This window comes from Flagellimonas flava (genome assembly GCF_900129665.1).
Lineage (GTDB): Bacteria > Bacteroidota > Bacteroidia > Flavobacteriales > Flavobacteriaceae > Flagellimonas > Flagellimonas flava.
Genome location: NZ_FQWL01000002.1, coordinates 403,701 through 519,043, shown reverse-complemented (window position 1 = coordinate 519,043; position 115,343 = coordinate 403,701). Strand labels below are relative to the sequence as shown.

The following is a 115,343-nucleotide window of genomic DNA, read 5'->3' as shown; positions in this document are numbered from 1 at the left end:
GGTCGACAAGTGGACCCCCTAAGGGAAAAATTACCGGCAGCTGAACCTATTGCGGATTCACTTCGAACAGATTATATGACATACATTGACCCGTTAAAGACAAAATTAGATTGCATTGAATATCTAATTCCTGAACCGGAACCAGATCCCGAAACTGAATTACAGGAAAACCAACTAACCCTGAATCCTTAAAATGGCATTACCCAAAATCAACCCTACTACCACCCAAGCCTGGAAAAAACTTCAAGAACATCACCAAAATACCAAAGACACACATCTAAGAGAGCTTTTTGCCGATGACACAGATCGAGGCCCAAAGTTCACCTTGGAATGGGGGGACTTTTTGGTGGATTATTCCAAAAACAGGATAACATCGGAGACCATTTCCTTATTGATGGAGCTGGCTGAAGAAGTTGATCTAAAAGCAGCGATTTCAAGCTATTTCGGCGGAGATGCCATCAACCAGACCGAAGGAAGGGGAGTGTTGCACACGGCACTTAGGGCCAAACAGGGCGATGAAGTTTTTGTCGATCGGAAGAATGTAGTGCCTGAGGTTTATGCCGTTAAGGAAAAAATAAAGGGCTTTACCGAAGAAATAATTTCTGGCAAACGTACGGGATTTACCAACAAAGCTTTTACCGATGTTGTGAACATTGGTATCGGGGGCTCGGATTTAGGTCCGGCCATGGTCACCGAAGCCCTTTCCTACTATAAAAATCACCTCAAAACCCATTTTGTAAGTAATGTGGATGGGGATCATGTGCAGGAAGTGCTGAAGGAACTGAACCCTGAAACTACCTTGTTTGTGGTGGTTTCCAAGACTTTTACCACTCAAGAAACCTTGAGCAATGCATTGACTATAAAAGAGTGGTTTTTGCAGAAGGCTTCTGAACAAGATATAGCCCTTCACTTTGCTGCGGTTTCAACCAATACGGAAAAAATAGCTGAATTTGGCATCGATGCTGCCAATGTATTTCCCATGTGGGATTGGGTTGGAGGGCGTTTTTCCCTCTGGAGCGCGGTCGGTCTTTCCATCGCACTAGCCGTTGGTTTTGAGAATTTTGACGAACTATTGTCGGGAGCGCATGGCATGGATGAGCATTTCAGAAATACCCCGTTCGAAGCAAACATCCCCGTGATTTTGGCGATGTTGAGTGTTTGGTACAATAATTTTTATGGTGCTGAAACGGAAGCTATTATCCCGTATTCGCAATACTTAAGTAGATTTTCGGCTTATCTACAGCAAGGGATTATGGAGAGTAATGGTAAAAGTATGGACAGGGCCGGCAATAGGACATCCTATGAAACTGGCACCATTATATGGGGCGAACCCGGAACCAATTCCCAGCATGCATTTTTCCAGTTGATTCACCAGGGAACCAAACTTATTCCAGCAGACTTTATTGGATTTAAAGAATCCCTGCATGGAAATGTGGATCATCACAACAAACTCATGGCCAATTTCTTTGCACAGACAGAGGCTCTTATGAATGGGAAAACCCCTGAAGAAGTTAAAAGAGAACTGGAACAACAGAACCTAAGTCAGGAACAACTTGAATCGCTGTTGCCTTTCAAGGTCTTTGAAGGAAATAAACCCACCAATACCCTATTGCTCAAAAAGCTAAATCCCAAAAATTTGGGAGCTCTGATTGCGCTGTACGAGCACAAAATATTTGTTCAGGGCATTATCTGGAATATCTTTAGTTACGACCAGTGGGGCGTAGAGTTAGGGAAGCAATTGGCCAAGACCATTCTTACGGAAATAGAGAATTCCACTATTGGTAACCATGATAGCTCTACACTTCATCTTTTGCAAAAATTTAAGAAGTAAATTAATAGGTTACCATTCTTCGGGAAAAAACCTAAATACTTGTTGGTCAGCTCGTTTTAAATGTTAATTTTATATTAACAAAAAAGCCCTTTTTTAACTTTTCCTTAATAAGGTTATCTCAAAAATGCATCACTTTTGCAGGGCTAATTAAACAATTTAAACACTGTAAAATGAAACGAATTTACTTAGCTTTTGCGGCCATACTAGTGTCCGCAATGGCATTTTCACAAGGGACCATTACAGGTACCGTCGTAGACGGTGAGCTAGGGGGGCCGCTTCCCGGTGCCAGTGTTGTGCTTCAAGGCACAGAAAACGGAACATCCACCAATTTTGATGGGAATTTTACACTCGAGGTATCTGAGAGTTCAGGGACACTGGTGATTTCCTACATTGGATTTGTGGCCAAAACAGTTGCCTTCACTTCTGCAGGCAATATTGGAACCATTGCTTTGGCTCCTGATGCCGAAGAATTGGAAGGTGTTATCGTAACAGGAATTTTGGACATTGCCAAGGAACGGGAGACACCAGTAGCGGTTTCTACCATCATGGCCACAGAAATCCAAGAAAAAATTGGATCTCAGGAACTTCCTGAGGTTTTGAAGTCCACACCTTCAATCTATGCTACCAAAACGGGAGGTGGATTTGGTGATGGGAGGATTAACGTTCGCGGATTCGATTCGCAGAACACCGCGATTATGATCAACGGTATTCCGGTAAACGACATGGAAAATGGTCGTGTATTCTGGAGTAACTGGGCCGGTCTTAGTGATGTAACCACAGCAATGCAGGTACAAAGGGGACTTGGTTCCTCTAAACTGGCCATTAGCTCTGTGGGTGGAACCATTAACATTATCACCAAATCTACTGATTTGGAAGAAGGTGGTTCTGTACGTTTTGGTGGTGGTAACGATGGCTACATGAAAATGGTGGCTTCTTACAACACCGGTAAAAGTGAAAAAGGTTTTGCCGCAAGCATTTTGTTGGGAAGAACTTCTGGTGACGGCTACGTACAAGGAACAGAATTTGAAGGTTACAACTACTTCATTGGTTTGGGATATGAACCCAACGCCAAAAATAGTTTCCAGTTTATGCTGACAGGTGCACCTCAGGTTCATAACCAAAGAACTTCTAGCTTCTTCAACGTGGCTACCATTGAGGACCACTTACAATATGGTGCTTTGTACAACTTCAACCATGGATTCCTAAACGGGGAACAATTTGGTTGGAGACGTAATTTTTACCACAAACCTGTTGTTTCCTTCAACTGGGAACACAGATTCAATGATAAAACCACCCTTTCTTCATCTGCCTATGCCTCTTATGGTAGAGGTGGGGGAACTGGAGATATTGGTTCAGGACCAAGCTTTGGTTTTGCAAGCTCCAGTAGATATAGAATTCCAGAAACTGGATTGGTTGATTATGATTTGATTTCCCGATACAATTCTGGTGAAGAAGTTACCTTCTATGACGGAAACCAGTATCAAATTGCGCCTACCAATGGTGAGCAGATCATTACCAGCCGTGGAGATGGAATCATTAGAAGAGCATCCATCAACTCGCACAACTGGTTTGGATTGATTGCCAACCTTCATACCGATATCAATGACAAATGGAGCTGGGATGTTGGTATTGATGCAAGATCCTACAAGGGAATTCACTACAGAAGAGTGGACAACCTATTGGGTGCAGATGGTTATTTTGATGACGATGACATCAATAATCCTGAGCATACGGTTAGACAAGATGGTGTAATCGAGTCTGATTTTGGATCTATCGTTAACGTGTTTAAGGACATTGACGCTGAGGAAAAGATAGATTACTATAACGACGGTATCGTAAGATGGTTGGGTACCTTTGGTCAGATAGAGTACTCAGATGGAACATGGTCCGCATTTATGCAGGGCGGTGTTTCCCAGCAAGGATTTAAAAGGATAGATTACTTCAACTATTTGGATTCTGATCCAGAGCAGGAAACCGATTTTGAAAACAGATTGGGAGGTAACATCAAAGGGGGCGTGAACTACAATGTTGATGAAGCTCACAATGTCTTTGTAAACGCTGGATACTACTCCAAACAACCATTGTTTGATGCGGTTTACCTTAACTTTAGAAATGACCTTAACCCTGATTTGACCAACGAAAAAATCTTGGGTCTTGAAGCAGGATATGGCTTGAACCTTGGAGATTTCAGAGCCAAGGTTAACATCTATAGAACCACTTGGAAAGATAGGTTCCAAGATTTGGATATTGAGACTCCTAATGGAGATGAAGGTACCGCCAACATCAATGGTGTAGAGCAAATACATACAGGGCTTGAGATCGAGACCAACTATCGTGCTTCCGATGTGGTTCAGTTTAGAGGAATGCTTTCCATGGCAAATTGGGAATATGCAGGAAATCCAACTGGTGCCGCTTTGGATGATGACAGAAATATCATCGACCCGGAAGTTACACTGTTCTTAGATGATGTTAAGGTAGGTGATGCAGCTCAGTTCACTGCCAATTTGGAAATGATAGTTAGACCTATCGAAAACCTTAAATTAAGTGGTAACCTATATTCGGCCTCTAGATTGTTTGCGCAGATTAATGCGGAGGATTTTGATACTGCCAACAATCAAGGGTCACTGAGATTGCCTAGCTACAGTTTGTTTGATTTTGGAGCATACTACAGCTTCAATATTGGAAGTGGCAATGATGCTATCAGCATTGCGGCCAACGTAAACAACGTATTTGATACGGAGTATATCGCCGAATCCTTGACCAACACTTTTGCTGAAGGTAACGCACAAACTTTTAGAGGTTTGGATACCAGCAACAAAGTATTCTTTGGTTTTGGAAGAACTTGGAACATTAGCATGCGCTATAACTTCTAGGACAAAATCTATTTAAGATATCAAAACCCTGCCCATCGGCAGGGTTTTTTGTTGCCAAATCCGTATTTTTAGTCCTCACAAACTATTCGTATGGAAATCATCAAGAACCTCCACTCCTATTTGGCCTATGTGGTACTGGCCATTCTTATCCTAGCCGTATTCAACGCCATATCCGGTCTTATGTCTAAACGGGAATTTACCATGCATAAAGACCTTAGGGTAAGTTTATTTGCTCTTATTTTGAGTCATATCCAGTTGGTAATAGGCCTATTACTTTTCTTTATTTCGGCTAACGGCCTTAAAGCCATTCAGACCTTGGGAATGGGAGGATTAAATTCGGCAGCGCGCTTATTGGCTGTGGAACACCCTTTTACCAACATTCTGGCAATAGCACTGATCACCATTGGATGGTCCAGGCATAAGAAGAAGGAAGACAGTGGTAAGAAATTCAAGAGTATAGCGATATTCTATGGTTTGGGACTCTTGTTGATCCTGCTCCGTATTCCTTGGGGACAGTGGTTTAGCTAAAACCAGAATAGGGATTCGTGTTTCAAAAAAGTCAAGTTGGAAAATAAGTAGATTTTGTAGGACATTTAATTTTTCTTACTTTCAACATATATTAGTATAACCTCATGTGCCAACGTGCATGGGGTTTTGTTTTGATTATTTTTTTTCATCCTCCACTCATAACAGGCCTCTTACATAGTATCAACCTCAAGGATTAATATTTAACCAAATAAATATAAAACCATGAGAATCTTAACCTATTTGAGCGGTACCCTTGCTGCTACTTTTCTAATTGGATGTTCCGGAGGACCCTCCAAAAAAGACATTGCCCAATCCCCTTTTTATTGGACTCCTCAAGAAATTGACACCACCGATCTCCTGAGCCATGAGTTTTTTAGCGACATCCATAAAAACAATTTGGGTGGATATGTCTTTGCCAATGAGACCATTGAAAGGAAATGGGATGACGAAAGCAATTTTGTTGCCACGTATGATATGTCCAAAATGGAAGAGTTGGCCCTATTTTGTAGGCTTTTTATTGCCAACAACTCAGGCCCGCTTGAGATGTATAAACAATTTGCCGTAAACCCTAGAAGGATAAAAAATGCACATTTACGCTATGATTATTACTTGGACAGCATCCATGGTTCAATGTACTATGACCACAAAACCACAGAAGAAGAATTAGGCTGGGAGTCGGTGAGATACCCCATTTTTGAACAGAAAATATTTGAAGAGAAAGAAAATGAAGATCCACGGATTAGTGTGCAACAGATGCACATTGTTGAAGCGTTGTTAAAGCACCAAAAATACGTTGAATCCAAAAAGGACAACTCTATTTTGTTGGGGTTGAAGTATTCTGTGGCTGATGGAGGGACAAAGGGAAGATGGGAACAGAAGAAAAAAGTTGAACTTGCTGCCGGTCAAGTGCTTTTAACAAATGTGGATGAAGGCTTGGAACTCATCAGTAAAATACCCGAATTTAGTGTGCCTGAACCTTTTGAACCTAACAAAAAACTAGAGGAGGAGGCATTACAATTATTGCAAAATTATGGTCGAAACCATGGATGGAAGGAAAAGTTTAAAAAAGCAATAAAAACCAGTGATTACAATATTAAAAGAAATAGATTCTCTGGTATTATAGAAGGCAGGACGATTATTTTTGCTGTCGTCGCGGAATGGCCTGATGGGTCTTGGACGTATCAGTATTTCAATACCTATCAAGTTCATCAAGGAAACAATGAATTTGGAGGATTATCTTACAACGGTTCTGCTGACCAACATTTAATATGGGGTGGCGCTGTGGATTTTTAGACTAGGAACTTAGTTCATCCTTTTGATCAGAAACAAATACACCGGAAAGTGGTCACTGTACCCTCCGGTGTAGTTTTTACCAGAATAGGTTCTCAAGGGATAGCCCTTATACTTTCCGCTCTGGTTTCTTATAAAGGTTGGGGCGTAAATTCCGGCTTTCCAAAAGGTATATCCGCTTTGGGCCTGTTCAATAAGATTGGAAGTCATGAAAAATTGGTCAAAAAGGTTCCACTTGTCCCTATAGGCTAAACTTCCTATGCCTTTCTTATACATTTTGTCCATAGGATTAAAAATACCAGTGGTGTCGGTCAAGGAAATTCTGTTCTTGGTTTTCAGTACTTTTTTAAGACTGGTATCCCGGGGATCATCATTTAAGTCACCCATACTTATGATTTTGGCTTCTGGATCAATTCGGTTTATGGAATCCATGATACGCTTGTTCAACAATGCCGCTCTAATGCGTTTTGGACTGCTTTTGGAGGTTCCGCCTCTTCTTGAAGGCCAATGGTTTACAATGAAATGAAATTCCTCTCCATCCATCATACCGCCTACCACCAGTTGGTCCCTGGTATAATCCCGTTCACCTAGCTCATCAAAAAGCAGGAGCCTGTGACTTTTAAAAGAAATGGGTATAAAGGCCTCTTTTTTAAAGAGAAGCGCAACGTCAATCCCCCTTGCGTCGGGTGAATCAAAATGAACAATACCGTAATGCTTGTCCAACAAATTGGGATGGGATATAAGGTCCTGAACAACTTTTCGGTTTTCCACTTCGCATAGACCAATGATATCTGGAGATGTTCCCGATTTTCCCGAACCTATTTCGGAAAGTACGTGACTAATGTTTTCAATTTTTTTCGTATACCGTTTGCTGGTCCAATGATAGCTGCCGTCTGGAGTACGTTCATCGTCAAAGATTAAGGTGTCGTTGATGGTATCGAACAGGTTTTCCACATTATAAAAAGCAATAGTCCTTAATTTATAGGTGGATTGTTTTTGGGCATGCGAATGCCCCCATGCTAGAAGTAGTAAGTAGGTTAAAAATCGCATTTGGGTTTTGTTTTCTGATCTAAAATAAGTAAGATTGTTCGTTTTTCTTACAACGAAAAACGAAAATAACCCCAAATTTTATTTTATTAACCTACAATGGTCACAATATGAGAACCGCCATGTTCGCTGTGGTGATTTGTTGCACCACCTATGTTACCGGGCAGCAAAATACCCTAATTTCCGGTACGGTAAAGAATGGATTTACGGGTAAACCTTTTCCCAGCGCCAATTTAAACTTAAATGGGAGCAAAAAGGAATTTGAAATTGATTCCAAGGGACAATTTACCATTTTGGCAGCCGCCAAAGGAAACCAAACACTAGAGATATCAGCACCAGAATTTATTACCAAATACTTTGAGCTTTTTTTGGATGGCAGTACCATTGAACTGGGAGACATCCTGTTGGAAAAGGATATCACTTCTGAAAAAAATGACAATTTAATTACGCTTTCAGATAACGATTTTGGGGATGATGATGACCTAGCTTCAGTTTCAATGGGAATTTTACAGTCTACCAGAGACGTGTTTTTGAATCGCGCTGCTTTTGACTTTGGGCAGGCCTTTTTTAAGGTCAGGGGTTATGATTCTCGACAAGGTCAGGTCCTAATAAATGGAATTTCCATGAACAAGCTTTGGGATGGGCGACCACAATGGAATCACTGGGGCGGATTAAATGACGCTATAAGAAATCAGGAGTTTAGCCATGCTTTGGCCACGAATTCTTATGGCTTTGGAGGAATTCTGGGAACCACAAACATAAATACCAGACCCTCTGGTTTTAGGCCTGGTTTGCGTGTCTCGACTTCTGCATCTAATCGGACTTACAGAGGAAGGATTATGGCAACCTATAGTTCCGGTCAGTCCGGGGATGGGATCTCCTATGCTGTTTCTTCCTCACGGAGATGGGCAAAAACCGGATATGTTGATGGCACTCTTTATGATGCATATTCCTTTTTCGGAGCAATGGAATATAAACTGAATCCCAAAAACAGTTTGCTGGCCACTGCTGTGCTGGCCAAAAATAGAAGGGGTCGTTCTGCTGCGCTTACCCAAGAAATCTATAGTCTGATGGGAAACCGGTACAATCCGTATTGGGGAAATCAAAATGGGGAAATTAGGAATTCTAGGGAGCGGGTAATTTTCGAACCCTTTGTTATGCTCAACCATTTCATGGAATCAAAAAAAATAAGCTGGGTCAGCGGAATAATGTACCAAGATGGCATAACGGCAAAAAGCAGGTTGGCATATTCAAATGCTCCAAATCCGGACCCGACCTACTACAAAAATGTTCCAAGTTACCATTTAAACAGTGCCATCGGCGCTGACTTTACCAATACAAACCTTGCCCTGAAGGGGTTTCGGAATCATCCACAGATTCGTTGGGAACAATTGTATGCGGCCAATACCAATGCTGCCGATGATTCTGCAAAATATATACTACAGGAAGATAAGGTTCAAGAAATTCAGCTTGCTGTGACGAGCAGCATGAGCTGGGAAATCAATTCCAAGACCAAACTTAGTTTGGGAACTAGTTTCAAAAATAGTTCTGCAAACCACTATGCGGAAATCAAAGATTTATTGGGGGCGGGTTTGTACTGGGATAGGGATTCATTTTCAAACACCCAAAACGATTTGCAAGGAAATTCTGCAAAAAAGACCGGAGATAGGATAGGATACGATTTTGAACTGTTAGCCAACATGGTAGAAGGTTTCGGACAGTTGGAAAGCCAAGGAAATAGTTGGAATGGATTTGCCACGGTTTCAGTTTCAAGTTTGAAGCTTCAGCGAAACGGGCTTTTCCAAAATGAGCGCTATTTGGAAAACTCTCTAGGTGCAAGTGAACAGCTTGCCCTATCCGGATTTGGGTTGAAGGCCGGGTTTACCTATCATATAACCGGGAGACATAGTCTGTCATTTCATGGAGGGTCAATGCAACGACCGCCAACTATACAAGACATGTTTACAAACCCTAGGGAAAACAATAATGTGGTACCCGATCTGCAAAAAGTAAACATAACCACTGTTGACGCCAACTATTATCTGAGATTACCAGACGTGACCGGTAGAATTAGTGCCTTTTACACCCGATTTCAGCATACAACCGACATCAACTTCTTTTATTCGGATACGGGTTTGGGTTCAGATTTTGTTCAAGAAGTGGTCACAGGACTGGATAGACTCCATAAAGGCATTGAGCTTGGCGTGGAATATCAAATCTCGAATGATGTGAAGTTGTCCGTAGTCGGGAATCTGGGGGATTACATATTCGCCAGCGACCCAAACGTTCAGTTATATTTTGATACATCGGGGGAGCAGCAGGACTTGATTAATTTAGAAGGTAATGTTGACTTAGGCGTCGCTAAGGTCAAAGGGTTAAAGCTTTCACAAGGGCCACAAACTGCTCTGGCATTGGGTGTGGAATATCGAAGTCCAAAATACTGGTGGATGGGTGCAACGGCCAATTATTTAGATGAAAACTATGCCAGCATATCAACAATTGTTAGAACAAACAGTTTTTTGCTCGACCCGGAAACAAATGCGACACATCCCGAGGCTATCCCAGAAAACACAGTTAGACTTTTGAATCAACAAAAAATGGATGAAGGCTACCTCCTGAATTTGGTTGGTGGAAAATCATGGCTGGTCAAAGGGAAATACATCAGTACTTTTTTAAGCGTCAACAACCTATTTGATTCAGTATTTAGGACTGGGGGGTATGAGCAAAGTCGCAATGCAAATTTCGGGCAAATGCAGCAGGACAATTTGAGTGGAACCCCATCTTTTGGTCCAAAGTACTGGTTCAGTTATGGACGCACCTATTTTTTAAACCTAGCAATAAGTCTGTAATGAAAAATATATATCCAAATATAAAAAGGATACAGTTTTTGGTCAAAATCCTAGGTGTCCAGATATTGATTTTGAGCTATTCTTGCGTTGCAAATCCCGATTTTGAGATACCTCTCCTGGACTGCGGCGAAGGGACAGGAGCCAATTTGGACTTTCAAGGATTGGATTCGTTGTATCAAGGGGAGACTCTGCAAATTCTAGATGACTTTGTCTTAGAGGGATATGTGGTTTCCTCAGATATTGCAAGCAATTTTTTTGGGGTACTGATAATTCAGGATAAACTGGAAAACCCAACTCAAGGCCTTCGGTTTGAAATGGATCAAAGCCAATCCCACCTACAATTCCCGCCCGGCACCAAAATTCTTATAAAATTGAACGGACTCTATTTGGGTAAAACAAAGGATGAATACAAACTTGGCGGCACTTTTTCCTCCTTTGGAAACATTTCCGTTGGGAGACTTCCCTCACTTAAAGTAAAAGACCACCTATTTTCCGCTTGTGCAGAAGAAAAGGCCATGCCTACGTCAACCACGATATCCCAGTTGGGTCAGCTACCCTTAAATACCCTTATCAAGCTAGAAAATATGGAGTTTCTGAATGAAGAGCTTGGGGAGACTTTTGCAGTTAAGCAAGAAGAAACAATACGTATGTTGCAAGATTGTGACGAGAACCAAGTAGAGTTGGTAACCAGCGGATATGCCGATTTTCAAGCCGAACCCCTGCCAGAGGGAAGGGGTTCCATAACCGGGGTTTTAGTGAAAGACGGGGATGATTATCAACTTATGATTCGAAGTTTGGGAGATATTGATTTTACCGAAGAACGGTGCCCAGAAATCATCACAGAGTTTACCTCAAACAAGGTGTTTATTTCAGAATTGGCTGATCCTGACAACAATAGCTCAGCAAGATTTGTTGAACTATATAATGCAGGTGATAGCCCTCTGGATTTGAACCTGTGGACCCTGAGACGTTACACCAATGATAATATGGAAATTGGTTCGGAAGTTGATTTGTCTGGCAACATCATCGAAGCAAATGGCACGCTGGTGGTTTCACCAAATGCCGAAGAATTCGAAATGGTTTACGGTTTTCCGCCAGATTTGGGCATTTCAACAAATAGCCCCGCGGACTCCAATGGAGATGACAATTTGGAGTTGGTAGATCCCTTCGGCAAGGTCATTGATGCTTTTGGAATGGTGGGTGAGGACGGTTCCGGAACCAACCACGAGTTTGAGGATGGCCGGGCGGTCCGGAATCCAGATATTATTGAGGCCAACCCGGTTTATACTTTTATGGAATGGACTGTTTTTAACGATACGGGAGACTCCGGAACCACAAAACAGCCGCAAAATGCTCCTGAAGACTTTTCCCCGAAAGAGCATAAGTAAACCTTAACAGGAATATATGGGTAGGGACTTTTAAAATTGGATGTAACCTTTTGGGAAAATACTGGTATTACAGAGGTAAATCAATCATTAAACCCAGTTAAACATGAACCATAAAACATACCTGCTCGGCTTATGCGCAATCTTTTTTTTACCTCAAACCATAAATTCGCAGATTGCCAATGTTTTCGGAGGCGTTGAAATGTATGATAGCTTGCATGCCGTTGAGGAAAAAATGCAACCCTATTGCCAATCCAGCCATTTGATAAATGTAGAAAAGGTTTCCTTTCCCTTGTCGAAAAAAAAAGAGGAACAATTGATTTATCAAGATTGTAATGTCCACGACTTTTTTTTATTCAAAAGTGTGGTGTTCACTTTTGCAGATAACAAATTGAGCATGATTTCCATTTATGGTGATGGAGTATCAAAATTGGCTGATGTCGAATTTTACAAGGGGTATAAATTTTTTGCTGGAAATGATAAACTTGTAGTAGCTGAGGAAAAGAAGCAAGCTTTTTTTCTTACAGATGAGGGTCTTCATGCCAACTTGTTTTCATGGGATAACCCTTATTTTGGCTCTATTGACGATGTGCCCGATTATACTACTTCAGCGCTGATTCCAGAGGTATTCAAGTTTGGAGAGAATAGGGCGCGGTTAATCCCGGATCTTGATTCTATAACCACTTTTTCAAGCATAATGGATTTCCCCAATGGCGAAAGCCAAATCGATTGTTTTGGTATTGAGTATGCCGGCTTTCCAAGAAAATTTGAAGCCAAATTTGATAAGGAGGAGAAGTTATACAAGCTTTGGATTTTAACAGCTAAACAGGAGGAGCTCAGAATTAAAAATGCTTTGGGAAGGGTCTACGGCCGGCCAATATTTACCAACGATCAATGGGAGGTGTTCAATGATTGGAAAGTTAGTCTTAGAAAGGACAAACCAGAAATTTTGGTAATCTCCGCTGAAGGCGCGAAAAAGCACAGGGAATGGCTGCTGGCCAAAACCACAAAGCAATAATGACATAGACCCCGACCAGGTTACTGTCTTTTTACTATTGGCTATCATAGGAGAAAAAGGGGAGGTAAGGTTGTAAATAATTTAGACATGGGAATACGCTAAAACTTGCGGCCTGATCCAGCTGGGATTTTCACGACAAACATCCAAGATGAACCTTCAAACGTAAATTAGAACAGTAAACTTATAAATTACCTATACCATGAAACATGTTTTTTTGACACTACTTTTTGGTCTTGCTTTGGTGTTTACCTGTGAGGCACAACGAATTTCTAAGCACGCATTGGGTATTAGGGCCGGTGATGATGATGGCTTTGATTCCTTGGGAGCTGAAATCAGCTACCAATTGGGACTTCAGGATAGTAAAAGATTGGAATTTGATTTGGGAATTAGGACAGGAGACGGTTATGATGCCTTTAAGGCCGTTGGTCTTTTCCAATGGGTAATGCCCTTGGACAATTCCTTTCATTGGTATGTAGGTGCAGGTGGAGGCCTTGGCAATGTAAGTGTTGATAATGGAGGTTCCAACACTTTTATTCTGGCCGCAGGGGATATTGGAATCGAATATAATTTTAAGATTCCACTGTTACTTTCCTTGGATCTAAGACCGGAGTTTGGTCTTGGAGATGATGATTTTTATGGCGACGGTTTTGATTTTGACCTGGGACTCGGTATCCGTTACCAGTTCTAAAACCAGAAACATTGGGATATAAAAAGGGAGCGGTTAATACCGCTCCCTTTTCATTTATAGTATATTTTTCGTTAAAAAGGTTTATAACTAAATTTTTGTCCTCCAACTGAGGCATCGGCCATTAGACCCGCTTTGGGAAGAGCAAAAACCGCTACGCCTTCCTTGTACTTGGCGTTAAAGGCTATTCCAGATTTTAGCGCAACGGCTGAGGTCTCTGCCGCAAATTGAAATTTCCCTTGTTTAAATCGGTCCAAATCCACGGGGGTTTCAAAAAAGATAATTTCTATAATGGCCTGTCCTCCCGCTTGAAGACCAACATTAAGCTTTTTAAGCCCGGCCATTCCTACAGCTTCGCCACCCTCATAAAGCACTCCGTTCCCCGAAGCCCCTCCGATGATGAATCCGCCCTTGCCCACATTGGGGAACAATACGTAGCCTGCGGAATTATCGAAAAAACGTTCCAAACCACTATCTGCCTTCAGCAAGGTTTTCTTTGCTTTTTTGGAATCGCTCATTATTTTCCGATCTTTTTTGTCTTGGCCCGTGACCCCAAAGGTTACCAATATCAACCCTAATAATAGGAGGGATTTAAGTGTTCTCATATCTTCATTTCTTGAATGTCTTCAAAGTTAAAAAATAAACCCCTTCCGGTATGGAAAGGGTTTGCCAATAAATGTTAAACGCAAATTAATCCACGTTATCCGGGAACAGTTTATGCGCCATGACTTCTTTCATTTGGCTTACATGACGATCGGTATGGCCGGACATGAATAGAATTAGCTGAACACCATCAATAGTTCCGAACGGAAGATCACTGCTGTACAGGTTCCTCAAATCGTCCTCCGTCGATTCCAAATAGCTGATGTGTTCTTTTCTTTTGTTCATAAAGGCTTCCACGGTTGCCTCGTGGGAACCAAACTTACCGGAAGGCTCAAAGGGTTCCCTGGTTTTTACCCGCTGGCTACGGTCCTTAATAATGCCCAATAGCTGCTCATCGTTGAGTTTTACGGAATCCTTTAGAGCTGGATTGGGTCCAGCTGCCACGGTTTTTTGGATTAAACCGCCAAAGGCGTTTTCAGAAATGGCCAAATGCTCCACACATTGGGCAATGGACCAGACATCTTCCCCTGGCTGAAAATTTAATTGTTCGGCTGTGAGTCCTTTGAGCACCTTGGCCATTTGTTCCTTGGACTCATTAAGATGTTTTACAGCCATCTTACGGTCCTCGTCGGATAACTTGTAGGTATCATTGCCAAAACTAAAAAGCAACAAGGCTACTAAGGGTAAAATCAGTTTTCTCATTTGTGATAGGGTTTAAATTTATTTCGTGTTAATGGGTTCTATTAAGGAAGACGAATGAAAGAATTTAAATTGGACAAGTTTTAAACAGGTTTGGAATATAATGTAGCTGATTGTCCCAAAGTTAATGCATATTTATACCATCTAGGGGGTTAAATATGCCAAAATACCTCCCGTTTTATGCGCCGCACATAAAACCCATCACATTTTCAAAATAGATATCACCTATCATTTAATAGTATATTAATATGAATTGCCTATTGTTGGCCAAGCGGTTTTTTTACCTTTATATGGCTTAAAAAATCACATTAAAACAACATACTATCATGAGCAAGGAATTAGCAAACAACGGCGGAAATGGCATGGACGAAAGCATGTGCCCATTTCTAAACGGTTCATTGAACCAGGCAGCTGGTGGGGGAACATCCAATAAGGATTGGTGGCCCAATCAACTGAATTTGAACATTCTACGCCAGCACTCCAATTTGGCGGATCCTATGGACGAAGGTTTTAACTATGCAGAGGAATTCAAATCACTGGATTTGGAGGCGATTAAAAAGGATCTTACGGACCTAATGACCGATAGTCAGGAATGGTGGCCAGCAGATTATGGACATTATGGACCATTTTTTGTCCGTATGGCGTGGCACGCAGCGGGAACCTATAGAATTGCTGACGGACGTGGTGGCGGTGGAACTGGATCCCAGCGTTTTGCTCCCTTGAACAGCTGGCCGGATAACGCCAACTTGGATAAAGCCAGATTGTTGCTGTGGCCTGTCAAACAGAAATATGGAAAGAAAATCTCTTGGGCAGATTTATTGATTTTGGCTGGAAATGTTGCTCATGAATCCATGGGACTCAAGATGTTTGGTTTTGCGGGCGGACGCGAAGACATCTGGCAACCGGAAGAAGATATTTATTGGGGTGCAGAGGCAGAATGGCTTGGCAATAAGGCCCGATATAATGAAGAAGGCGAATTGGAAAATCCGTTAGGTGCTGTTCATATGGGATTGATTTATGTTAACCCAGAGGGGCCGAATGGAAATCCTGACCCTATTGCCGCTGCGCATGATATTAGGGAAACTTTTGGCAGAATGGCCATGAACGATTATGAAACTGTGGCATTGATCGCCGGTGGACATACCTTCGGGAAAACCCATGGCGCAGCGAGTGATGCCGAATATGTTGAAGCCGAACCAGCAGGAGCTTCCATTGAAATGCAGAGCATGGGATGGAAGAACAATTTTGGAAGTGGAAGTGGAAGCGATACCATCACCAGTGGTTTAGAAGGGGCATGGACCGATACCCCTGCGAAATGGAGCCATAAATTCTTGGAGAACCTTTATGCATATGAATGGGAACTGACCAAGAGTCCTGCAGGAGCCCATCAATGGGCACCAAAAGATGGAGCTGGCGCTGGAACTATTCCGGATGCCCACGACCCCGCTAAGAAACACGCTCCATTCATGTTGACCACGGACCTTTCGCTTCGAATGGACCCTGAATATGATAAGATTTCCAAGCACTTCTTGGAAAACCCTGATGAATTTGCCGAAGCCTACTCCAAAGCATGGTTTAAATTGACACATAGGGATATGGGACCTGTATCCCGCTACCTAGGTGCTGATGCACCCAATGAAGAATTGATTTGGCAAGATCCAGTTCCAGCTGTGGACCATGAGCTGATAAATGATAGTGATATCGCAGCGCTTAAGGCTAAGATTCTTGACTCTGGTCTTTCGATTTCCCAATTGGTGTCAACGGCATGGGCCTCTGCCTCAACATTCCGAGGATCTGATTATAGGGGAGGTGCTAATGGCGCACGCATTAGATTGGCACCACAAAAGGACTGGGAAGTAAACAACCCGTCTCAATTGGCAAAAGTGTTGCAGACCTTGGAGGGAATTCAAAAAGACTTTGGGAAGAAGGTTTCCATTGCGGATTTAATTGTGTTGGCAGGCTGTGCTGGAGTAGAACAGGCAGCCAAAAATGCTGGACATGAGGTTACCGTGCCTTTTACCCCAGGTAGAACAGATGCCACGGATGAGCAAACAGATGCTGAATCTTTTGCTGTATTGGAACCTTATGCTGATGGATTCCGAAACTACCTGAAAGGAAAATATTCGGTTAAATCTGAAGAACTTTTGGTAGATAAAGCACAATTGCTGACTCTGACGGTCCCTGAAATGACTGTTTTGATTGGAGGAATGCGTGTTTTGGACACTAACGCAGATAAGTCCCATAATGGAGTTTTCACTGCCAGCACCGAAACACTTTCCAATGACTTCTTTGTGAACCTATTGGATTTAAACACTAAATGGGAATCAACCTCAGAGGATGATGAAGTGTTCGAAGGACGCGATCGTAAGACAGGTGCCCTTAAATGGACCGGAACAAGAGTTGATCTTATTTTTGGATCTAATACTGAACTTCGAGCTATTGCCGAAGTATATGGAAGCAGCGATTCCCAAGGTAAATTTGTGAATGACTTTGTTGCTGCATGGAACAAGGTAATGAACCTAGATCGATTTGATTTGGCCTAATAATGGCCTCGAAATAGAAAGAGAAAATTAACCCTGAAAGACTGTCACTTCCGTAAAGGTTGTGGCAGTTTTTTTTATAACTTTCAACTATCTAATGGAAAGAAAAAAGGAGTTTTATAACGCGATACGAAACGGCGATGGACTGACCGTTTCGAACTTACTTGAAACGGACAAGAGCTTATTGTCTTCCAAAGATGAAAGGGGTTCAACGCCATTGATTTTGGCAACCTATTACGATCAAAAGGAAATAGCGGAAACCCTATTGCAAAAAGGTGCAGCAATTGATGATATGGATGGTTCGGGCAATACCGCCCTTATGGGTGTATGCTTTAAGGGTTATAGCGAATTGGCGAAAATACTTATTGAGGCAGGGGCCAATGTGAACCATGTTAATTCCATGGGTGCAACCTGTCTCATCTATGCGGCAACCTTCAATAAGTTGGAGATAGCTCGGTTGCTGTTGGATCATGGTGCGGACATATCCACCAGGGATGCCCGGGGAAATACGGCATTGGATCAGGCTAAAATGCAAGGAAGTCAACCCTTAATTGAATTATTGGAAACCAAAACTTAATCTAGGCCGAAAGCACATGAATCCAAAAGAACAGCTTAACCGAATCCCAAGTATATTTTGATTGATATTGCTATGGAGAAATTGAATTTGGCCATTATCCAAACCCATTTGCTGTGGGAGAACCCGAAGGCCAATCGAGCCATGCTGGAAGAAAAAATCCAGTCCATTACATCAAAGGTTGACCTTATCGTCCTACCAGAGATGTTCACCTCGGGTTTCACCATGAAACCTGATAAGATTGACACCGCAGATGGCCCTGCAACTTTGGATTGGATGAAATCCATGGCCAAAGCAAAAGAGTCTGCACTATTAGGGAGCATCATATATCAAGAAGGCGGTAAATATTTCAATAGACTATTTCTGGTAACTCCTGATGGATTGGTAAGTCAATATGATAAAAAACACACCTTTACTTTGGCAGGAGAGGATAAGGTATATGTGGCGGGAACCGATAGATTGCTGGTTACATACAAGGGATTCAAATTATGTCCAATGATTTGTTACGACCTTCGTTTTCCGGTATGGTCCAGAAATACCGAAAACTATGACGTGCTCATCTATGTAGCCAATTGGCCGAAACCAAGAATTGCTGCTTGGGATACCCTGCTTCGGGCTAGGGCCATTGAAAACATGAGTTACTGTATTGGTGCCAATAGAATTGGATTGGACGGGTTGGGCCATGAGTATCCGGGACATTCCGCGGTTTATGATGTCTTAGGGAACCCCTTGGTCTATTCAGAAAAGGAGGAAATATTATATACGACTTTAGATAAGGAGCATATTACTAGTCAAAGGAACAAACTAAAATTCTTGAATGATCGGGATGCGTTTAGTTTGAAATGATAAACGTCTGCTCCAATTCCCAATTGGCGCGTACGTCTATCACATCCGGATAGTAACTCACCCTTTCCGGCTGAATTTTTCTTAAATAGCTTCCGGTATCCCATTTCCCATTGCCATTGGCATCAAAAATAACACGTATACGATACTGGGCCGGATCTAAATTGTTGAACTCAAAAATCTGGGATTCCGGCGCAATAATCTCGCGTTGGGTCTCTCCATCATCGTTGGTGAGCTGCACAATCAAAGGGTACACAACATCACCCCCAACATTGACCCTAAGGTTTCCATAATCCGCAAAGCTACCTGTAGAGAACCGATAGTTCAAGGTATCATTTTGTATACCAAAAAAGTCGGTAATGGCTCCTGGCATTATCTCAAAGGAATACTTCTGGTTAGGTTCAATGGCAAAATCAAAATCGACTTTGTTCTCTATGGAATCCAACACCATGGTATAGGCCGCATTAATGGAGTCGCTCACAAAAAGGGCAATCTGATTGGTGTCCAAGGCAGCTATGGGGGTGTTGGCCAAAATGCTAAAGGCATCTTCAAAATTGAATTTTCCACGCACATTGCTACTAAGTTGTAACGAATCCAAAGGGAGTTTTCGGGTTTTGACCGTAAACGTATCTATGGCTTCCATCTTTTCATTGCTCACAGTAAAAACAATGGAATCTATATCGGTTGGGGTTAGCCAAAAATCCAAAGTATCCTTTTCCCGGTCCTTCCTGATCAGGGTCTTCACCGAATCTGGAAGTGTGGTCAGACTTTCAATCTTAATGTCCTCATGGTCGCCTTGATATCCGAAAAGAATATGGTTTTTAGCTACATAACTGGGAACGGAAATGTTATAATCGGGCTCTTCTAAAAATAGGTTCAAAAGATAAATAGAATCTGTTGGAATCGTAATTGTATCCTGTAAAAACCCAATCTTGTCCTGTCTTTGGTTAAATAGGTTATCCTTGTTGGCGTCTTTTAGGGCAACCAACGAATATTTGCCCGGCTTCAGGTTTTTCAAATGAAACAAAGGAAGACTATCCAAAGTGTTGGTAATATAATTGGGAACGGTCTTGTAAATGGTTGAATCTGTATAGGATGTATCAATTTCATAAAGCATAACGCTGATGAATTCGTCAGCCTTTCGGTTAAAGGCATCCTTTACAGCTCCAGATAGGGTCAAGGAATCGATATAAGTTCCTGTTGAAAACACATAACTCAAAAAACTGTTGGGGTTGCCCTCATTATTGTCCACGATGCTTTGCCCGAAATTAAAAGTGTAGGTGGTATTTTCCTTTAGGGTATCCTTAAGGACGATCTCTATATATTTTGCCGGTCCTCCTTGAGGTGTTATCTGCGGAGGGTATTTTAGGGGAGGTGAAACAATCAACTGGTTCTGTACATCACTCAATTTAATGAGCTCGTCAAAATACAGTCGAATTTTCTCGGCTTTGAACTCGGTAGTGAAGTTTTCGGGTTCTGTCCGCAACAATACTGGAGGGGTCAAGTCCTTGGGCCCTCCTGAAGGATTACTGCGCTGTGCGCATTGCCACAGGGCCAGTCCCATGATGAAAAGGAAAACAAAGCTCAACAGTTTTTTTAAGTACCGCATTCAAAAAACGTATGTGGGACAAAGAAACAACTAATTTAAAAAAGGGAAACACCCCTTAATAAAATTTAAACACTAGGGTACCACGGCCATGCTAAGCACCGAAATCTCCACATCTTCCATTTCCATCAATGTCTGTGCGCAAGCCTCAATAGTAGCACCCGTAGTGATAACATCATCAACCAACAGTATATGTTTGGGATTCGGAATTAAAACATCCGAAAGGGTAAAGATGTTGCGAGTGTTTTCCCATCGCAGCTGCCGATCTTTTTTGGTTTGGGTCTTAACATTGCGTTTTTTAACCAAAATATCCTCACGATATTCGGCTTGTATGGCAAGTGCAATATGTTGCGCAAACAGCGTAACCTGATTGTACCCTCTTTTTTTCGTTTTCTTGTGATGCAATGGAACGGGGATTACAATGTCAACAGTCTTCAAGTAATCTTCATTTTCTAGCAGGGCGCCGTACCATTCGCCTAAAAACGCTCCAATATGCTCCTGGTTCTTGTATTTAAGGTGGTGTAAAAGCTGTTTTACGATACCTTGTTTAGCGAAAAACAGGAACGAAGCCCCCTTTTTAATAGGAATCCTCCCATAAAATATACGGTCCACAAGGTTTTCTTCAACAAAATTGTGATCGGTGAGTGGCAGCTCATGTCGACAAACGGTGCACAATACACGTTCTCCTCTGGATAATTGCGCATTACATCCAAAACACACCATTGGCAATAGTATGTTGTGAATCTCGTTTAGTATCTTAGCCAACCTTTTAAGGATCAAATCTTATACGCGTTACAGTAGCCAATTAACCTCATGGATGCCCAGGATACCAATTTTAACTACAAGATCATCTTTGCTGCGCTTGTTGCGGTCATTGTAGGTATCCTTATTGCCTTTTATTACAGCTATGCCCAGTCCAAAAACCAAATGAATTTTTTGGAACAGGAGAAATCCTTATTGGTAAAAGACCTTACATTAATGAAAGCTGAGGTGGATCGGTTGTCTGGTCTAAACGAGGTGAACGAGATTGAGCTTCAGACATCCAGGTTCAAGGTACAACAATTATTGGATTCCGTGGGGCGACTCAATTTCAGCATCGTAAAACTAAAGGAAACTCGGAAGGAATTGCGTATGCTCGAGGTACGTTTCGATAGCCTAAAGCTCAAGAACAACTTTCTTCGCTATAACAACAGCCTTTTGGCCAACAGATACGAGGAGACCCGAAGACAGCTTGAAGAAGTCCGGGGCAGGGCCAGCAATATGGAAAAAGCCGAATCTTTGCTTCGCGAAACCAATCGGGAATTGGCGAGGGAACTCAAGATAAAGAGCTATCTAAAACTGCAAGATGCCGAGGGTAGTGGTTTCCGCTTACGTGCGGGCAGGCCTTTAAAGACCAATAAGGCATCCACGATTGAAAAACTAAGAGGGTGTGTAACCGTGTTGGCAGACCCCAACGAAGATGGTAATGTTAAAGTGCTATACCTCCAATTTTTGGACCCGAACATGTCGGTTATTGAGGACAATGCTAGCACCATTTCTGTAAGCGGCAATACGTATAGCAAGAAAGTTGAGATTGTTTACTCTGGTCGGGAAATTAGCATTTGTGATGCGATTACCGTCCCGGAAGGCTCCCTTGCTGAGGGAATCTACACACTGAATGTGTTCGAAGACGAAAGACTGCTGGCTTCCACCGAATTTCAATTGAAATAAAACTCCCATTTTTAGCTAAAGTTCTATTTTTGCCGCATGGCAAAACAAGAAGACGTTTTTAAGAAGGTCATTTCCCATGCCAAGGAGTATGGGTATGTGTTCCAATCCAGTGAGATTTATGATGGTTTAAGTGCAGTTTACGACTATGCGCAGAACGGGGTGGAACTGAAAAAGAACATCCGCGAGTACTGGTGGCAGGCCATGGTGCAGCTCAATGACAATATTGTGGGTATCGATGCCGCCATTTTTATGCACCCCACCACCTGGAAAGCCTCTGGTCACGTGGATGCCTTCAATGACCCGTTGATAGATAACAAAGATTCCAAAAAGAGATACCGAGCCGATGTCCTAATAGAAGACCATGTCGCCAAAATAGAAGCAAAAATTGATAAGGAAGTGGCAAAGGCCGCCAAACGTTTTGGGGACAGCTTTGATAAAAAGCAATTCTTGGAAACCAACCAGCGCGTTCTGGATTATCAAGCCAAGGCCGATGGCATTCTAAAGCGTATGGGAAAATCCTTGGAAAATGAGGATTTGGCCGATGTGAAAGCCCTGATTGAAGAACTGGGAATAGCCTGTCCGTTGTCGGGCTCAAAAAACTGGACGGATGTAAAGCAGTTCAACCTCATGTTCGGCACCAAGTTGGGAGCTTCTGCGGATTCTGCCATGGACTTGTACCTAAGACCGGAAACTGCCCAAGGGATTTTTGTGAACTTCCTTAATGTTCAGAAAACGGGGCGGATGAAAATTCCGTTTGGGATTGCCCAGACTGGAAAAGCATTTAGAAATGAGATTGTGGCCCGTCAGTTTATCTTTCGCATGCGGGAGTTTGAACAAATGGAAATGCAATATTTCATCAAACCTGGGACCCAACAGGAGTGGTATGAGAAATGGAAGGAAAAAAGATTGAAATGGCATTTGTCCTTGGGCATGGGAGAGGACAACTACCGTTTCCACGACCATGAAAAATTAGCCCACTATGCCGATGCCGCGGCGGATATCGAATTTAAGTTCCCATTTGGTTTCAAGGAATTGGAGGGGATCCATTCCCGTACCGATTTTGATTTGAGCCAGCACGAGGAATACTCCGGGAAGAAGCTCCAATATTTCGATCCAGAGGAAAACAAGAGCTATGTACCCTACGTTCTGGAAACTTCCATTGGATTGGATCGTATGTTCTTGGCCGTGTTCTCCAACTCTTTAAAAGAGGAGGAATTGGAAAATGGGACTACGAGAACGGTATTAAAGATTCCTGCGGTTTTGGCTCCAACAAAAGCGGCAGTACTACCGTTGTTAAAGCGTGATGGCTTGCCAGAAGTTGCCAACAAGTTAATCGATGAACTTAAATGGGATTTCAATGTGATCTATGACGAAAAAGATGCCGTGGGCCGTAGGTACCGAAGACAGGATGCCGCAGGAACACCTTTCTGTGTTACCGTAGATCACCAAACTTTGGAAGACGATACGGTAACCATCCGACATAGGGATACCATGGAGCAACAACGGGTACAATTATCCGAAGTAAAAGAGATTATCTCCAAGGAAGTGGATATGCGGTATTGGTTGCAGAGGATATAATCCCAATACTATTGTAGTAAAAAAGGTCCCTAAAAGGGACCTTTTACTTTTTCTGGGATTGTAAGATTAATTGCATTTTGGAGGGAGGTAGCGCTGTGTTCCTGAAATAGTTGCATGATAAGAACCATCTACCATTTGAAATCCTTGCTCTATTCTCGAACCATTTGGCATACTACTAATGACATACCCCTCATGTATTGTGTACATATAATTGCCTGTTAGTTCGTGGTAAATCTTGGTAGACTTTGTATGAACAGCACTTTTGGGTGTTTCTTTCCAATTGGAGCGAGAGGCTTCTCTCTTAATTGCTGCTAAAAGTTGATTTGCCAAGTTGTTTTTTGATCCTTGGACAGGGCCATAATTGCTTCCCCCAGTGTTACATAATACTCGCCAGCTTTCGGCAGTAATTTTCATTTTTAAGGGGCCTGAATCTGCGATTTCGATTTGTAAAGGAAAGTCTTCTTTTTTTTCAGAACCCATAACATTATAATTAACTATATATCGTTTTATTCTAAAATCATGTTCTCCGTAGCTTGGATTTTTTGCAAAAATCCCTTCAATCCCTTCTCTAAATGCATCCTGGGCGTCACCTTTTGATTCGAAAAATGGTTCTCTATAATGCTTCCAGGTATTAGTTGCTTCTGCATCATCCCCTTTGGTAGCTCTAAGAAAGTCCTTACCCACTAGCTCTCCATTAAAGTATAATTCTGTTTTAATCGCACCGCCACCTTTGCCGGCCGGAGGAAACCCAGTTAGCATTAGATGCTCCATCATAGTCCGATTATCTTTATTAAACATTCTTAACCAGACATCTTGACCTAAAATGAATGAGTTTATGAATTTGATATTATCTGAATTGTCCTTTCCGTCAATCTTGCCATTTGCATAAATTGGCCCTTGGGTAGAAACCAAAAATTTACCTAAGTTCTTTCTCGTAAAGGGATCCAGATCTGCTCGATCTAATTTTTCCATACTTCTTTTACTCATGAGCTCCTGAAGGTCCGCTTTACTTTTTTTATTGCTGAAAAATACCACGGCAACTGGCTTATCTCCTTGAATAAATGCTAATTGATGATATTCGACATTACCCTTGTCATCTTTTTTTGGTACTATAACGGCTTGGCCTAAACCTTCAAAATTTACTCCGACTGATTCAGGCATAGGTCCATCAGCTTTATATTTTAATTGCCCTTTATAGGTGCCAAGAGTACCTTTGATTTCAAAATCTTGCTTATTGGAATATCTTTCAAAGGAAGAAGTACCAAATACCAACTCGTCCCAAACCCCAGTGCACTCATATTTTCCAATTGGCAGGTAGGAGGAATTTGTCTTTTTTTCATCAATTGCACTTTGCGCTTCATCCATTTCATTTTCTAATGCAGACGTGTCACAATTAGGATCTCTGGTTTTGATTTTTTCTAACCATTGAGATTCGACTCGTTTAAGAATTCCCTCCATTTCTGCAATGGCTAGTGGTTCTGAGTCTGGCTCAGGGGTCATTATTTTTGCTAAATCTTTTCTCGCAAGCTTGAAATAAGATTCGGTGTTCTTGCAGCCTTCTTCACCTTTCCCCTCTTTATGGCCGATGGATTGAGAAGCATTTCCTTTTGTGGTTGAGGAAGTTTTACTCGCTGTAGTCTTTGAGGTTGTGGTCGGTTTGGTAACCGAGGGTTTTTGGGGAACGCTCTTTTTGGTATCAGGTTTAGCGTCTATGGCTTTTTCAACTTTCTTTTCCGCCTTTTTTTTGAGCTTGCCCAAAAGTTGTGCTTCCGTATTTTGCATACACCCGAATCCAAAGAAAAGGGCAGCCACTAGGGTCAATGTTGTTTTCATGGGAGTTTGTTTTTGGTTTATTCCCATGAATATGCGTAGAAAGGTCAGCTTTGCACCCGCCCACTTAACGGATACCCCATTTGGGTTGATCAATACCCCTTTTGGGTTGACGGAAGGTGTTTAGAACAAGCCGGTAATCTCCCCATCATCGTTTACATCAATGCCCTCGGAGGAAGGTGTTGCAGGTAAGCCCGGCATACGCATAATGTCCCCGGTAATGGGAACCAAAAAGCCAGCTCCAACTGCAATTTCTATTTCCCGAACGGTAATGATAAAGTCTTTGGGCCTACCCAACAACTTGGGATTGTCCGATAGGGATTTTTGGGTTTTGGCAATGCAAACAGGCAGATGGTCCAGCCCCAAGTTGGCAATCTTTCGCAAATGGGCCTTGGCCTTGGAGGTGTAATCCACGTGCTCGGCCCCATAAATTTCCGTGGCTATGGTGGCAATCTTGTCCATCACGGAGGATTCCCAGTTGTACAAGGGGGTAAAGTTGGATGTTCCGGACTCCACTACTTCAATAATATGTTGCGCCAGTGCTTCGGCGCCCTCGCCCCCTTTGGCCCAAACTTCGGCCAAGGCCACACGCACCCCTTTGGATTGGGCCAGCTCTTGTATCACTTCAATTTCTTCATCGGTATCCGTCACAAAACGGTTGATGGCAATTACTGGAACTACATTGAACTTGGCTATGTTCTCCAAATGTTTCTCCAAGTTGGGCAATCCCTTTTTCAGGGCATCCACGTTGGGTTCGGTCAGGGATTTTAAGTCGGCCCCGCCATGGTATTTTAAGGCCCTAATGGTTGCGGTAAGCACCACAGCTTTAGGTTTTAATCCCGCACTTTGGCATTTGATATCGAAGAATTTTTCGGCCCCAAGGTCAAATCCAAAACCAGCTTCGGTAACGGTATAATCGGAATGTGACATCCCCATTCGGGTGGCAATCACAGAATTGGTCCCCTGTGCAATATTGGCAAATGGCCCGCCGTGGATAATGGCCGGATTCCCTTCTATGGTCTGCACCAAATTGGGCTTGATGGCATCTTTAAGCAAAGCGGTCATGGCACCTTCGGCCTTTAAATCCTTGGCATAGATGGGTTCCTTGTCAAACGTATAGCCCACAAAGATGTTTCCCAGACGCTTTTTAAGGTCGTTAAGGTCTTCGGCCAAACAGAGAATAGCCATAATCTCGGAAGCGGCGGTAATGTCAAAACCCGTTTCCCGTGGAATCCCGGATGTGGTTCCGCCCAAACCCACAATGATATGGCGAAGCGAGCGATCGTTCATGTCCATCACCCGTTTCCACCCAATGGTTCGTGGGTCTAACCGAAGCGAACGGGTCTTGCTCTGGATATTATTGTCGATGACCGCCGAGAGGAGGTTGTGTGCCTTTTCTATGGCTGCAAAATCGCCCGTAAAGTGCAGGTTGATGTCCTCCATGGGCAATACCTGGGAGTGGCCACCACCGGTGGCACCACCTTTAATCCCAAAAACAGGGCCTAGAGAAGGTTCCCGAAGTACTACGGTGGTCTTTTTGCCCAATCGGTTTAAGCCTTCGGTCAAACCAATGGACATGGTAGTCTTTCCCTCCCCTGCCGGGGTAGGCGAAATGGCGGAGACCAAAATGAGGTTGCTTTGTTCTGCTTTTGCCTTATCAATTGCCTGTAAAGGCAGTTTGGCCTTGTACTTTCCGTACATTTCAATAGATTCTGGATCGACCCCAAATTTTTCGGCAATGTTCTGAATGGGTTGTAGGGTAACGCCTTTGGCGATTTCCAAATCGGTCATAGGTAGCTGTTTTGTATTAGTCAGGAGAACGAAAAAGCATTTCGTTTTTCACCTTACAAGATACTACAATCGGGGGAGTTATTTGGCTTCTTTGGCCGCTCTTTTCTGCTTAAAATAAGCCTTGTCCGCCACATAGATGGTTTTGTTTACCTCGCAGAACACCTTGCTTTTATCCTTATTGACAAGTTGGGTGATTTTTTCAATTTCCACCTCGTTTTTCTGGGCTACTTGTGTTTTGATTTCCTCCAATTCCTCCAAAGTATAGGTGAACTCGGCATACAAATGTTCCCTGGCCGGGCGCCTAAACCGAATTTCGGCGGCTTTGTCCCAGACCACATAATCCTTGCCCAACAGATTCATGAGCTGCACCATGGGAATGGGATCCACCGCGGAGAACATACTGCCCCCAAAAATGGAATTGACATAGTTTCGGTTTTTCCATGAAATGGGAAGTTTTACCTGAATGTGGAGCAAATCCTCGGATGCCTTTGTAATTCTACCCGTACTCCTCCGGTACATTGGTGAGAGATTGAAACCGTACTTAAATAGAGTATGTTTCTTAATGAACTTGGTTCCGATGTTGGTAAGCTTTTGGTAGAAGGACAAGAGAGAAAATTTAGGGATTAAAAGCTAAAAGTAAGGTCAGTTCTAGTTTTTTCCAAAGGAAAAGTACCTGTCTGCCGGATTGCAATTCTCAATACAGTTTTTTCGCATCGCTTAAAAACCACTCGAATTGACGAGTTTCTAGCGATTCGGCTTGTAGGCGTAATGCCCGATGATTTTATAGTCAAAAAGCAGGTCTTCCACCACCTGTCCCCGGCCAATGTTGTGGACGATCAGGGGGCGTTTTCCATCTCTGGATTTTTGGTCCACCACAATGCCAATATGGGTGATGCCAACCCGAAGGTTCCAGCAGACCACATCTCCGGGGAGGTAATCTTTGGCGTTTTGGGAGATGGGCTTTTCGGCTCCTTGTCGTTTAAAAAAGGTCATGAGGTTGGGCACACGCCTATGGTCAATATTGGTATCGGTGCGGGATAGGCCCCAGATTTTGGGGTATACCCCAAAGTTGGCCTTCATATCTTCATGCACTTCTTTTTGCAGGTCGATGCCCACTTTTCGGTATGCCCTTATGACCACATCTGTACAGACACCCTTATCGGCGGGCACATCCCCATTGGGATAGGCAATGGAAAAATAGGAAGGGTCGTACACTACCCGTTGCTGGGTAAGCTCCATAGCGGCCTCCACCAAATCGGAAGTTTGCACTATGGTTTGCGCCCATCCCCATTGGAGGGCCAACAACCAAATGATGAAAATACGCTGCTTCATTCGGTATCTTATTTAACTTTCCAGGGTGGATTTAACCGGTTCTCCCCGGCATGGTAGAGAATGATCTGGTTGCCGTCCGGGTCTTTGAGTCGGGCCTCTCGCCATAGCCAGGGTCGGTCGCTGGGAGGCTCGTCAAAAGAGATGCCTTTTTGTACGAGTGCTTCCACCTGTTCATCCAGATTGTCACACTCAAAATAGACATAGATGCCGTCGCCCTTGGGCAGTTCCTCCACCAAATGAAGAGAAAAGGACGACCCACCATCTGGGCAGACAAAACGGGCATAATGGGGCGGTGCCTTTACGATGGGTTGCAGCCCCAGTTTTTCATAAAAAACCACGGAGGTTTCAAGGTCTTTGGAAGGAACAGTGATTTGATTGAGGTTCATGTTTAGGTGTTTTCCAGGTTGAGGTAATACATGCCACTTGCAGAGGCCACAAAGCCCAGTTTTTTGTACAGGTGGATAGCGCTTTCCCTATGGTTGGCGGTAAAGAGGAGTACATCGGTAAGGCCTTTTAGGCGGGCAATGTCCAGCAGTTTTTCCACCAGAAGTCGCCCAATGCCCCTGCCCCTAGCGTTGGCATCCACTACCACATCCTCGATCCAGCCCTTATGGCCAGAGAGTACACTGTACGAAGCTAGGGCCGCCATGCCCAAGATGTGATTACCTTCCTTGCAATAGACCAGGCTGAGCTGGTCTGCCTCGTCTAAAACCTCCGACACCGGAAGTGCTTCCTTGCGATCGGTTAACTGCCGGAACAGATTGGCCATTTGCTGATTTAGCTCCGGGGTGAGGTCTTCCGGGGTAAGGAGGTGGAGGGTCATAGGTTTGACTTTGTTCCTTAAAAATACTACTAATTAGTAGTTACATGGATTAAAAACGCTTGCTACATTGCGTTTATGTTGACACCTACCCAAATCGAAAAGTTAAACACCTTGATCACCGATGGCTATGGCACTCCCGAACGGGTAGCCCAACGTTTGCATGATCTTGTTTTTATGTTGCATTATCTGGAGGAAGAGGTTTTTTCCCGAAGGGAAGTTCAAAGCGCAGCGGATTTGTTGCGGAGTTTGGGGGAGGTTCTTTGCAAATCAACCTAACACTATTCACTTTTTGTACCGGCCTCCTTTTTGTTGTTTAAGGATGAAATATCCACTGCGGCAATGATCACAAAAACCAAGAAGATAAGGCCACCTACGGGAATGGTGAACATGCTTAACCAGGGCAGGACCATCCAACTGCAATTTCCTTCATGACAGGGTTCCCCGGTTTGCCACTCGCTGATCCAGGCGCCTACCAACCCAATGATCAAAGGAGAAAAAGCCAAAAAGCCAATAACGACAGACCAAATGATCAGTCGGGTATAGAGGTGTTTTTTGTGTTTGATGATAATTCCCATGATGAAGATATTGCAAAGTGAAAGGGGAGCTTGTATACCCAAATATAGCGATTAGACACCATAAACCGTATAGATATCATGAACCCTCAATAGGAGACGACCTAACTACCGTGGATGCTCAAGATCTTTTTGGGGATTTAGGCAATCGTTTTAGACCATATCGGCTTACATAAAACATAAACCCAAAGATGATGGCCATGCTCAAGGCCGAGGGAATATATTGGCTGTGGGGTTGGTATTCGTCCAGTACGGTGCCGCTAAATGCGGATAAGAGGGCAGAAAACGCACTGGTCATTTTATAGATGTGCTCATAGATCCAAATCCGATTTTGGACATATCTTTTTTGCGGAATGAGGTATCGTAAAAAGTCATAGGCAACAACAAGTACCAAGGCGCCAACGGTGCTGTAGATAATAATGGGGGACCAGATCATACCAATGGATTTAAAATAATAGAGGAAATATCCCAACACTAAAAGGCTGGTAAGGGCCATGAGCATATCCAGCTTTTTAGGGATGTTGGTCTTGTTCAACAATACCCGGTAGCCGGAAAAGGACACATAACCGCTCAGTACGGTAATGACCAGTAGAAAGGTGTTTCGGCCAAACACAAAAACACCGATAAGTCCAGTAAGGATGACCACGGAAATCAGTTTTAAAAAAAAGCTTCCACTCTTGTTGTGGGTCTTGCCTCCTTTTACGGTCAAAAGAGCAACCAATCCGAGAAGCAGCCCAAGCGACCCCGTGATGATATGAACCAAAATGTTTGTTTTATGTACTATTTCCATGAGATTACTTTTTAGCTGCAAATAATTGAAATCTAAAGGCTTGCGAAAGTAAAATCTGGCGAGGTACCCAATAGATGGGTGAGCGGGATACTTTTATGGGCGAGTGAAATCCTAGATTTTAGGAGTGGCGCTTTTCAAGCTTAGGAAAACTAATCCTTACTCTAGCTTAATGAGTTTCCGGATGGTGGATGCATGACTCTTGCTAGTGGATATTGGTTCCAATTGGGCCGATGCAAACACAATGAGATAACGCCCGTTCAAATGTGGCTTTATTTGTTGGATGTGACTGGAGTTGACAATATACTTTCGGTGTACCCGGGAGAAATCATTGCCCAACCGTTTTTCCAAAAAGAGGAGGGAGTAATCACAAAGCCTTTTCTTTCCCTTGGTATCGTATACAAAAGAGTAATTATCGTAGGCTTCAAAGTAAACAATCTCAGCAATGGGAATAAGCAAAATGTTCTGACCTTGTTTTGCCGGAACACTGGTAATGGGCTCTTTTGCGGTTTCATTTTTAGTGGCGTCCGAATCTTGGTCTAGTGAGCTTTTGTTTCGAAAAAAGAAGTCGTATCGAAAAAAACTGAAGCCTAGAATCAGGGAAATAATTCCGTTAAAGCCATACATCTTTCCAGAGGAAAAAGGTTGAAAAGTTTCGTTTCCAAACACCAACGACCGGATGCTATGCTCTATCTCCGTGGCCAACACACCCACAAAAAAGAAAAATAGAATGAGGACGGTATACAATTTCCAAGTTGGGTCAATTCGGGATTTGAGCCAAGATTTATTCACCCCGATTGCTACGAGGCTGTAGCCAATGAGCAAACTGGTTGACAGGGACTGTACGCACCATTGAATCCAGTTGAGGCCATCGTTCGTGATATAATTGGCGGTGCCTATTCCGATACCTACCAGCAGAATATGCGGTAAGAATCGGTTGGCTTTTTTAAAACTGAATGTGGTATCGCCCATAACCCGTTCAATGCTCCTGTTAAATATAGGCGATAACAGGAAACCAAAGACGATTTTGGGTTGGTCTACGGGATTTATTTTTTGTGCAAGGTCTTCGCTCCCTTTGGTGCTTGTCCTGTTTCATCCAGAATCCCTTCCATCTTTAAGTGGGTGACAACAGGTTTCTTGGCCATCCGAACCAGGGTGATATGATCGAAGGATAAAGAGTCCGTTGGGTCTTGTCCTCCCCCTGTAGTACCCAAAATGGTATAGTCCCTGCCATGGCGCTCCCTGTGGGAAAAAGAATGGAAATGCCCATTGATCACCGTGTAGGGCCGGTTGGACAGCTCCGCCTCCAATTGTCCCAAACCCTTATTGCCTTCGCGCATCCAAAGCGGTTTGTGCATCAAAACAAAAGTCCAACGAACGTTTGGGTATTTGGTGAGAACTTGCTTAAAATAATTGAGCTGGTCAGTACTCATGCCGCCCACTCGGCGTTCCTCCATCTTAAAATAATCGGTGTCCTCGTAGGCTCCTTCCAACTCCCCATTGATCACTTTAATGGCCGTGGCTCGGGCCTCATAAATTTCCATCATCCTTTTTTCTTCGTAGTCTTCGGAATCCATCATTAGAAAGAGTACATCCTCATACACAAAGTGGTAGTAGCGTGGCCCAAGTCGGTTCTTCCAAAAGGTACGCATGGTAGGGTTGGTAAGGTCGTGGTTGCCGCCCAAGTAAAAGAAGGGCATGTTAAGTTTGGCAGTACGGGCATCAAAAGAATCCCATTCCCTGGTGAGTTGGTCCAAATCTTCAGTGCCGCCATCTATTAGGTCGCCCACACTTAGCACAAAAGTCGGGTCCAATCGATTTAACTGGGCTACAGCAGTACTGTAAACACCTTCGCGTTCGCCTCCATTAAGATCAGAAATGATTCCAAAGGTGAAATCCTCTTCCTCTAGCTCAAAGGTGTCACTGGTCCAAGGCGTTGGGCCATCAGTAATATCATATTCAAATTTGGGTTGTGGAATTGGGGTTGGTTCCGGCGTGGTTTTGCAGCTTGTGATGTATAAGAAGCAAAGGATTACGGCAAGATAGATTCTCATAGTTATTTAGTTGGTGTCTGTTGTAGCAATGGGGTCGTTCCAGATTAGGCGAGCCAATTTCCATTCGCTGTTCTCATTCTTTTTAAGGACATTGAGGTAGTTGCCGGTATTGGAAAAAGTTTGTTCACCATAGGTAAACACAAGGGTAAAACGCCCACGCACATAAGCGATGTTGCCCTGGCCATCTACCTCGTCTGTAGTAGAGGTAAATTGGGTCACTTTAGAGGGTAGGGCGTCCGCAGGCCACCAGAATTCTTTGATTGCGGCAGGACCTTCAATAGGCATATCCCCATGATGCGGAATTAGAACCACATCCGGGGTAAGGGCGGCCATAATTTGTGTGGAATCACCAGCCAACCAAGCGTTGGTATAGTTTTTTCGAGCTGCTTTAATGGCGACAATATCTGTTTCTGTAAGTGATTGGTCAATAATGAGCGGCGCTTCTTCTTTTTTTGGAGCACATTGAATCGCCAAAAGGCCCATGAAAAATAAAACCAGGAGGCGAATACTCTTTTGTGTTGGGTACATGCTTAAGGGTTTAGGTTGCCTACCAAAGATAGCGTACCGCTAAGGTCGTTAAATTAGAGGAATGTTAAAAAAAGACCATTTGCATCGGGGCCATGGCCAGCTAAGTTTGAAATAAGTCTACCCTTTGGGTTGCTGCTGTGTAACACAGTGCACCATACCTCCATTGGCATAAACGTTTCTAAAATCTATCCCCACAACTTCTCGGTTGGGATACAGTTGCTGCAAAAGTTGAATGGCCGTAGCATCGTTTTCATCATTATAGGTGGGGACCAAAACCTTGGTATTGGCAATGTAATAGTTACAATAGGAACCTTTATAGCCCAAATCTTTTCCGTAGGTGGTACGAACGGTGTTTTGGGTCAAGGGAAGTTTTAAAAAATTGTAGGCCTTGCCAGTTTTATCGGTAGCCGCAAACAACTTTTTAATATCGGATGGGGTAACATCGAACTGTTCCAGGTCTTCTGGTGCCATGGTAACTATGGTATGTGCATTTCCAAAACGGGCAAAACCGTCTATATGCTGATCGGTGATTTCCAGACCGGCCTGTCCATCGAGCCATACAAAATTGGTGGCCCCAAGGTATTTGGTAAAAATCTGTTCCACTTCTTTTTGGGTCATGCCAGGGTTTCTATTTGCATTTAAGATGGAGCTTTTGCAGGCCATTAAGGTGCCATGACCATCCAGCTCTACGCTTCCGCCTTCATTGACCAAAATAGTGTTGAGGTCGACCACTTTTCTGTTCTGCTTTTGACCAATCTTCTTAGGAATGGCGTTGCAATTTTTATAATCCGCCTTGCCTCCCCATCCATTAAAGCCCCAATCCTGGATTACCAAATTTCCTTCTTGATCATGGACATAAATTGGACCATTATCCCGAATCCAGAAATCGTCGTTGGGAGCTATGGTGAAATCCACATTTTTTAGATCTACAGAACTTGCGGTCAGCAGATTTTTGATCCTTTCTTTTTCCTTGGCGTTATAGGTTACGATATGAACCTTTTCGCTGGAGACGAGCTCTCGGGTCATCTCCACCCAAGTTGGGTCAAGGTCGTTCCTGAATCTTTTTCCATATTGAAAATGATGGGGCCACTGCAACCATGTGCCTTCGTGTTGAATGCTCTCCTCCGGGAAGGTGTATAAAATCTCGTTCATGGTCTTAGTTTGCGTTGGGATAGGGTTAATGGTGGATGACACGGTAATCACCAGTAGGGTTAAAAAAATGGGGATGTTTATTATCGTCAAGCTCTTCATGCTGTTTTACTTTCCACCAAGGAGATGCATTTTCTACTACTGTTACACTTGCAGTATTTCTAAAAGTTTGGGGTATGCTGTTTTTCGGACCTATAACTGATATCCCAAGGTCACCCCGCCATAAACATTGCGGCCGTTCCCTGGATAAAAATAGCGAGGTGCGGCTCCACCAAAGCTTGAAGCATTAATCAGCACACTTTGGGCATAGTTGGTATCAAAAAGGTTGTTGATTCCAGCATTTAAGCCCAATGAGACCCGGTTAGACAGACTGGTCTGATAAGCGAGTTTGGCATGAAAAACATTAAAGGATTCACTGTTCAGGGAGTTATCATCCCGCAGCGGAATCTCATCTACAAACTGATGGGTGAGATTGAACCGAAGGCCGTTGGAATGACGGACATCCAGACCAGAACTGATACGGTGTTTGGGAACCCCGGTTAAAGGGTTGCCTGAAAAGTCATTGTCTTCGTCCACAAAATCCACAAAACTATGGTCGTTCAGAGTATAGCTTAGATAAGGGGAGAGGACCACGGCTTCACAAAGTTTTAGAGCATATTTGATATCCAACTCCAATCCTTGATGACGGGTCTCGCCAGCATTGCGACCAATAAATTGGTCTTCACCCACCCGCTCTTCCACGAAGAGATCATTAATTGTCATTCGGTAAAGGGTAAAATCCAAGGATAAGCTTTTCTGAAACAAAGTAAACGCACCCCCCAATTCCAAATTGACGCCTTTTTCCTGTTCAATTTCTGGGTTTATCAGTCCATCTGGAGTTAAGGTTTGCTCCAAACTGGGATTGGAAAAACCACGACTTACATTAGCGTATAAACTTCCTGTCGCCAGCTGATATTGTATCCCCAAATTGGGTAAAAGTATGGCATCAAAATCTCGCTCCGCGGAAGTATTACCATCTCTGGTATTAAAAAGATCTCGGTAATCAAAACTTGTGCTGTTTAATCCCAATCCTACTTGTGCATGTAGCTTGTCCGTTAAAGGATAGGTGTAGGTGGAAAATAAATTAAGTTGGGTACGAAATTCGAGATTCATGCTCAAACGGTCACCTTGAAGACTACCATTGCCGTTGTTATCAGCAAACAAATTTTGAAAGGTGCCCCAGTGGTACTCGTCTTTGTAAAGTTCCGCCCCAAGCACATAATCTCCACCAAGGAAATTACCTCCCTCAAACTGGGTTCGTAGTCCAAAACCATTGGTGAACTCATCCAAAATATTGAAAGGGCGGGGTTCGTAATGGTCCAGATAGGTATAAAAAATACTGGTGGTGTTTTTAAGGTTTTCAGTGAACTCTTGGGAATAGGATAGCCCTAGCAACGTATATTTATTGGCTTCAAACCCTTGTGCGGCTAGCCAATTTCCAGCTGCACGGGTGGGGTCTTCGTCAAAATCAGTTTGGTTGATGGAGCTGGGAATTTGCGCGGTGTAATCAATATGGTTCACAAGAAGCCCCAGACTACTTTTTTCTCCAAGTCTGATTTTGGATGTTAATAAAAACCCATCCCGTTCAAAATTGTTGTTTTGACGGTACCCATCTGTTTTAAAATGATTGTAGCTGAAACCTAGTTCCAACTTATCATCCGAATGTTGGAAACTGAGATTGTCCTTGACCATTCCAAAAGACCCTATGGTGAAGCTATTGCTTAGTCGGGTCTCATCTTCAAAAGGAAGCTTAGTGTCCAACATAATAGCTCCTCCCAGGTTGGCGCCATAAGCAGTAGCCTTTGGCCCTTTTATGACCTCCATGGAACCCAGGTTTTCAAAGTCGAAGGCTTCAATCGTAGAAGAGCCTGCCCCATCTGTAACGGGAATCCCATTGAAATACAAACGAAGCTTGTTTGTCCCAAATGGAGTCCGGGCACCTACTCCGCGGATGGTAATTCGGTTAGTATTTAAGGCACCGGACAAAATATAAACTCCAGAAACCTGGTTGATGGCCGAAGCAATGTCGATGGGATTGAATTTTTCAAAAGTTGTGGGCCCTAGGGTAGAGGAAGCGGTAATGCCCACAGCACGTTTGGGAACCACATCTTCCAGCAAAATGATTTCATCCAATTGGGTTATGGAGTCTTGTTGAACTTCCTGAGAGAACCCAAAGAAGATGGCCAATAGCAGGAATAGTGGGGATAAGAAACCTTTCATATAGTTACAATTCTTGGGAGTTATTTTTTTAGGGTGATGGTTTTTCCTTTTTTGGCACTTTTACGGGCAGCATCCAAGATTTCCATAACCACCAGATTGTTTTCTATGGAGTACAAATTATTGGGCGGTAACTGAATTTTATTTCGTACCACAGCTTCCAGAACGGAAAAAGGGTCGTTATGGGGAGCAGGACGTTCTTTCAACACCATGGTTTCCTCGTCATAGCCGTCGTACCCTTTGGCCATGCGGATACGAAGCGTATTTCGGTTGTCGGCATAGAGGGCGCCGGTAAGGCCGTAGATTTCCATGTCTTTTCTGCCCATGGGCCAGTTCCAGGAAGGCTCCAAAATGGCTTGTGCATCGTCATAGGTGAGAATAATGGTAGCATCATCGTCCACCTTGGGATTGTTTTCGGCCTGCAATTGTTGGGTTACCGCGGTCACGGTATTGGGACGTTCCCCATTTCTGAGCCAGGTCATTAGGTTGGCACCATAGCAACCAAAATCCATGATGGCGCCGCCACCATTTTCCACGGGGTCAAAAAGCCAATCCAAAAATTCTTGGTTGATGCCTAGTTTGGCAGGTCCCCGGTGCCCATCGCGAACGATTACTTTCCGCAGGTCTCCTACCTTACCTTGATCCAGCAGTTCCTTTGCCTTATGATTGGTGGGGTACCAAGTAGTTTCGTAATTGGTGAGGAGGTGAATATTATGCTTTTGGGCCAATGCCGCCATTTTTTTGGCGTGGTCCAAGCTTACGGCCATTGGTTTTTCCACCATCACATGAATACCTTTTGGAGCGCAGGTTTCCACAACTTCCAAATGGTTGTAGATGGTACCGAAGGCAGTTACGGCTTCCGGTTGGGTTGCGGCTATCATTTCATCCAAGGTGTAATAGACCAAATCCATGGAATATCCATATTGATTGGCATAACGTTGGGCTAAATCCCGATTGGGTTCCACCATGCCCACCACTTCAACATCTCCCAAATCTTCCCGGCCCAAAATCCAATGCACATGGGTATGCGTAAGACCAGCGATACCGATGCGAAGCGGTTTTTCTTGTGAAAAGCTTAAGGGGACATTCAGAATGAAACAAAAAAGAAATACTAGGACTGTGCGAAGCATGAAATAGTTATTTGAAAGATGCTGTATAAAAATAAGAAGGAATCAGCCAAGTTCCTCTAACAAAGTTTGGGTGTTCTGTACGGTGGCAAACTCGTCTTTTAGGTTGGCCAGTTCCAAACTATGGGTGAGTTCTGCGGAATAGTTCTCGCCATTGATTCCGGTTTTGTTGAAAGCGGCAGTAGCATCGGAAACGAGGGTAACGTTAAAACCCAAATTGGCTGCCATACGGGTAGAGGTGGAAATGCAATGCTCGGTAGTTAAGCCAACAATCACTACATCGGTAATCTTTTCGGACTTTAAAGTGGATTCCAAATCGGTTCCTATAAAAGCACTGTTCACCGATTTTTGAAAAATGGGTTCACCCGCCTCGGGTTGTACCAAGGGGTTAAACGCGTTGCCAGGTTTGGATGGATGTAGGGGCGAGTTTGGATTGGTGGAACAGTGCTGCACGTGGAAAACAGGCAGTTTCTTGGCCCGAAATGCTTTTAGGATTTGTGCCGAGTGAACTTCAGCATCCGGATTGTTCCGTTCTTCCCCGTAGTAATCTTGTTCTTGGAGTCCCTTTTGAATGTCAATTAAGAGTAAGGCTTTCATCGGCATGGATTAAGCCTTAAAATTACGGCTTAAAACCGAAAACCGACAGACAAAGCACCTCGGAACATAAAGGTATCTTGGAAATCTTCGGGATTGATATTTCTTCCCACACCACCATAGAGTTCCAGAGTAAAATTATCGCTGGGGGTTACCCATTTATTGCCCAATCCGAGTCCTAAGGCCACGGTGCTGAATTTATCATCCCTAAAATTGATGGAATCCTCCAAATCCTCCTCCTCCCAAGTATAATACAAGCCAAAGGCCTCCACAAAGAGTCCACTTCTGGGCTGGTATCCAAAATAGGCACGGAGGTTGGGACCAATACCAAAGTCACCATTATAGTCCGTGGCATCGTTATCAAAATAAACCGTTCCTCCAATGCTGGTGTCCTCGGTAAAGTAATACTCGTAGGACCCCTCTACGGAACCCGTGGCCAAGAAAAGTCCGGCATTGAACTTGAGTTCGTGGTTGTTGTCGAATCTGGGATAAGCTTGACCATGCATTAGATAGCCACTCAGCAAAAATCCCAATAACACTAGCTTTTTCATCTTCAAGAGTTTAATTCGAACTTGTAGAATCAATTAGTGTTCCAAAGTTAGGACGAAAAGGGATTCCAAGGAATTTCAATTTCCCAGAGCGCTATACATTGGTTATTTTTATCAAAACTTAAGCATGAAGATAGCGTCGTACAACGTCAACGGAATTAGGGCCGCACTCAACAAAGGATTTATAGAATGGTTACAGGCCGTTGGGCCGGATGTCATCTGTCTTCAGGAGACCAAGGCCATGAAGGAACAAGTGGATGTTTCCCTGTTTGAAGCCGCTGGGTACAAACACCATTATTGGTTCAGTGCCCAAAAAAAGGGGTATAGTGGGGTGGCTTTGCTTTGCAAGGAAGAGCCCGATCATGTGGAGTACGGTACTGGAATTGATTATATGGATTTTGAAGGCCGAAACATTCGTGCCGACTATGGGGACATCTCGGTGATGAGCATGTACCTTCCTTCCGGGACCAATATGGATCGTTTGGAATTTAAGCTAACCTATATGGCCGATTTCCAGAAATATGCGGACAAGCTAAGAAAAGAACGCCCAAATCTTGTCGTATGCGGGGATTACAACATTTGCCATGAAGCCATAGACATCCATGATCCTGTCCGCAACAAGAACGTTTCCGGATTCCTCCCAGTGGAGCGGGAATGGATCGGGAACTTTATCAAAAGTGGGTTTATTGACAGTTTTAGGCATTTCAATCCGGAACCTCATAACTATACCTGGTGGAGTTATCGTGCCAACTCCAGGGCCAACAATAAAGGCTGGCGTTTGGATTATGGTATGGTGAACGAGTCGCTCAGGGAACGACTAAAGCGCTCCGTAATTCTTTCGGATGCAAAACATAGTGATCACTGCCCAATTCTGCTTGAGATAGAAAAATAACAATCACTTTAAAATCGTGAATTGGGATTCGCTATTTTTGCTGTCTCAAAAATTGTTTATGAAATATACCAGACTTCCACATACCGACATTAAAGTCAGTAAAATCTGTTTGGGCACTATGACTTGGGGGCGTCAGAACTCTGAGGAGGAAGGACATGAACAGATGGATTACGCTTTGGACCAGGGCATTAATTTCTTTGATACGGCTGAGTTGTATCCAGTTCCGGCAAAAAAGGAACTTTACGCTGTGACCGAAGAATTTATTGGGAATTGGTTCAAGAAAACCGGAAATCGCGATAAGGTGGTATTGGCCACCAAGATTGCAGGGCGAGCAGAATTCACAAAACACATTAGGACTACTGGTTTTAGCAAGGAATCCTTGATCAAGGCGGTAGAAGGAAGTCTTCAGCGGTTGCAAACCGATTATATCGATCTATACCAATTGCATTGGCCGGAGCGGAACACAAATTATTTTGGCCAACGTGGATTTAATTCACATGTAGTTGATGCATGGCATGATAATATTCATCAGGTCTTGGAAACCCTTCGCGATTTAGTAGCTGAGGGAAAAATAAGACATGTGGGATTGTCTAATGAAAGTCCCTGGGGGGCCATGCGATTTTTAGAGGAAAGCAAGGTCCATCAAAGCTTGCCACGGATGCTGACCATTCAGAATCCTTATAATCTGCTCAATCGACTTTTTGAAGTAGGGCTTTCAGAGATTTCTATACGGGAGAACATCGGTTTGCTTCCGTACTCGCCTTTAGGCTTTGGGGTCTTGAGTGGAAAATACCTTACCGAAATCCCACCTCGAAAGGCAAGGGTAACGCTATTTCCAAATTACAATAGATATAGTGGGGATACGGCAACCGAAGCCACCAGAAGGTACCAGCAATTGGCTACGGACCATGGATTGAGCCTCGCTCAAATGGCTTTGGCCTTTGTGAATACCAGACCTTTTGTGACGAGCAATATCATTGGTGCTACTACCATGGAACAACTCAAGGAAAATATTGAAAGTATCGATGTTGATCTTTCAGGTGAGGTTTTGGATGGGATTGAGGAGATCCACAATGCTATTCCTAATCCAGCTCCTTAGCTAATCGTCTAAAAAATAGGCCCGATATTCATCACCAGAGGGGGTGCCCATTTTACCACCTCCGCAGGCAATGACAAGGTATTGTTTACCATCTGCCTGATAGGTCGCCGGTGTGGCGTAACCACCAGAAGGCAATTGGTCTTCCCATAGCTGCTCTCCTGATTTCATATTAAAAGCTCTGATTTTTTCATCTTTGGTAGCTGCGATAAACAAAACTCCTCCCGTCGTAATTACGGGACCACCATAGTTTTCGGTTCCGGAAACAGGGATGTTTGGATCGTTAAGTTTTTCCTCATGGCCCAACGGGACTTGCCATAAGTATTCACCGGTGTTGAGGTCAAGTGCATTCAACGTACCCCATGGAGGTTTCACCACAGGAAACCCCCTGTTATCTTTAAAGCGTCCAAAACCAGCTACGGCGTAGGGGACATCCAAGTCTGTTTTTTCTACTCGGTGGTCCTTGGCCTTCTCCAATCCGGTTAGATAAGCGGATAATGCAGCTATCTCATTGTCATCCAAGTTGGGCATTCCAGGCATTGCTCCTTTTCCATTTTTAATAACGGAGGCAACAGAGTCTGAGTCCATTCGCATTTTTACATTTTGAAGTTCTGGGATAGCGCCCAGACCTTGAAGATTTCCACCGTGGCATCGGGCGCAGTGAATCTGTGCCAGTGACTCGCCCAAACTTCCGCCATTTTCTCCATCGTTGGAAATAGCCTTCATTTTTACAATCCAGGCCATTTCATTGGAGTTTACATAAAGGACACCGTCCCTTGGGTCCAAGGCGGCCCCGCCCCATTCTGCACCACCATCCGCTCCGGGATAGAGCATAACCCCGGTGGTGTCAATTGGAATAAACTGCCCCAAGGAGGTCACAGTTCTGAATTTTTCCAAGACGGTCGGACCATTTTCCTGTATTTTTTTGTCTACCAGATCATCCACAAAGGCCTTTCGGTTTGGATCGTATAAATCTGTTTCCCTTAAAATTTGCCGAGCAAAGGGTTTTGGTTTGGTAGGAAGCGGCTGTGTGGCAAAAGCTTCATCACCCATCAAGGTGGAAGGAGGATATGCTTTTTCCTCTATCGGAAATAGGGGTTCGCCCGTAAGTCGATTAAAAACAAAAACATGTCCGCTTTTGGTAATCTGGGCCACTGCTGGAATGGTCTTTCCATCCCTCTGAACTTCTAGAAGATTGGGAGGAGCGGGTAGGTCACGATCCCATAGATCGTGGTGCACCATTTGAAAATGCCACAATCGTTCTCCGGTCTCAGCGTCCAAGGCCAACAAGGAATTGGCAAAAAGGTTGGAGCCGATTCTATCACCTCCGTACCAGTCAAAAGCGGCGGACCCAGTTGGAATATATACAATTCCTCTTTCTAAATCGATAGCCATTCCGGCCCAACTATTGGCTCCGCCAACTGTTTTGTAGGCTTCTTTAGGCCAAGTGTCATAGCCATACTCACTAGGTTGTGGAATGGTATGAAAGGTCCATGCGATTTCACCTGTTACCACATTGTAGGCACGAATATGACCGGGAGAGGAACCAGGTCCTTCGCCAACCCGCGTACCTTGGATCAAGAGGTTATTATAAATTGCACCAGGTGTATTTGAAACCACAGAAAGTCGCATGGGGTCCCTTCCCAAACCTTCCCTTAGGTCGATACTCCCACCAATACCAAATGAGGAAATGGCTTTGCCATCATCAGGGTTTACTGCATACAACTTAGAGCCAGAGCTGAAAAAGATACGGGACGGATGCTCACCATCGGAAGGCCAATAACTTAAACCTCTACTCAACCCCAATCCTGAATTGTCTTTAACGTTGGGCAGAAATTTCCAAACTTCTCTTCCTGTTGCTGCATCAACCGCAAAGAGTTCTACCGCCGCGTTTACACCAAGCAGCATTCCATCAACGATTAAGGGGTTTGTTTGGATTTGGGAGGTTCGCCCTTCTTGTAAACCTCCACTGGAATAGGTCCATGCAAGTTTTAGATTTTTGACGTTTAGCGTGTCAATTTCATCAAGATTGGAGAAATGGGTGCGTTCTGGATCACCCAAGTAATGTTGCCAGGTAGTGAATTGGGATTCGGAACCCCTGGGGTTGTCATCTTGGCATGAACCAAGAACCAAGGCCATTACCGGGAGTAGATATTTTAAGGGTTTCATAAGTTGGTTTTCCTAAATATAGAAAGATAAATTCTGGAAAACCAATAGGGTATGTTTTTGAGTTACCCAAAAAGATTGCTGATGACATCTTCAATTTTGGAGACCAATTGAACCTGTATCCCTGTATTTTTCAAGCCAATTTTGTTGCTCTTGGAAACGAAGATGCGATTAAAGCCCAGCTTTTCTGCTTCAAGGATACGACGGTCTACCCGTTGCACGGGACGAACTTCCCCGGCCAATCCAATTTCGGCAGCGAAACACACCCCTTTTTCAATGGGAATGTCCGCATTACTGGAAAGAATAGCGGCCAATACGGCAAGGTCAATCGCAGGGTCGTCCACAGAAATCCCACCTGTTATGTTCAGGAAAACATCCTTTGCAGCCAATTTAAATCCAGCTCTTTTTTCAAGCACTGCCAATAGCATGTTCAGACGTTTAGCATTAAAGCCGGTGGCCGAACGTTGCGGTGTACCGTAGACCGCGGTGCTCACCAGGGCTTGGATTTCTATGAGCAAGGGCCGCATGCCTTCCACGGTTGCAGCAATGGCGGTTCCGCTGAGGTCTTCCTCGTTTTTAGAGATCAAAACTTCCGAAGGATTGTTCACCTCCCGTAATCCGCTGCCCTGCATCTCATAAATCCCAAGTTCGGCGGTGGAGCCAAATCTGTTTTTTAAGGATCTAAGAATGCGATAAACGTAGTTACGGTCTCCTTCAAATTGCAGTACGGTATCTACCATATGCTCCAAGATTTTTGGCCCGGCAATGGTTCCGTCCTTGGTAATATGTCCCACCAAAATCACTGGTGTGTTGGTTTCCTTAGCGAATTTGATCAACTCGGCTGTACATTCACGAATTTGGGAAATGCTTCCAGCGGCAGATTCAATATAGTCGGTATGCAGGGTTTGGATGGAATCAATGACGACCAAGTCGGGCTCAACACTTGAGATATGTTGGAAAATGTTCTGTGTTTTGGTTTCCGTAAGGATGAAACAGGTCTCGCTATTAGGGTGAATGCGCTCTGCACGCATTTTAATCTGCTTCTGGCTTTCCTCACCTGAAACATAGAGCGTTTTATACTGAAGTTTTAGGGCAATTTGAAGCAAGAGGGTGCTTTTTCCAATACCAGGTTCTCCTCCTAGCAGAATCAAAGAGCCTGGGACAATACCACCGCCCAATACCCGGTTAAACTCCAAATCCTTGGCATCTAAACGGATTTCCTTTTCGTTGGTGATTTCGGAAAGTTTTAAGGGCCTTGAAGTTCTTTTTGAAGGTGAGTTATCCGATTTCCAACTCTTTTTTTCCTCTTTCTGGACGATTTCCTCCACAATGGTATTCCATTGTTTACATGAGGAACACTGTCCTACCCATTTGGGGTATTGTGCGCCACAGTTTTGACAAAAGAATGCAGTCTTGGTTTTGGCCATTCGTTACTAAAGAAGAGCTCAAAGATATGGAATATGATGCATGGATTTTAGAATGGTTTCATTAATTGAATACCAAGAATCTAGCTCGAACCAAAACCAAAAAGCCAATAAATAGGAAATCTAATAACCAAAATCCGCTTTAAGGGCATCAATTTTTTCTAGGGCCATGTCCTTGGTCAAAAAATCGATTTCCTCCATCTGGAATGCCTTTTCAAAGGTTTTGAATGCTTTCTTGGGCTCACCTAATTCTTCATAATACTCCCCTTCAAAATAGAAACCCATCATGGCATCTGGATATTGTTTTTTGCAGATTTCGGACAAAGGTTTTAACGACTCAAAATCATCTTTCTTTAAACAGGCTGCATATATGGCCATGATATCATTGAGCTCTACAGGTTTTCTGAAGCCCAACAAACTTTCGATCATATCATAACGATCTTCCAAATATTTGATTACGGGTTCATCAGAAGTTAAGATTTCCGTTTTGTATTCCTTTGGGCTAATGGGCCTAAAAATTTTAAAAACATTGTCGAAGGCCTTACTGATTCCATAAGCTGCAATGGAGACATGATCGGCATTGTCGTACTCGTCAAAGAAGTAATGCAAACTCTCCTTATCAATGGATTTTATGGCGTTGTTCATCTGAAGAATACGTTGACGGTCTTCTGTTTTTTCCTTTTCCAAAACCACATTATAGAAGATTTCCTGTTTCAAATCGGATAGTCTAGAGGGTACCCGGCTCTCCATTTCTGTTGCAAGCACAGGGGAGATGGACAGATAGGAATTGAACAAAGAACGGTCCTTGAACAGAAAATAGTTTCCAAAGTTGGCGGTGATATCGTAACCGATAAACATTTTAAATGGGGCGATGTTGTAACTGATTTCGAGATAGGGAATCAGTTCTGTTCCCAAAAACTCATAAAACTTGGCACCCTTTTCTGTGGGAAGGCCATTGGTCTGTTCAAAATCACAGTCCTCCCATCGCAAGTCATTTTCAAACTGGTGTATACCAACAATAATGGCTTCCGGCATGCGCTGGTGCTCACTATAGAACTTGGCGTTGGCCACCACCAAATCGAAAAGGTATTCCGCATCGAGAACGACCAATAATGGATATTTTTTTTCTTCGGAATAGTCTTCCGGGAAGTAGTAGGAAACTCCTCTGCGCTCTTGAAGCTTAAAGGATTCAAAGATCTCTGTTTTTACCTGTGCGGTCAAATTGAAGCACAGCAGGCCTATCAAAATGAAGAGCCAATTTTTCATGGGAATTGAATTAATGGTAGGGGTTTACCGATTTCTATTCAATAACGGCAACACAATAAAGGATATTGTGCCAAATACGACCACCATTAAGGTCTGGGCCGTCCACATGATCCATCCATAGGCATCCCCAGAGGTTTTACTTATACCATATACGGATAAAGCCGCGGTGACAACTATAGGGAAAAGGCCCAAGCCACCATTGGTTGTGGCCATGGCGAAGGCACCGGCGACAAAGGCTACCAAAAATGCCCCTAACGGGAGTTCTGTTGTTTCGGGTACCGTAAATTTGATGACCCAGAACATCCCAATATAGCAAGCCCAGATAAAAAAGGTGTGGAAAATAAAAGCCCCTCGACGCTTCATTTTAAAAATGCTCATCACCCCATCCAAAAGCCCGTTTAGAAACTTCTTTATTTTTAGGGCAAGGCTCGAGGTCGATTTTTTAATGAGTCGGATTGCTATAACGAGTCCGACCACGCCCGCCAAAAGTAAGACCAAAGAGCCTACGAGTCCGATACCATTTTCTTCCAGTATGCCCAAAATCACATCGGTTTGTACCAAAAGTGCCACGGTTATGACCAGTAATAGCATGATTACATCTATGATTCTTTCCGTAACGATGGTGCCAAAACCTTTCTCGAAGGGGACCTTTTCGTAGGTGTTAAGAGCAGTGGCTCTCAGGATTTCCCCAGAGCGAAGCACCAAGGTGTTGGCAAAGTAGCTAGTAAGGATAATGAGGATGTTGTTGATCAATTTTGGACGATATCCCATAGGCTCCAAAAGGTAGTTCCACCGTACAGCTCTGGAAACATGACTTAGAATACCAATAAAAATGGACAGAAAGACCCAGATAGGATTTGCACTTTTAATGGCCTCAAAAATCCTGGCACGATCCTCTGGAGTGGTGGAAGTATAGGAATAGTATACCAGCCCCAATCCTATTAGGATGGGAATGGCAATTTTTAGAAACTTTTTAAGGGATGAGCCCAAAACTAGTTTAACATATTGGTTTCCTCATTGGGGAACACCAATGCCGGATTAAAGGATTTTGCCTCTTCAATATTCATCCAAGCGTAAGTGATAAGAATAAGTACATCGCCCACCGCAACTTTGCGGGCAGCCGCTCCATTGAGTGTTAGCTCTCCGGAACCTCTAGGTCCGGGAATGGCATAGGTTTCCAATCGTTCCCCATTATTGTTGTTCACGATTTGAACCTTTTCACCTCGAATGATGTTCGCGGCATCCATAAGGTCTTCATCAATGGTAATGCTTCCTATATAGTTCAGGTCTGCCCCTGTGACTTTTACCCTGTGGATTTTAGATTTTACTACTTCAACTTGCATGGTGCAAAATTAACTAATTCAGTCTTAGATTGTCTATCAAACGAACGTCCTCAGCATAAACGGCTATGAACGCCCTATATTTTTTGTTTGCCTGCTTTTCTTGTATTGGTGCTAAAGTGGTTTCCTCGGAAATTTCAAAATACTCTAGCTCCAACAGTTCATTTTGAGCAAATTGGACGGTTACCCAATCCTTAATATCCTTAGCACTTTCCGTGCCAAATTTAGATTTGGCAGCTTGGAGGGTTGAATAGATGAAACCGGCCTCCATTCTTGTCGCTTTTGACAGGCGTTCATTACGGGAACTCATGGCCAGTCCATGAGGTTCACGTTCTATGGGACAACCTATAATTTGGGTTGAAAGTTGTTTTAATTCCACCATTTTGCGGATGATCTGCAGCTGCTGAAAATCTTTTTCCCCAAAATAGGCTTTGTCGGGAGCGACAGTTTTTAGAAAAAGTTCAACAATGGTACCGACTCCGTCAAAATGCCCGGATCTGAACTTACCTTCCATAACCGCATCCAATCCATCAAACCCATAACTTTCGGAAATCAAGTTATCGCCATAGATCTCTTCCACCGAAGGTGTGAACACCACTATTTCAGGATTGACCGTTTTCAACAATTGAATATCCTGTGCCAAATTTCTGGGATATTTGGCCAGATCATCCTTTTTATCAAATTGTGTGGGGTTCACAAATATGCTTACCACTATAGTATCGCTTTGTTTGGAAGCTGCTTTTACCAATGATAAGTGGCCATTGTGCAAGGCACCCATTGTAGGGACCAAACCAACGGTATGGTTTTTGCTTCTTTCTTTTTGCAGAAAGGATTTAAGTTCCTTTTTAGTGTCAAATACGGGCATGGCGTAGTTCAAAAGCGTGCAAAAATACTATAAATACTACTAATCAGCATAATTTTTGTACTTTTGCAGCTACGTTTTTCGGATAAGCAAAAGAAAGTGTTTATGAATGGCAAAAAGATATTGTTTGTATCTTCAGAATTAGTACCCTACCTCCCAGAGAATCCAGTTTCCTTAATGTCTTATGAAGCACCCAGAATGGTCAACAGTAATGGGGGGCAGATTCGTATTTTCATGCCCAGATATGGGAACATAAATGAAAGAAGGCATCAATTGCATGAGGTAATTCGTTTGTCCGGAATGAATCTTGTGATCAATGACATGGACATGCCGTTGATTATAAAGGTAGCTTCCATTCCAAGAGAAAGAATTCAGGTCTATTTCATAGATAATGAAGAATATTTTAAGCGAAAAGCTACATTTACCGATGCCGAAGGAAATCTATTTCCAGATAATGACGAAAGGGCCATCTTTTTTGCCAAAGGCGTGGTGGAAACCGTTAAGAAATTGAACTGGTCCCCTGATATTATCCATGTACACGGCTGGATGGCTTCCTTACTTCCTCTTTACCTAAGGAAGTACTATGCCGATGAGCCCTTGTTTGCCGATAGCAAAATTGTGACCTCGGTCTACAACAAAGGATATGACGGACAGTTGGATGGTGAAATGATTAATAAAATTGCATTTGATGGTATTGAAACTGAGAGTGTTTCATCACTTTCCACTCCCGACTATAATAATTTGTTAAAAGTTGCAGTAGATTATTCCGATGCGGTTATTTTAGCCTCGGAAGAGATATCGGAGGAGTTGAAGAACCACATTACCAATCTTTCCAAACCCGTGCTCCCTTACGTCTCGCTTCAAGAGGCGGAAGAGGCGTACACAAATTTCTATAAGACAGAAGTTTTAAAATAAATTGCATGAAATTTTTAAGGATTTTCAAAGTTTCGGCCTTGGTTGGAGCTTTATTTTTTTTAATCACGTCCTGTGAAGAGGAATTAGGCACCATTGGAGAGGGTGTTGTGGCCGGAGAACCCTTTACCAATGGTAAGGTGGAGTATGATGTATTTGCATTTAACAAAGGAATATCCGCAGTTCAGACCAATAGATTACCCTTATACCAATTAGGAACATTTGATGATCCGGTCTATGGCAGAAGGGTTGCCAGAATAGTGTCTCAGGTATCTTTACCGGGAGGGGGTACCAATCCCACCTTTGGAGATTCGTCCCAAGCAGTTGAGGATAATGCTGATAATGATGATTCTGAAAGTACCATACCTGAAAATGAGACCGTCAAGGAAGTTTATTTGTACATTCCTTTTCAGTTACCACCAAGCTCTTTAAAGGATAGTGACGGGGATGGAGTGGATGATCTCTTTGATGCAGATTCAGGTGATCCAAGTTCCGACTCGGATGGTGATGGTGTAAGTGATAATCAAGAACGTATTAATGGTTCTAACCCCCTTGATCCAGATGACGATGGAACTGGGGATGATTTCATATCCAATTCCTTTGCTAGGCGATTTGACCTTGATAGTATTTGGGGGCCAGGCCTTGTGATTGAAAAACCTATGATAGAGGGTAGTTTTGACCTAAGAGTGGAGCGTTCCACATTCTTTCTAAGGGATTTGGATCCAAACGCAAATTTTGAAGAGGCCCAAGAATATTTTTCAGACCAAGATTTTTCTGGGTTTACTTCTGATGTATTCTATGATTCCCAAAATCCTGAGGAAGGCCCGGTGATGTTTGATAATTTGGAACACGTGTTTGAGTTTGAAGATGATCCGGAAACGGAAACTGATGAATCAGAGATGATTGATGCCAGTAGAACTTTGGCGCCCGGTATTCGAATTGCGTTGAGAACTGAATTTTTTCAAGAAATATTGGATAAGGAGGGACAATCTGAATTGTTGAGCCTTGCTAACTTTAGAGATTATTTCAGGGGCATCCAATTGACCATGCCTGAGGATTCACAATTAATGTTCTTGTTTGACCTTACGCAGGCAAACATTACCATTACCTATGATTTCCAGGATTATAACACTACAGATGAAGCTGTTGAAACTGTGGAGCGTAGCGTGGTGATGAATTTGATAACGGCTGACAACAATGGAAATATTCTTGGTAACGCGGTCAATACCTTTGAAGATGCGCCCTTTGTCGGAGAGGTGCTAAATGCTCTGGACAGTGAAGATCCTGCAAACAGGATTTATACAAAAGGCGGAACCAGAACCTTTACTGAACTCCGCTTATTTGAGGAGACGGTTAATGGGGGAGCGGATATCATCAATCAGATTAAACAGAACAATTGGATTATCAATGAGGCCAATTTGGTCTTTTATATCGATCAGGCCACCGTTGGAAGTTCAGCTATTGACCCTCCGAGGATTTATGTATACAATGCGGAAACCGATTTGGCTATTTTCGACCCCGCAAATGAAAGAGGGGAAACCAATGAACCTTTGGGGAGATTTCTGGATTTCGATGGGATACTTCAGAAGGAATCTGGACGTGGAGTAAGCTACAAGGTTAGGATAACGGATCATATCAATAATATTATTGTCAGGGATTCCACAAACGCAACATTGGGACTTACCCTGACATCCAATATTGTGGATGGACGGGTCCAGGATGCAATGAGCACTGCTATGGGTCAGATAGAAATTCCGATTATGTCTACCATTAACCCTTTGGGAACCGTGCTTTATGGTAATGGGGATGATGTTCCAGAGGACAAGCGATTAAAACTGGAGATTTTCTTCACAGAGGCCAATTAGCATACCATTCATAGATTTTTTTCGTTGTATAGCGGTAGAGACTTCCTACTTTATCTAAATGGGAGTTAAATTTACAGCCAAACACTATCATTAATTTGTAAATACTGGTCTTATGTGTGGAATTGTGGGATATATTGGACATAGAGACGCTTATCCAATTATAATAAAAGGACTACAGCGACTTGAATATCGTGGTTATGATAGCGCAGGAATTGTGCTCTTTGATGGCGAGGATACCCACCTGTCCAAAACCAAAGGAAAAGTGGAAGACCTTAAAAGAAAAAGTAAGGCCACAATCGATACGAACGGAAAACTCGGTTTGGGACATACCCGCTGGGCAACACACGGGGTGCCAAATGACGTAAACTCGCATCCGCACTATTCCAACTCTGGAGACCTGGTAATTATACATAACGGAATCATTGAGAATTATGAGTCCATTAAAAAAGCGTTGATCGAACGTGGTTACACTTTTGAGTCGGATACCGATACAGAGGTGTTGGTGAACCTTATTGAAGAAGTCAAAAAGAAAGAAGGTGTAAAGTTGGGTCAAGCTGTTCAAATTGCATTGAACCAAGTGGTTGGTGCATACGCTATTGCCGTTTTTGACAAGAACAAACCAGACGAAATTGTAGTAGCTAAACTTGGAAGCCCCTTGGCAATAGGAATAGGGGAGAACGAATATTTCATCGCATCTGATGCATCTCCATTTATCGAGTTTACCAATAATGCGGTATATCTGGAAGATGAAGAAATGGCGATTATTAGAATTGGTAAAGAGATCAAGCTTCGCAAAATAAAGGATGATGCCATCGCCTACCCTAATATTTTGGAACTTCAAATGAACCTTGAAGAAATTGAAAAGGGAGGTTATGAGCATTTTATGCTCAAGGAGATTTACGAACAACCTAGAGCCATTTTGGATACCTACCGAGGACGGCTTTTGGCTGATCAGGGTATTATAAAAATGGCCGGGATAGATCAGCACTTGGAGAAATTCCTTAATGCGAACCGAATTATCATTGTGGCCTGTGGAACCTCATGGCATGCCGGATTGGTAGCTGAATATATTTTTGAGGATTTGGCAAGAATCCCGGTTGAAGTGGAGTATGCCTCTGAGTTCCGATATAGAAACCCTGTCATTACAGAAAACGACGTGCTCATAGCCATCTCTCAATCCGGAGAGACCGCAGATACCCTTGCGGCCATAAAACTGGCAAAGGAGAAAGGAGCATTTGTCTTCGGGGTATGTAATGTGGTAGGATCTTCGATTGCTAGAGAAACCCATGCTGGGGCCTATACCCATGCTGGCCCGGAAATTGGAGTTGCCTCAACCAAAGCATTTACTACCCAGATTACCGTTCTTACTTTGGTGGCTTTAAAATTGGCCCATGAAAAAGGTGTTTTTTCGGAATCGAAGTACCATGAAATTTTAACCGAATTGGAGAGTATCCCGGCTAAGGTTGAAAAGTCCTTGGAATCCAATGAACTTGTTGAGCAGATTTCCGAAATCTATAAGGATTCTTCAAATTGCCTTTATTTGGGCAGGGGATACAACTTCCCGGTAGCTTTGGAAGGTGCCTTGAAACTAAAGGAAATCAGCTACATTCATGCAGAAGGATATCCGGCTGCCGAAATGAAGCACGGTCCCATTGCCTTGATTGATGAGCAAATGCCAGTTGTGGTCATTGCTACCAAAAAAGGACACTATGAAAAGGTGGTAAGTAATATTCAGGAAATCAAATCCAGAAGCGGAAGAATCATTGCCATTGTCACCGAAGGTGATGTTCAGGTAAAAGAACTTGCCGACCATGTTATTGAGGTGCCCGAGGTATCCGAAAGTTTAAGTCCGTTGCTTACAACCATACCGCTTCAGCTACTGTCATACCACATCGCTGTAATGAGAGGTTGCAATGTGGATCAGCCACGGAACCTGGCCAAATCGGTTACCGTAGAGTGACCTGGTGAAATCCATAATTCTTTAAAATCCCTTCTTTTTTTAGCAGTTTTTTTGTTAAAATGGTAGATATATATGCCATTTTTTAGCAAAAAATTACTATGCATGCATAATTTTTTTTGATTTTATCGAAATCAAATGAAAAAAAATGTATCTTCCGCCCTCAATACTTTACGTACTTTTAAAACTAATTTAACTCAAATTATAAGCTGATGAAAAGATTAATAATCCTTTCCCTGATGTTGTTTGGAGCCGCTTCCTATGCCCAAACCACTGTGCAGGGAAAAGTAGTTGATGAAAACAATGAACCTATTCCAGGAGCCAATGTGGTCTTGGTAGGAAAAGCAGAGGGAACCACTACGGATTTTGATGGAAATTTCACCTTTAATACCTCCGAAGAACCCCCTTTTCAGCTTCGTTTTACCGCTATCGGATTTGCAGAAATTGTATCCAGTGTAACTTCTAACAACCAAACGTTGGCTGTTACAATGACAGAAGCCTCTACCATCTTGGATGAGATTGTGATATCGGCCTCCAGAACCCCGGAACGGATATTTGAATCTCCTGTTTCCGTGGAACGTTTCGGTTTAAAGGAAATTAAAAACACCACGGCCGAATCATTCTATGGTGGCCTACAGAATTTAAAAGGAGTTGACATCAACACCAACAGTTTAACTTTTCAATCCATTAATACAAGGGGTTTTGCAACCTTTGCCAATAATAGGTTCTTGCAATTGGTGGACGGAATGGACAATTCCGCCCCAGGTCTGAATTTTGTTTTGGGGAACTTGGTGGGTATGTCGGAATTGGAAGTACAGAGCGTTGAAATCCTTCCAGGTGCCTCTTCCGCCCTTTATGGAGCTGGTGCATTTAATGGTATTTTGTTCATGCAGAGTAAGAGTCCGTTCGATTTTCAAGGGATTAGTGCCTATGGAAAAACTGGGATAACTTCGCAGGAAGCAGCTGGGGACAACAATTATTATGATTTTGGGATTCGCGTGGCCCACGCCTTAAGCGATAAATTGGCAATTAAAGCCAACCTTTCATTCTTGAAAGGTGAGGATTGGCATGCAGTAAATACATTGGATCTTTCTAATTTGGGTGCAGATAGAACAGATCCAAACTACAATGGTCTAAACATCTATGGTGATGAGGTTACCACCCTTTTGAATTTTGATGCGGCCGCTGGATTGCCAACCGGAACTGTTGGAACAGCCAATGTCTCTAGAACAGGTTACGCAGAAAGTGATTTGGTGGATTATAATGCAGAAAGTGTGAAAACTGATTTCTCTGTCTATTATAGACCTTTCGCAGACGATTTTGAAATCATTTACAACGGAAGGGTTGGACGTGGTAACACCATTTATCAAGGGGCCAATAGATATAGCGTAAAGAATTTTATTCTTCAGCAGCACAAATTGGAGTTTAGAAACAAGAACTTTTTCCTAAGAGGATACATCACGACAGAAAACTCTGGAGATTCCTATGATACGCGTTTTACCGCAATTAATGTAAACCGAAGATGGAAATCGGATACACAATGGTTCACGGAATATGCTGGAACTTATATACCGACCTATTTGGGAGGGATTCAGCAAGGTGGGTTGACGCCAGAGCAGGCTTCAACCGCGGCGCATGCCGCTGCAAGACAAGCTGCTGATACGGGTAGACTTGTTCCTGGAACACCAGCCTTCCAAAGTGCGTTTAATCAAGTAATCAACGATGGTGATTTATCAACTGGAGCTAAATTTATTGACAATACCAAATTTAGACACGTAAACGGTAACTACAATCTGGCCCATCTTATAGACGATTGGGCAGATATTCAAGTTGGTGGTTCGTTTAGAGAGTATGAACTGAATTCTGGGGGAACAATTTTTACCGATTTCGATGGTCCCATCAAATACAATGAATATGGTGCCTACGTACAACTTCAAAAGAAGTTCATGGACGATCGGTTCAAATTTACCGGATCTGGAAGATATGACAAGAATGAGTTCTTCGATGGGTTTGTTTCTCCACGGGTAGCACTTTCTTATACAGCAGGCGAAAATAGAAATCACAATTTCCGTGTTTCGGCTCAGCAAGGTTTTAGAAACCCAACGACCCAAGATTTGTTTATTGGTCTGAATGCGGGTTCAGCTATTTTAGTGGGTTCTGCGCCAGCGAACTTGGATCGGGATGTTAGGACATTTAATGTTTCTCAAAGTGGACAGGATCTTATAGGACAATCTACTGTGGATATTGTTGGTAGAGCAGCATATGAAAACGCATATTCATTGAATTCTGTTTTGAGCGGGGCTCCGGAAGTGGCGAATACTTCGATTATCAAGCCTGAGGAAATTACCACCTTTGAAGGAGGTTATCGTGGGCAAATAGGCAAGTTTACCGTGGACATGAGCGGATACTACAATAGATATAAGGACTTCATTGCAACCGTAACGGTTTTGGTGCCTTTCTACGGTACTGCGGGTGATAATGCTCTTTCCTTACTGGCATTGCAAAATGGCGATAGACAACCGTATCAAACCTATACCAATTCTTCAGCTGATATCAACTCTTGGGGTGGTACTATAGGAGTGGATACCAAAATCTTTGGAAATTTTGATTTGGGTGTAAACTATACCTATGCTGAATTGGATTTTGATAAGGAACGATTCCCTGATTTTGAAACCAATTTCAACACACCAAAGCATAGGGTGAAAGCCTCCTTTGGTAATACAGAGTTGTTCAAGAATTTCGGATTCAACGTAAACTACAGATGGAGTGATGCCTTTTTCTGGGAGGCCACCTTTGCTGATGGAGATGTTCCTTCCTTTACGGTTTTGGATGCCCAAATCAATTATGCGGTACCAAGTATAAAGTCGGTATTCAAGGCAGGCGGTTCAAACCTTTTGGCTGAAGAATATTTCCAAGCCATAGGAACCGGAAACGTTGGTTCAATCTACTATGTCTCGTGGACAATTAATCCATAAGAGCACCTAAGAAATAAGATAAAGGGCACCGGTAAAAACGGTGCCCTTTTTGTTGCTAAAAAAAGCGGTTTTTAAGTTTTCGTTTAAAATGTAATAGTATATCTTTGCAGCCGGAAAAAAAGCAGTTTTTTCCTTCGTATTCAATTAAAAATAAACACAGTAATGTCTAAAGTTACAGGTAAGGTTGCCCAAATTATTGGCCCGGTCATTGATGTTGAGTTTGAGTCGGGAACAGAGATCCCAAAAATTTATGATTCCCTAGAGATTGCTAAATCAGATGGTACTAAATTGGTTCTTGAGGTGCAGTCGCACATTGGAGAGAACACGGTTCGTACCATTTCCATGGATTCAACAGATGGTTTGAGCAGGGGGGTCGAGGCCCATGCTACCGGTAGTGCTATTCAAATGCCGATAGGTGAGGATGTATATGGTCGACTTTTCAACGTAATTGGAGATGCTATTGATGGTTTGGAGAACCTTCCCAAAGAAGGTGACAATGGACTTCCAATCCACAGGGAAGCTCCTAAATTTGAAGATTTATCCACTTCTACCGAAGTGCTTTTTACAGGAATCAAGGTAATTGACCTTATCGAACCTTACGCAAAAGGTGGTAAGATTGGATTGTTCGGTGGTGCTGGAGTTGGTAAAACCGTATTGATTCAGGAATTGATCAACAACATTGCAAAAGGTCACGGTGGTCTATCTGTATTTGCCGGTGTAGGGGAAAGAACTCGTGAAGGAAACGATTTGCTTCGTGAGATGTTGGAATCTGGGATTATCAAGTACGGTGACGATTTCTTGCACTCCATGGAAGAAGGTGGATGGGATTTGACCAAGGTTGACAAAAAGGCCATGAAAGAGTCCAAGGCAACTTTTGTTTTTGGACAGATGAACGAACCTCCTGGTGCACGTGCACGTGTTGCCCTTTCAGGATTGACAATTGCAGAGTATTTCCGTGATGGTGCTGGAGACGGACAAGGGAAAGATGTACTGTTCTTCGTAGATAATATCTTCCGATTTACACAAGCTGGCTCCGAGGTATCTGCCCTATTGGGTCGTATGCCTTCTGCGGTAGGTTACCAACCTACTTTGGCAACAGAGATGGGTGCTATGCAGGAAAGGATTACATCAACCAAAAGAGGATCTATTACATCTGTACAGGCAGTTTACGTTCCTGCGGATGACTTAACGGATCCTGCCCCTGCAACTACATTTGCCCACTTGGATGCAACAACGGTGCTTTCCCGTAAAATTGCTGAGCTTGGGATTTATCCAGCGGTGGATCCATTGGATTCGACCTCTAGGATTTTGACTCCAGAGGTTTTAGGTAAAGATCATTACGAATGTGCGCAACGCGTTAAGGAGTTGCTTCAACGATACAAGGAACTTCAAGATATTATTGCCATCCTTGGTATGGAAGAGCTTTCAGAAGAGGACAAGTTGGCTGTTGGTAGGGCAAGAAGGGTACAACGTTTCCTTTCCCAACCTTTCCACGTAGCGGAGCAGTTTACAGGTATTCCAGGGGTATTGGTAGATATCAAGGATACCATCAAAGGATTTAACATGATTATGGATGGTGAATTGGATCACCTTCCCGAATCTGCCTTTAACCTAAAGGGAAGTATTCAGGACGCTATTGAGGCCGGAGAGAAAATGTTGGCTGAAGCATAAATAAGTTAAGGGTTAGGAATGTAAAGTTCAGAGTTTACTAAAATCTGAAATGTATCGCTCGTAACTCACCACTCATAGTTTAAAAGATATGTACTTAGAAATAGTATCACCAGAAGCAACCCTTTTTGCCGGAGAGGTGACTTCAGTCACCGTGCCGGGCATCAATGGAGAGTTCCAGATGTTGCAAAATCACGCACCTATTGTTTCCTTATTACAAAAAGGAACGGTTAAGGTACAGGGCGATATTACTATTGAGGAGGAGTTTCAATCAAAATTCTCTAAAGGGTCCAATGGGGAAACGGTATTGGATATTACCAGTGGAACCATTGAAATGAAAGATAATAAAGTTATCGTATTGGCAGATTAAGCCAATTTCTGAATAAAATAGAAGCCGCTCTAAAGAGCGGCTTTTTTATTGTAAAACAATCAAGACCCATTCCCGACCATCCTCAAGGTATCTTTTAAGTTCTCTGAATCCTACGGCCTCATGGGCATGAATTGATCGCAGATTGGAGGCGTCTACTTCGGTAATAATAGTGTCTATACCTTGGGGCAATTTTTCTTTCATTGCCTTATATAAACCGCGGAAAACACCCTTTCCCCTATGACTTTTGGAAACACAGACTTGGCCCATGACCATATAGTTCTTCTTTCCTTCCACAACGGCATTGATTTCTCGAAACATGGGTTTCAAGATTTCTATGCTCTGTGCAAATTTCGGGTGCATACACAGCGCATAACCAACAAGTTTTTCGTTCTCCAGGGCGATTATATGCCCACATTCAGAATTCATTTCCTCTAACACCTCGTAAGTGTGTTCTACGGTCAAAAATCCTTGATTTTTAATCGCTTCGGCAGTTAGGTTTTTAGGTAGGTTCTCTTGTTGAAGCAAAAGAATCTGTTGCAACTGCCAATCGGAAGTGACCTGTTGGTAAGTAATCATCTATTCTGTTTTGAGCCATGCTTTACGAAAAGCCAACATTTCCGCAGTGGGCTGTTCTTCCGCATCCTCCATAAGCTTTATGGAATAAGAGGGGCTTGGCTCAAGAACTATGGAAGTCGTTCTTTCCTGTTCAAAACGGATATATCGAACTTCCAAAGGGCTTCCAAGCTCAAACTGACTTATAAATTCGTTGAACTTTTGCTCTTCGGCGATTGGAATACCCCCAATACTCAGCATAAGATCGTCTTTGGCAAGCCCTGCTTTATAAGCTGGACTACCTATGGTCGGATTTCGTAAAATGGAACCCCCTTTTTCCGATACAGATACTCTGGACCCGAAAAAAGCAAGGTCTTCGGCCTGGTTCAGCACCACGCCAGCTGTGTTGAATAGGGATAGATAATCCGGCATTTTGCTGGCATGGATATAACTGTTGAAGAAATGGTCGCCAAAAACTTTTCCAGCATATTGGTTAAGGAGTTCATGTAAATCTTGAATGATATAATTTTGTTCGTTTTTACCGTGTTTCTCCCAGACCAATTTCATGTAATCGTCAAGGTTAAGACCCTCTTGTCGAAGTGCAAGGTCCAAAGCCAATCCCAAGGCACTACCATACGAATAATAGGAAATAAAAGTATTTCCCCGATTCACGGGGTCCACAGAAGTTGCAGCATCCACAAAGGGAGCTTGGTAACTCATTTCTATAGGATTGAAAAACTGTCGCCCGGGGGAATTCCAGACATAGTTGAAAGTGCCGGTGAGCCCCTCCACATATGCTTTCGGAGATAGCAATCCGGCCCTGCATAGGATTAAATTGGTATAGTAACTGGTAAAACCCTCGGCAAACCACAATTCACCGCTCATATTCGCCTCTTCAAAGTTGAACGGTTCTAGGGATTTAGGTCGAATCCTTTCAACATTCCAAGCATGAAAAAATTCATGGGATACGGTTCCAAGATTACCCTTCATCCCGCCATTGGCCAAACTTCGGGTACTTGTAAGAATGGTTGAATTTCTGTGTTCCATGCCGTCACCGGATGCATTTGGAAGGTAACAGGCTAAGAAGGTATATCTACCATAATCAAACTTTGGAAGTTCTCCATATACCTCCTTTTCCGCCAAGACGATTTTCTTCACACTTTCAAAATAAGCATCCGCTTCTTCCTCTGTTCCATTATGGTGCAAGGCCAATTCGATGGTTTGGCCGTCCAATTCAAAAGATCTCAACATAAAGTTGCTCAACTCGGTAGGGCTGTCCATAAAATAGTAGAGGTTCGGAGCGGAGTACGTTGTTCCGGAGACATGCTGCAACTGGCTTGCCACTTTCCAGCTCAGGTCTTCCCTAAGATCAAAGTTTACCTCAATTTTTCTATCACCTAGGATAGGGGCATACATAAAGGTTGCGGGAATGTTCAAATGGGCATGGGTTTCATCAATTTGGGAATAGGTACCATCCCCACGATTTGCGAAAAGAATGTAACTGATATTCACTGTTCCATTATGGCCAGAAACCGCCCATTCATATGGATTTGGCCTAAAGACGTTAAGTGACTTTCCTTGCCCATCCATAGCCTTGAAGCCGTATACATTTTTGGCAAATTCATGTAGTGCGTATCTTCCTGGAGAGGTTCGGCTCATTCTAAGAAAAAGGGTGTCCTGCTGAATCTGCGGAAAGCTTGCAGTTATAACTGCTTCATGGTGAACCGCGTTTTCAAATGAAATCCCATAGGAATTGGTCTGTGCAGAAATCCATGAAGCGGCAAGAAGCAGGACAGCGGAAAAAATAATCTTCATTTTATCAATTTTGATGAGGGCTAAATTAATCATTTAAAAAGAGTAAACATTAAATTTGAGGCATGGGGGAATTACCAGAAAAATTGCGTTTACGGTTAGATGACAGGTCTGGGGTCAACGCTTTAAGAAGCTTGCCCAAGCACGAAAATCTGGTCGATTTTTCTTCCAATGACTATTTGGGGATTTCTGGTGAGGGAATCATTCAGACAAGAGCCATCGAAATCTTAAAGGAAAAACAAATCGAACAAAGTGGTTCTACGGGATCTAGATTATTGACGGGAAATCATTTACTGTTTGCAGCATTAGAAACCTTTCTGGCCAAGCATCATAACGCCGAGTCCGCACTAGTTTTCAATTCAGGCTACGATGCCAATATTGGATTTTTTTCATCGGTGCCCCAACGAAACGATTTCGTTTTTTACGATGAATTGGTTCATGCAAGTATCCGAGATGGGATTAAGATGGGCCTGGCCAAAGGTTACAAGTTTGCCCATAATAATCTTTTGGATTTACACCGTAAGATTGAGAATACGTTCAGGAAAAACCCCGACAAGGGCATAGAGATTTACATTGTTACGGAGTCTGTCTTTTCCATGGATGGAGATACCCCAGACTTGACGGCTTTGGCCAAATTTTGCTCGGATAACGGCTATCATCTGGTTGTGGACGAGGCCCATGCCACTGGAATTCATGGAGAAGGAACCGATATGGTAAAGGAACTTGAACTAGAAACAGCAGTTTTTGCCCGGATAATCACTTTTGGCAAGGCTCTTGGGTGTCATGGGGCGGCAATTTTGGGCAGCCAAGAACTTAAGACCTACCTGGTGAATTTTGCCCGAAGCTTAATTTATACCACTGCGTTGTCCCCACATACCGTAGCCACAGTTTTGGCAACATATCAGTATTTGGAAGATAAGGGATTCGAAAAAAGAACTGCACTTCAAGAGAACATTAGGTATTTCAACAAGTTGACGAAGGAGCTTGGCATCCAGGACTTTTTTGTGAATGGTAATGCCGCAATTCAGTGCTTGGTATCTAGTGGGAATCAACAAGTGAAGGTATTATCGGAACGGTTAAGGAAAGCAGGCTATAACGTAAAACCTATTTTGTCCCCCACGGTTGAGAAGGGAAAGGAAAGGTTGCGCTTTTGCTTGCACGCGCACAACACCAAACAGGAGATAGACGGGGTTTTAAACGAAGTAAAGAAATCACTATAGTGAATCAGGAATTCTATACACTGGGAACTTTTGAATTCCCCGCCGATGTTCAGATTATTAAAGGGAAATTGGAATCTGAGGGGATTCCTGTTTTTTTAAGGGATGAAAACACGATAAATTCAGACCCATTGATCAGTAGCGCCATTGGGGGGGTAAAGCTTCAGGTATACTTTAAGGATAGGGAATTGGCCAAAAGCATATACGACGAGGTGAGAAATTATGCTACGGACGCTGAGGGCAATCCAATCGTATGCCCAAACTGCAAAGCTGAAAAATCCGAGATTTATTATTCCCGAAAAGGGATATTCTACAAACTATTCCCTTTTTTTGAGCCCAAAAAATACCGCTGCGCCAATTGCAAATTCATCACTAAACCCACAACATGAGCATTTTTATTACCGGAACGTCCACGGAGGTTGGAAAAACAGTAGCTTCGGCCATTGTGGTAGAAGCTTTGGAGGCCGATTATTGGAAACCGGTTCAGGCCGGAGATCTTTCGTATTCAGATAGCCATAAAGTGGCGGAACTGATATCAAACCCCAAGTCCAAAATCCATAAAAACAGCTATGCGCTCAACACACCCATGAGCCCACACGCGGCCGCTGAAATAGATGGGGTCAAAATTGAGTTGGATACCATCGTGCCGCCGCAAACTGAGAACCTTTTGGTAGTTGAGGGAGCAGGAGGGTTATTGGTTCCGCTAAATGCTAATGACACCATTTTTGATATCATTCAACCCAAGGACAAGGTCATTGTAGTGTCCCGACATTATTTGGGTAGCATCAACCATTCCCTTTTAACCATTGAGAAGTTGCAGGAAAAGAATCTGACGATTGGAATTATTTTTAGCGGAGACGAGCATCCTACCACAGAGGATATCATTTTAAAGAAAACCGGGGTTAGCTTTTTGGGAAGGATTAATGAAGAAAACCATTTTAATAAGGAGGTGATCAAGAGGTACGCCCAAAAATTTGAGCCGGCCCTGAGGTCATTTTAGGCGCTGATAGATCAGTCCTCTATCAATACTTTTGATCAACCTGTAGTGCTCGGCAAGATAGGCATCGATATATTGGTTGAAATCCACTAGTTTTTTATCAAAAATGGTCTTCTTTTTTCGAGCTACGACCACTTCAGGTTGAATCTGTTCCATGATATAGCGAAGCTCTTCAAGCCCTGTTTTACGAGGATTATCCATAAATGGGAAAAGCTTTTCCCGTGTAATATTACTGGGGTGCGTGGCGGCCTTAGTGGGTGGCTCCTCACCCAACAACCAATATCCAATATGGTATTCGGTAAAGAAAATATTCTCCGTATTAAGCTTGTTTTCAGTGATATAATTTGGAATATCCACGCCTTCACCATTGTAGAATGAGCCCTTCTTAATTTTATTCGAGATCACATTGGCGTATTCCAAATAAGATTCCATGGGTACCAAAAGTATCAGAATCGCCATTGCAAAGGAATACTTTTGACCAATTCTTGGCAGTTTGCCTGCCGCTACGGCCGCTAAAATCAGGAAAAACGGATAAAGCTGAATTAGATAATGTCCATTTACCTTTCCCGTTTGGATAAAAGAAAGCAAAACACCTGCGATTACAGCTATTAAGGCTTGAACCGTTTTTGAATTCCCATCGATAAGTTTGGTACGTAGCCCGGCCAATATTAAAAGTGCTGTAACCAGTACCATGGGCAATGCCTTGAATACGGAATGGAATTTGGTTTTGGAATAGGCCAAAGGTGCTTCAAAAATGGAACCAAACCAGGTTTCCAACAGGTTATTAAGCAAATATGGAACGGCGGTAAGACCTACAAGGAGAAGAAAGCCCAATCCCATGAGCGTTAACCTTTGTATTCCCTGCCAAGTATCTTTTTGTAGGATGTATTTGGATAATAGAAACACGCCCAACGAAAGTAAGGGGTAGGCCATGTTGAGTTTGGACATCACGGATAAACCGAACAATAGACCCGCGATCAAGAACCAATACTTTTGATCTCTCGAGAGAACCACATATAGTCCACTTATAAAAAAAAGCGTGCAGATGTGCTCGGACATCACGCCTTGCAGGCTTCCAAAAAGGCTAAGGAAAAAAACGCAAAATACCGATGCCCAAAAGGCGACTTTTTTGGAGGTAATCGTAAGGGAAATTGTATAAGTGAAAAGCGCTGTCAAAGCCACGAACAAGGTTCCAGCCAATCGAATTGCAATAAAACTTTTGCCAAAAATTGAAATGATCCCTGCAAAAGTCAAAAAAGTGATAGGTGGTTTTAGATCCCAAAGTCGGGTATAGGGCAGGTGGCCATCAACCCAAGATTGGGCCATAATTATGAAGGTGCTTTCGTCCCTATCCACATAATCTCGAAAGAAAAATGGGAAACGGATGATAAGGGCGACAAGGAACAATATGAAAAGAACTGTTTTCCAGTCTAGCCTATTGTACGGAATGTCTAAGAGCGCATTAACTTTTTTAAGCACTTGGCGTTTGGCGTTTTTTAGGTTTTAATCCCCATCTTTGCAAGATAGAAAAATTGAAGTGTTTGGCAGATTCTATTGCTTTGGAAAAATTATCAAAAAGAGATAAAAAACATCTTTGGCATCCTTTGACCCAACATAAAACAGCTGCGCTTCCCAAGGGGATCGTTAAGGCTAAGGGGGCCTTATTGTGGGATGAGGAAGGCGAAGCCTATATTGATGGAATAGCTTCATGGTATTCCACTGTTTACGGCCATTGCAATGAGCATATCGTTTCGGCGATGACAGCGCAGATGAAGCAATTGGACTTTGTGATGTTCAGCGGATTTACGCATGAGCCGGCTGTTCGCGTTTCCGAAGAATTGATGAAGATTCTTCCAAACAATCAGGCCAAGATTTTTTTTAACGATAATGGTTCCACTGCAGTTGAGGCAGCCATAAAAATGACGCTTCAATACTACTACAACCAAGGCGAAAAGAGGGATACTATCATTGCTTTTGAGGATGGGTTTCACGGGGATACGTTTGGGGCAATGAGCGCCTCGGGGCTTTCCGTATACAATGGACCTTTTGAAGATTTTCTGTTGAAGGTAATTCGGATTCCCACTCCAAACGAGGAAAATCTAGACGCCATATTGACCCAATTACAGACGATAGTTACCGAAAACCGTTGCGCAGCCTTTGTTTTTGAGCCCATTGTGCAAGGGGCGGCGGGTATGAAGTTTCATTCCGCAAAGGGCTTGGATGCCATTATAAAAAAATGCAAAGAAGTCGGAATATTGTGTGTCGCCGATGAAATTATGACCGGATTTGGAAAAACCGGAAAAAATTTCGCTTCGGATTATCTGGTTAACAAACCGGATATTATGTGCCTTAGCAAGGCATTGACCGCTGGAATGTTTCCACTTAGCATTACAAGCTGTTCCCAAAAAGTTTTTGACGCCTTTTATAGCGAAGAGCTTACAAAGGGGTTTTTCCATGCCCATACTTTTAGTGCCCACCCTCTAGGATGTGCCGCGGTTCTTGCCGGATTGGAGTTGTTGGGGTCGGATGGGATATTGGAACGAAGAAAATACATTGCCGAACAGCATCAGCAGTTCGTGTTGAAACTTGGGAATCATCCAAAAGTTAAAGAAGCACGAAGCATGGGTGTTATTCTCGCCATTGATGTAAGAACTGAAATGGATCGTTACGGAAAGTTGCGTGATCGTCTGTACACTTATTTTATGGATCATGGTGTAAACCTTAGGCCCTTGGGGAATACGATTTACGCACTACCTCCATATGTGATAGAAGACGCGCAGTTGCAACAAATTTATGACTCCATTGAAGGAGCAATCGAAATAGTGTAGATTCAGATGCTCAAAGAACCTATTTCCATTACCGCCCTTTCTTCCATTTCAGCTTTGGGGAGCTCATCGGACAAAGTATGGGATGCATATCAGCACGAAAAACATGTCCTGAAAAAAATAGGAATAGGTAATCAAGAAGTTTGGGCGTCACAACTACCGGAAGATGTTCAAATTCAGGTTAGGGAACTGAGGAGTTCAGATTCCAATTATAAAGATTTGGACCCTACAGTACTCTTTGCTATACTGGCATCCCGCAAAGCTGTAAATCTTGCAGGTTGGACCGAGGATGCCAATTTTGGAATAAATATAGGGTCTTCAAGGGGAGCAACCTCCCTTTTTGAAAAATACCATTCCGAGTTTCTTAAAGACGCAACTTCATCCACACTTTCCTCACCCACTACAACCTTGGGGAATATTTCATCTTGGGTGGCCCATGATTTAAAATCAAAAGGCCCTGAAATTTCCCATTCCATTACATGTTCCACGGCGCTTCATGCAATGCTTAACGGGGTGGCGTGGTTACAAAGCGGATTGGCTGATAAATTTTTGGTTGGAGGTAGTGAGGCACCTTTGACGCCTTTTACCATTGCCCAAATGCAGGCATTGAAAATCTATTCAAAAGCAAGCACTGATTTTCCCAGTAGGGCATTGGATTTGGAAAAGCGGCAGAATACCATGGTTCTTGGCGAAGGAGCCGCAGTAGCGTGTCTGGAGAAGGGCAGTATACCTAATGCCATGGCCAAAATAGTAGGCATCGGCTATGCTACAGAACCCTTGCAGCATAATGTTTCCATCTCCACAGATGCCCGATGTTTTCAGGATGCCATGAAAATGGCCATTGGTCAAATGGATTATACCGACATCGAAGCCATAGTGTTGCATGCCCCAGGTACCGTAAAAGGAGATGCATCCGAAGTTAAGGCCATTGAAAAGGTCTTTGGTTCTGCTGTTCCGTTTTTGACCACCAATAAATGGAAAGTGGGGCATACATTTGGAGCTTCGGGCCTATTGAGTTTGGAAATGGCGCTGCTGATGTTACAACATAAAACCTATATAAGGACTCCATTTTTTATACAGGATGTGCCAACAAGACCTATTCGGCACGTGCTGGTCAATGCCGTAGGTTTTGGAGGAAATGCCGTTTCCATTCTTATCCAATCTTCTTAACAGTCTTTGCATCACTGCCTGACATTGGTCATGGTGGTTTTGTTTTTAACGTCATATCATTGCAACGTTAAAGGAATTAAGGCTATTTTTGATTTTGAATTAGTTTCAACCTATGATTGCACCAAGACACAACTGGACCAAGGAAGAGATTTTGGAAGTATACAACAAACCGTTGATGGAATTGTTGTATGAAGCAGCAACGATCCACAGAGGCCATCATGACCCCAACACGGTACAGGTTTCCACCTTACTTTCCATTAAAACAGGTGGTTGTCCCGAGGATTGTGGGTATTGTCCACAGGCAGCAAGATATCATACCGATATAGAAGGAAATGATCTAATGTCCGTACAACAGGTCAAAGCCCAGGCGCTTCGCGCAAAAGCATCGGGCAGTTCAAGGGTTTGTATGGGGGCGGCTTGGAGAAATGTAAAGGACGGCCCTGAATTTGATCAGGTTTTGGAGATGGTCCGAACCATCAACAAATTGGACATGGAGGTGTGCTGTACTTTGGGAATGCTTACCGAGAATCAGGCTAAGCGACTCGCAGAGGCCGGATTATACGCCTATAACCATAATCTTGATACTTCGGAAGACTACTATAAAGACGTGATTTCAACCAGGGCTTTTGAAGACCGTTTGGAAACTATAGATAACGTCAGAAAGAGCAATGTAACTGTCTGCAGTGGAGGTATCATTGGAATGGGAGAAGCGTTAGAGGACCGAGCCGGTATGCTCGTGGCCTTGGCATCACTTAATCCTCAACCAGAGTCTGTGCCAATCAATGCATTGGTGGCAGTTGAAGGTACTCCCATGGAGGAAATGGAACCCATTTCGATTTGGGAAATGATCAGAATGGTGGCAACAACCCGTATTGTTATGCCAGAAACCCAAGTTAGATTGTCCGCCGGAAGAACAGATATGAGTAGGGAGGGACAGGCCATGTGCTTTTTTGCCGGTGCCAACTCCATTTTTGCTGGCGACAAATTGCTGACAACCCCGAATCCTGATGTGAACGAGGATATGGAAATGTTCAAGCTTTTGGGATTGAATCCGCAGAAACCATTTACCAAAATATCACAACCAAAAACCGTTGAAGCGGAGGATTCTGAATACCAATCCAAAGGTGAAAAGCCAAAATGGACTAGACCCAATCATACTATTGATCGAAACGAGGCTGCCAAGGCGAAAGCAAAATTGATTACTAAGGAATAGGACTACAAAAACCCGTTTAAAAACCTTTTATTATTTTAGTTGATTCAAAATCATTGAAATTTTGGAGCTTAACCTTGACCAAATTCCTAGAGAAAAGACCCTGACCAAAAAGGAGTTTCTTCGGAAATATTTCAGACCACAAAAACCTGTGGTTATTGAAGAGTTTATTGGTGATTGGCCCGCGCATTCCAAATGGAGTTTGGAATATATGAAGGAGGTAGCAGGAGAAAAGACAGTTCCCCTTTATGATGACAGACCAGTAAAGCACGACGAAGGTTTTAATGAGCCGCATGCACGAATGAAAATGAGGGATTATATAGATCTTCTCAAAAGTGAACCCACCAAATACCGAATTTTCTTGTGGAATGTGCTGAAGGAAGTCCCTGTTCTCCAGAATGATTTTACCTATCCTGATTTTGGCCTTCGTTTAATGAAAGGACTCCCAATGCTTTTTTTTGGGGGAAGTGATTCGCATACTTTTATGCATTATGATATTGATCTGGCCAATATCTTTCATTTTCATTTTGAAGGGAAGAAGCAGTGCATCCTGTTTCCACAGTCCCAGACCAAATTCCTGTATAAGATTCCGCATTCCCTGATTACCAGGGAGGATATTGATTTTGCCAATCCGGATTTGGAGAAATGGCCTGCCTTAAAGCATGCCAAAGGTCATATAGCGCAGCTAGAACACGGGAACGTGCTCTATATTCCCGAGGGATATTGGCATCACATGAAGTATATCACGCCTGGTTTTTCCATGAGCTTAAGAGCTATTGCGCGCAAGCCTAAAAATTTTGGAAAGGCGGTATACAACATCTTTTTTATGCGACATTTTGATAATCTGATGCGCAGGATCAAGGGGCAGGAATGGATCGATTGGAAGAACGAAAAAGCAGTATCCAAGACGCACGATTTCCTATTTCAAAAATAAGAGTGGACAATAGGGGCGAAATCTATTGGGATTGGAGCTCTTTTAATTTTTGATAGACCAGATCGCTTTCCCAGCCTCGATATAAAAGATAGTCCGCCGTTTTCTTCTTTTTCCTTTGAATATTTACTTCTTGAACCTGTTCCCATCGTTTTTTTGCCAAATCGTCCAGGGTGCGCTGGTACTCAGTTTCATCAATTTCCTTCAAGGCACTATTTATGTTGAATTTGGAAATCTGGCGTTGCTTTAATTCACTAACAATTCGATTTCTTCCCCACTTTTTGATATTGAATTTTCCCCTAGCGAAACTTTGTGCGAACCGTTCTTCGTTTAGGTAATTTTCCTGGATTAAATGTGCAATTATGATGTCAATGACTTCTGGAATCATGCGCATCCCCTTCAATTTTTCCACAACTTCTTTATGACATCGTTCCTGATAAGCACAGTAATGTTCCATTTTACGCTGTGCTTCCTGTACTGTTATATGCTTGTGGTGATGATTGAAGTTGGGCATCAATCTAGTTTTCTTTTACTTTTAGCTTTTGGTTGGAAGATAAGAATGTCACCGTAGCTGCATTTCGTGTTGTCTCGGCTTTTCCTTCAATAATTTCATAATCACCTTGGGGAAGTTCTAGTTGAATGGTCCAATTTGGAGCAGTTTGCGATACTGTTAGCTCTATATTGCCCTGCTCATTTTTTTGATACGCGATGGAAACGGAATTATCTGCGATTTTCACATTTTCCAGCTTTGCTCCAGAATCCCACGCCTTTGGCATTTGAGGTCTAATAATTACCTTTTTTTGACTTGCCATAGGTTGGATACCAAAAAATTGCTGAACCACAGGTATGGCAAAAGCATAGATATTCCAAGCCTGGGCCATCATCCCATAATCCGGAGACACCTCGTACATGCTTCCGGGAAGGGCATAGCTGAATGAGCGCGTCATACGCTGTAAATAGTCCAAGGCCTCATCAGGTCTTCCATAATTATTTTCTGCAATGGCCTGCACGCCGGTAGGAAGCGTCATTACTGCTCCAGTATAGGAGAACACCTTGCTACCTTCAAAGGATCCAAAATCCTTTCCTGCAGAATCGTCCCGATCTATGCCTGTAACAAAGACGCCAAAGGGATTAGTGAATTTCTTAGCGGTATCCAATGCAGAAAAGGCCTTCGCGGAATCTGCGATACCCATTTCCATGGGGGTATTCACCACCCAATTATGATGCAACACAAAGGGTCTGAGTCGGTTGGACGGGTTGTTTAGAATTTGTTTTTTGGTTGCTTCAAGTTCTTCAATGGCCCATGGTTTGTTGAGCGTGTCCGCCCGTATAATTGCATCTTCAATAAGGTGTACGGCCTGCTCATCGGTTCCAAGAAAGTCCGCAAAGGAGTTAAATTCCTCGGACCAGAGCTCAGAATTTATTTTTTCCTTGAGTTGAGTTGCCAATTCTTGGTAGTTTTTGGCCAAATCATCCTTGTCAAGTTCCACGGCTATTTTAGACGCATCCACAAACGCCCTTTGGGTATAAGCGGCCACATCTATCATTTCACTGTCCAACCCATGAATCTCCATCATTCCAAAACCGTCAGGGAACAGATTTTTGTTGCTATCATTTGCTTCCATAAGCCAAGAAAGACCTTTTTGGATGGTAGGGAAGTATTTTCGAAGAAATTCCTTATTGCCATTCCAAGTGTAGATTTCCCAAATCAAAGAGGCAAACTGGGGGGTTTCATTGATATTTCCTTCGTTGAAAACACTCCCGTTGGTGGACATTTCATGAAGAATCTTTCCGTTTCCGTTAATGGCCATGGAAACACTGTCCAACAATTGGATGGTCTGTTCCACAATGTTGTCCTGGCCAACCGCCATATAGCCTTTTAGGGCATATTCGCTGTCAACCCCAAACCACCAAGGGTAATCTGGGATTCCAGCTCCAATTCCAGTTCCTATTTCGGGAACGGTTCTAACGAGCCAATCACTGTTGTACTTTAACCACTCAAAAGTCTCCTGTAGGGACGCATCAGGAATAGTCAATTTGGACTGTGATACCAGCTTGGCGTAACGGTCTTTTTTTTGCGTTGCCAAATTGAAATAATCTAAACCGATTTGGTTGTAGGTTTGTAAAGCATCAGATTTGGAGTTGTACGACCCCGCTATAACAAAACTTAGTATTTTTTGTGATTGCGATGGTAGGTCGATTGTGTATTCCAACGTATTGGATATTCCATTATGTCCCGGTTTTTCCAAGATTTGTCCATGGGAGGTTGGGGCTTGATCTGCCCCGAAAACCGCGTACCATTCATTAGAGTTATCCTTTACTACCCATTTATCTTTTTCAAAATTGGCAGAATCCTTGTCATCTGTCATTTGGGTGCGTTCGCCCAACCAGGTAGGGATTAGGTCCGAATGCCCGATGAACTCAAAATTGCCCTGTTGGTCCTGATTTGTGGTGTTTTTAAGAACAAACTGGACAAAAATCCCTTGGAGGTCGTCGGGAACGAACTGCCATCGTTCAATTGTAATTCCCTTGGATTCCCAAATGTATATGTGTTTGTTGGCGAAAGGGTAATTGATAAATTCCTGTGCTGTATCAAGTTTAAGACTGTCACCTTTTATGGTCAACTTTCCCTCGAATCCGTCCAATAGTTTAATGGGGTGGTTCCAAATGCCTCCCATTTCGCCTTTTATGTGCCAGCCCAAAGGAGGGAAACTTCCATTCTGATGTCCAACCATATAGACTCTGTTTCCTGCCGTTACATAGGGGGAATCCAAATACTCGGCTTTACCCATGATAGCGGGAGAATCAGTGAACAATTCGGAAATGGACCTTGAATTTTCTTCGGAACAACCAACTAACAGCAGTACTAAAAAAAAGAGAAATATACTTTTCATTTTTTGAGCGAATAGGTATTATCCAAAAATACCATATTGTCATTAAATGTATAAAACAAAAAAAAGCGACCCCATTACTGGAAGTCGCTTTTGTTATCTAATGGTTTTACCATCCTTGTTTTTAAAACGGTATTCAAGGTAGGTGTAAGCATCCCTAGGCTGAACCTTAACCCATTTCTTGTGCTCCAAAAACCACTTAAAACGGGGTGATGGATATCCTTGGGTCAAATAGGCCGCAATAAAGGGATGGATGTTTAAAATGATACCATTATCCTTTTGATTGCTTTTTAGGATTCGCTCCAAATCTGCATTGATTTTATCAACCAAAACAATCGGGGCTTCTACCTCTTTACCTGAGCCATTTGGATTTTCCTCACTGGTCTTGATGTTCATTTCTGGACGAACACGTTGTCTCGTGATTTGGACCAGGCCAAATTTACTTGGGGGCAGGATTTTGTGCTTGGCACGGTCATCCTTCATTTCCTCCCTGAGATGGTCAAACAGTTTTCTTCGATGATCACCTTTGGTCATATCTATGAAATCTACTACAATGATTCCGCCCATATCTCTGAGGCGCAATTGCCTTGCGATTTCAGAGGCTGCCAAAAGGTTTACTTCCAGTGCCGTATCTTCTTGGTTTTTTGCCTTGTTGGAACGATTACCACTGTTCACATCAATAACATGAAGTGCTTCGGTATGTTCAATAACAAGGTATGCGCCCCTGCTCATGGAGGCGGTTCTACCAAAAGAAGTTTTAATTTGGCGTTCGATTCCAAACTTTTCGAAGATTGGAGCCGAACCAGAGTAATGTTTGACGATGGATTCCTTTTGTGGTGCGATTTCGTGCAAGTAATCCTTAATTTGATGATAAAGCGTTTCATCGTCCACATGGATTCCCGTAAAGGAGTCGTTGAACACATCTCGGAGAATGGATGAGGCTCTGTTGAGCTCAACCAATACTTTGGATGGATGGGGCGCTTTATGCAGTTTCTTGCACATTGTTATCCATTTGGAAAACAAATTCTGAAGATCTTTGTCTAGTTCTGCAACTTTCTTGCCTTCTGCTACGGTACGTATGATAACACCAAATCCCTTGGGCTTTATACTTTTTACTAGTCGTATAAGCCTGTCCTTTTCTTCCTTGCTTCCAATTTTTTGTGAAACGGAAACCCGATCAGAAAAAGGAACCATTACCAAATATCGCCCGGCTAAGGAAAGCTCGGAACTAATTCTTGGTCCTTTGGTGGAAATAGGTTCTTTTACAATTTGTACCAATAATGACTGATTGGCCTTAATAACTTCGTTAATACTGCCATTCTTGTCTATATCTTTTTCAAATGGAAAATCTTTTAGGGAGTAATCTCTAACTTTCCCTGTTCTTGCTTTTTTAATGAATTTCAGCATGGAGGCGAGCTGCGGGCCTAGGTCATGGTAGTGCAGGAACGCATCTTTTTCATAACCTACATTTACGAACGCAGCATTTAGACCGGTAACGGGTTTTCTTATCTTGGCTAGGAAGATATCCCCTACAGTAAAATTGTTGTCGTCCTCGTCTTTGTGTAATTCAATTAGTTTTCCATCCTTTAATAAGGCAAAATCGACTGCTTCAGGACTAGATCTAACGATTAATTCTCTATTCACCTGAATCGATTTTTATTTATCCCATTATGTTTATTGGGATAAATGATTAAACAATATGTAGAATCGGTTTTAACCGATTGAAATTCTTTCTCGAATCTCTATGTCAAAGAACGTAGGGTTGTAAAATGAAAAAGTAGTTGCAACAACTACTTTTTCTTGTGTCGGTTAGCTCTTCTGCGCTTCTTGCGCTTGTGGGTAGCTACCTTATGTCTTTTTCTTTTTTTACCACTCGGCATATGGCTCTTCCTTTAAGTGTTAGTTATCTTATTTTACTTGAACGTTGCTTTTCACACCCTCCACAAAAACTTTTGCCGGCTTAAACGCTGGAATATTGTGCGCAGGAATTTTAATAGTAGTATTCTTTGAAATGTTTCTACCTGTCTTTTCGGCTCTCGTCTTAATGATAAAGCTTCCAAAACCTCTTAAATACACATTATCACCATTCTCCAAGGACGATTTTACCTCCTCCATAAAAGATTCCACTGTTGCTTGTACGTCTCCTTTTTCTATACCTAGTTTTTCTGAGATTCTAGTTACAATATCTGCTTTCGTCATTTCGTATTATTATTTTCTAATTTTTTAGGCTTGCAAATATAAAAATTAAAATTAATCTTTTGTTTAAAGCCTTTAATTTTAAGTATATAAACTGCTACTTTTAACCCTTAGTATTTTCCTACATGTCTTTTTCGAAAGAAATTCTAAAATGGTATGCCCAAAACAAACGGCCATTGCCATGGAGGGCCACTAAAGATCCCTATAAAATTTGGCTTTCAGAAATCATGCTTCAGCAAACAAGGGTAGCCCAGGGAATGCCCTACTACCACAAGTTCCTGGAGAATTTCCCAACGGTACATGACTTGGCGAAGGCATCCGAAGAGCGAGTGCTAAAACTTTGGCAGGGACTGGGATATTACTCCAGGGCCAGGAATCTGCATGCAACGGCCAAAATGGTGGTTGACCAACATTTAGGAAAATTTCCGGACACCTATAAAGCGTTAAGGCAACTCAAGGGTGTGGGAGATTATACGGCGAGTGCCATCGCATCCATTTGTTTCGATTTGCCGGAACCCGTAGTGGATGGTAACGTATATCGTGTTCTTGCGAGATATTTTGGAATCGACCTACCAATAAACAGCTCCGAAGGGATAAAATATTTTAAGACCCTGGCCAGAGAGGTCATGGATGCCGATGAGATACGCGATTACAATCAGGGTATTATGGAATTTGGAGCCATGCAATGTGCCCCTAAAAGTCCAAACTGCACTCGCTGTCCACTAAACCAAAGTTGTGTGGCCTTAAAAGAGGGAAAAGTAGGCGAACTCCCCGTTAAGTTAAACAAAACAAAAGTCCGAAATAGATATTTCAACTATTTGGTGTATTTGAACCCACAGAGAAAAACCCGAATGGAGCAGCGGGAAGGAAAGGGAATCTGGCAAAATTTATATCAATTCCCCCTCTTGGAATCTGATAAGCTGCTCAGTACGGATGAGTTTGTAAGTCAACTGAGGGAATATGAAAAAGATCTAAACGTGGGGCATATTGTTTTGTTTAACGAGACACCCATAGTGCATAAATTGTCCCACCAACATCTCCATACCCAATTTTGGATTTTGGAAGTGGATGAAATATCGGAAGAAAGTATTCCATGGGATAAAATCCATGATTTTCCCGTTCCCGTTTTGATAGCGGACTTCCTAAAGACGTTTAAAATTTAGTACTTTTGACCAATTAAAGAATTATGAGCGGAACATTAAATAAAGTGATGCTGATCGGGCATTTGGGCGACGAGGTGAAAATCCACTATTTCGAGGGAGGAAACTGCATTGCCCGCTTCCCTTTGGCCACCAACGAGACCTATACAAATAGGCAAACCGGGGAGAAGGTGACCAATACGGACTGGCATAATATTGTAGTCCGCAATAAGGCCGCCGAAATTTGTGAAAAGTACTTGAGCAAAGGTGATAAGGTCTACCTGGAGGGAAGATTAAAAAATAGACAATGGCAGGGTGAAGATGGCAACACGCGCTACACCACCGAGGTCCATGTGCAAGATTTTACCTTTTTAAGCACCAAAAAGGAAAGTATGGCGAATACGCAACAGGCCGGTAGCCCTTCTACCGCCAGTGCACCTGCCAAACCCATTGATCCTGCTCCGGTGGAAGAAACTGGTCAGGATGATGACCTACCATTCTAATATAAAGCAATAACCTGATCGAATTGGATCCCGAGCCCCATAGTTTGGTATTTTATTTGGCCTCTTACGGAGGCTGGTTTACGGCGAAAATACTGGTCTTGTTTATACTACTGATGTGCTCTGCTTTGATTTCGGGAGCAGAGGTAGCCTTATTTGGCCTATCTCAGACTGACCTCAACGAAATGGAGGAGGAAGGAACCTCGAAGGGAAAGCGCATTGTGCATCTTTTGAACAAGCCCAAAAAACTTTTGGCTACCATTTTAATTGCCAATAATGCCATCAATATTGGTATTGTGCTTTTGTTCAGTTCTATAGGAAACGTAATTTTTGAGGGAATTGATCAAGTACTTTTTGGAGTTATTTCAGTACGGTTTCTGCTCGAAGTTGGGGTAGCCACCTTTTTAATTTTAATGTTCGGGGAAATCCTCCCAAAGATTTACGCGAACAGAAACAGGGCTCAATTCTCCCTGTTCATGTCTGCACCTATTAAATTACTTAGCGTTTTACTTACCCCATTTAGCTCACCCATGGGTTCCGCCACTGGGTTTTTGCACGATAAATTGGGAAGGCAAAAATCTAATCTTAGCGTGGATCATCTGTCCCAGGCGTTGGAACTCGCTTCGGAAGGAGATACCACCAAGGAGGAGCAGAAGATTTTGGAAGGAATCGTAACCTTTGGCAATACGGATACCAAGCAGGTGATGCGTCCGAGGATAGATATTTTCGCTTTAAACGAGGATATGAAGTTTCCAGAGGTCTTGGAGGAGATAACTAAGAATGGCTATTCCAGAATACCTGTTTTTTCCGAGAATATGGATAACGTTCTCGGTGTACTTTATGTGAAAGACTTACTACCTTATATAGATAGAAAAAATTTCAATTGGATGTCTCTTATCCGAGAACCTTACTTTGTTCCGGAAAATAAGAAGCTAGACGATTTGCTCTTGGAATTTCAGGAAAAAAAGAATCATTTGGCGGTTGTGGTGGACGAGTACGGCGGTACTTCCGGAATTGTAACTTTGGAGGATATCATTGAGGAAATCGTGGGGGATATCAGCGATGAGTTTGACGATGAGGATTTGGTGTATTCCAAGTTGGATGACCATAATTACGTATTCGATGGAAAAACCACCTTGAAAGATTTTTATAGGGTGGTGAAAATTGAAGATGAAGAGGATTTTGAAGGTCAAAAAGGAGAGTCAGAAACCATTGCGGGCTTTGTGTTGGAGATTTCTGGAAGTTTTCCGAAAAGAGGGGAAAAGGTACTGTTCAAAGAGTATCAGTTTATAGTTGAGAGTTTGGATAAAAAAAGGTTGAAACGAATAAAAGTGACGTTGCCAAATGAAGTATAAGGGGTGTTTTTTATTAGGGATTTGGATAATGCTTGTGAGCTGCAAAGACGATATTTTGCCCAAACCCAAAGCCATGTTACGATTGGATTACCCCGAAGCTACTTACAAGGCATCAACCACTGATTGCGACTACACTTTTGACTTAAACACGCTTGCTACCATAAAAGAAAACAGGGACTGCTCCCTGGTCCTTGATTACCCCATGATGAGCGGATCGGTCTATATCACCTACAAACCTGTCGATGACAACCTCAAGATCTTGTTGACTGATGCCCAAAAACTTTCTTATGAGCATGTGGTGAAGGCGGATAACATTGTGGAACAACCCTTTGTAAACCCTGGTGATAAGGTTTACGGAATGTTTTACGAGGTAAGCGGAAATGCTGCTTCCCAATCACAATTTTATGTGACGGATAGCACAAATCACTTCATTACCGGGTCATTGTATTTCTATGCCAAACCCAATTACGACTCCATTCTTCCGGCAGCGGTTTACCTCCAAAAGGATATTAGAAGAATTATGGAAAGCCTCCGCTGGAAAGAATAGATGGATTAGTTTGCCAAAAGTGCCTCTGCCTTCGCTATACTGGAATTAATCTGCTCTTTTAAGGCCTTCACCTTTAGTTCTTCCTCATTTAACCACTGCTGCTTTTGCTCGGTCAGTTCCTTCCCATCCAGTATCTCTGCGGAATCAAATCGGTTGCCAAAATTCACCATCCAATCCATCATGGATGTATTTGCATCTTGAAGCTCTTTCATTGAGGATTCATACTTCAACCCCATTTCCGTGGTGTCCACCTTGCTCTTCAATTCGCCGACCAATTTTCCCAGTTTCCCCATTTTGGGCATAACTTCATCGTGGATGGCCATTACCTGTTCCATCTGTGTTGGACCCTCTGCGGTCTTCTCCTTTTCTTTACAGGAAATTCCCATTAGGGCCAATGCTACTATAAGTGTAAGTGCTTTTTTCATTTTGATGTTTTTTTTGCAAAAATTCTTGAAGTAAAAATATATAAACTAAACCCTGAAAGGATGGTAAATAACCCAAAAAGTGCAAATGCGCGTAGCAGTAGGTTGTTAAAATTATCCCGTTCAGCATAATCCATGGTGTGAAGCATCCATAGGAAATCGAAAACACGCCATTTGTTGCTTCTGAAGGTCTGGATGTTCCCAAATTCCGGTGAGACATAAACCGTGGTGTTCGCAGGTTCCGCAAAGGTTACTGCATAGGCAGGTAGGGGTCGCCCCCGATATTCGTGATGTTTACCAGCCTTCTTAAGGTATTCCACGGCCGTAACCCCTGCATTTACCGCTAATCCGTTCATGGCTGTCTTGATGGCTTCTTTCTCGGTAAGGTGAGGTCTTGTATTTCCTGTGTCCGCATTGTAGAGCACTACCTTTTTCTCACCATTTCTGGTATAAAATACGCGATAAACAGGCCGATTAAGAACGGTTGTGAGTTCCAGTGAAATGATACTGTCAGTTGCCTTGAAATCTGATTTCAAAAAGACATGGGGGCTCACTAGATTTTCCTTGGGCTTGGGGATGATGATATTTTTTTTGAGATGGTCTCCCCGTATTTCATGTATGTTGGTCCAGCTAAAATAGAGCCCTCCGAGTGTCCATAATAAGAACTGTATCCCAAGGATCACCCCAAGATAACGATGCCATTTTCTGTTGAGTTGGACAATTTTTCTTTTTGTCATTTGGAATGGTTAAGGCTGGGGCGCGATGCGCCCCAGCAGTTTAAATTAAAAGGAATACTGTGTTCCCAAGGTAATTGTTTCTTTGTTTTTCAACTGAATACCGTTTAAATCTTGGTACAAGGGTGAAGCAAATTCAAAACCAACTCTCAGGTTCTTTAGAGCTCCGGATGGAACAAAGACATTAAAACCAATTCCTCCATTTAGAAAATTCCCGCCGGAATTATTGGTGTCCGTAGTAATGACCATCATGGGGTTCAAATTGGGGTCTTCACCATTGATTTCGCCGACGACCAAGGCTTCTAGACGGGCCGAGAAGCTTAACCATTTTGCGGTTTTAACTGCGAACCAACCATTCAAACTTTGGCGATTACCATAACGGAAGTCCCGGTCATTTTCCCCAAAACGCAATATCGCTCTAAGCTGTCCTCCCCAAGAAACCGACTCACTTTGTCCTAAATAGGTGACTGCAAGATTGGTATCGACGGTGCCACTTCCCAATTGCATAGGGTAGGGAAGCTCTGTTTTGTTTGGTGCTGAAGCGGGAGTAACATCCGTTTCCGTTACACTGCCGGTGGGCAACGACACACCAAGCTGCCCGTGAACACTCTGACCGTTCTTGTTGAAAAAACGGTAGAGCATGGAAAGTTGAACATCTCCAAACCCACTGACTTCGGTAGTGAAATTTCCACCCATTCTTGTCAAATGATCCATTTCCATAGACAGATAATTGGCCATGACCATTATAGTGATCTTGTCACTTGGTGCGTACATGCCGCCCAGCATATGCATATTCATGGGCATATTGGTGGGTGTCACCATATAGTCAGCTAAGGCCGATTCTGTGGTCGCGTCATCGCTACCAGCTTTTAAGTCTTCCATGTTCATGTACATATATCGGTAGGAAAACATCCAATCCCCTTTTCCGTGCATATGATCTCCCATTACCGAAATGGGGGCATGGCCGTCAGGTCTTCCAGCGGACCATTTTTTCGATTCTTCCTTGATTTCCTGTGCAAACATTGCAGCAGAGGCCATTAAAAAGATGGCCGTAATGTAATTTTTCATTCGGTGTTAAAATTGAAGTTTAGAGCGATGAATTACCGCCCCGAAATAAAATAAAGTGTCGCCTTAAAGTTTAGGAAACTTGACTTGGTGGATGGAAACTATACGAAGTAAAAAGGTAGGTGTAATGGTTGTGATAGCAAAAATGCTTTTGATTGGAAATGAGGTTTTGCCTTTTTGTTGAAAGTGAAGCTAAATAGACAAATCCTATGGGGTACTCTTCTAGCAAAATTTTCGGGAGATTTTGTTTTTTTTCCTCGTTTTGCTCGGAAAGGCGCTGCATGAGATAACACTTTCCGTTACATTGCAATTCGGTTTTATCCTTATTTACACAGAGAAATTCAGCTATATAATCCTCATAAATGATGTACTCGGCCAAAGGTATCACTGGTCGGGTCATTGCCAACAAATAGAGCAAAACAAATCCATATGCTGCAATCTGTTTCAAGGATGGTTTATTTGAGTTGCAAAATTAAGCATATAGCACTTCAAAATAAAAAAGGCGCCTAGATATTAAGACGCCTTTTTTTATAAAAATTTGTTGGTCTTATTTAAAATCGGTAGCCTCCACTCCTTCATTGACCTTGATTTCCTTGACAGTGAATTCTAAGTTCTGAGGTCCAGCTGTCTGAACAAGCTTGAACGGAAACTTGATTCCGGAAACTTCTTGATAATCGTGAAAGCCCAAGGTGTTTGTCATTTGCTGTCCTTGGATCTCCTCAACATTCACCACTTGAAGCTTCAGACCGGTTTCCGTGTCATAAAAGCAGGACTTTTTATCTGTAATCTTGAGTTTGTAAGCTTTCCGATCACCAACAGGTTCGATACCTTCTATAGTGATATTCCCTGCCGCCAAATAATTGAGTTCTGGGAAAGCAGCGGATTCTTCCTTAACCTTTTCAATCTCATCTTCGGAAAGGTCTTCGCGCTGACCTTGGGCAATTGCGTATCCTTTGTCCCCATCCAAAACTCGTTTTTGTACAGAATTGCCCATCACTTTTATATCCTGTAAAAATTGATATTTGGTGGTCTTTTTCAGCTCCAGCTCCAACTTCATTCCCTGAGTTTCCGCTTCTGCAATCATTGCATAGGAATTTACGCCTTCCAACTTGCCTTTGCCACCAATGGCATCAATGTATTTTTCCAAAATGGATTTGGCCGTAATGCCCTCTGGTAACGGAGCGGAATAGTCTGGCTTTTCGGCTTTATTGGCCGATTTATCATAAAACAGCACCGGTACAGCTTTCCCGTTAAAGGTCACTTTTTCGAGATTCTCCAACACATCACTTCCCTTTCCGGTTACCACTACCCTTGCGTTGGAGGTTGAAAAGAATTTTTTGGAAGCATTTTGTACATCTGTAATCGACACCGCATGAAGCCGTTCCAAATAGGTTTTATAAAAATCCTTGGGCAGGTCTTCCGTCTCAATGTTTAGGGCATACTCTGCAATTGTTTCTGGACTCTCCAAAGCCATTACAAAGTTTCCGGCATATTTGGCCTTGGCATTGGACAGTTCTTCCTCTGTAACAGGCTCTTTTGTCATACGGTCTATTTCATTTAGGATTTGCACCACAGCGCTGTCCGTAACCATATTTCTTACCTGGGCTCCGGCATTGAAGCGCATAGGGCTGTATTTATTGTCCCGAATACCGGAGTAGGCGTGGTACGTATATCCTTTGTCCTCCCTTAGGTTTTGGAACAGTCTAGCTTGGGAACCACCTCCTAAAATCCTATTGGCCAAAAGTGCGTTCAAATAATCAGGGTCCTTCATTTTAAGTTCCGTAATGTTCTGAACGGCCACTTCGGATTGGACCGCATTGGGCATATCTACAAAATTTATCTGGTTGTACTGTACATCCTTTGGTTTGGCATAGCTATACGATGGTGGTACGGCCTTGGACCAAGGGGTGAAATATTGAGTGACCAAGGTTTTCACGTTCTCGAATTCCACATCGCCCAAAACCACCAGGTAGGCATTGGCTGGTACAAAATAATCCCTATAATGTTTTTCAACATCGGCCAAAGTGACCGAGTTCACTGTTTGCTCCGAAGTGATTTCTCCATAGGGATGACTGGTTCCATAAGCAAGGGCCAATTGTACTCTTGAGGCTATGGCCGAAACATCTTTTTCTTCCGATTTTATGTTGGTGAGGATACGTTCCTTTTCCTTGTCAAATTCTTCTTGGGTGAAATTGGGATTGAGGGCCGCATCTGCCATAAGTTCCAAGATTCTTGGGAAATACTTGGAAAGGCAGCTAGCCGATGCACTTTGATCGGAAACATTGACCGACGCTCCCAAAAAATCAACTTCCTCATAAAAGTCATCTTTGGAAATGGTCTCCGAGCCCTTCCCGAGAAGGCTGGATGTAAGGTCCGAGACCCCAGCTTTAGAACCTTGTAAAATGGGGGGGTTATCAATGATCAATTGCATGGAGACCCTGGGTAATTTGTGGTTCTCCACCACCATTACCTTTAGGCCGTTCTTTAGTTCAAAACGTGTGGGTTCCTCCAGATTAATTTGTGGTGCGGGACCGGGTTTGGGCGGTTGGGTTCTGTCAATTTGCGCAAAGGATAGTGTGGCAAACAATGAAAACAGGGAAAATACGAGATACTTTTTCATCTTAGTTAGCTTCTTTTTGTTCGGGTAAGTACTCCAACTCCACACGCTGGTTTACCTTTAAATATTTTTTGGCAACTTCCATGATTTCCTCACGGGTTATAGAGCGATAAATATCAATTTCGGTATTGATCAAATTGGTGTTGTCGCGAAGCATGTAATTTTCAGCAAGGGAATTTGCAATCCCAGAAACACTACTATTGGCGTTCACAAAATTGTTTTCAAATTTATTCTGAAGTTTTTGGTAATCACGTTCCGAAATCAATTCTGATTGTATTTTCAGAATTTCTGCGTCAATTTCATTTTTGATATCCTGAATGGAATTCTCCCCAACGGGAAGACCTCCAACAACATAGGAACTATAATCCTCTGCATCAATGGGAACTGAAAATATTTGTAGCGCTATTTTCTTCTCATCCACCAACTTCTTATATAGTTTGGAACTTTCGCCATCGCTTAAATATGTAGAGATCATGTTAATCACGTAAGCTTCCCTTTCGGCCTGCCCGGGCGTTCTGTAGGCCAGTAAAATGGCGGGAATTTGGATATTGGGGTCGTAATGCGTGGCTTTTCGTGTGGTTGTTATTGGGTCTTCCACGACTACATTTCTTTTGATTTCCGCCCCTCTTGGAATTGGCCCAAAATAGTCGGAAACCATTTTTTTAGTTTTTTCCTTTTCAAAATCCCCTGCAACGACCAGCACCGCATTGTTGGGGACATAGTAAGTGTTTCGAAAATTTTTGAAGTCATCCAGAGTGGCACTGGCCAAATGGTCTAGGGAGCCAATAACACCCCATTTATACGGATGATCGGTGTAAAGGTTTTTTAAGAGTACCTCAAAAAAAGCACCATAGGGAGAATTATCCACTCTAAGCCTTCTTTCTTCCTGAACTACTTCTTTTTGGGTATCCACGCCTATTTGCCCAATAATGGGGTGAAGCAATCTTTCAGACTCCAGCCATAAACCTGTTTCCAAGCTATTGGATGGAAAGGTCTCGTAGTAATAGGTGCGGTCCAAGAAAGTGTTGGCATTGCCGTTTCCGCCATTGGAAGAAACAATTTTATCCCATTCTCCCCGCTCAATATTCTTAGTGCCCTCAAACAAAAGATGTTCAAAGAAATGCGCAAAACCGGTCTTCTGTGGATTCTCGTCCTTAGATCCTACATGGTACATTACCGCGGTGGTAACAACAGGTGCAGAATTGTCTTGATGCAATATAACATGCATGCCGTTGTCCAGATCGTATTCTTCAAAAACAACCTTTTGGGAAACAAGATGGTTGATGGTCAAAAGCATGAAAATTGCAGATACTAAATATCGCTTCATAATTGAAATTTTGTTTTGATAGGGATTTGTGTGGAATTTATGATTGATGTTACAATAAATATAGGATAAAATTTACAAGATATCGCGAATCCAACAGAAGTCTTTTGCCTGAATTTGTAGCATAATTCGCCAACATTCAGTAAATTAAACATCAACCCAAAAATTTGGCAAAATGAAAAATCTAAGTCTTCCTATCCGATTTGGAATTGTGACCAGTGCCTGTCTCATGGCATATTTTCTGATTTTGTCCCTTATGGGAAAGCACACCAACGTATTTTATAGTCTTTTTAATGGGATAATTACCGGATTTGGCATCTATGAAACCATAAAATATACCAAATTGAGGTTGGGTAAGGAATTTAATTATGGCAAAGGGTTTATGGCTGGAATTACGACTGGGTTTGTGGCCACATTGCTTTTCACCATTTTCTTTGCCTTTTATTCCACGGAACTGAGCAGTTCCTTTCTTGTAGAGCTATCTGAAGTTTGGTCAAAAGATTACAACAACTTTGAAGGCATTGTGTTTTTTACCGTGGCCATTATGGGGTTTGCAACTACGTTGGTACTCACGCTATCTTTTATGCAGCTTTTTAAAACCTCCAACAACCCTAGAAAATAATCTTCAAAAGCCCTAATAATACTTGTGGATTAAGGATTTAGCAGTATATTTGCACCCGCTAATTTTAGTAAAGCACAAGAATTTAATTTAATCAACGCATTATGTACGCAATTGTAGAGATGGCAGGGCAGCAATTTAAAGTTGCAAAAGACCAGAAAGTGTACGTTCACCGTTTGCAGACAGAAGAAGGCAAAAAAGTCACTTTTGACAAGGTACTTCTTTTGGAAGATGGTGGTAACGTTACTATCGGCGCCCCAGTCATAGAAGGTGCGGCTGTAGAGGCCAAAGTTGTAAAACACCTTAAAGGAGATAAGGTAATCGTCTTTAAAAAGAAAAGACGTAAAGGTTACAGAGTAAAAAATGGTCATAGACAATCTTTGACTGAAATCGTGGTTGAAAGTATTGTCGCCAAGGGCGCCAAGAAGGCAGCTCCTGCCAAGGCAAAAGCTGATAAACCAGCTGCGGCACCTAAAAAGGAAACAGCTGCAAAAGCTGCTGCTCCCAAAAAAGCTGCTCCAAAGAAAGAGGCTCCAGCCAAGGCTACTGAGGATTTAAGCGGCAAAACTGTTGCTGAATTGAAAGAATTGGCAAAAGCCAAGGGTATTTCTGGAATTTCTTCCATGAAAAAGGCAGAATTGATTGAGGCGTTAAAGAAATAAGAAGAACTAAAATTTAAATATCATGGCACATAAGAAAGGTGTAGGTAGTTCAAAAAACGGTAGAGAATCGGAATCGAAACGTCTTGGCGTTAAGATATACGGAGGACAAGCTGCCGTTGCTGGTAACATTATTGTTAGACAACGCGGTACCAAACACAATCCTGGTGAAAATGTATACGCCAGTAAGGATCATACCTTGCATGCCCAAGTTGATGGTATTGTAAGATTTCAAAAGAAAGCCGGAGGGAAATCCTTTGTTTCCATTGAGCCGTTTGAGGCCTAAGGCACACAACTTTTTATAGCAAAACCCTCACTTTTTAGTGGGGGTTTTTTGTTAGTTCAGTGTTAGGCCAGTCTAAATTGCCCTGAAAATAGCGCTTAATATAATTTTATCTTAAAAATGAGCTAACCCCATTTCCCCGGCATAACAATTTCTTTGTGGTGAAATAACAACCACTTAGAAATGAAAAAGTATATCCAAGTTTTTATCCTCGTTTTTGCACCTATTTTTATGTTGGCGCAAACGGGAAACATTCAAGGTACCCTATCCGATGAAAATGGGATTTATGTCCCCGGTGCCAATGTTCTTATCTCCGATTTATCCAAAGGTGCCATTTCCGATTTTGATGGAAAATTTACCCTGGTCAATGTGCCCGAAGGCAGTCATAACCTGTCAATTTCTTACCTAGGTTATGCCTCTATTGAAGAGCAGGTAACTGTATCAGCGGGCCAAACTACCATCGTGAACCTCACCATGAATCCAACAAATGTTGAACTGCAAGAAGTGCAAGTCTCGGCGTATGGGCTCAGCGGTCAGGCTAAAGCCCTAAATACCCAAAAAACGAATTTGAACATTACCAATGTTGTGTCTACCGACCAGATAGGTAAATTTCCCGATGCCAATATAGGGGATGCAGTAAAACGAATCCCTGGAATAACCATGCAGGTGGACCAGGGCGAAGCCAGAAACATCATCGTGCGTGGACTAGCGCCGCAATTAAATTCTGTTACCCTCAATGGAAGCCGAATTCCATCGGCGGAAGGAGATAACAGAAACGTTCAAATGGATTTGATTCCATCCGACATGATTCAGACCATCGAGGTTAGCAAGGCCGTTACCCCTGATATGGATGGGGATGCTCTTGGTGGTGCAGTGAACTTGGTAACCCGCTCCTCTCCCCAAAGTTTTAGACTGTCTGCCACCTTAGGCTCAGGAGTGAGTTTAATCAATGATGAGCCTATTTACAACGGGAGCTTCTTATTGGGAGATCGGTCTAAAAATGGCAAGTTTGGTTGGATGGTAGCCGCTTCCTACAATAATGTGGATTTTGGTTCTGACAATGTGGAGGCCGAATGGGTAAACGAAGCAGAAAGCCCCTTGACAGAAGAGGATATTGAGGTAAACCCATTTGTGGAAGAATCGGATATACGCACCTATTTGGTACAACGTATTCGACGAAGCTTTTCGGCCAACATGGATTACGCTTTTGATGCAAACAACACAATCTTTATCAAAACCATGTACAATTGGAGGGATGACCGCGAAAATAGGTTCCGATTGAGATATAGGAGCATAGAGCCGGTTTTTGCCATAGGCACCGAAAATATTGTTGGATATGAAGGGGAAATTCGCCGGCAGACCAAGGGAGGTATTCCTGGGGGAAGAATTCAAAATACCCGTTTGGAAGACCAACGTATGCAAAACTATAGTTTGGGTGGGAATCATTTGTTTGGAAGCCTAAAAATGAATTGGATGGCATCTTACGCCAAAGCCTCGGAAGAACGGCCCAACGAACGTTATGCCGAGTATGAAATAGGAGATGCCATTGGAATCGATGCCGATTTGGGCAACCCTAGATACCCGTCTTTTAGCCCAGCTAATGCAACGGACGCCAGCTTGTCCAATTTTGAATTCCGCGAATTCACAGAAGAAAATCAATTTACAGAAGAAGAAGATTTCAATGCCTTTCTAAATTTCGAGCTTCCCGCAAATATTTTTGGTGCGGGAGAGGGAACCGTAAAGTTTGGGGGGAGATTAAAGTCCAAAAACAAGGTCAGGGACAATAACTTTTTTGAGTCCGAGCCGCTTACCGGATTTGAAACCTTGGCCGATGTTGAGGTACGTGATTACACCAAAAACGATTTCTTGGCCGGGGGTCAGTACGCAGCTGGTAATTTCCTTGACCCGGCATTTTTGGGTGATCTGGATTTCTCCAACAGCAATTTGTTTGATACAAGCGCCGTGGAAGATGAGTTTTTGGCCGGGAATTACGATGTTGATGAAAAAGTGTATGCAGGATACATCATGGCAAATCAAAAACTTTCGGAAAAGCTATCCGTTCTAACGGGTTTGCGGGTAGAACATACTGCCATAAACAGTTTGGGCAACGAGGTGATTTTTAATGACGATGGAGATTTTGAAAACTTCAACCAAGTAAGGGATGAGAGTTCCTACACCAATTTCTTACCAGGCATCCACTTCAAATATGATCCCGGTCGTAATACGGTTTTGCGCTTTGCTTGGACCAACACTATTGCGAGGCCCAATTATGTAGACTTGGTCCCCTTTAGAAACATTATAAATGAAGATGAGGAAGTGGAAACCGGTAATGCCGAGCTGGACCCCACGACCTCCATGAACTTTGATTTGGCGGCCGAGCACTATTTTGAATCGGTTGGAATCATCTCTGGAGGCATTTTTTATAAAGACATCAAGGATTTCATTTATGTGTCATTGTCAGAGGACACAGCAACCGGATTTGATTTGTTTCAACCCCTGAACGGGGATAGTGCTTCCATTTTTGGAGCGGAGGTTGCTTTCCAACGACAACTGGACTTTTTACCAGGCTTTGCGAAAAACTTTAGTATCTATCTAAACTATACCCTATTAACTTCCAATACAGATGGTATTAGGAATGGTGACGAGACCCGAGAAGATGTGGATCTGCCAGGGACCGCCCCAAATATGTTCAACGGATCGTTGGGGTACGCTGATAAAAAATTCAGTGTTCGTTTGTCCACCAACTTCTCGGATGCCTATATTGATGAATTAGGAGGGAACGATTTTGAGGACAGATATTATGACAAACAATTCTTTGTAGATCTGAATGCTTCCTTTACCATTAACAAGAATCTACGGTTGTATGCTGACCTTAATAATATCACCAATCAACCCTTGAGATACTATCAAGGCATTGAAAATAGAACCCAGCAGGTGGAGTTTTATGAAAAAAGGTTGACATTTGGATTGAAGTATGACCTGTTCAAAAAATAAGGATCTCGAAAACCACCTTCGGGTGGTTTTTGTGCTAAACCAGGAATGAAATGCGCATAAAATTTACCCCAATACTAGGCTTACTGCTTTTTTTAAGCTGTCATACCAGAAGCACTTTAACTCCTATTCCTCCGGATGTTGTTACGGAAACCACCATTAATGATACGGATGATCCGGCTATTTGGGTAAATCCCCTAGATGCTTCAAAAAGTATTGTATTTGGGACGGACAAGAAGACCAACGGGGGAGTTTATGCTTTCGATCTTGACGGTAAGATCATTGAAAGCAAGACCATCAGAAATATTCAACGGCCCAACAATGTGGATGTGGAATATGGGTTTAAACTGAATGACTCGGTCTTTGTAGATATTTTGGCCTTTACCGAGCGTGAAAAGCAACAGATACGGCTGTTCAGTGTCCCGGATATGCAACCTTTGGATGGTGGCGGGTTCCCGGTATTTGAAGACGCTTCCAGTATTGAAGAACGGTTACCTATGGGAATCAGTTTGTATAAATCACCTCTGGACTCAAGCATGTACGCCATTGTGGGCAGAAAAACTGGCCCTTTGGACGATTATTTATATCAATACAAGCTCACTTCTGATTCGGGTATTGTAAAAGCTGATTTGGTTCGGAAATTTGGAAAGTTTAGCGGACAAAAAGAAATTGAGGCCATTGCGGTGGATGATGAAAAAGGACACATCTATTATTCGGACGAGGGCGTTTGTATCCGAAAATACCATGCAGAACCTTCCAAAGGGAATGAAGAGTTAAGTTGTTTTGGGGGCAAGTATTTTTTGGTGGATATAGAGGGGATTGCAATTGCTAACTACCCAAATGGGAAGGGCCATATCATTGTTTCTAACCAACAACTGGGTGAGTTCAACATATTCTCGCGAGAGGACAATACGTTTGTCAAAGCAGTTAATCTAGGAACGCTCAAAACAGATGGTTGTGAAGTGGTAACCGTGCCTTTGGGCTCCAAATTCCCGAACGGATTGTTTGTTTCCATGAATGATGAAAGAAACTTCTTCTATCATGACCTGGGCAAATTTCTCGAACGTCCAGAATAAGTTTAAAAACGAAGCTTCCGTTTTCGGGCCGAAATTTCCCAAGAATCCACTTTTTTTCCATTGGAAATGACGGAGACCTCATCATGCAGATTGATGGTCGGGCAAATGTGATAGGGAACTCCGTACAGCACATCTCCAACTTGAAGTTTATCCCAGTTGGAAACCTTTACGACCCCATGCTCCTCACTTTGCGATAAGAGTTCATAATTATCGAGATTAAGAAACGTAACCCGTTTGTCAATGGGATTTTCCGCCGCTACGGACTTATGGCCCAAATCTAAGGTGACAATGCCCTCCGTTGGTTTGGAAATGACTCGGGTTACCAAAAGGGCTGCATAGTTGAAAGACTGTTCGGTCAATTTTTCACCATAGCCCCAATCCCAAAGTACACAGGTCCCTGGACTTGTAATCCGATCTTGGTTTAAAAGATGAGAGGTGAAGGAAGGCGTTCCCCCACAGATCATATCAATGGATGGAAGCTGCTTTTTCAGCGTATTGAAAAGTTGGGTCACCTCCTTAAAACCATCCTCTATTTTCTGTTTGCGCTGTTCAAAATTAGGGTCGCGCAGGTGACCATCATACACATGAAGCCCCAAAAATTCCAAGTTGGGGAGGGAAAGAATAAATTGCACAAGCTCTTCCAAGCTTTCCCCTACCTGAATTCCGGAGCGATTCATACCGTTATTGACATCGATATAAACACTGGCTATAACACCTTTGTCTTGGGCTAGCTGGTCGAGCAATTTTGCAGTCCGCTCCGTATCGACCAAGGTTGAAAACTGGATATTGGGAAATTCGCTGGTCAGCCTTAGGAAACGGTGCACTTTTGGTCCTACTAGTTGATGAGCTATAAGCACTGATTTAGCACCAACTTCCGCTGCTATTTCGGCCTCGGCAATGGTGGATGCCTTAAATTTTTTGATGCCCGCAGCCAAAAGTTGTTCCATTACCTTGGGCATTTTATTGGTTTTTACATGGGGCATCAGACGTTGAAGGTCACCACCTACCCTTTTTACCATTTCTTGAATATTGGATTTAAGATGTTCTCGGTATAAGGCTATAGAGGGGGAGTCAACAGTCTCAATATTGTTGATATGGTACCAGTTTTCCTGCATCATTTTTAATTTGAAAACAATGTAGCCAATTGTTATTCAAGAACAAGTTTTGGGAACTATTTTTTAAGAATATCCCTTATGATTTTTAAATGGTGCTCGGTATGGACTTTCAAAAATCTCTTGGTTTGACCCTTATTGATAAGCTTGAAATAAGGGTGCCTAAAATGGGCATTGGCGTCTAATTTTTCTAGCCTTTTTAGATTGTTTCTAGCCTCCTCAAGTTGAAGATAAAGACTATCCGTAACAATTTCCTTGGGAGGCCTTACTACTTTAGGCGATTGTGCCACCCCTCGGGGAATGACCCCGGAGGTAAGCACAAAAATTCTAGATAGGCTAAAGCTGGATTTATACTTCTCTGGCTTCGATTCCCCCAAGGCTTCACAGATTCTGTTTATCGTTTTCAGGGAGTGATCAAGATGCCAAGCCACGTCAACCTCAGATACTTTCTTGTTTCTTCGATCACGGTTGGGAATGTGACTCACAATCTCAGAAAATTGTTCGTCAAGAAAGTTCGTTCCGGATTCGGTATTTCTAATCAAAACTAAAACAGTTAGTAAGAGGCCTAAAGCTAGTAAAACCAATGCGATTTTTTTAAGAATGCCCATTGTTACCAGTGTTTAAAATTGAAATCTATAACCAAAATCTGGAAAAAAGCCTATTTGGTCTTCCCGATCAATGTTATTGGTCAATCTGTTGAACCTCCTAGAAAAAATATTACTTCGATTGGTCACATTTTGTAGGTCAACATAAAATTGGTGGGACCGTTTTTTTCCTTTACTGTTGATTTTGAGCCCCAGTTTTACATCCCACCTAAAATAATCATCGTATTGTTGGCTATAGGCCAAATCGTCAAACAGTACTTCATAACCTGCATTTCTAGAAGCTTCAAGGTCAATTGGGGTATAGTACCGACCCCCAGAATAGGTCAAACGCGTATCGGCAAATAGTTTGTTTCTCTTGGATTTGCCTATGGCAAATTCCTTTCCGGCCAAAAGGTTGATTACCTGTCCATTGTTAAAGGGAGAATTTCGTTCAATTCCGTCACTACCGGTGTATTTGCTCTGAAAGAAAGAGGAGGTGAGAAGGACATAATAGTCTTGACTGAAGAATTTTTCCAATGTCAGCTCGATACCCTGATTTGTGGCCGTACCCTGGTTCACCAAAGAAACAGCGTCATTGCTAAATCCAAAATCGGCACCTTCCGTTAGAGTAGAATAGCTTGAGGCAAACGGGTCAACGGGTACGTTAGTGATATCTTGGTAATAGGCTTCAAGCTTAGCGCGCCATTTATTCCCCAATTTCACATCATACCCAAAAACATAATGTGCACTTTTCACAAATTCCAAGTCCCGATTGGTTTGCACATCGATTCCTCCAACGGTTTCATTTAAAAATAGGATGGGTGCTGGAGTATTTTGCGAATGTTGCCCGTAACCTAAACTAAATCTATGATTGTCAGTAGCTTGAAAACTAAGTCCGGCCCTAGGTTCTGCAACGAATTGTTGGTTAAGATCACTGTACAGCCCATGGATTCCGGCGTTTAAGGTTAGTTTTTCAGTGAGCCTAAATTGACTTTGCACAAAAGGTTGAATCAAGGAGAGGCTTTCGTTGGTGTCGATCAAGGTAGTAAGATCAGAAAACCCATCTCCGTCAAAGTCTGGTTGTTCCTCGCGATCTTGATTGATGTAATCCAAGGTCAATCGCTCATATTGCACTCCGGTACGAAGTGTGATCCTATTGTTCAATTTCGTATTGAATAGAGACGAAAGGGTAAATCTGTTTTCTGTTTCATCGTCTTTTGTATACAGCAAAATAGTTTCTTGCGGCGTGTCCTTATCAAAGTAGCGATCTGCGGTGTATTCGCTGGACGAGGTCGAATAACCCAATACCGTCCGCAGAAATGACTTTTTCCCCAATGCAAGGGTATGTTTAAGTCCAACCACTCCAAAACCGGATTTAACAAATGCATCTTCGTCTTCCGCGGCAAAAAGATCATCCGCTTCAATGTCATCACCCAAAAACTCGATATTGGAGGTGCCTCCAATACCAAAGAGGGACAGACTACCTAGTTTCCCCTTTCCAAAATTCAAATGAAATGAAAAATCCCCGTAGTTGGGATTGGCCGAAGTGCCTGCCCCGGCTGAACCTATCAAACCTACAAGGGAATATCTAGCGGCAACCAAAAATGAACCCTTGTTGCCCAGAGGTCCTTCGCCAGTGGCTTCAATACCTGAAAAAGCTCCTATTTGAGCAGCAAATTCATAGTCGTCAATGTTTCCATTTCTTAGGCCAATATCAAAGACCCCTCCAATGGCATTTCCATACTCGGCCGGAAAGGCTGAGGTTATGAAATCAGAGTTTTTAAGCATATTCGGGTTCAAGGCCGATACTGGCCCTCCGGTGGTTCCAGCAGAGGAATAGTGGTTGGGATTGGGGACAGGAATGCCTTCAATGCGCCAGAGCAATCCAGTGGGGGAGTTTCCCCGAATAATAATGTCGTTTCTACTATCATCCGGTGCGGATACGCCTGCGAAATTCGCAGCAAGTCTACCAATGTCTCCCCGTCCTCCAGAAAAACGCCCAACTTCCTCTATCCCAAATTGTCGGGCGGAAACTGTGGCCATTTTGTTTTTGGGGCGGTCCAAATTGGAATTTGAGGTGATCACCACTTCATTAAGTGCATTAAAGCTTTCCTGAAGTGTGAGATTTAGCACTACATCCTTTCCCGTGGTCACATCAATGTTGGGAATGTATGAGCTTTCAAAACCAATATAGCTGATTCGTAGACTTTGCCTTCCAATAGGGACATTCTTTAAAAGAAACCGACCGTTTAAGTCGGTGATTACACCGGTGGCGATTTCCATATCCAAAAGTTCAACGGTGGCACCCTCCAATGGGTTTTCCGATTGTTTGTCCAAGACAATACCTTTGATGACGCCGGTTTGGGAAAAGCTAAGGGATGAGATGAATAGTGTAATAACCAAAATGGTATTTTTCATGATGGGATTGTTTTTTAGTTGCTCGAAAATCCCATAAAGATTTAGTACCAAACCAGAGGAATTGGATGAAATGTGTATTGAAATCCTGAGTTGTGATGTTGGGCCTTTAAATAGGTTTCATGAAGTCTAGAGCATGATTTTCGATTAAATCGGATATGGAACAGTTCAGGGGAATTATTAACGGTTGAAAGGTTCATATCCCAATGGAACCCCAGGCATCCGTATCTTTATGCCAAGATGATTTTGTATTGAAGAAGAAGGCGATTTATAAGGTGCTGTTCAGATTGCTGGTTATCAATCTGGTTTTTTTTCTCGTAAAGGCGACGATGGAGCGTGATGACGATGGAATTGAAGGGCTCTTTAATCCTACCAGCATTTTTTACTATGTCACTGCATTTTTCCTGTTTATGCTGACATGGGAAGCCAACGACTGGTTGTTAAAAAAGCAGCGGTCAAAGGGTGGACTCGATTTTAAAAGTAGTCTGGTGATCATTGGAAAAAATATGGCCTTGTTGGTCCCAATAACGGCTTTGGTCTATTATTTAGGACTGTTTGTTTTTAGGGAGCGGTGGGGAATCATTTGTGATGACACACCGGAAGTAGAATTTGTTACGGATTTTTTTAGAGCCACCTTGCTGGGTTTGACCGTTATTTTCTTCAATATGTTCCATTTTTCTATGAATCAGCGCGAAGAACTTACCAAGCAAATGGAGGACTTGAAAAGAGAAATGTTGGCCTCTAAATACAGCTCACTAAAGAATCAAATAAGTCCACATTTTTTGTTCAATAGTCTGAACACCTTAACTTCTTTAATGTATGAGGACCGGGATTTAGCCTCCGACTTTGTCACGCGACTGGCATCCAGTTATCGCTATATTTTGGACAATCGGGAACAGGATCTGGTAAGTTTACAAAAGGAAATGGGATTTTTGGATTCCTTTGTGTTTATGATGAATGTAAGGCATAAGAATGCGGTACGCATCAAAACGGGAATAGAATTGCAGCCAGCAAAGTATTTGATTCCCACACTTTCCCTTCAAATGTTGGTTGAAAATGCCCTCAAGCACAACTATTATAGTATAGAAAAACCTTTGGAGATTTCAATTTCGACCATCGGGACAGATGCGCTGTCGGTCAGGAATAATTTACGTAAACGGAAACTAAAGGAGCCCACAACGCAATTGGGGCTTAAAAACATAAAAAAACGCTATGCCTACTATACCAACAAACAGGTATTGGTAAGGGAGGAAGAAAATCTTTTCGAAGTAATTATTCCATTGCTGGGTAAGGATGTAAAGGATATGAATTTGATAGCCATTTCTTAAAATGAAAGCAGTAATTGTAGAAGACGAGGAATTTGCTTCCAAAAGATTGGCCCAACTAGTTGGAGAATTGGCACCGGACATTAAAATTGTTGCCAAAATAAACTCCGTTGAAAATGGAACCCAATGGTTCAGCACTAATGACCTACCTGACCTGGTTTTTCTGGATATCCAGCTTAATGATGGCTATGGATTTGATATCTTGGATGTGTTGGAGGACCATCCTCCGGTTATCTTTACTACTGCCTATAATGAGTTTGCCATACGGGGTTTTAAATACAACGGCGTGGATTACCTGTTGAAACCTATTGTAAAGACCGACCTAAAGGCTGCTTTGGAAAAATTCAAAAAGAATGTGACGAGAAATGGCAAGAGGGGCACAGAAAATTTGGAGCACTTAAAACAATTGTTCCACAAAGAGTACAAACACCGTTTTATGGTGAAGGTTGGCAATCAGTTTAGGTCTTTCAATGTGGAAGACATCGCTTTCTTTAAATCCCATGAGGGTATGATATGCCTTTTTACCCATGGCGGGCAATCCTACCCTATAGAGTACACCATTGATCAGTTGGAAAATATTTTGAACCCCATTCATTTCTTTCGTATCAACCGCAAGTTTATGGTCTCGGTAAAGGCCGTAGTGGAAATCCATAGTTACTTCAATAGCCGTCTACTGCTCAAGCTCCTTCCAAAAGAAGAAGAACAGGTCATCGTTTCGCGTGAGCGGACCACCAACTTTAAAAAGTGGTTGGACATGTAACAAATCTCCCATCTCGATTACCAATCATCATCAGAGCACTTTTCTAACTATCTTAGCATATCATTAATCTAAAAAGCGCAAAATGTTCAAAAAGTACCTTTCACTGATGATTTTGTTGGGACTTGCAATGTCTTGCAAGACCAAGAATATTTCAAATGATTTGGCATCCCAAAACCCCATCCGGACCCAATTGGATTTGGTAAACCTCCAGAATGATAAGGTAGAGGTTTCGATTGACCCGGGAAGATTTGTCCGTGATACCGTTGTCTATAGATTGCCAAGGGTGGTTCAGGGAACCTATGCCGTCTCCGATTTTGGAAAGTATATTGAGGGATTGAAGGGGATAGACTATGAGGGGAACGAATTGGCCGTAACAAAACAGGACACCAATACTTGGATGATTCCCAATGCACAAAACCTTGATAGGCTAATATATTGGGTCAACGATACCTTTGATCAAGAGATTCAAGGTGGAATTGGGGAGGAAATACCTTTTTCACCCTCAGGAACCAATATTGAGGAGAAACAGGTGATGCTCAATCTTCATGGGTTTATTGGATATTTTGATTCTCTTAAAAACAGTGCTTATCAGATTGGAATAACAGCTCCAGACGCTTTTAATTATACTTCGCCATTACAGGAAATCAATACCTCCAAAAGTGACGATGGGAAAACCAAGACTTCGGTATTTTATGCCAATCGTTATTTTGAGGTTACGGATAATCCAATGATGTATGGAGAAACTGAGGTGGAGGAATTCATGGTGGGGAATATTAAAATTGTATTGAGCGTATTTTCACCCAATGGATTACACACAGCAGCAGAGATAAAAGAAACGGTCCATAAAATGATGCTTGCCCAGAAAGAGTATTTGGGTGATTTGGACAGCACTCCTCGCTATGATATCTTGTTGTATTTATCCGATACGGAAAAAGAAGGTTCTCCAAAGGGATTTGGAGCTTTGGAACATCATACTTCAACAGTTGTTGTGCTGCCGGAGAGTATGCAACCGGAGGCGCTGGCAGAATCCATGATAGATGTTGTGGCTCACGAGTTTTTCCATATTGTTACCCCATTATCCGTGCATTCCGAGGATGTCCATTATTTTGATTACAACAAGCCTACTTTTAGCAAACATTTATGGCTTTATGAAGGAGTAACGGAGTACTTTGCACAGCATTTTCAAGTATATGAAGGTTTAATTGACGAGGCAGAGTACTTTTCCAGAACGACCCAAAAAATAAATGGTTCACGATCTAATTATGATGATTCCATGAGCTTCACCCAAATGAGTGAAAACATTTTGGAAAGTCCATACAAAGAAAATTATGCGAATGTTTATTTAAAAGGGGCACTTATAGGAATGTGCCTGGATATTTTAATGCGCGAAAACAGCGATGGCCAGCGAAGCCTTCGTTCCCTTATGGCAGAGTTATCGGTAAAGTATGGGAAAAACAAACCTTTTACCGACGACAACTTGGTTAATGAAATTGCCGAGATGACCTATCCTGCCGTGAAGGAATTCCTGAACACAAACGTGATTGGCTCAACACCAATTAACTATGACGTATTTTTCGAGAGAGTTGGGCTCCATTTTGATGAAGCCCAAGTAGAGACCAACTATCTTCAAAATGCTGGAAACTTAATTGTTGGTGCTGACCCTGAAAGGGGAGGGATTAAATTCAATGATTTGGTGGAGAACAATAGCTTTTGGACCGAGCAAGGAGCACAACCCAATGATTTGTTCAAGTCAATTAACGGCAATGAAGTAAATCTGGCCAATGCAAACCAAGTATTTGGTGAGGTTTTTTCTTGGAAGCCTGGTAAGGAAATAGAAGTGGTATTGTTGAGGGGAGGAGATGAGATTATGATAAAAACTACCACTACCCCGTCCTATACCAAGGCCAAAACTTTGGTGGAAAACCCTGATGCCACTACATCCCAAAAAGCACTTCGGGATGCTTGGTTAAAAGGATAATAACTCTTTCAGTTTACCTACAATGAAAAGGCCCCTGCATTTGTGCAAGGGCCTTTTTTAAATTACAATTTCGAAATGGTCTAGTATCTGTAATATTCAGGTTTGAAAGGACCTTTTACGGTTACACCAATATATTCGGCCTGATCCTCCCTTAATTCTGTGAGTTCGGCTCCCAATCTGGAAAGATGTAATTTGGCCACCTTTTCATCCAGATGCTTAGGAAGCATATATACATCATTTTCGTATTTGTCACTATTGTTCCAAAGCTCAATTTGTGCCAAAGTCTGATTTGTAAACGAGTTGCTCATAACAAAGCTGGGGTGTCCGGTTGCACAACCCAAGTTCACCAAACGACCTTCAGCCAAAACGATTACATCCTTTCCATCAATGGTATATTTATCAACCTGTGGTTTGATCTCATCTTTTGTGTTTCCGTAGGCACCGTTCAACCAAGCCATATCAATTTCATTATCGAAGTGTCCAATATTACAAACGATGGCCTTGTCCTTTAGAGCACGGAAATGTTTTTCTTGGATAATATCTTTGTTACCGGTTGTGGTTATCACCACATCGGCATTTCCAATAACGGTTTCCAATTTCTTTACTTCATATCCGTCCATACATGCTTGAAGCGCACAAATTGGATCGATTTCAGTTACCGTAACAATGGCTCCAGCTCCTCTGAAGGAGGCAGCTGTTCCCTTGCCAACATCGCCGTACCCGGCAACAACTACACGTTTTCCGGCCAACATGGTATCGGTAGCTCTGCGGATGGCATCCACTGCGCTTTCACGACATCCATATTTGTTGTCAAACTTGGATTTGGTTACGGAATCGTTCACATTAATGGCAGGCATGGGAAGCGTACCATTTTTTACTCTTTCGTACAAACGATGCACTCCGGTTGTGGTTTCCTCAGAAAGTCCTTTGATGCCAGCGGCCAGTTCTGGGTATTGGTCCAGCACCATATTGGTCAAGTCCCCACCATCGTCCAAAATCATGTTCAACGGTTGTCTATCCTCTCCAAAGAACAAGGTTTGCTCAATACACCAGTCAAACTCCTCCTCAGTCATGCCTTTCCAAGCGTAAACTGGAATTCCAGCGGCCGCTATGGCAGCAGCTGCATGATCTTGGGTAGAGAAAATATTACAGGAACTCCAGGTAACGTCAGCACCCAGTTCCACCAAAGTTTCAATCAAAACCGCGGTTTGAATGGTCATGTGCAAGCAACCTGCAATACGAGAACCTTTCAAAGGCTGTTCATCTTTATATTCTTCCCGCAACGCCATTAGTCCTGGCATTTCCGCTTCGGCAAGTTCAATTTCTTTTCGTCCCCAATCCGCTAGGGAAATATCCTTCACCTTAAAAGGTACATAGGGAATTGTCTTTGTGCTCATCTCTTATTTTAATTAACTTTATGTAGCTTCGCTTTAACAGTCAGCAAAGATACGAAATCGCTTAATTATTAATTGTGCCCATATACAAAATTATCAAGGTGTCTCCCACAACCTCAGTTTACATATGGAAGGTTGTCGAACCGGAAGGTGAATTGGCAAAAGATGTCCAGCTCACCCCACATTGTCGGGCCAGGGTGGACGGGATGAAGTCTGAAGCACATAGGAGGGCATTTCTTAGTATTCGGCATTTGATGGCCGAGGCTGGATATAAGGACCATGACCTTTATTATGATGATTTTGGCAAGCCACATCTGGTGGATGGAAATTATATTTCCATTACACATTCCCATAATTTTACCGGGATTATTGTGAGCAGCAGCGATGAAGTGGGCATAGATATTGAAAAGCAACGGGACAAGATCTTAAGGATTGCGAACAAATTCACTCCACTGGAAGAGTATCGAACCCTGGCGAATACCGATGCCATAATCAGAAAATTGACCATTGTTTGGGGAGCCAAAGAATCGCTCTATAAAATTTATGCGCAACAAGGTCTCAGCTTTCTAAGGCATATTGATGTTATGGATTTTGCGTTTGACGACAACCGTACCGTAGCAAAAATTATGTACAAAGGAGAAAAGTCACACTACGGTGTGGAGTTTTTGGAATTTGAAGGCTTTGCCTGTGTTTTTGCCCTTAAAATGATGGGGCGTTGAAAGTCTCTTTTTAGTAGCTTTGCCGCTTATAATGCTACAATTCCCATGAAAATTTCTGTTGAACTTACCCTGACCCCACTTCAAGATAATTTTGAACCACCGATCATTGAATTCATTAAAAAACTAAGGGCCTCAGACCTCACTGTCCTGGAAAACCCTTTGAGTACACAGGTATATGGGGAATACGATGAGGTCATGGAACTACTTAACAAGGAGATCAAGTCGACCTTTGGAAATCTAGAGCATGTGGTATTGAATATGAAAATAGTAAAGTCTGACCGTAGCCAATATGAACCACATTTTTGACTTTTTTCTTGATGCGTATCGTAACAAAGAAACCTACATTGTTGTTTTGGAAGCAATTGTGTTTGTTACGGGAATAGCAAGCGTCTGGTATGCCAAGCAAGAGAATATTTGGGTGTATCCCACTGGATTGATAGCTACCATAATTTCGGTTTACATCCTGCTCAAAGACCAGCTTTATGGGGATATGATGATGAATTTCTATTTTTCCATAATGAGTGTATATGGTTGGTGGAATTGGGCAAGAAAAAAGAACAATGAGAAAGTGGTCAAGATTTCGAGAACAAACTTCAAGGAAAAACTTATTGGTTTTGGGTTGTTTTTGATGACGGTTGCCATCACCTATTTGGTATATCGGAGTTCAGGAATTGAAATAGAATGGTCCAATTATATTGATATGTTTACCTCCGGGCTATTTTTCACCGGAATGTGGTTTATGGCCAAGAAGAAAATTGAAAACTGGACACTTTGGATTATCGCAGATATCATAACCGTTCCTTTATATGCCTATAGGGGGTGGGGAATGTTATCGTTTCAATATTTAATTTTCACTGTGTTGGCAATTCAAGCCTATTATTTATGGAAGAAAAGCTTGGGCAAGAGCCCTCAGACCTCGTTAAAGTAGTCCTTTTTGGCCCTGAATCCACCGGAAAGACCACTCTATCCCAACAATTGGCACGTCAATACAATACGGTTTGGGTTCCTGAGTATGCAAGGGAATACCTGCAGGACAAATGGAATAATGAACGAAAAACATGTGAACCTAAGGATTTATTGCCAATAGCCAGGGGTCAGATTCGCTTGGAAAACGACTTGACAAAAAAGGCTTCGGATGTTTTGATTTGCGATACAGATCTTTTGGAGACCAAAGTATATTCAGAAGCCTATTATTTGGGATATTGTGATCCCGTGCTGGAGAAATATGCCTTGCAAAATTCCTATGACCTCTATTTCTTGACATACATTGACACTCCCTGGGAGGCCGATGATCTTCGCGACAAACCAAATGAAAGGGAGCGGATGTTCGAATATTTTCACGATACCTTAAAACGATATGATAGGAATTTCGTTATCTTGAAGGGAGATAAAAAAACACGTCTCAAAACCGCAGTCCAACATATAGACAAACTTCTTCTAAACCATGATAGACCTTAGCCAAAAAGACTTGGAACAACTCCAAAAAAAAGGAATTTCCAAAGAAAAAGTTGAACAGCAAATCGAAACGTTTACGGCTGGAATTCCATTTGTGAACCTTAAAAAAGCTGCTATTGTTGGTGATGGAATCTTGCGCTTTTCGGAAGAAGAACAGAAAGAGCTTGTAAATTACTTTGAAGAAAAAAGGGGCGACTTGGAACTTTTAAAATTCGTCCCGGCATCAGGAGCTGCATCCAGGATGTTCAAGACTATGTTCAACTTTTTGGAAGCCTATAACCCTAAGGAAGAAGGACTGTCAAATTATATAGAAAGAACAGGAGACAAGGCCATAGAACAATTCACCCAGCAGATGGAACAACTTCCATTTTATGAACTGATCATGGGACGAATTGCGGGTAGTGCTTCAAATAAGGATGAAGAGGCTTACCTTTTTGTAAAGGAAATGCTTGTTTCAGAAGGGTTGAACTACGGTTTCTTTCCCAAAGGCTTGCTTCCATTTCATAACTATGGACAGAACACTGCAACACCATTTGAGGAGCACCTGAAGGAAGCTTCCTTGTATGCCAAGACTGATGGCACGGCCAATTTGCATTTCACCATTTCTGAGCAACACAATGATATGTTTGCCGAGGAACACGGGCAAGCTGGTCCTAGAGTATCCGAGAACACCGAAACGGAATTTAATATCTCGTATTCGAACCAAAAACCTTCCACAGATACGATTGCCGTGGATTTGGAAAACAAACCTTTTAAGAACAACGACGGTTCCATTTTGTTCAGGCCAGGAGGACATGGTGCCTTAATTGAAAACTTGAACGACCAAGATGCCGATATCATTTTCATAAAGAATATTGATAATGTGGTTATTGATCAGAACCTTGAAACTGTATCCAACAGCAAGAAAATGTTGGCAGGTGTTCTAAAAAAGGTTCAGGATAGGGCGTTTGATTGTGCATCAATATTGGAAGAAGATACTTTGGATAGGGCTAAGCAAGAAGAAATCAAGACATTTTTGGAGCAGGAATTAAATGTTAGATTTCCTGAGAACTATGATGACTTGGACACTGAGACCAAGTTGGGAATGCTTCGAGCCAAGGTTAACCGACCCATACGCGTCTGTGGAATGGTAAAAAATGAAGGAGAGCCTGGAGGTGGTCCTTTTTGGATTGCAGGTGCTGATGGAAACATTTCCTTACAAATCATTGAATCTGCCCAAATAGATCTGTCCGATTCGGAACAAGCGGCCATTCTGCAAAACGCTACCCATTTTAATCCTGTGGATTTGATTTGTGGAGTTAGGGACCATAAGGGAAACAAATACAATCTTTTGGAATTTGTGGATGAGAAGCAAGGTTTTATAACAGGTAAAACCAAAGAAGGAAAAGAACTTAAGGCATTGGAACTTCCAGGTCTTTGGAATGGAGCCATGGCCTATTGGAATACTCTTTTTGTGGAAGTGCCTTTGGTAACGTTCAATCCTGTAAAAACGGTAAACGACCTATTGAAGCCTACACATCAGGCATAAAAATCAATTCATAGACAAAAAAACCGATTCAACGATGTTGAATCGGTTTTTTTATGTGACCAATTTAAAAATTAGGTGTCTTAAAGACAAAGGGAAGAAGTAAACCCAAGGGAAAAAAAACTTGGGTTAATAATAAAAAACACTTCTAAGCGATGACGCTTAGTTTTTTGGTTGGTTGATTTGGTTGGAAGGTCGTACATAGTGCGACCTTTTTTTGTGACCTGTAGTAAAAAAGTGTGTCCAACTAAATAGAAAATGGAAAGTTTGATATATAAGATAAGCTTGGTGCTGGGAATGTTGTCATTTTTTTTGGCAGTTTTTTTGGTGGTACCACACCTAAGGAGAGCCAATAAGACTAAAAAACAAAACAAATCTGGATAATGCTATGCAAACACTAACCATGCGTTGTCCATCCATGCCAATAATAGATGCAATCCTAATATCTCCATAGATAGATTGAAATATTGGCTAATTCAAAAGGCTGCTTCGGCAGCCTTTTTTTTGGGTAAAAAATAGCCACTTCGCCTCCTTAGGTATACAAAATTACACATATCTAGTACAACCCAAGTTTTTTTAAAACACTGATTCAAAGACAACTAAGGTCTGTGTTATTGTTTTTTGGGATATGGCATTGGATTTTCATTAGATAAGGCAAGTTTAATTTTTTAAAATATAGATATCATGAAAAAATTGATTTTAGCCTCTGTTTTATCCTTTGTAGGTTTAACCGCTATGGCTCAAGATGCCACCACCACAGAGGTAGATAATACCGTATCTGAAGTGACAACGGTCCAAGATTTCCAGGAGATTAATGTTGCTGACCTTCCGGCTGCGGTTGTAGAGGCCGTACAAAAGGATTATCCAACAGCAACTATTAACAAAGCGTACAAAAACGAATCCGATCAGTTCAAATTGGAACTTTCCTTGAAGGATGGTGCCTCGGGAACAGTTTATGCTGATGCCGAAGGCAACTGGATAGAGCTGTAACGCAAATATGATCAATCGTGTTAGGTTAGTTTGGTTAGAGAGGGGTCTGCAATGGCAGGCCTCTTTTTTTTGTGATTTTTTTACCATAAGATCAAAGTCCCTAAACCTCCCGGTATCGTATATCTGATACTGAGATATGCCCAAAATCTTAATCATTGAAGATGATACCGCGTTTAGCCAAATGCTACAAAAGTTCTTGGCCAAACATCAGTATGGGGTTTCAGCATGTTACAATTTAACGGAAGCCAAGCAACTATTGGCTTCAGACTTATTTGACCTTATTCTTTCCGATGTCAGGCTCCCAGAGGGAGATGGAGTAGCATTTCTTTCTGAAATAAAAACTAAATTCCCACGTACCCAGGTTGTGCTAATGACCAGTTTCGCCGAGGTAAGTACTGCCGTAAAGGCTATGAAAAGAGGTGCTTTCGATTATATAGCCAAACCCTTTACACCGGAAAAGATACTGGAGGTGATCCGCACAGCACTAGACTCTTCCAACACCTTTCACGAATTCCAACGTACTCCAAAAAATATGGAGGTGGAATCAGCAATCAATGTTGAATCCGCCATTCTCGGAGTGAGTGAAGCCTCCCAAGAACTGGAACGACATATTGGACTCATAGCTCCAACTCATATGTCCGTGTTGTTGATTGGGGAAAGTGGAACGGGCAAGGAAGTGACCGCCAGGGCTATACACCATGCCAGTAAAAGAAGCAATCGCAACTTTGTGGCCGTGGACTGCGGGGCCATACCAAAGGAATTGGCCACAAGCGAATTTTTTGGGCATAGAAAAGGAAGTTTTACTGGTGCAATAGAGGATAAGGCCGGATTTTTTGAAGCTGCAAATGGTGGCACCCTCTTTTTGGATGAGATAGGAAACCTTTCCTACGAAAATCAAATACAGTTGTTGAGAGCCATTCAAGAGCGAAAAATAAAGCGGGTCGGCAGTACCAAAGAAATTTCAATTGATGTCCGTATTTTGGCCGCTACCAATGAGGATTTGGAACAAGCCGTAGCCGTGGGAAATTTTCGAGAAGATTTGTTCCACCGCTTGAACGAATTCACCATTGCCATACCAGCCTTAAAAGATCGGGATGCGGATTTATTGCTTTTCGCTGATTTCTTCTTGGGTCGCGCTAACGCAGAGCTGGACAAAACCGTGAAGGGCTTTTCCAAGGCCGCAAAGATGCTACTGTTAAATCACAATTGGCCCGGTAATCTTAGAGAGCTCAAAAATGTGGTAAAACGGGCCGTACTGTTCACCGAAGGAAGCGTTATCGAAGCCACTGTATTACCCAATCAACTTCATGGTCAATCCAATGATGCGGCATTCTCCAAACAAAAATTTGAAAAGGAACGTATTTTAAGAGCCTTAAAGCAAACAAATTTTAACAAAAGTGAGGCAGCCAAACTTTTGAAAATGACTCGTAAAACATTGTACAACAAAATCAATCGGTATCAGCTCAAAGTGTAAGCAGATAGGCTTGCAGCCCTTCTTTTACCGGGATGAATCCTTTTTTTACTTCTTCCACTTCCCTGATCAGTCCTTTTTTAGGTGTATTTTCTGGGGCTATCAACTCCAGGCGTTTAAGTTGGGGTACCATGGTTTTAATGGTTAATTGCCGAAACATAGGAAGCATTTTATGCGCAATGCTTCTCACCATGGCAAAATCCATTTGGGCAGAGGCCTTAGATAAGGCTTGCAGATTTTTGTCCGTATCCATCAAAAATGTTTTAAGCACTTCACGCAATGCCCTATTGTCATCAAGAAAAGAACAAATGAGCTCAGTGGAAAATAAAGAGTTCGAATCGGGTTGTATTTTTTCAGAGTGCTCTGGAATTTTCAAATTCAAATGGGAATATTGGGATATTACGTTTAAAAATTCGTGACTTGAGAATGGTTTAAAAAGTACATCCGCAAAATAAGCTTCTTTGCTATCCATCTCCAGTTTACTTTGTCCTGTCATGGCGATGATGGGTTGGTCGGTATACCCAAGGCCATTTTTGGTTTTAAGCGTTTTGGCAACGGTGTACCCATCAGTTATTGGCATTTGGATGTCCGTCAACAGTAGCGCAAAATCATGGGTGGGAGCACTTTTAAAAGCCTCAAAAGAAGTGAAAGCATGGCATTTTATATTGTGAATGTTACAAATTTCATGGATGAGGTGCAAAAGTGACTCATCATCATCTATAACCACCAAAGATGTTTTGGTGTTGGGAGCGAAAGCATCTGAATAAACTTCCTTCTCCAACCCGAAATCTACTGGAATCCATGGAAGACCAAGGGTAAAAATGCTGCCCTTGCCAAATTCACTGCTAACAGAAAGATTTCCACCCATGAGCAAGGCCAGTCTTTTGGAGATGGTAAGTCCTAGACCATAGCCCTTTTGTTTTTTTGGTCTCACATCTTCCGCTTGGGCGAACTCATCAAAAATGAAGTCCAGGGCTTTCTTTTTTATGCCAATTCCCGTATCCATGACCTGAATGTTAAGCATCTTTTTTCCTTTTTCCAGACTAGGATAGGCGCTAAGTTTAATATGTCCCTGTTCCGTAAACTTAAAGGCATTGCCCAGAAGGTTGGTCAAAATCTGCCTAAGTCGCAACAGGTCCCCGGCTATAGGTTGGCTGATGGATTCATGAACATCCAAAATCAGCGGTAGGGATTTTGATATACTTAAATCTGAAAAATCGGTGGTCAAACGCTTTAGTAATTCATCAAGCCGGAAGGGTTTGTTTTCAATGGAAATCGACCCTCCTTCAAGTTCCGTATACTCCAATAGATCATTCACCAGATGTTCCGCATAATTTGAGGCTGATTCCAAGTGCTTTACATACGATTGCTGTCTTGGGCTTTTTAGACTACTTCCCAATAATTCCGTGTAGCCCTTTATGTTTTGCAAGGGTGATCTAAGGTCATGGCTTACGGTTGCAATGAGTTGCTCCCTGCTCCGCAGCAAAGATTCCGAATACTTTTTTTCCTTTTCCAAACGGTCCCGGTACAATTGACCTTTCCAATAATCGCTTGCGGTTAAGACAGTGAAGACAATTATGGTGGATAAAGCCAATATACCGGCTATCCAGGCCAACTGGGTACTCCGTTTTAGCATTTTAGTTTTCTCCAAACGCTCTAATTGGGTTTCTTGTAGTATATCCCGCTCAAGAGAACCTATAATCTCACGAAGTTTTTGGGATAGCACCAAGTCGTTCTTATAGATTTGAAGCTCTTTGCGAATTAGGGAACGTTCAATCCTGGAACTTGCTGTCTTGGCATTGATAAGCAATGATTGGGAAAGTTTTAGTATGGAATCCACCTCTTGGGCTTTATGCTTTTGGGAGGTCTTTTGTGGAATATTGCGATTAAGGATTTCTACATAACTCTTTATGGAGTTCTGGGTTTCTTTGGGGAGTTCTTCAAAATCGGGCACCAATTGCTCAGGTGTAATTCGCCCTAAATCCATCTCCATCTGCTTAAAAGATTTTAAAAGTGAATCTATAGGAGCATTGTTGTTCTCTTCTTCCTTAAGCTTTCTTAATTCTGCATTGGTATAGACCTTTTGCCGGAGCAATGCTTGCACGCTGTCCAATTTTTGAATCTGATAGTGTTGTAAAGAGTAGCTTTTTAGAGTTTCAATATTTGCTTGAATGGAATCCACTTTTTTGGCATAGCTCTGGAAAGAGCTTCTTTTCCGATTTTGCAGTGCCAACTTGGAGAGATTTTCAGCTTCATACAGCGCAGTGAACAAATGATTGGTCTGTAGTAATTCCTCATCGCCAATACCTTTTTCCTGGGATTCCAAATAGGCATTGAACTCAGAATAGATGAATATCCCGGCCAAAACCGCCAAACTTCCCAAAATGACATATCCGGAAATAAGCTTAAGTGTAAATCTGTTCTTGGATTTTAGGGGCATACCATAGAATTACATACATATATACGTGAAGCCCATGGTACCATGGTTCTTTGGACTATGTTAATTATGTTCCTTTTTTGTTATGATAAATTGATTGGACGAATTACTTTTGCGGCATCTCAAAGGGGTGCTTTTTTAAAAGGCTGAGATTATACCCAATGAACCTGGGCGGGTAATGCTGCCAAGGGAGTGCGCTTTGCGCATCTTGGAATTTCTATGTTTCCTTAGAAACAAAAATCAAGTAGTAACAAAGAATAATGGCCCCTTTTATTCGTAAAACTTTTTTACGGATGAAACCATTGTGTTCAAAAAACCAAGTAATCGCTGTCCTGGATGGCGGTCCAACGCAAAAACCTAAAAAAAAGAAAACAGGTCGCGTTAAATGTCTAACCACTTCACTCGCCTTGATAGGTCTTTCAATTATGGTGAGCGGTCAACAAAACCCAACTGACTCCCTTGAAGGGAAAAAAATTGTACTGGATGAGGTGCTGGTGCAGGCGGTTCGGGTAACCAAAGAATTCCCGATTACCTTTTCCAATTTGGATAAGGAAGAAATTACACCCAGAAACCTAGGGCAGGATATCCCAATTTTAATGAATTACCTTCCAGCTGTGGTGACTACCTCGGATGCCGGAGCTGGGGTGGGGTATACGGGAATTCGAGTGCGTGGTAGCGATGCCACTCGGGTGAATGTTACCATTAACGGTATACCCTACAACGATGCCGAGTCGCAGGGAACTTTTTGGGTAAATATGCCCGATTTTGCGTCTTCTACCCAGAGTTTACAATTGCAGCGGGGTGTAGGAACATCCACCAATGGGGCTGCGGCCTTTGGCGCAAGTCTCAACCTATTGACCGACGCATTTTCCGAGGATGCCTACGGGCGAATTTCTTCATCTATTGGAAGTTTCAATACGTTGCGAAACAATGTAAAATTCAGCACAGGATTAATGGATGGGAATTTTGAACTTTCTGGAAGGCTGTCAAGAATAACCTCCAATGGTTATATCGACCGTGCTAGTTCTGAACTGGACAGTTATTTTCTTCAAGGAACTTATAAAGATGACAACACCTTGATAAAAGCACTCCTTTTTGGAGGGCATGAAGTTACATATCAGTCATGGTTTGGCATTGATGCCGAAACGCTTAGAACCAACAGGACCTTTAATCCGGCTGGAATGTATACCGATGAAAACGGTATAACTCAATTTTACGATCGGGAAGAGGATAATTATAAGCAAGATCATTTCCAACTGCATTGGAACGAAACCCTAAGCCCCGGCTGGAATGCCAATGTCGCGATACATTATACTCGCGGGAGAGGATATTTTGAGCAGTTCAGGGAAGATGACGACTTTGAAACCTATGGATTTGAACCCATTACGGTTAATGGCGAAACAGTAAATACCACCGATTTGATCAGAAGGAGATGGCTGGACAATGATTTTTATGGCACCGTGTTGTCCTTGAACCATACCAAAGAAAACCTGAACCTTATCCTTGGCGGTGGCTACAATGTATACAAAGGAGATCACTTTGGTGAGGTAATTTGGGCCCGTTTTGCAGGTAACAGCAACATAAGGGACCGTTACTATGATGATAATTCCACCAAAACTGATATTAATGTTTATGCCAAGGCCAATTATAAACTGGATGATAAATGGTCTGTGTTTGGGGACCTTCAGTACCGTGGCGTAGGCTATGAAGCCAATGGTGAGGATACCGGTTTAGTGGACGATACCTTTAACTTTTTCAATCCAAAGGCTGGAATCACTTTCGACTTAAACCGAAACAATAATTTCTATCTATCCTATGCCAGGGCCAACAGAGAGCCGAATAGAAACGATTACGAAAATGGCAATCCAAAACCTGAAAAGCTAAATGACTTTGAACTAGGGTGGCGTTTTGTGTCGCCAAGCTTTCAATTGAATGCCAATGCCTATTACATGCGCTATAAGGACCAATTGGTACTTACAGGGGAGTTGAACGATGTGGGCTCACCACTTCGGGCCAATGTTGGGGACAGTTATCGTTTGGGTATTGAACTTGACGCGAATATCAGTCTTGGAGATCGTTGGAAGGTAAGACCCAATATCGCGTTGAGTAACAATAGGAATATTGATTTCTTTTTCCAACGCGATGGTACACTTCAGAATTTGGGGAATACGAACATTGCCTACTCTCCTGATATTGTGGCTGGAAATATCCTTTCTTTTGTACCTAATGAAAACTTGCAATTATCCGTATTGACCAAATTTGTCGGGAAACAGTACATGGGTAATATTGACTCCGAGACCTCTGAGCTGGACAGTTATTCGCAAACCGATTTTAATGTGCAATATGTAATCGAAACAAACTCATTTGTTAAGAGTATTGTGCTGTCCGGTTTGGTGAACAATCTTTTTGACGCTGATATTGTTTCCAATGGATATTTCTTCACTTTTGACGATGATTTCACCAATCCTGGTACCATCACAACTATTGAAGGGGCCGGTTTTTACCCGCAGGCGGGCATCAATTTTCTGCTGGGAGCCACTGTGAATTTTTGATTGGACCAAAACAGTTTTAGCATGGGATTCTGTAAATTTATCGTAATGACGGAATCCCTTTCTTTTTCAGAAAAAAAACCTATCCGCTGGGGCGTGATCGGCTGCGGGGGTGTAACCGAAGTAAAGAGTGTACCCGCCTATCAAATGACAACCGGTTTTGAGGTTGCCATGGTAATGCGGAGGGATGGGAAAAAAGCACAGGACTATGCTTTGAGGCATGCGGTTCCAAACTGGACCACGAATGCAAAGGAGGTTATTGAAAACCCGGATATAGATGCTATTTATATTGCCACTCCACCAGATTCCCATTTGCACTATGCACTTCAGGTAGCACAAATGGGCAAAGTTTGTTGTATTGAAAAACCAATGGCACCAAACTATAAAGAAAGTTTAGCCATCCATAAAGCTTTCGAGGAAAGGAAATTACCGCTTTTTATTGCCTACTATCGCCGTTCCCTACCTCGGTTCAACAAGGTTAAGGAGTGGCTGGAAGAAAAACAGATTGGAGAGGTTCGGCATATTCATTGGCAGAAGACCAAACCGCCTAATGATATGGATCTAAACGGAATCTACAACTGGCGTACGGACAAAAGCATAGCACCGGGAGGGTATTTTGATGATTTGGCCAGCCATGGATTGGATTTGTTTACGTATCTGTTGGGTGATATCCAAAAGGCAAGTGGAATTGCGCTTAACCAGCAAGGTCTATACGGAGCATTCGATAGTGTTAGCGGATCATGGGTTCATAAAAACGGTGTTACCGGGACAGGTAGTTGGAATTTTGGAACGTATCATCGGGAGGATAAGGTTGAAATTTTGGGCTCTAAAGGAAAAATCAGCTTTGCCGTTCTGGATGAGGCTCCCTTAGTCTTGGAAAATGAATCTGGGAAGCAAGTCTTGGAGGTTAAAAACCCGAAGCATATCCAAGAATTTCATGTGGCCAATATTAAAAGTCATCTGTTGGGGAAATCCATCCATCCCTCGCTGGGAGAATCTGGCCTGCATACCAGTTGGGTAATGGATAAAATTTTGGGGACTAGTTGAAAATCGTCACAATGTTGCCACTTTGTGTCGCCCTGTAAAAAAGCAGGTCGTAGTATCGATTACCATCAGCTGGTCGGTCTAGTTGCTGCCCCGTAAATAGACTATAAGTAAAATCTTCGCAAGAACAGGTTACATTCTGTCCATCAATGGTCATGGTGGAGCAATTGTTTGGGGCATGGTTGGGGCAACTTGCCTCCCAGGCCACAAACTGGGAACCGCTTAATCCTGCCCGCATCACAAAAGCGCCGCGGGTACCCACACCATTGTTGTCCACATAGACAGGGTTGCCAATATTGTTAAGGTCATTGTATAATGGGAGATTAAGATTTAGTTCAAACCGAAAACCCACTTCTTGTAGGAATGGATTTCTATTGGTGGGGTCAGATTCACAGGAGATTAAGAAAAGTGATAAAAAGGTACTTAAGAAGTACTTCATAGCATGAATTTCAAGGCGTTGCATCGGCAAATTTGAGCAAAAAATGCCTATATTTGCGTTAAATCCTCGCAAAAAAACTATGCAAGCCATAGTTGCAGTTGAGGATTTTTTGTATTTGTAGCACAAAAGTACAGTGGGAAAATTTTTCATTTTCTTCAGTGTCCTTTTGCATTAAAAAATGACGAGATGAGTAAAGTTTCATATTATACAGCAGAGGGATTAAAAAAATTACGGGAGGAACTCAATCACCTAAAAGATGTGGAAAGGCCAAAAGCTTCTCAGGCCATAGCCGAAGCGAGGGATAAAGGCGATCTTTCCGAAAATGCGGAATATGATGCTGCCAAGGAGGCCCAAGGTCTATTGGAGATGAAAATATCCAAGATGGAGGAGACCTTGTCCAACGCCAGATTAATTGATGAGTCACAATTGGATACCTCAAAGGTTTTGGTACTTTCAACAGTAAAGTTGAAGAACCAGAACAACGGTATGGAAATGAAATATACCCTTGTGGCGGAAAGTGAAGCAGACCTAAAGGCTGGAAAAATTTCTGTAACCTCTCCCATAGGAAAGGGACTTTTGGGAAAATCTGTAGGGGACGTAGCGGAAATCCAAGTACCTAACGGAACGTTAAAGTTTGATATTTTGGAGATTACCCGGGAATAATCGGACTCAAAATTTTTATATTTAATCCCGTCACCCGACGGGATTTTTTATTCAAAACCAAACCAGACCAGCATGCCAAGTATTTTCACCAAAATCATAAATGGGGATATCCCTTGTTACAAAATTGCGGAGGACGACGATAACTTTGCATTTTTGGATATAAACCCAAATGCCAAAGGTCACACGCTTTGTGTGCCTAAAAAGGAGGTGGATAAACTTCTCGATCTGGACGAAGCCTCGTACATGAAACTCATGGCATTTTCCCGAAAGGTGGGACAAGCTATAGAAGCTTCTGTAGAATGCCAACGTGTGGGCATGAGTGTTATTGGGCTGGAAGTTCCTCATGTACATGTGCACCTTATTCCACTACAAAGCATGAAAAATGCCACTTTTCAATATAAGGAAAGTCTAAAGCCCGAAGAATTTGAAAAGGTGGCCCAAAGTATTCGGGACAATCTTAAATAAGTCCTTCCAATCGCATGTAAATCCCGGTGCCAGCCAAGGCTAGCAGCACAATCAGTATTATAAAAAACAAGGTCGTAAACCGCACGGACTTGCGGTCTGGGGTCACCAATTTGTTATAATAGTCGAACACCCGTTCAATATCATCCGTCCAATTCACGGGATAGATAATAGAAAAGCATTTCTTACACTTGATTTCATGGGTTACCTGATCGGTGGTCCGATGGTAGAATGGATTGTAGGTGTGTTTCTGATAAAAGGTGAGCTTTAGCTCCTGGTTAAAACATTCGGGGCAATTGTTGGTAATCTCAGCTTCCTTTATCGCAATTTGTTTCTCTTTGGCCATAGCGGATTAAACATTTGCTTTGAGGGAAATTTGCATGATTGTTCCTTCTTTACTTGACGAAAGTACTTTAATTTTTCCTTTATGGTACTCTTCAACAATTCTTTTAACTAAGGAAAGTCCTAATCCCCAGCCCCTTTTTTTAGAGGTTACTCCAGGGTTAAAAATGTTCTGAAAGTCACTTTTTGCAATGCCATGACCCGTGTCGGATACCAAAATATGTACATTTTGGCCCTTTTGCTCAATCTGGATACTAATGCTCCCTTTACCCTTCATGGCATCAATGCCATTTTTGACTAAATTTTCAATACTCCAGTTGTATAAGGGAGGGTTTAACAGCACTGGCAGCTTTTCAATCTCTGAATTGAAAGCAAAATGTACCAGTTTAGAGCTTCTTCGCTTTAAATATTGATAGGCCTTCTCGGTCTCTGTTACGATATCGTGTTCCCGTAATTCGGGGACCGACCCAATTTTGGAGAAACGCTCTGTAATGGTTTGAAGACGCGTTATGTCCTTGGCGATTTCTTTGGTGATATCCGGATTGATGTCCTCTGACTTCAATAGTTCGTTCCAACCTAAAAGTGAAGTCAAAGGTGTTCCTATTTGATGTGCGGTTTCCTTGGCCATACCGGCCCAAAGCTTGTTTTGCTCCGATGCCTTGTTCGTTTTAAAGAAAAAGAAAATAACGGCACCAAATAAACAAATGATCAGTAGCAGGGCCAGAGGATAATATTTAAGTTTGTTCAGTACTTCTGAGTTTCCATAATAAAGGGTTTCCAAAAGCTCCCCTTCTTGGACAATATGAATCGGTTCATTTTCACTGGAGTACTGTCTGATTTTTCGCTGGATATAGGCGCTATCGGTAGCCTTTTCTTCTGGAATATTGTGGGTTTTGATGGAACCTTCCTCATTCACCAAGATCATGGGGGTAGAGGTATTGTTGCCCATTACCTTTAAGGTTAGGTTTCCCAGTTCCTGATCTACGGAAGACTGAATAAGCTCCAATTGCGCCGTGGCCCAAATCTCCATTTTTAATCGCTCCTCTTCTTTAAACTTCTTGAAAAAACTGTTGGTGTTCCAAAGAATTAGGCTCACAATTACAAAAGCGGAGATCAATAAGGTAATATTGGATGCTTTGTTTTTGGGGCTGAAGTTCATGTCTTGGCCGAATTCGTATTAAAGATAGGAGAAAAGTGATAACATGTTAATAGTTAACGGGATTCTAGCATTTTTATTAGGGGGCATTTTATGTATTTTTGAACCATATTGAAAATAGCATTTATGGAAGTTCAGGGAAGAATTAAAATGATTGACGAAACCAAGACGTATGGGAACAACGGTTTCAGAAAAAGAGAAATGGTAGTTACTACGGAAGAGCAATATCCACAACACATTTTGGTGGAATTTGTACAAGATAAATGCGATTTGTTGAATAGCTACGCCGTAGGGCAACAAGTAAAAGTTAGCATCAACCTTAGAGGTAGGGAATGGGTAAATCCTCAAGGCGAGACCAAATATTTCAATTCCATCCAAGGATGGCGTATTGAAAACATGGAAAATGCACAACCTGCCAATGATATGCCACCAGTTCCACCGATGGAAGCTTTTGAACCCGCGGATGATGTTAATGAGGAGGATCATGACGATCTTCCCTTCTAAACTACCTTGGGACTTACAGGGTTTATAGAACGTATCTTTAGAAGGTATCTGCCATCACCTTTTACCATCGCGGTGGTATTGACGGTGCTGACCTTGATTTTGGCACTGCTGTTTACCGAGAATACTTCAGACCGAAACCATTTTGTTGAACTCCTGTCCTTTTGGGAAAGGGGAATTTGGAACAATGGGCTTTTGGTGTTTGCCTACCAAATGATGCTCATTTTGGTTCTTGGGCATGTTCTAGTGTTGAGCAAACCCATGGAAAGGCTTATTCTTGGGATTACAACATTGGTGAAAAACACATCCAATGCAGCCCTACTTGTAGCATTGCCCACCATGATGGTCTCCTTTTTCAATTGGGGTCTTGGGCTTATTTTTGGAGCTATTTTAGCCAGAAAAGTTGGGGAGTATGCCCAAGCTAATAACATTCCGATCAATTATCCCTTGATTGGGGCGTCAGGCTATGTTGGATTAATGGTTTGGCATGGTGGAATCAGTGGTTCTGCTCCGATAAAAGTATCAGAGGAGGGACATCTACAAAGTCTTATGGCCTCTATGTCCAATTCTCAACTTTTGGAAGGTCTTCCAAAATTGATTTCCACTTCGGATACGGTGTTCAGCCCATGGAATTTAATTTTGTTTGGTTTGGTTGCCTTGGCCATTTCCTTAACAGTTTACGTGTTGGGAAGAAAACTTCCGCCCGGTCAGATGCACCTAAAAGAGTATAAGTTTCAATCTGCAAGCAAAGAAAAATTGGAAGGAGCGGAGAAATTGGATTATTCCAAACCTGCCGCCTTGTTTTTTGGGATTTTGATTTTGGCCGCCTTCATTGTGCAATACCTACCGGCACTAAGAAGTTTGAACATTACTCCGAACATGCTCAATTTTTTCATGTTTGGGCTGGCCATTGTTTTACATGGGAATTTTAAGAGCTTCTTGAACGCTATTGAAGAGGCTATAGGAGATACCTCAGGGATATTGATTCAGTTTCCCCTATACTTTGGAATTATGGGAATTATGGCAAGTAGCGGGATGATCAATGGG

General features: G+C 42.5%; 103 protein-coding genes (2 of these 103 cut by a window edge). 55 read left to right on the top strand and 48 right to left on the bottom strand.

Annotation, left to right across the window (positions count from 1 at the left end; all coding sequences use genetic code 11):
• The 5 genes from BUC10_RS08170 to BUC10_RS08150 all read left to right on the top strand — a co-directional run.
• On the top strand, positions 1 to 192 hold the 3' portion of the coding sequence (locus BUC10_RS08170) for a M23 family metallopeptidase (RefSeq protein WP_073178230.1). 1,107 nt of this gene lie to the left of the window's left edge; the window shows 192 of its 1,299 coding nt (coding positions 1,108–1,299); its start codon lies off the left edge, out of view; the stop codon is at positions 190 to 192.
• 1 nt (position 193) lies between these two features.
• On the top strand, positions 194 to 1,831 hold the full coding sequence (pgi, locus tag BUC10_RS08165; RefSeq protein ID WP_073178228.1) for a glucose-6-phosphate isomerase: 1,638 nt from the start codon (positions 194 to 196) through the stop codon (positions 1,829 to 1,831).
• Between the two features lie 170 nt (positions 1,832 to 2,001).
• Entirely contained in the window at positions 2,002 to 4,704 is a 2,703-nt protein-coding gene (locus BUC10_RS08160; protein WP_073178226.1) for a TonB-dependent receptor, read from the top strand.
• A 90-nt stretch (positions 4,705 to 4,794) separates the two neighbouring features.
• Positions 4,795 to 5,232, top strand: coding sequence for a hypothetical protein (locus tag BUC10_RS08155; RefSeq protein WP_073178224.1), 438 nt, complete (start codon positions 4,795 to 4,797; stop codon positions 5,230 to 5,232).
• Between the two features lie 222 nt (positions 5,233 to 5,454).
• The gene (locus tag BUC10_RS08150; RefSeq protein ID WP_073178222.1) at positions 5,455 to 6,525 is read left to right on the top strand and encodes a hypothetical protein; all 1,071 of its coding nucleotides are present in this window, start codon (positions 5,455 to 5,457) and stop codon (positions 6,523 to 6,525) included.
• Positions 6,526 to 6,534: 9 nt separating this feature from the next.
• On the opposite strand, the gene BUC10_RS08145 is transcribed toward BUC10_RS08150, so the two are convergent.
• Complete coding sequence (locus BUC10_RS08145) at positions 6,535 to 7,572, bottom strand: endonuclease/exonuclease/phosphatase family protein (RefSeq protein ID WP_073178220.1); 1,038 nt, start codon at positions 7,570 to 7,572, stop codon at positions 6,535 to 6,537.
• 107 nt (positions 7,573 to 7,679) lie between these two features.
• Between BUC10_RS08145 and BUC10_RS08140 the strand changes: the two genes are divergently transcribed.
• The 4 genes from BUC10_RS08140 to BUC10_RS08125 all read left to right on the top strand — a co-directional run bounded on the left by BUC10_RS08140 (position 7,680) and on the right by BUC10_RS08125 (position 13,509).
• Positions 7,680 to 10,418, top strand: coding sequence for a peptidase associated/transthyretin-like domain-containing protein (locus BUC10_RS08140; protein WP_073178218.1), 2,739 nt, complete (start codon positions 7,680 to 7,682; stop codon positions 10,416 to 10,418).
• Complete coding sequence (locus BUC10_RS08135; protein WP_073178216.1) at positions 10,418 to 11,806, top strand: DUF5689 domain-containing protein; 1,389 nt, start codon at positions 10,418 to 10,420, stop codon at positions 11,804 to 11,806. Before BUC10_RS08140 ends, BUC10_RS08135 begins: the two co-directional genes overlap by 1 nt.
• Before the next feature lie 103 nt (positions 11,807 to 11,909).
• A complete protein-coding gene (locus BUC10_RS08130; RefSeq protein ID WP_073178213.1) occupies positions 11,910 to 12,821 on the top strand; it encodes a hypothetical protein in 912 nt (303 codons plus the stop codon).
• 199 nt (positions 12,822 to 13,020) lie between these two features.
• Positions 13,021 to 13,509: a hypothetical protein gene (locus BUC10_RS08125; RefSeq protein WP_073178211.1), complete on the top strand. Its 489-nt coding sequence runs from the start codon at positions 13,021 to 13,023 to the stop codon at positions 13,507 to 13,509.
• Between the two features lie 71 nt (positions 13,510 to 13,580).
• Here the strand turns inward: BUC10_RS08125 and BUC10_RS08120 are convergent, their stop codons facing one another.
• Both BUC10_RS08120 and BUC10_RS08115 read right to left on the bottom strand, forming a co-directional pair.
• On the bottom strand, positions 13,581 to 14,111 hold the full coding sequence (locus tag BUC10_RS08120) for a lipid-binding SYLF domain-containing protein (RefSeq protein WP_073178209.1): 531 nt from the start codon (positions 14,109 to 14,111) through the stop codon (positions 13,581 to 13,583).
• 85 nt (positions 14,112 to 14,196) lie between these two features.
• Positions 14,197 to 14,811 (bottom strand): DinB family protein, encoded by a 615-nt coding sequence (locus BUC10_RS08115; RefSeq protein WP_073178207.1) that lies wholly within the window; start codon positions 14,809 to 14,811, stop codon positions 14,197 to 14,199.
• Positions 14,812 to 15,134: 323 nt separating this feature from the next.
• Here BUC10_RS08115 and katG point away from each other — a divergent pair, with 323 nt between their 5' ends.
• The 3 genes from katG (at position 15,135) to BUC10_RS08100 (ending at position 18,768) form a co-directional block, all read left to right on the top strand.
• Entirely contained in the window at positions 15,135 to 17,351 is a 2,217-nt protein-coding gene (katG, locus tag BUC10_RS08110; protein ID WP_073178205.1) for a catalase/peroxidase HPI, read from the top strand.
• 94 nt (positions 17,352 to 17,445) lie between these two features.
• Complete coding sequence (locus BUC10_RS08105; protein WP_073178202.1) at positions 17,446 to 17,925, top strand: ankyrin repeat domain-containing protein; 480 nt, start codon at positions 17,446 to 17,448, stop codon at positions 17,923 to 17,925.
• A gap of 72 nt (positions 17,926 to 17,997) precedes the next feature.
• Positions 17,998 to 18,768, top strand: coding sequence for a nitrilase family protein (locus BUC10_RS08100; RefSeq protein WP_073178200.1), 771 nt, complete (start codon positions 17,998 to 18,000; stop codon positions 18,766 to 18,768).
• Here the strand turns inward: BUC10_RS08100 and BUC10_RS08095 are convergent.
• Together BUC10_RS08095 and BUC10_RS08090 are read right to left on the bottom strand one after the other, a co-directional pair.
• On the bottom strand, positions 18,755 to 20,374 hold the full coding sequence (locus BUC10_RS08095; protein WP_073178197.1) for an Ig-like domain-containing domain: 1,620 nt from the start codon (positions 20,372 to 20,374) through the stop codon (positions 18,755 to 18,757). The genes BUC10_RS08100 and BUC10_RS08095 overlap by 14 nt on opposite strands.
• 72 nt (positions 20,375 to 20,446) lie before the next feature.
• Positions 20,447 to 21,136 (bottom strand): ComF family protein, encoded by a 690-nt coding sequence (locus BUC10_RS08090; RefSeq protein WP_245812799.1) that lies wholly within the window; start codon positions 21,134 to 21,136, stop codon positions 20,447 to 20,449.
• A 48-nt stretch (positions 21,137 to 21,184) separates the two neighbouring features.
• Here BUC10_RS08090 and BUC10_RS08085 point away from each other — a divergent pair, with 48 nt between their 5' ends.
• On the top strand, positions 21,185 to 22,081 hold the full coding sequence (locus BUC10_RS08085; RefSeq protein WP_073178193.1) for a hypothetical protein: 897 nt from the start codon (positions 21,185 to 21,187) through the stop codon (positions 22,079 to 22,081).
• A 36-nt stretch (positions 22,082 to 22,117) separates the two neighbouring features.
• The gene (locus BUC10_RS08080; protein ID WP_073178190.1) at positions 22,118 to 23,659 is read left to right on the top strand and encodes a glycine--tRNA ligase; all 1,542 of its coding nucleotides are present in this window, start codon (positions 22,118 to 22,120) and stop codon (positions 23,657 to 23,659) included.
• A gap of 66 nt (positions 23,660 to 23,725) precedes the next feature.
• Here BUC10_RS08080 and BUC10_RS08075 read toward each other — a convergent pair whose 3' ends face one another.
• From BUC10_RS08075 to BUC10_RS08050, 6 genes are all read right to left on the bottom strand, one after another.
• Entirely contained in the window at positions 23,726 to 25,492 is a 1,767-nt protein-coding gene (locus tag BUC10_RS08075; RefSeq protein ID WP_131819061.1) for a hypothetical protein, read from the bottom strand.
• Positions 25,493 to 25,612: 120 nt separating this feature from the next.
• The gene (locus BUC10_RS08070; RefSeq protein WP_073178186.1) at positions 25,613 to 27,280 is read right to left on the bottom strand and encodes a formate--tetrahydrofolate ligase; all 1,668 of its coding nucleotides are present in this window, start codon (positions 27,278 to 27,280) and stop codon (positions 25,613 to 25,615) included.
• Positions 27,281 to 27,358: 78 nt separating this feature from the next.
• Positions 27,359 to 27,886 carry a DUF4442 domain-containing protein gene (locus tag BUC10_RS08065; RefSeq protein WP_073178184.1) on the bottom strand — a complete coding sequence of 176 codons (528 nt, stop codon included), beginning with the start codon at positions 27,884 to 27,886 and terminating at the stop codon, positions 27,359 to 27,361.
• A gap of 138 nt (positions 27,887 to 28,024) precedes the next feature.
• A complete protein-coding gene (locus BUC10_RS08060) occupies positions 28,025 to 28,612 on the bottom strand; it encodes a DUF1287 domain-containing protein (protein WP_073178182.1) in 588 nt (195 codons plus the stop codon).
• An 8-nt stretch (positions 28,613 to 28,620) separates the two neighbouring features.
• Positions 28,621 to 28,998 carry a VOC family protein gene (locus BUC10_RS08055; RefSeq protein WP_073178180.1) on the bottom strand — a complete coding sequence of 126 codons (378 nt, stop codon included), beginning with the start codon at positions 28,996 to 28,998 and terminating at the stop codon, positions 28,621 to 28,623.
• 2 nt (positions 28,999 to 29,000) lie between these two features.
• Positions 29,001 to 29,435 (bottom strand): GNAT family N-acetyltransferase, encoded by a 435-nt coding sequence (locus tag BUC10_RS08050; protein WP_073178177.1) that lies wholly within the window; start codon positions 29,433 to 29,435, stop codon positions 29,001 to 29,003.
• 75 nt (positions 29,436 to 29,510) lie between these two features.
• Between BUC10_RS08050 and BUC10_RS08045 the strand changes: the two genes are divergently transcribed.
• Positions 29,511 to 29,711 (top strand): hypothetical protein, encoded by a 201-nt coding sequence (locus BUC10_RS08045; protein ID WP_073178175.1) that lies wholly within the window; start codon positions 29,511 to 29,513, stop codon positions 29,709 to 29,711.
• A gap of 2 nt (positions 29,712 to 29,713) precedes the next feature.
• Here the strand turns inward: BUC10_RS08045 and BUC10_RS08040 are convergent, their stop codons facing one another.
• The 10 genes from BUC10_RS08040 to BUC10_RS07995 form a co-directional block, all read right to left on the bottom strand.
• Entirely contained in the window at positions 29,714 to 30,010 is a 297-nt protein-coding gene (locus tag BUC10_RS08040) for a hypothetical protein (protein ID WP_073178172.1), read from the bottom strand.
• Between the two features lie 118 nt (positions 30,011 to 30,128).
• On the bottom strand, positions 30,129 to 30,797 hold the full coding sequence (locus BUC10_RS08035; protein WP_073178170.1) for a hypothetical protein: 669 nt from the start codon (positions 30,795 to 30,797) through the stop codon (positions 30,129 to 30,131).
• Between the two features lie 156 nt (positions 30,798 to 30,953).
• Complete coding sequence (locus tag BUC10_RS08030) at positions 30,954 to 31,766, bottom strand: LytR/AlgR family response regulator transcription factor (RefSeq protein WP_073178167.1); 813 nt, start codon at positions 31,764 to 31,766, stop codon at positions 30,954 to 30,956.
• Between the two features lie 74 nt (positions 31,767 to 31,840).
• Positions 31,841 to 32,848: a metallophosphoesterase family protein gene (locus BUC10_RS08025; protein ID WP_084732589.1), complete on the bottom strand. Its 1,008-nt coding sequence runs from the start codon at positions 32,846 to 32,848 to the stop codon at positions 31,841 to 31,843.
• Between the two features lie 6 nt (positions 32,849 to 32,854).
• Positions 32,855 to 33,376, bottom strand: a complete 522-nt coding sequence (locus tag BUC10_RS08020) for a YybH family protein (RefSeq protein WP_073178165.1) — start codon at positions 33,374 to 33,376, stop codon at positions 32,855 to 32,857.
• 117 nt (positions 33,377 to 33,493) lie between these two features.
• Positions 33,494 to 34,528, bottom strand: coding sequence for an agmatine deiminase family protein (locus tag BUC10_RS08015; RefSeq protein ID WP_073178890.1), 1,035 nt, complete (start codon positions 34,526 to 34,528; stop codon positions 33,494 to 33,496).
• Between the two features lie 189 nt (positions 34,529 to 34,717).
• Positions 34,718 to 36,784: a TonB-dependent receptor family protein gene (locus BUC10_RS08010; protein ID WP_073178162.1), complete on the bottom strand. Its 2,067-nt coding sequence runs from the start codon at positions 36,782 to 36,784 to the stop codon at positions 34,718 to 34,720.
• A gap of 20 nt (positions 36,785 to 36,804) precedes the next feature.
• Positions 36,805 to 37,911, bottom strand: a complete 1,107-nt coding sequence (locus tag BUC10_RS08005) for a Gfo/Idh/MocA family protein (protein ID WP_073178161.1) — start codon at positions 37,909 to 37,911, stop codon at positions 36,805 to 36,807.
• Positions 37,912 to 37,953: 42 nt separating this feature from the next.
• Positions 37,954 to 38,505, bottom strand: a complete 552-nt coding sequence (locus BUC10_RS08000) for a cysteine hydrolase family protein (RefSeq protein ID WP_313785747.1) — start codon at positions 38,503 to 38,505, stop codon at positions 37,954 to 37,956.
• Positions 38,506 to 38,534: 29 nt separating this feature from the next.
• Positions 38,535 to 39,053, bottom strand: coding sequence for a hypothetical protein (locus tag BUC10_RS07995; RefSeq protein ID WP_073178156.1), 519 nt, complete (start codon positions 39,051 to 39,053; stop codon positions 38,535 to 38,537).
• Between the two features lie 124 nt (positions 39,054 to 39,177).
• Between BUC10_RS07995 and BUC10_RS07990 the strand changes: the two genes are divergently transcribed.
• Both BUC10_RS07990 and BUC10_RS07985 read left to right on the top strand, forming a co-directional pair.
• Positions 39,178 to 39,942 carry an exodeoxyribonuclease III gene (locus tag BUC10_RS07990; protein ID WP_073178154.1) on the top strand — a complete coding sequence of 255 codons (765 nt, stop codon included), beginning with the start codon at positions 39,178 to 39,180 and terminating at the stop codon, positions 39,940 to 39,942.
• A 58-nt stretch (positions 39,943 to 40,000) separates the two neighbouring features.
• A complete protein-coding gene (locus tag BUC10_RS07985; RefSeq protein ID WP_073178152.1) occupies positions 40,001 to 41,041 on the top strand; it encodes an aldo/keto reductase in 1,041 nt (346 codons plus the stop codon).
• Here BUC10_RS07985 and BUC10_RS07980 read toward each other — a convergent pair whose 3' ends face one another.
• The 6 genes from BUC10_RS07980 to panC form a co-directional block, all read right to left on the bottom strand.
• Positions 41,042 to 43,207: a pyrroloquinoline quinone-dependent dehydrogenase gene (locus BUC10_RS07980; RefSeq protein WP_073178150.1), complete on the bottom strand. Its 2,166-nt coding sequence runs from the start codon at positions 43,205 to 43,207 to the stop codon at positions 41,042 to 41,044. It lies immediately after the preceding gene.
• Positions 43,208 to 43,269: 62 nt separating this feature from the next.
• Positions 43,270 to 44,631: a DNA repair protein RadA gene (gene radA / locus BUC10_RS07975; protein WP_073178147.1), complete on the bottom strand. Its 1,362-nt coding sequence runs from the start codon at positions 44,629 to 44,631 to the stop codon at positions 43,270 to 43,272.
• Positions 44,632 to 44,751: 120 nt separating this feature from the next.
• Positions 44,752 to 45,894, bottom strand: a complete 1,143-nt coding sequence (locus BUC10_RS07970) for an alpha/beta hydrolase (RefSeq protein WP_073178145.1) — start codon at positions 45,892 to 45,894, stop codon at positions 44,752 to 44,754.
• 24 nt (positions 45,895 to 45,918) lie between these two features.
• Positions 45,919 to 46,884 (bottom strand): lysylphosphatidylglycerol synthase transmembrane domain-containing protein, encoded by a 966-nt coding sequence (locus BUC10_RS07965; protein ID WP_073178142.1) that lies wholly within the window; start codon positions 46,882 to 46,884, stop codon positions 45,919 to 45,921.
• 2 nt (positions 46,885 to 46,886) lie between these two features.
• On the bottom strand, positions 46,887 to 47,237 hold the full coding sequence (gene panD / locus BUC10_RS07960) for an aspartate 1-decarboxylase (protein ID WP_073178140.1): 351 nt from the start codon (positions 47,235 to 47,237) through the stop codon (positions 46,887 to 46,889).
• Between the two features lie 13 nt (positions 47,238 to 47,250).
• A complete protein-coding gene (panC, locus tag BUC10_RS07955; RefSeq protein WP_073178137.1) occupies positions 47,251 to 48,099 on the bottom strand; it encodes a pantoate--beta-alanine ligase in 849 nt (282 codons plus the stop codon).
• A 102-nt stretch (positions 48,100 to 48,201) separates the two neighbouring features.
• On the opposite strand from panC, the gene BUC10_RS07950 reads away from it, so the two are divergent.
• From BUC10_RS07950 to BUC10_RS07925, 6 genes are all read left to right on the top strand, one after another.
• On the top strand, positions 48,202 to 49,011 hold the full coding sequence (locus BUC10_RS07950) for a glycogen/starch synthase (protein ID WP_073178135.1): 810 nt from the start codon (positions 48,202 to 48,204) through the stop codon (positions 49,009 to 49,011).
• Between the two features lie 5 nt (positions 49,012 to 49,016).
• Positions 49,017 to 50,873 (top strand): DUF4270 domain-containing protein, encoded by a 1,857-nt coding sequence (locus tag BUC10_RS07945; protein ID WP_073178133.1) that lies wholly within the window; start codon positions 49,017 to 49,019, stop codon positions 50,871 to 50,873.
• A 112-nt stretch (positions 50,874 to 50,985) separates the two neighbouring features.
• Positions 50,986 to 52,833, top strand: a complete 1,848-nt coding sequence (gene glmS / locus BUC10_RS07940) for a glutamine--fructose-6-phosphate transaminase (isomerizing) (RefSeq protein WP_073178131.1) — start codon at positions 50,986 to 50,988, stop codon at positions 52,831 to 52,833.
• A gap of 209 nt (positions 52,834 to 53,042) precedes the next feature.
• A complete protein-coding gene (locus BUC10_RS07935) occupies positions 53,043 to 55,805 on the top strand; it encodes a TonB-dependent receptor (protein ID WP_073178129.1) in 2,763 nt (920 codons plus the stop codon).
• 162 nt (positions 55,806 to 55,967) lie between these two features.
• Complete coding sequence (atpD, locus tag BUC10_RS07930) at positions 55,968 to 57,476, top strand: F0F1 ATP synthase subunit beta (protein WP_073178126.1); 1,509 nt, start codon at positions 55,968 to 55,970, stop codon at positions 57,474 to 57,476.
• 88 nt (positions 57,477 to 57,564) lie between these two features.
• On the top strand, positions 57,565 to 57,843 hold the full coding sequence (locus BUC10_RS07925) for a F0F1 ATP synthase subunit delta/epsilon (RefSeq protein ID WP_073178124.1): 279 nt from the start codon (positions 57,565 to 57,567) through the stop codon (positions 57,841 to 57,843).
• Between the two features lie 45 nt (positions 57,844 to 57,888).
• On the opposite strand, the gene BUC10_RS07920 is transcribed toward BUC10_RS07925, so the two are convergent.
• A complete protein-coding gene (locus tag BUC10_RS07920; RefSeq protein ID WP_073178122.1) occupies positions 57,889 to 58,419 on the bottom strand; it encodes a GNAT family N-acetyltransferase in 531 nt (176 codons plus the stop codon).
• Positions 58,420 to 60,210: a M61 family metallopeptidase gene (locus BUC10_RS07915; RefSeq protein ID WP_073178888.1), complete on the bottom strand. Its 1,791-nt coding sequence runs from the start codon at positions 60,208 to 60,210 to the stop codon at positions 58,420 to 58,422.
• A 62-nt stretch (positions 60,211 to 60,272) separates the two neighbouring features.
• Between BUC10_RS07915 and BUC10_RS07910 the strand changes: the two genes are divergently transcribed.
• From BUC10_RS07910 to bioD, 3 genes are read left to right on the top strand one after another with little or no spacing between them, the layout of a single operon-like run.
• Complete coding sequence (locus tag BUC10_RS07910) at positions 60,273 to 61,427, top strand: aminotransferase class I/II-fold pyridoxal phosphate-dependent enzyme (RefSeq protein ID WP_073178119.1); 1,155 nt, start codon at positions 60,273 to 60,275, stop codon at positions 61,425 to 61,427.
• A complete protein-coding gene (locus tag BUC10_RS07905; protein WP_073178117.1) occupies positions 61,427 to 61,813 on the top strand; it encodes a putative signal transducing protein in 387 nt (128 codons plus the stop codon). Before BUC10_RS07910 ends, BUC10_RS07905 begins: the two co-directional genes overlap by 1 nt.
• Positions 61,810 to 62,424, top strand: coding sequence for a dethiobiotin synthase (bioD, locus tag BUC10_RS07900; protein ID WP_073178115.1), 615 nt, complete (start codon positions 61,810 to 61,812; stop codon positions 62,422 to 62,424). The genes BUC10_RS07905 and bioD overlap by 4 nt, the downstream gene beginning before the upstream one ends.
• On the opposite strand, the gene BUC10_RS07895 is transcribed toward bioD, so the two are convergent.
• Entirely contained in the window at positions 62,416 to 63,900 is a 1,485-nt protein-coding gene (locus tag BUC10_RS07895) for an ArnT family glycosyltransferase (protein ID WP_073178113.1), read from the bottom strand. The two genes, bioD and BUC10_RS07895, sit on opposite strands and share 9 nt — an antisense overlap.
• Positions 63,901 to 63,962: 62 nt before the next feature.
• Between BUC10_RS07895 and bioA the strand changes: the two genes are divergently transcribed.
• The 4 genes from bioA (at position 63,963) to BUC10_RS07875 (ending at position 68,560) form a co-directional block, all read left to right on the top strand.
• Entirely contained in the window at positions 63,963 to 65,249 is a 1,287-nt protein-coding gene (gene bioA, locus BUC10_RS07890) for an adenosylmethionine--8-amino-7-oxononanoate transaminase (protein ID WP_245812798.1), read from the top strand.
• A 6-nt stretch (positions 65,250 to 65,255) separates the two neighbouring features.
• The gene (locus BUC10_RS07885) at positions 65,256 to 66,416 is read left to right on the top strand and encodes a beta-ketoacyl synthase N-terminal-like domain-containing protein (protein WP_073178111.1); all 1,161 of its coding nucleotides are present in this window, start codon (positions 65,256 to 65,258) and stop codon (positions 66,414 to 66,416) included.
• 112 nt (positions 66,417 to 66,528) lie between these two features.
• Positions 66,529 to 67,629: a biotin synthase BioB gene (bioB, locus tag BUC10_RS07880; RefSeq protein ID WP_073178108.1), complete on the top strand. Its 1,101-nt coding sequence runs from the start codon at positions 66,529 to 66,531 to the stop codon at positions 67,627 to 67,629.
• 61 nt (positions 67,630 to 67,690) lie between these two features.
• On the top strand, positions 67,691 to 68,560 hold the full coding sequence (locus BUC10_RS07875) for a cupin-like domain-containing protein (RefSeq protein WP_073178106.1): 870 nt from the start codon (positions 67,691 to 67,693) through the stop codon (positions 68,558 to 68,560).
• A gap of 22 nt (positions 68,561 to 68,582) precedes the next feature.
• Here the strand turns inward: BUC10_RS07875 and BUC10_RS07870 are convergent, their stop codons facing one another.
• From BUC10_RS07870 to BUC10_RS07855, 4 genes are all read right to left on the bottom strand, one after another.
• Entirely contained in the window at positions 68,583 to 69,071 is a 489-nt protein-coding gene (locus BUC10_RS07870; protein WP_073178105.1) for a regulatory protein RecX, read from the bottom strand.
• Positions 69,072 to 69,075: 4 nt separating this feature from the next.
• Positions 69,076 to 71,451, bottom strand: a complete 2,376-nt coding sequence (locus tag BUC10_RS07865) for an alpha-L-rhamnosidase-related protein (RefSeq protein ID WP_073178102.1) — start codon at positions 71,449 to 71,451, stop codon at positions 69,076 to 69,078.
• A 93-nt stretch (positions 71,452 to 71,544) separates the two neighbouring features.
• Positions 71,545 to 73,092, bottom strand: coding sequence for an Rne/Rng family ribonuclease (locus BUC10_RS07860; protein ID WP_073178100.1), 1,548 nt, complete (start codon positions 73,090 to 73,092; stop codon positions 71,545 to 71,547).
• Positions 73,093 to 73,356: 264 nt separating this feature from the next.
• Positions 73,357 to 73,647 carry an HU family DNA-binding protein gene (locus tag BUC10_RS07855; protein ID WP_036380395.1) on the bottom strand — a complete coding sequence of 97 codons (291 nt, stop codon included), beginning with the start codon at positions 73,645 to 73,647 and terminating at the stop codon, positions 73,357 to 73,359.
• 122 nt (positions 73,648 to 73,769) lie between these two features.
• On the opposite strand from BUC10_RS07855, the gene mutY reads away from it, so the two are divergent.
• From mutY to gldD, 4 genes are read left to right on the top strand one after another with little or no spacing between them, the layout of a single operon-like run.
• Positions 73,770 to 74,807: an A/G-specific adenine glycosylase gene (mutY, locus tag BUC10_RS07850; RefSeq protein WP_073178098.1), complete on the top strand. Its 1,038-nt coding sequence runs from the start codon at positions 73,770 to 73,772 to the stop codon at positions 74,805 to 74,807.
• A gap of 23 nt (positions 74,808 to 74,830) precedes the next feature.
• On the top strand, positions 74,831 to 75,286 hold the full coding sequence (locus tag BUC10_RS07845; protein WP_073178096.1) for a single-stranded DNA-binding protein: 456 nt from the start codon (positions 74,831 to 74,833) through the stop codon (positions 75,284 to 75,286).
• 23 nt (positions 75,287 to 75,309) lie between these two features.
• A complete protein-coding gene (locus BUC10_RS07840) occupies positions 75,310 to 76,638 on the top strand; it encodes a gliding motility-associated protein GldE (protein WP_073178094.1) in 1,329 nt (442 codons plus the stop codon).
• A complete protein-coding gene (gene gldD / locus BUC10_RS07835) occupies positions 76,628 to 77,185 on the top strand; it encodes a gliding motility lipoprotein GldD (protein WP_073178092.1) in 558 nt (185 codons plus the stop codon). The genes BUC10_RS07840 and gldD overlap by 11 nt, the downstream gene beginning before the upstream one ends.
• 5 nt (positions 77,186 to 77,190) lie before the next feature.
• On the opposite strand, the gene BUC10_RS07830 is transcribed toward gldD, so the two are convergent.
• The 6 genes from BUC10_RS07830 to BUC10_RS07805 all read right to left on the bottom strand — a co-directional run bounded on the left by BUC10_RS07830 (position 77,191) and on the right by BUC10_RS07805 (position 83,350).
• Positions 77,191 to 77,610, bottom strand: a complete 420-nt coding sequence (locus BUC10_RS07830; protein WP_073178090.1) for a hypothetical protein — start codon at positions 77,608 to 77,610, stop codon at positions 77,191 to 77,193.
• Complete coding sequence (locus tag BUC10_RS07825; protein ID WP_073178087.1) at positions 77,607 to 78,344, bottom strand: PepSY domain-containing protein; 738 nt, start codon at positions 78,342 to 78,344, stop codon at positions 77,607 to 77,609. The genes BUC10_RS07830 and BUC10_RS07825 overlap by 4 nt, the downstream gene beginning before the upstream one ends.
• A 45-nt stretch (positions 78,345 to 78,389) precedes the next feature.
• Positions 78,390 to 79,409, bottom strand: a complete 1,020-nt coding sequence (locus BUC10_RS07820; RefSeq protein WP_073178085.1) for a transporter family protein — start codon at positions 79,407 to 79,409, stop codon at positions 78,390 to 78,392.
• Between the two features lie 70 nt (positions 79,410 to 79,479).
• The gene (locus BUC10_RS07815) at positions 79,480 to 79,854 is read right to left on the bottom strand and encodes a hypothetical protein (RefSeq protein ID WP_245812797.1); all 375 of its coding nucleotides are present in this window, start codon (positions 79,852 to 79,854) and stop codon (positions 79,480 to 79,482) included.
• 99 nt (positions 79,855 to 79,953) lie between these two features.
• Complete coding sequence (locus tag BUC10_RS07810; protein WP_073178083.1) at positions 79,954 to 82,026, bottom strand: M16 family metallopeptidase; 2,073 nt, start codon at positions 82,024 to 82,026, stop codon at positions 79,954 to 79,956.
• 1 nt (position 82,027) lies between these two features.
• Entirely contained in the window at positions 82,028 to 83,350 is a 1,323-nt protein-coding gene (locus BUC10_RS07805; protein WP_073178081.1) for a M16 family metallopeptidase, read from the bottom strand.
• 172 nt (positions 83,351 to 83,522) lie between these two features.
• Here BUC10_RS07805 and BUC10_RS07800 point away from each other — a divergent pair, with 172 nt between their 5' ends.
• The 5 genes from BUC10_RS07800 to BUC10_RS07780 all read left to right on the top strand — a co-directional run bounded on the left by BUC10_RS07800 (position 83,523) and on the right by BUC10_RS07780 (position 88,975).
• Entirely contained in the window at positions 83,523 to 83,969 is a 447-nt protein-coding gene (locus BUC10_RS07800; RefSeq protein WP_073178079.1) for a DUF4199 domain-containing protein, read from the top strand.
• 101 nt (positions 83,970 to 84,070) lie between these two features.
• Entirely contained in the window at positions 84,071 to 84,628 is a 558-nt protein-coding gene (gene rplU / locus BUC10_RS07795) for a 50S ribosomal protein L21 (protein ID WP_073178077.1), read from the top strand.
• A 22-nt stretch (positions 84,629 to 84,650) separates the two neighbouring features.
• Positions 84,651 to 84,911 (top strand): 50S ribosomal protein L27, encoded by a 261-nt coding sequence (rpmA, locus tag BUC10_RS07790; RefSeq protein WP_073178074.1) that lies wholly within the window; start codon positions 84,651 to 84,653, stop codon positions 84,909 to 84,911.
• Positions 84,912 to 85,091: 180 nt separating this feature from the next.
• Positions 85,092 to 87,902: a TonB-dependent receptor gene (locus tag BUC10_RS07785; protein WP_084732587.1), complete on the top strand. Its 2,811-nt coding sequence runs from the start codon at positions 85,092 to 85,094 to the stop codon at positions 87,900 to 87,902.
• A gap of 50 nt (positions 87,903 to 87,952) precedes the next feature.
• A complete protein-coding gene (locus BUC10_RS07780) occupies positions 87,953 to 88,975 on the top strand; it encodes a phytase (RefSeq protein ID WP_073178072.1) in 1,023 nt (340 codons plus the stop codon).
• Between the two features lie 2 nt (positions 88,976 to 88,977).
• On the opposite strand, the gene BUC10_RS07775 is transcribed toward BUC10_RS07780, so the two are convergent.
• From BUC10_RS07775 to BUC10_RS07765, 3 genes are read right to left on the bottom strand one after another with little or no spacing between them, the layout of a single operon-like run.
• Positions 88,978 to 90,093 (bottom strand): D-TA family PLP-dependent enzyme, encoded by a 1,116-nt coding sequence (locus tag BUC10_RS07775; RefSeq protein WP_073178070.1) that lies wholly within the window; start codon positions 90,091 to 90,093, stop codon positions 88,978 to 88,980.
• A gap of 53 nt (positions 90,094 to 90,146) precedes the next feature.
• On the bottom strand, positions 90,147 to 90,695 hold the full coding sequence (locus tag BUC10_RS07770; RefSeq protein WP_084732586.1) for a hypothetical protein: 549 nt from the start codon (positions 90,693 to 90,695) through the stop codon (positions 90,147 to 90,149).
• Between the two features lie 12 nt (positions 90,696 to 90,707).
• A complete protein-coding gene (locus tag BUC10_RS07765) occupies positions 90,708 to 93,089 on the bottom strand; it encodes a TonB-dependent receptor (RefSeq protein ID WP_073178068.1) in 2,382 nt (793 codons plus the stop codon).
• A 203-nt stretch (positions 93,090 to 93,292) separates the two neighbouring features.
• Between BUC10_RS07765 and BUC10_RS07760 the strand changes: the two genes are divergently transcribed.
• From BUC10_RS07760 to BUC10_RS07750, 3 genes are all read left to right on the top strand, one after another.
• Positions 93,293 to 94,414, top strand: a complete 1,122-nt coding sequence (locus tag BUC10_RS07760) for a sensor histidine kinase (protein ID WP_073178065.1) — start codon at positions 93,293 to 93,295, stop codon at positions 94,412 to 94,414.
• A 1-nt stretch (position 94,415) separates the two neighbouring features.
• Positions 94,416 to 95,171 carry a LytR/AlgR family response regulator transcription factor gene (locus BUC10_RS07755; protein WP_073178063.1) on the top strand — a complete coding sequence of 252 codons (756 nt, stop codon included), beginning with the start codon at positions 94,416 to 94,418 and terminating at the stop codon, positions 95,169 to 95,171.
• A gap of 82 nt (positions 95,172 to 95,253) precedes the next feature.
• The gene (locus BUC10_RS07750; RefSeq protein ID WP_073178061.1) at positions 95,254 to 97,149 is read left to right on the top strand and encodes a M61 family metallopeptidase; all 1,896 of its coding nucleotides are present in this window, start codon (positions 95,254 to 95,256) and stop codon (positions 97,147 to 97,149) included.
• An 80-nt stretch (positions 97,150 to 97,229) separates the two neighbouring features.
• Here the strand turns inward: BUC10_RS07750 and ahcY are convergent, their stop codons facing one another.
• Positions 97,230 to 98,546, bottom strand: a complete 1,317-nt coding sequence (gene ahcY / locus BUC10_RS07745) for an adenosylhomocysteinase (RefSeq protein ID WP_073178059.1) — start codon at positions 98,544 to 98,546, stop codon at positions 97,230 to 97,232.
• A gap of 74 nt (positions 98,547 to 98,620) precedes the next feature.
• Here ahcY and BUC10_RS07740 point away from each other — a divergent pair, with 74 nt between their 5' ends.
• The 7 genes from BUC10_RS07740 to BUC10_RS07705 all read left to right on the top strand — a co-directional run bounded on the left by BUC10_RS07740 (position 98,621) and on the right by BUC10_RS07705 (position 104,706).
• Positions 98,621 to 99,262, top strand: coding sequence for a 4'-phosphopantetheinyl transferase family protein (locus BUC10_RS07740; RefSeq protein ID WP_073178057.1), 642 nt, complete (start codon positions 98,621 to 98,623; stop codon positions 99,260 to 99,262).
• A gap of 45 nt (positions 99,263 to 99,307) precedes the next feature.
• Entirely contained in the window at positions 99,308 to 99,568 is a 261-nt protein-coding gene (locus BUC10_RS07735; protein ID WP_073178054.1) for a thiamine-binding protein, read from the top strand.
• The gene (gene pnuC / locus BUC10_RS07730; protein WP_185116257.1) at positions 99,552 to 100,190 is read left to right on the top strand and encodes a nicotinamide riboside transporter PnuC; all 639 of its coding nucleotides are present in this window, start codon (positions 99,552 to 99,554) and stop codon (positions 100,188 to 100,190) included. The genes BUC10_RS07735 and pnuC overlap by 17 nt, the downstream gene beginning before the upstream one ends.
• Positions 100,145 to 100,720: an AAA family ATPase gene (locus tag BUC10_RS07725; RefSeq protein ID WP_073178052.1), complete on the top strand. Its 576-nt coding sequence runs from the start codon at positions 100,145 to 100,147 to the stop codon at positions 100,718 to 100,720. Before pnuC ends, BUC10_RS07725 begins: the two co-directional genes overlap by 46 nt.
• Complete coding sequence (locus tag BUC10_RS07720) at positions 100,707 to 102,245, top strand: DUF4301 family protein (protein WP_073178050.1); 1,539 nt, start codon at positions 100,707 to 100,709, stop codon at positions 102,243 to 102,245. Before BUC10_RS07725 ends, BUC10_RS07720 begins: the two co-directional genes overlap by 14 nt.
• Before the next feature lie 681 nt (positions 102,246 to 102,926).
• Complete coding sequence (locus BUC10_RS07710; protein WP_073178046.1) at positions 102,927 to 103,232, top strand: hypothetical protein; 306 nt, start codon at positions 102,927 to 102,929, stop codon at positions 103,230 to 103,232.
• Between the two features lie 136 nt (positions 103,233 to 103,368).
• Positions 103,369 to 104,706 (top strand): sigma-54-dependent transcriptional regulator, encoded by a 1,338-nt coding sequence (locus BUC10_RS07705; RefSeq protein ID WP_073178044.1) that lies wholly within the window; start codon positions 103,369 to 103,371, stop codon positions 104,704 to 104,706.
• Here BUC10_RS07705 and BUC10_RS07700 read toward each other — a convergent pair.
• Positions 104,696 to 107,143, bottom strand: coding sequence for a hybrid sensor histidine kinase/response regulator (locus BUC10_RS07700; RefSeq protein WP_073178042.1), 2,448 nt, complete (start codon positions 107,141 to 107,143; stop codon positions 104,696 to 104,698). The genes BUC10_RS07705 and BUC10_RS07700 overlap by 11 nt on opposite strands.
• 290 nt (positions 107,144 to 107,433) lie before the next feature.
• Between BUC10_RS07700 and BUC10_RS07695 the strand changes: the two genes are divergently transcribed.
• Both BUC10_RS07695 and BUC10_RS07690 read left to right on the top strand, forming a co-directional pair.
• A complete protein-coding gene (locus tag BUC10_RS07695) occupies positions 107,434 to 109,692 on the top strand; it encodes a TonB-dependent receptor (RefSeq protein ID WP_084732585.1) in 2,259 nt (752 codons plus the stop codon).
• Between the two features lie 21 nt (positions 109,693 to 109,713).
• Complete coding sequence (locus BUC10_RS07690) at positions 109,714 to 110,736, top strand: Gfo/Idh/MocA family protein (protein WP_245812796.1); 1,023 nt, start codon at positions 109,714 to 109,716, stop codon at positions 110,734 to 110,736.
• Here BUC10_RS07690 and BUC10_RS07685 read toward each other — a convergent pair.
• Complete coding sequence (locus BUC10_RS07685; RefSeq protein WP_073178871.1) at positions 110,729 to 111,172, bottom strand: Rieske (2Fe-2S) protein; 444 nt, start codon at positions 111,170 to 111,172, stop codon at positions 110,729 to 110,731. The two genes, BUC10_RS07690 and BUC10_RS07685, sit on opposite strands and share 8 nt — an antisense overlap.
• Positions 111,173 to 111,358: 186 nt before the next feature.
• Here BUC10_RS07685 and greA point away from each other — a divergent pair, with 186 nt between their 5' ends.
• Complete coding sequence (gene greA, locus BUC10_RS07680; protein WP_073178040.1) at positions 111,359 to 111,835, top strand: transcription elongation factor GreA; 477 nt, start codon at positions 111,359 to 111,361, stop codon at positions 111,833 to 111,835.
• A 72-nt stretch (positions 111,836 to 111,907) separates the two neighbouring features.
• Positions 111,908 to 112,300, top strand: coding sequence for an HIT family protein (locus tag BUC10_RS07675; protein WP_073178038.1), 393 nt, complete (start codon positions 111,908 to 111,910; stop codon positions 112,298 to 112,300).
• Here the strand turns inward: BUC10_RS07675 and BUC10_RS07670 are convergent.
• Both BUC10_RS07670 and BUC10_RS07665 read right to left on the bottom strand, forming a co-directional pair.
• A complete protein-coding gene (locus tag BUC10_RS07670) occupies positions 112,293 to 112,643 on the bottom strand; it encodes a hypothetical protein (RefSeq protein WP_073178036.1) in 351 nt (116 codons plus the stop codon). The genes BUC10_RS07675 and BUC10_RS07670 overlap by 8 nt on opposite strands.
• A gap of 6 nt (positions 112,644 to 112,649) precedes the next feature.
• Complete coding sequence (locus tag BUC10_RS07665; protein ID WP_073178034.1) at positions 112,650 to 113,798, bottom strand: sensor histidine kinase; 1,149 nt, start codon at positions 113,796 to 113,798, stop codon at positions 112,650 to 112,652.
• Positions 113,799 to 113,921: 123 nt separating this feature from the next.
• Here BUC10_RS07665 and BUC10_RS07660 point away from each other — a divergent pair, with 123 nt between their 5' ends.
• Both BUC10_RS07660 and BUC10_RS07655 read left to right on the top strand, forming a co-directional pair.
• A complete protein-coding gene (locus BUC10_RS07660; RefSeq protein ID WP_073178032.1) occupies positions 113,922 to 114,299 on the top strand; it encodes a DUF3127 domain-containing protein in 378 nt (125 codons plus the stop codon).
• A gap of 6 nt (positions 114,300 to 114,305) precedes the next feature.
• Positions 114,306 to 115,343, top strand: the 5' portion of a protein-coding gene (locus BUC10_RS07655; RefSeq protein WP_073178030.1) for a short-chain fatty acid transporter. It continues 339 nt past the right edge of the window; 1,038 of the gene's 1,377 nt are visible here — the first part of the coding sequence; its start codon is at positions 114,306 to 114,308; its stop codon lies off the right edge, out of view.

Coding starts and splice junctions, on each gene's coding strand:
- pgi (WP_073178228.1), top strand. CDS start 194: ATGGCATTACCCAAAATCAACCCTACTACCACCCAAGCCTGGAAAAAA.
- BUC10_RS08160 (WP_073178226.1), top strand. CDS start 2,002: ATGAAACGAATTTACTTAGCTTTTGCGGCCATACTAGTGTCCGCAATG.
- BUC10_RS08155 (WP_073178224.1), top strand. CDS start 4,795: ATGGAAATCATCAAGAACCTCCACTCCTATTTGGCCTATGTGGTACTG.
- BUC10_RS08150 (WP_073178222.1), top strand. CDS start 5,455: ATGAGAATCTTAACCTATTTGAGCGGTACCCTTGCTGCTACTTTTCTA.
- BUC10_RS08145 (WP_073178220.1), bottom strand. CDS start 7,572: ATGCGATTTTTAACCTACTTACTACTTCTAGCATGGGGGCATTCGCAT.
- BUC10_RS08140 (WP_073178218.1), top strand. CDS start 7,680: ATGAGAACCGCCATGTTCGCTGTGGTGATTTGTTGCACCACCTATGTT.
- BUC10_RS08135 (WP_073178216.1), top strand. CDS start 10,418: ATGAAAAATATATATCCAAATATAAAAAGGATACAGTTTTTGGTCAAA.
- BUC10_RS08130 (WP_073178213.1), top strand. CDS start 11,910: ATGAACCATAAAACATACCTGCTCGGCTTATGCGCAATCTTTTTTTTA.
- BUC10_RS08125 (WP_073178211.1), top strand. CDS start 13,021: ATGAAACATGTTTTTTTGACACTACTTTTTGGTCTTGCTTTGGTGTTT.
- BUC10_RS08120 (WP_073178209.1), bottom strand. CDS start 14,111: ATGAGAACACTTAAATCCCTCCTATTATTAGGGTTGATATTGGTAACC.
- BUC10_RS08115 (WP_073178207.1), bottom strand. CDS start 14,811: ATGAGAAAACTGATTTTACCCTTAGTAGCCTTGTTGCTTTTTAGTTTT.
- katG (WP_073178205.1), top strand. CDS start 15,135: ATGAGCAAGGAATTAGCAAACAACGGCGGAAATGGCATGGACGAAAGC.
- BUC10_RS08105 (WP_073178202.1), top strand. CDS start 17,446: ATGGAAAGAAAAAAGGAGTTTTATAACGCGATACGAAACGGCGATGGA.
- BUC10_RS08100 (WP_073178200.1), top strand. CDS start 17,998: ATGGAGAAATTGAATTTGGCCATTATCCAAACCCATTTGCTGTGGGAG.
- BUC10_RS08095 (WP_073178197.1), bottom strand. CDS start 20,374: ATGCGGTACTTAAAAAAACTGTTGAGCTTTGTTTTCCTTTTCATCATG.
- BUC10_RS08085 (WP_073178193.1), top strand. CDS start 21,185: ATGGATGCCCAGGATACCAATTTTAACTACAAGATCATCTTTGCTGCG.
- BUC10_RS08080 (WP_073178190.1), top strand. CDS start 22,118: ATGGCAAAACAAGAAGACGTTTTTAAGAAGGTCATTTCCCATGCCAAG.
- BUC10_RS08075 (WP_131819061.1), bottom strand. CDS start 25,492: ATGAAAACAACATTGACCCTAGTGGCTGCCCTTTTCTTTGGATTCGGG.
- BUC10_RS08070 (WP_073178186.1), bottom strand. CDS start 27,280: ATGACCGATTTGGAAATCGCCAAAGGCGTTACCCTACAACCCATTCAG.
- BUC10_RS08060 (WP_073178182.1), bottom strand. CDS start 28,612: ATGAAGCAGCGTATTTTCATCATTTGGTTGTTGGCCCTCCAATGGGGA.
- BUC10_RS08055 (WP_073178180.1), bottom strand. CDS start 28,998: ATGAACCTCAATCAAATCACTGTTCCTTCCAAAGACCTTGAAACCTCC.
- BUC10_RS08050 (WP_073178177.1), bottom strand. CDS start 29,435: ATGACCCTCCACCTCCTTACCCCGGAAGACCTCACCCCGGAGCTAAAT.
- BUC10_RS08045 (WP_073178175.1), top strand. CDS start 29,511: ATGTTGACACCTACCCAAATCGAAAAGTTAAACACCTTGATCACCGAT.
- BUC10_RS08040 (WP_073178172.1), bottom strand. CDS start 30,010: ATGGGAATTATCATCAAACACAAAAAACACCTCTATACCCGACTGATC.
- BUC10_RS08035 (WP_073178170.1), bottom strand. CDS start 30,797: ATGGAAATAGTACATAAAACAAACATTTTGGTTCATATCATCACGGGG.
- BUC10_RS08030 (WP_073178167.1), bottom strand. CDS start 31,766: ATGGGCGATACCACATTCAGTTTTAAAAAAGCCAACCGATTCTTACCG.
- BUC10_RS08025 (WP_084732589.1), bottom strand. CDS start 32,848: ATGAGAATCTATCTTGCCGTAATCCTTTGCTTCTTATACATCACAAGC.
- BUC10_RS08020 (WP_073178165.1), bottom strand. CDS start 33,376: ATGTACCCAACACAAAAGAGTATTCGCCTCCTGGTTTTATTTTTCATG.
- BUC10_RS08015 (WP_073178890.1), bottom strand. CDS start 34,528: ATGAACGAGATTTTATACACCTTCCCGGAGGAGAGCATTCAACACGAA.
- BUC10_RS08010 (WP_073178162.1), bottom strand. CDS start 36,784: ATGAAAGGTTTCTTATCCCCACTATTCCTGCTATTGGCCATCTTCTTT.
- BUC10_RS08005 (WP_073178161.1), bottom strand. CDS start 37,911: ATGCTTCGCACAGTCCTAGTATTTCTTTTTTGTTTCATTCTGAATGTC.
- BUC10_RS08000 (WP_313785747.1), bottom strand. CDS start 38,505: ATGAAAGCCTTACTCTTAATTGACATTCAAAAGGGACTCCAAGAACAA.
- BUC10_RS07995 (WP_073178156.1), bottom strand. CDS start 39,053: ATGAAAAAGCTAGTGTTATTGGGATTTTTGCTGAGTGGCTATCTAATG.
- BUC10_RS07990 (WP_073178154.1), top strand. CDS start 39,178: ATGAAGATAGCGTCGTACAACGTCAACGGAATTAGGGCCGCACTCAAC.
- BUC10_RS07985 (WP_073178152.1), top strand. CDS start 40,001: ATGAAATATACCAGACTTCCACATACCGACATTAAAGTCAGTAAAATC.
- BUC10_RS07980 (WP_073178150.1), bottom strand. CDS start 43,207: ATGAAACCCTTAAAATATCTACTCCCGGTAATGGCCTTGGTTCTTGGT.
- radA (WP_073178147.1), bottom strand. CDS start 44,631: ATGGCCAAAACCAAGACTGCATTCTTTTGTCAAAACTGTGGCGCACAA.
- BUC10_RS07970 (WP_073178145.1), bottom strand. CDS start 45,894: ATGAAAAATTGGCTCTTCATTTTGATAGGCCTGCTGTGCTTCAATTTG.
- panD (WP_073178140.1), bottom strand. CDS start 47,237: ATGCAAGTTGAAGTAGTAAAATCTAAAATCCACAGGGTAAAAGTCACA.
- panC (WP_073178137.1), bottom strand. CDS start 48,099: ATGCCCGTATTTGACACTAAAAAGGAACTTAAATCCTTTCTGCAAAAA.
- BUC10_RS07950 (WP_073178135.1), top strand. CDS start 48,202: ATGAATGGCAAAAAGATATTGTTTGTATCTTCAGAATTAGTACCCTAC.
- BUC10_RS07945 (WP_073178133.1), top strand. CDS start 49,017: ATGAAATTTTTAAGGATTTTCAAAGTTTCGGCCTTGGTTGGAGCTTTA.
- glmS (WP_073178131.1), top strand. CDS start 50,986: ATGTGTGGAATTGTGGGATATATTGGACATAGAGACGCTTATCCAATT.
- BUC10_RS07935 (WP_073178129.1), top strand. CDS start 53,043: ATGAAAAGATTAATAATCCTTTCCCTGATGTTGTTTGGAGCCGCTTCC.
- atpD (WP_073178126.1), top strand. CDS start 55,968: ATGTCTAAAGTTACAGGTAAGGTTGCCCAAATTATTGGCCCGGTCATT.
- BUC10_RS07925 (WP_073178124.1), top strand. CDS start 57,565: ATGTACTTAGAAATAGTATCACCAGAAGCAACCCTTTTTGCCGGAGAG.
- BUC10_RS07920 (WP_073178122.1), bottom strand. CDS start 58,419: ATGATTACTTACCAACAGGTCACTTCCGATTGGCAGTTGCAACAGATT.
- BUC10_RS07915 (WP_073178888.1), bottom strand. CDS start 60,210: ATGAAGATTATTTTTTCCGCTGTCCTGCTTCTTGCCGCTTCATGGATT.
- BUC10_RS07910 (WP_073178119.1), top strand. CDS start 60,273: ATGGGGGAATTACCAGAAAAATTGCGTTTACGGTTAGATGACAGGTCT.
- bioD (WP_073178115.1), top strand. CDS start 61,810: ATGAGCATTTTTATTACCGGAACGTCCACGGAGGTTGGAAAAACAGTA.
- BUC10_RS07885 (WP_073178111.1), top strand. CDS start 65,256: ATGCTCAAAGAACCTATTTCCATTACCGCCCTTTCTTCCATTTCAGCT.
- bioB (WP_073178108.1), top strand. CDS start 66,529: ATGATTGCACCAAGACACAACTGGACCAAGGAAGAGATTTTGGAAGTA.
- BUC10_RS07870 (WP_073178105.1), bottom strand. CDS start 69,071: ATGCCCAACTTCAATCATCACCACAAGCATATAACAGTACAGGAAGCA.
- BUC10_RS07865 (WP_073178102.1), bottom strand. CDS start 71,451: ATGAAAAGTATATTTCTCTTTTTTTTAGTACTGCTGTTAGTTGGTTGT.
- BUC10_RS07855 (WP_036380395.1), bottom strand. CDS start 73,647: ATGACGAAAGCAGATATTGTAACTAGAATCTCAGAAAAACTAGGTATA.
- mutY (WP_073178098.1), top strand. CDS start 73,770: ATGTCTTTTTCGAAAGAAATTCTAAAATGGTATGCCCAAAACAAACGG.
- BUC10_RS07845 (WP_073178096.1), top strand. CDS start 74,831: ATGAGCGGAACATTAAATAAAGTGATGCTGATCGGGCATTTGGGCGAC.
- gldD (WP_073178092.1), top strand. CDS start 76,628: ATGAAGTATAAGGGGTGTTTTTTATTAGGGATTTGGATAATGCTTGTG.
- BUC10_RS07830 (WP_073178090.1), bottom strand. CDS start 77,610: ATGAAAAAAGCACTTACACTTATAGTAGCATTGGCCCTAATGGGAATT.
- BUC10_RS07825 (WP_073178087.1), bottom strand. CDS start 78,344: ATGACAAAAAGAAAAATTGTCCAACTCAACAGAAAATGGCATCGTTAT.
- BUC10_RS07820 (WP_073178085.1), bottom strand. CDS start 79,409: ATGAAAAATTACATTACGGCCATCTTTTTAATGGCCTCTGCTGCAATG.
- BUC10_RS07810 (WP_073178083.1), bottom strand. CDS start 82,026: ATGAAAAAGTATCTCGTATTTTCCCTGTTTTCATTGTTTGCCACACTA.
- BUC10_RS07805 (WP_073178081.1), bottom strand. CDS start 83,350: ATGAAGCGATATTTAGTATCTGCAATTTTCATGCTTTTGACCATCAAC.
- BUC10_RS07800 (WP_073178079.1), top strand. CDS start 83,523: ATGAAAAATCTAAGTCTTCCTATCCGATTTGGAATTGTGACCAGTGCC.
- rplU (WP_073178077.1), top strand. CDS start 84,071: ATGTACGCAATTGTAGAGATGGCAGGGCAGCAATTTAAAGTTGCAAAA.
- rpmA (WP_073178074.1), top strand. CDS start 84,651: ATGGCACATAAGAAAGGTGTAGGTAGTTCAAAAAACGGTAGAGAATCG.
- BUC10_RS07785 (WP_084732587.1), top strand. CDS start 85,092: ATGAAAAAGTATATCCAAGTTTTTATCCTCGTTTTTGCACCTATTTTT.
- BUC10_RS07780 (WP_073178072.1), top strand. CDS start 87,953: ATGCGCATAAAATTTACCCCAATACTAGGCTTACTGCTTTTTTTAAGC.
- BUC10_RS07775 (WP_073178070.1), bottom strand. CDS start 90,093: ATGATGCAGGAAAACTGGTACCATATCAACAATATTGAGACTGTTGAC.
- BUC10_RS07770 (WP_084732586.1), bottom strand. CDS start 90,695: ATGGGCATTCTTAAAAAAATCGCATTGGTTTTACTAGCTTTAGGCCTC.
- BUC10_RS07765 (WP_073178068.1), bottom strand. CDS start 93,089: ATGAAAAATACCATTTTGGTTATTACACTATTCATCTCATCCCTTAGC.
- BUC10_RS07760 (WP_073178065.1), top strand. CDS start 93,293: ATGGAACCCCAGGCATCCGTATCTTTATGCCAAGATGATTTTGTATTG.
- BUC10_RS07755 (WP_073178063.1), top strand. CDS start 94,416: ATGAAAGCAGTAATTGTAGAAGACGAGGAATTTGCTTCCAAAAGATTG.
- BUC10_RS07750 (WP_073178061.1), top strand. CDS start 95,254: ATGTTCAAAAAGTACCTTTCACTGATGATTTTGTTGGGACTTGCAATG.
- ahcY (WP_073178059.1), bottom strand. CDS start 98,546: ATGAGCACAAAGACAATTCCCTATGTACCTTTTAAGGTGAAGGATATT.
- BUC10_RS07735 (WP_073178054.1), top strand. CDS start 99,308: ATGAAAATTTCTGTTGAACTTACCCTGACCCCACTTCAAGATAATTTT.
- pnuC (WP_185116257.1), top strand. CDS start 99,552: ATGAACCACATTTTTGACTTTTTTCTTGATGCGTATCGTAACAAAGAA.
- BUC10_RS07725 (WP_073178052.1), top strand. CDS start 100,145: ATGGAAGAAAAGCTTGGGCAAGAGCCCTCAGACCTCGTTAAAGTAGTC.
- BUC10_RS07720 (WP_073178050.1), top strand. CDS start 100,707: ATGATAGACCTTAGCCAAAAAGACTTGGAACAACTCCAAAAAAAAGGA.
- BUC10_RS07710 (WP_073178046.1), top strand. CDS start 102,927: ATGAAAAAATTGATTTTAGCCTCTGTTTTATCCTTTGTAGGTTTAACC.
- BUC10_RS07705 (WP_073178044.1), top strand. CDS start 103,369: ATGCCCAAAATCTTAATCATTGAAGATGATACCGCGTTTAGCCAAATG.
- BUC10_RS07700 (WP_073178042.1), bottom strand. CDS start 107,143: ATGCCCCTAAAATCCAAGAACAGATTTACACTTAAGCTTATTTCCGGA.
- BUC10_RS07695 (WP_084732585.1), top strand. CDS start 107,434: ATGAAACCATTGTGTTCAAAAAACCAAGTAATCGCTGTCCTGGATGGC.
- BUC10_RS07690 (WP_245812796.1), top strand. CDS start 109,714: ATGGGATTCTGTAAATTTATCGTAATGACGGAATCCCTTTCTTTTTCA.
- BUC10_RS07685 (WP_073178871.1), bottom strand. CDS start 111,172: ATGAAGTACTTCTTAAGTACCTTTTTATCACTTTTCTTAATCTCCTGT.
- greA (WP_073178040.1), top strand. CDS start 111,359: ATGAGTAAAGTTTCATATTATACAGCAGAGGGATTAAAAAAATTACGG.
- BUC10_RS07675 (WP_073178038.1), top strand. CDS start 111,908: ATGCCAAGTATTTTCACCAAAATCATAAATGGGGATATCCCTTGTTAC.
- BUC10_RS07670 (WP_073178036.1), bottom strand. CDS start 112,643: ATGGCCAAAGAGAAACAAATTGCGATAAAGGAAGCTGAGATTACCAAC.
- BUC10_RS07665 (WP_073178034.1), bottom strand. CDS start 113,798: ATGAACTTCAGCCCCAAAAACAAAGCATCCAATATTACCTTATTGATC.
- BUC10_RS07660 (WP_073178032.1), top strand. CDS start 113,922: ATGGAAGTTCAGGGAAGAATTAAAATGATTGACGAAACCAAGACGTAT.